The organism is Roseateles sp. P1_C6 (assembly GCF_056406315.1).
This window is the reverse complement of record NZ_JBFUAK010000010.1, coordinates 54,394-163,698: the sequence shown is the minus strand read 5'-3', so window position 1 is coordinate 163,698 and position 109,305 is coordinate 54,394. Positions and strand designations below refer to the sequence as shown.

The following is a 109,305-nucleotide window of genomic DNA, read 5'->3' as shown; positions in this document are numbered from 1 at the left end:
GGCTGCGCTTCGCCCTGGAGTCGGCGGCCATCGGCGACTGGGAGATGGAGCTGGACAGCGGCCAGATCCACCGCTCGCGCCGCTATGACCAATGCTTCGGCCTGCCCGATGCCGCCGAGCTGTGGGACCGCGCGCGCATGCTGGCTGCCGTGCATGCCGAGGACCGCGCGATGGTCGAGACCGGCCTGGAGGCGCTGCCGCAGGCCCACCTGCCCTGGCATGCCGAGTTCCGTGTCGTCTGGCCCGACGACAGCCAGCACTGGCTGCGCATGGACGCCCGCGTCACGCGCGACGACACCGGTCTGGCGCGGCTGGTCGGCATCGTCGCCGACGTCACCGCGATGCGCACCGCCGAGCAGGCGCGCCAGCAGTCCACGTGGCTGGCCGCCGAGAACCGCCGTGTGCAGGAGAGCAGCCGCCTCAAGAGCCTGTTCCTGGCCAACATGTCGCACGAGCTGCGCACGCCGCTGAATGCCGTCATCGGCTTTGCCGACCTGCTGAACATGAGCAACCAGCCGCTGGATTCGCCACGCCAGCGCGAATGGCTGCAGCACATCGCCAGCAGCGGCCGGCACCTGCTGAACATGATCAACGACGTGCTGGACCTGTCCAAGATCGAGGCCGGCAAGATGGACTTCCATCCGGAACCGGTCAGCCTGCCCGCCATCGTCGACGACGTGATGGCCACCGTCGCCGTGCTGGCCGAGCAGCGGGCGCTGAGCCTGAAGTCGGCCATCGCACCCGAGCTGCGCGACCTCGTGCTGGACCCGGCGCGGCTCAAGCAGGTGCTGCTGAACTACCTGTCCAACGCGATCAAGTTCACGCCCACCGGCGGCCACGTCGAGCTGCGCATGGTGGGCGAAGGGCCACGACTGTGGCGGCTGGAGGTCGAGGACAGCGGCATCGGCATCGCGGCCGACCGCATCAGCCATCTCTTTGTCGAGTTCCAGCAGCTCGACGACGGGCTCACCAAGCGCCACCAGGGCACGGGCCTGGGCCTGGCGTTGACGCGCCGGCTGGTCGAGGCCCAGGGCGGGCGCGTGGGCGTCTACAGCGAGCCCGGCCGGGGCAGCCGCTTCTATGCAGTGCTGCCGCGCCAGCCGCAGGACGCGGAGGCCGACGCAGCGCGGCCCGCGCACCAGCAGCTGGTCGCGCTGCGCGACCACCCGCTGCGCGACGGCGTGGCGCGTGAGTTGTCGCAGGCCGGCGTGGCCGCCGACACCGCGGCCACCGCGGCCGAGGTGCTGCGCCTGGCGCGCGTGCGCCGCTACACGGAGCTGGCCATCGACCTGACCCTGCCCGACTCGCAGGGACTGTCCATGCTGGCGCAGCTGCGCACCAGCGGCCCGTCCATGCACGCCGCCGTCAGGGCGCTGGCGTTGTCGCCGGAGTCCGGCACCGGCGTCGCGTTCTCCGTGGCGGACGTGCTGGCCAAGCCGCTGCGCGGTGCGGCACTGGCGCGCGCGCTAGTGCCGCTGCGCGAGCGCTTCGCGCCCGGTCGGCCGGTGCTGGTCGTGGACGACGAGGTGGCGTCGCGCGAGCTGATGTGCGCCGCGCTGGCGGCCAACGGCATCGAGGCCGTCGCGATGGCTGGCGGTGCCGAGGCGCTCGCCGCGCTGGCGACGCTGCAGCCCGTCGCGTTGGTGCTGGACCTGATGATGCCCGGCGTCGACGGCTTCCAGGTGCTGCACGAGCTGCGCAGCGACCCGCGCTGGGCGGAGCTGCCCGTTATCGTCTGGACCGCGCTGGCGCTGACCGCCGAGGACATCGAGGCGCTGACCCGCTCGGCCGCGTCCATTGCCGGCAGCCAGGCCCCCCGGCAACTGGCCGACGTGCGCGACGCGCTGCTGCGCGCCGCCAGCGAGGACCGTCGCGGCCGCCGCGCGGCCGCCCCCACCGACCCCGCCACCGGCAGCTGAGCATGGCGGGCGAACGCATCCTCGTCATCGACGACAACCAGCTCAACCTCGACCTGGCGCAGTACGTGCTGGAGGCCGACGGCTTCCAGGTCGACCGCGCGCTGAGCGTGGACGAAGCCTGGGCCCGGCTGCGCGCCTACCGGCCCGACCTCGTGCTGGTCGACATCCAGCTGCCCGACACCGACGGCCTGACCCTGACGCGCGCCATCAAGGCCACGCCGGGCCTGTCCGACATCCCGGTCATCGCGTTCACGGCCTATGCGATGCAGGGCGACGAACAGCGCTTCCTGGCGGCCGGCTGCGACGGCTATCTGGCCAAGCCCATCGACGTGCACAGCTTCGCCGCCGCCGTCAGGCAGTACTTGTGAGCCCCTCGCCCGGTCTCGCCGAGGGGACGGCGATGCTTGTGGCATCGCCCGCAATATCGGAGGAGCGGCACCTAAAATCGCCGCCATGCCCCAAGCCCTCTACGAATCCAGCCTGACTTCCCTGCCGCTGCTTGGCCGCGGCAAGGTCCGTGAGAACTACGCCGTTGGCGACGACCGCATCCTGATGGTCGCCAGCGACCGGCTGTCGGCCTTCGACGTCATCATGGGCGAGCCGATTCCCGGCAAGGGCGCGCTGCTGACCAAGATGGCGCTGTTCTGGTTCGACAAGCTGGAGGGCATCGTCCCCAACCACCTGACTGGTGAAGACCCGCTGTCCGTCGTCACCGCTGCCGAACGCGCGCAGCTGCAGGACCGCACGATGCTGGTCAAGCGCCTGAAGCCGCTGCCCATCGAGGCCGTCGTGCGCGGCTACCTGGCCGGCAGCGGCTGGGCCGAGTACCAGGCCAGCGGCAGCGTCTGCGGCGTCAAGCTGCCCGTCAGCCTGCGCAACGCCGACAAGCTGCCCGCGCCCATCTTCACGCCGGCCACCAAGGCCGAGATGGGTGACCACGACGAGAACATCTCCTTCGAGCAGGCGGCCGCCATCATCGGCCTGGAGCTGGCTGCGCGCGTGCGCGACATCTCCATCCAGCTCTACCAGCGCGCTGCCGATTTCGCGCTGACCAAGGGCATCATCATTGCCGACACCAAGTTCGAGTTCGGCCTGGATGCCGACGGCACGCTGACGCTGATGGACGAGGTGCTGACGCCCGACTCCTCGCGCTACTGGCCCGTCGAAAGCTATGCACCGGGCAGCAACCCGCCCAGCTACGACAAGCAGTTCGTGCGCGACTGGCTGGAGCAGGCCACCGTCGATGGCAAGCCCTGGGGCAAGACGGCGCCCGCACCGGCACTGCCGGCCGAGGTCGTCGCCAAGACCCTGCAGAAGTACGAAGAAGCGCTGCAGCGACTGACCGCATGAACGTGCGCCTGCGCAGCCGGCTGGCCCAGCGACTGGACGGCGAGATCGCCGCCGTCGCGGCGATGCCGGCGCGCGCAGCCGTGTTGCAGGTGCAGCGCGCCATCCTGTGGCTGCGCCATGGCCGCGAGGCCGAGGCGCGCGAGGCGCTGGATGCGCTGCATGTGCGCGCGCTGGTGCACCCGCGCATCGAGCTGGCCGCCTGGCTGCATCTGGCCGAAGGGCTGATGGCTTATTTCGGCGCCTTTGGCGGCGACGCGCGCGACCGCGTGCGCCGGGCCCGCGTGGTCGCCAACGCCGCGAACCTGCCGGCTCTGCAGGCCCTGGCCGATGCCTGGCTGGCGCAGATGGACTTTGTCGGCCGCGACATCGAGGGCCTCATCGACCATGCGCAGGCCGCGCTCGCCGTGCTGCAGCCCACCGACCACACGGCCACCTACCGCGTTGCCACGGCGCTGGCCTCGGCCTGGAGCCTGGCGGCCGGCGAGGCGGCCGCATCACCTTGGTACGGCTGGGCGCGCCAGCACGCCATCGCCGAGGGCGACGATGCGGGCCTCGCGGCGCTGCTCTACAACCAGACGCAGATGCGCGCGCTGCGCATCCGCCACGCGGCGCTGGCCGGCGAGCCCGGCGAGGCGCCGGCCGCGCTGCTGGGCATCGAATCCATCGGCCATTACGACGACGCCGTCGGCGGCTCGGCGCGCGCCGACCTGACGCCGCTGCTGCGCGGCCAGTTGCTGACCGTGCAGGGCAGCTTCGCCGAGGCCGCCGTGCTGCTGCAGGCCCAGCTGCCCGCCGCGATGGCCGCCGGCCTGGCGCGCCTGGGCGGCAGCCTGCTGGCCGACCTGGCCTGGTGCTGGGCCAACACCGGCGACGCGCTGCGCGCCCGGGCGCTGGCCGACCAGGCCGCCACCGAAGTGCTGGCCGAGGACGAGACCTGCTGCGACATCGACGAGCTGGCCGCGCTGCACGCCCGCCTCGCCCAGGTCTACGCCAAGCTGCGCGAAGACACGCTCGCCGCGCGCCAGGCCGACCTGGCCACCGCCGCCTGGGGCCGGGATGCCCAGCAACGGCGCGACTGGGCCGAGCGCCTGACAGCGGCCGGCCTGGGAACTCCGCCACGCTGAGGCCGGTTTTCCCGGCTGTCAGGCCCGGGTGGCTGCGTTACCCTCGCCCGCCATGACCGCCGACGCCTCTGCCGACGATTCCGTCAACGCCCTGCCCCCGGGGACCCGCTTCGGCGAGCTCGAGATCCTCGGCACGCTGGGCGTGGGCGGCTTCGGCATCGTCTACCTGGCGCGCGACCACTCGCTGGAGCGCGAGGTGGCGATCAAGGAGTACATGCCCAGCCAGTTCGCGCAGCGCGACGGGCGCTCGCAGGTGTCGGTGCGTTCCCTGTCCATGCGCGAGACCTTCGACCTGGGCCGGCGCAGCTTCGTCAACGAGGCCAAGCTGCTGGCCCGCTTCGACCACCCGTCGCTGCTCAAGGTCTACCGCTTCTGGGAGGCCAACGGCACCGCCTACATGGCCATGCCGCGCCTGGTCGGCAAGAACCTGCGCGACGCGCGCAAGGCCCAGACCACGCCGCCGCCCGAGGCCTGGGCGCGGCGCATCTTCGACGCCGTGCTGGGCGGGCTGGAGGCGTTGCACGCGCAGCAGGTCTGGCACCGCGACGTCGCGCCCGACAACATTTTCCTGCCGGCCGACGGCAGCCCGCCCATCCTGCTGGACTTCGGCGCCGCCCGCCAGGCCATTGGCGACCGCACCCAGGTCTTCACGGCCATCCTCAAGCCCAGCTTCGCGCCCATCGAGCAGTACGCCGAGGCCGCCAGCCTGAAGCAGGGCCCGTGGACCGACTTCTATGCGCTCGCCGCCGTCATGCACGAGCTGCTGACCGGCCGCCCGCCGCCGCCCTGCACGGCGCGCGCGATGGGTGACGAGCTGGCGCCGCTGCACGTCGAAGGCTATTCGCCCGGCTTCCTGGCCGCGCTGGACTGGGCGCTGCGCGTGCCGCCGCACCAACGCCCGCCCAGCGCCGCCGCGTGGCGCGAGGTGTTGGAAGGCCGTGCCGCCGTGCCGCCGCCCCAGGCCGCGCCGCCGCGCCCGTCGGCGCCGCGACCGGCGCCCACGGCACCCACGCCGCTGGACATCGAGTTCGCCGACACCGTGCAGGCCATGCCCGAGGACATGTTCCCGCCCGCGTCACCGGCTTCCACGGCCGCCAAGCCGGCCCGTCTCCGTGGCGGGCTGCTGATCGCGGCCGGCGTGTTGGCCGTGCTGCTGCTGGGCCTGTTCATCGTCCAGCTGCGCGACAACATGGCCAAGCATGCGCCGCCACCACCGGCGGAGGCCGCCGCCTCCACCGCGGCGGCACCGCCGGTCGTGCCGGAACCCGTGGCTTCGGCGCCCGCCAGCGCACCGCTGGTCGTTGTTGAATTGCCCGCCTCGGCGCCGCTCGCCAAGGCCACGCCGGCTTCCGCGCCGGCCAGCGCGCTGTCGCGCACACCGTCGCAGCCGGCCTCGGCGTCACCGCGTCGCGATGGCGCGCTCAAGCCCATCCTGACCGAGAAGGCCGGCGAATTCCGCCCCGTGCCGCGCAGCCCGGTGTTCGCGGCGCCCGAGCCGGCCGCGCCCACCACGGCGGCGTCCACCCAGGCGGTGCCCGCGTCCACGGCCGCGGCCGAGCCGCGCACGGCGGCGGAAGCCTGCGGCAGCCGCGTGCTGCTGGCGCGCGTCTGGTGCATAGACCGGCAGTGCGAGAAGCCGCAGTTCCGCGGCGACCCCGAATGCGTGCGGCTGCGCGAGATGCGCGAGCAGCGCAACAGCCATCGCGACGTGCCCTGAGCGGGCAGGGCGCCGCTCAGGCGGACGTCGCCGCCGTCAGAACAGCGCCATCGACAGCTTGCGTCGGTAGCTGTCGATCAGCGGGTCGCTGTGCACGACGGCGGCCTTGCCGGCCAGCTCCAGCGTGCCGCTCTTGGCCTCGGCGGCCGGCTTGGGTGCCGGCTTGGTCAGCAGCTCCAGGATGGCGACATAGGCCTTGCGCGCGGCTTCGCCGTTCCAGGCCTTGTCGCGCATGATGATTTCCAGCAACTCGTCCATCGCCTCGGTGAAGCGCTGGCCGGCCAGGTGCGTCTGCGCCAGCGTGAAGCGGGCGTCGAAGTCGCGCTTGTTGGCGGCGATGGCCGTTTGCAGCGCGGCGGGGTCGGCCGCGGCGGCGGCCTCGGTGGCGACCAGCCAGGTGGCCAGCGCGGCCAGGCGCGGTGCGGGCGTCAGCGTGTCGGCGGCCCGGGCGGCCACGGGCGCGAACGCCTCGCGGGCTTCGGGCACCAGGCCCAGCTCCAGCAGCGCCTTCACATAGTCGAAGCGGGCCGCGTCGTTGGCCGGGTCGGTCTGCACCGCGTGCGCGAGCTTCTGCAGCGCAGTCTCCAGGTCGCCTTCGGCCATCAGCTCCTCGGCCTCTGCCACGTCCGCCTGCGCCTCCAGCATCTCGCCGGGCGGCACATGCTTGTCCAGGAACTCGCGGATCTGCGCCTCGGGGATGGCGCCAACGAAGCCGTCCACCGGCTGGCCGCCGGCGAACATCACGCAGAACGGGATGGAGCGCACGCCGAACATCTGGCTCAGCTGCGTGGCGATCTCGGGCACGTCGTCGCTGTTCAGCTTGGCCAGCGTGAAGCGGCCGCCGTAGGCCTCCTCCAGTTTTTCCAGCATGGGGCCCAGCGTGCGGCAGGGGCCGCACCACGGCGCCCAGATGTCCAGCAGCACGGGCTGGGTCTGGGAGGCGACGATGAGTTCGGCTTCGAAGTTCTGGAGGGTGATGTCGATCATGGCGGCGAAATAAGGGGCCTGGAGGGAGGTGGAGACTCGGCTTCTACAATTCAAGGCTTTTCTGAGCCCCGGAGCGCGCTTTGTCCACGTCAGCCCCCAAGAACCCGGATGCCGTCATCGGCATCGTCATGGGCTCCAGCAGTGACTGGGAAACGATGAAGCAGGCGGCCGAGATTCTGACCGAGTTCGGGGTCGGCTTCGACGCCAGGGTCGTGTCGGCCCACCGCATGCCCGACGAGATGTTTGCTTACGCGGAGGCCGCCGCCGGCCGCGGGCTGAAGGCCATCATCGCCGGCGCCGGCGGCGCGGCCCACCTGCCGGGCATGCTGGCAGCGAAGACGACGGTGCCCGTGCTGGGCGTGCCGGTCGCCAGCCGGCACCTGCAAGGCGTCGATTCGCTGCACTCCATCGTGCAGATGCCCAAGGGCATCCCGGTCGCGACGTTTGCGATTGGCAATGCCGGCGCGGCCAACGCGGCGCTGTTCGCGGTGGCGATGCTGGCGACGGGGGACGCGGCGCTGCTGGCCAAGCTGAATGCCTTCCGCGCCCGCCAGACGGCCGTGGCGCAGGCGATGACCGAGGAACTTCGCTGATGCCAGCCCTGCTCCCCGGCACCGCGACGCTCGGTGTCCTTGGCGGCGGCCAGCTGGGCCGCATGTTCGTGCACGCCGCGCAGGCCTTGGGCTATCGCTGCGTCGTGCTGGACCCGGACGTGATCAGCCCGGCCGGCGCCGTGGCCGAGCAGCATGTGAAGGCCGACTACCTGGATTCCTTTGGCCTGGCCCAGCTGGCGCGCGACTGCGACGCCATCACGACCGAGTTCGAGAACGTGCCGGCGCTGGCGCTGGAGACGCTGGCCGGCATGCGTACCGTCGCGCCGTCGGGCGCGTCGGTGGCCGTCTGCCAGGACCGCGCCGTCGAAAAGGCGCATTTCGAAGCGGCCGGTGTGCCCTGCGCGCCGCACGCCGTCATCACCAACGAGATCGAGCTGGCCGCCATCGACCCGGCCCTGCTGCCCGGCATCCTGAAGACCAGCCGCATGGGCTACGACGGCAAGGGCCAGGTGCGCGTGGCCACGGCCGCCGAGCTGGCCGACGCCTGGGCGGACCTGAAGCAGGTGCCCTGCGTGCTGGAGCAACTGCTGCCGCTGAAGGCCGAGTTGAGCGTGCTGGTCGCGCGCGGCGCGGACGGGCAGCTGGTGAACTTCCCCGTGCAGCAGAACCTGCACCGCGGCGGCATCCTGGCCGTCACCGAGGTGCCGGCCAGGGCCGTGCCGGCGGACGTGCAGCAGCAGGCCGTCACGGCGGCCCGCCAGGTGGCCGAGGCGCTGGCCTACGTCGGCGTGCTGTGCATCGAGTTCTTCTGGCTGCAGGACGGCCGCCTGGTCGTCAACGAGATGGCGCCGCGCCCGCACAACTCCGGCCACTGGACGATGAATGGCGCGGACGTGTCGCAGTTCGAGCTGCAGGTGAGGGCGCTGGCCGGCCTGCCGCTGCCGTCGCCGCGCCAGCATTCGGCGTCGGTCATGCTGAACCTGCTGGGCGACCTCTGGTTCTCCGACGAAGGCGGCCCGACGCCGCCGGCCTGGGACCGCGTGCTGGCGCTGCCGGGCACGCACCTGCATCTGTACGGCAAGGCTGATGCGCGCCATGGCCGCAAGATGGGCCACCTGAACATCACGGCCGAGACGCCCGAAGGCGCGCATGCCGTCGCCGTGCAGGCTGCGGCCCTGCTGGGTCTGCCCGCCGAGTTCTGATGCTCCTGCTGCCCGGCAACGATCCTGAAGCCGTCCAGGCCGCCGCACAGCGGCTGGCCGACGGCGACTTGCTGGGCCTGCCGACCGAGACCGTCTACGGCCTGGCCGCGCGGGCCGACCGTGACGACGCCGTCGCCAAGATCTTTGCCGCCAAGGGCCGGCCCAGCGACCACCCGCTGATCGTCCACGTGCTGGACGCCGCCGGCGCCGAGCCCTTCGCCGACCACCTGCCCGCCATGGCGCGCCGCCTGATGGACGCCTTCTGGCCGGGGCCGCTGACCGTCATCGTGCCGCGCAAGGCCGGCGTCGCGCAGGCGGCGGCCGGCGGCCAGGCGACGGTGGCGCTGCGCGCGCCGGCCCATCCGGTCGCCCGCGCCGTGCTGGCGGCCGCGCGCGAGCTGGGCGTGCAGGGCGTGGCGGCGCCGAGCGCCAACCGCTTCGGCCGCGTCAGCCCGACGCTGGCCCGCCACGTCGTCGAGGAATTCGGGCCTGAGCTGATGGTGCTGGACGGCGGCGCCTGCGAGGTGGGCATCGAATCCAGCATCGTCGACTGCAGCCGCATGCGCCCCGCGCTGCTGCGCCCCGGACTGATCAGCCGCGCCCGCATCGAGGCGGCGCTGGGCGAGACGCTGGCTGAAGCCGACGCGGCGGCGCCCAAGGCCTCGGGCACGCTGGCCGCCCACTACGCGCCGACCGCGCGCGTGCGGCTGCTGGACGCCGCCAGCCTGGCTTTACGTTTTGCCACCATGGCGGCCAGCGGGGGCCTGGAAGGGGTGGCGGTATATTCACGCGCCCAGTTGCCGGCGTGGCGCTGGCAGGCCCTGCCGGCGGACCCGGCGGCAGCGGCCCACGAATTGTTCGCGGTGCTGCGCCTTCTGGATGCGGCCGGCGCCCGCGAGATCTGGGTCGAGGCACCGCCGCGCGACCCTGCCTGGGATGGTGTGCGCGACCGGCTCAGCCGGGCCGCCGCCGCCTTCACCGATTGAGTTTTCCTGTCCTGAGTTGATCGTCATGCAACGTGTTGTCTCCCAGAAACTGAAGCGCGGCCTCGTCATGGCCGCAGCGGCCGCGTTGATTGCCGGTTGCGGCGGCGGGGGCACCTCGCAGATCGAGCCCTTTGCACCCAACCGTGTCATCGCCTTCGGCGACGAGAGCGGCACCATCCTGCAAAGTGGCAAGAAGTACACGATCAACGGCCTGAACGCCGACACCAAGCTGGTCGACTGCAAGCTCAGCCCCGTCTGGAGCCAGCTCCTGTCCAGCGGCTTCGGCTTCGTCTACCCGCAGTGCAACACCGACTTCGTCGCGCTGCCGCAGGGCATCATGTACGCGACGCTGGGCGCCAAGGTCGCGGACGTGCGCGACAAGATCGACCAGCACTTGTCCAACGACGGCTTCGGCCCCAAGGACATCGTCGGCATCAATGTCGGCGTCAACGACATCATCGAGCTGTACCGCCAGTTCCCGGCCGTGAGCCGCGACTCGCTGATCAACGAGGCCAAGGCGCGCGGCAAGCTGCTGGCCGAGCAGGCCAACCGCATCGCCAACGCCAATGGCCGGGTGGTGATCTCGACGATCTTCGACGTGGGCCTGACGCCCTTCGGCCAGAAGGAGAAGGAGCAGCAGACGGACATCGACCGCGCCATCTTCCTGGACGAGCTCAGCGGTGCCTTCAACATCTCGTTGCGCCTGAACCTGCTGAACGACGGCCGCCTGATCGGCCTGGTGCTGGTCGACGAGACCATCCAGCAGATTGCCCGCTTCCCGGCGGCCTTCGGCTACAGCGACGTGACGCGGGCGGCCTGCCGCACGGACGTGGCGCCCCAGGACTGCACGACCGAGACGCTGCTGACCGACGCCAACCCGACGCAGTGGCTGTGGGCCGGTGACACGCTGCTGGGCCCTTCGGCGCAGCAGCGCATCGGCACGCTGTTCCTTTCGCGCGCCAAGAACAACCCGTTCTGAAGACCGCCGACGGCGGCCTGCTCAGGCCGTCGTCGTGCGCAGCTCGCGGCGCAGGATCTTGCCGACGTTGCTCTTGGGCAGCTCGTCGCGGAACTCGATGAACCGGGGCCGCTTGTAGGCTGTCATCTGCGCGGCGCAGTAGCTGGCCAGGTCTTCCTCGGCCAGCGCCGGGTCGCTCTTGACGACGAACAGCTTGACCGCCTCGCCGGACTTGGCGTCCGGCACGCCGATGGCGGCGCACTCCAGGACGCCCGGGTGCATGTTGACGACCTGCTCGATCTCGGTCGGGTAGACGTTGAAGCCGCTGACCAGGATCATGTCCTTCTTGCGGTCGACAATGCGCACATAGCCGCGCGTGTCCATGATGCCGATGTCGCCGGTCTTGAAGAAGCCGTCGGCGCACATGACGTTGGCGGTCTCGTCGGGGCGCTTCCAGTAGCCGGCCATGACCTGCGGGCCGCGGATGCAGATCTCGCCGCGCTCGCCGATGGCCACGTCACGGCCGTCGTCGTCGCGGATGGCGATCTCGGTCGACGAGATCGGCAGGCCGATGCTGCCGTTGAAGGCGCGCTGGTCCAGCGGGTTGATGGTGGCGGCCGGTGCGGTCTCCGACAGGCCATAGCCCTCCACGACTGGGCAGCCCGTGACCTTGAGCCACTTCTCGGCCGTGGCCTGCTGCACGGCCATGCCGCCGCCGTTGGAGATGACCAGCTCGGAGAAGTCCAGCCGCGAGAAGCCCGGCTCGGCGGCCAGCGCGTTGAACAGCGTGTTGACGGCCGGGAAGATGTGGATCTTGTGGCCGCGCAGCGTCTCGATGAAGCCGGGGATGTCGCGCGGGTTGGGCACCAGGATGTTGAGGTGACCCATGCGCGCGCCGAGCATGAAGCAGGCCGTCAGCGCGAAGATGTGATACAGCGGCAGCGCACAGACGTTGGTGAACTGCATGTTCTGGTCGGGCAGCTTGGCCAGCATGGGCTGGAACCAGGCCTCGACCTGCAGGATGTTGGCGACGATGTTGCGGTGCAGCAGCGTGGCGCCCTTGGACAGGCCGGTCGTGCCGCCGGTGTATTGCAGGAAGGCGACGTCGTCGGGGCCCAGCTCGGGCTTCTTCAGCGTCAGACGGTCGCCATGGCGCAGCGCCTCGTTGAAGCGCACGACGGTGCAGCCGCCGCCCACGGGCAGCCGGAACTCCGGCACCATCTTCTTCAGGTGGCGCACGGCGAAGTTGATCAGCGGGCCCTTCCACCAGTTCAGCAGGTCGCCCATGGAGGCCAGCACGACATGCTTCACATCGGTGGCGGCGATGACCTCGGACAGCGTGTGCGCGAAGTTCTCCAGCACGATGATGGCGCGCGCGCCCGAGTCCTTGAGCTGGTGCTCCAGCTCGCGCGGCGTGTACAGCGGGTTCACGTTCACGACGACGAAGCCGGCGCGCAGGATGGCCGCGATCGCGACGCCGTACTGCAGCAGGTTGGGCATCATGATGGCGACGCGGTCGCCCTGCTTCAGGCCTTGGGCCTGCAGCCAGGCGCCCAGCTGCAGCGACAGCGCGTCGATCTCGGCGAAGCGCATGCGCTGGCCCATGCAGATGGCGGCGTCGCGCTGGGCATGCTTGCGGAAGGCCTCGTTCAGCAGGTCGACCAGCGAGCCGTAGATGCTGGCGTCGATCTGTGCCGGCACGCCGGCCGGATAGCTGGCCAGCCAGGGTTTGTCGCGTGAGCTCAGGACAGGGGCGTCATCCAGGGTGGCAACGGCGGCGGTCATCGGCAGGCCTCGGCGAGAGAAGGTCTCTGATCTTGGTGGTCGCCGTGTCACTCGCCTAGGGGACTTGCCCTACGTCGCGGCTGTGACAGGAAGTAGCTCAACCGCCGTTGAAGAGCGAGCGCGCCAGCGCCTCCTCGCGCTGCTTCACGGTGGCCAGGAACTCGCCCGCGCCACGCATCGCGCGGAAGGTGTCGAAGCCGCTTTCGAGAAAGTTCTGCAGCGCGCCCAGACCGGCCATCTGCGCGGGGCCGCGCATCAGCTTCAGCGTCTGGCGCAACAGCGGCTTGCGCGTCAGCTTGTCCAGCGATTCACCGACGGCCATCGTCAGGTCGATCTGGCGTTGGCGCGAGGCCGGCTCGCCGCAGGCGCGCCAGGCGATGCCGTACTCGACGGGCGTGATGTCGGGTGACAGCAGGTGGTCGGCCATGCGCGTGTCCAGGTGCTCGGACAGCGCGTGCAGGCGCGCCAGTTTGGCAACGGTGTCGACGACCTCGGCCGGGAACAGCCGCGTCAGCGTCGGCACGACGCGGGCGAACTGCGCATCACGCTGGCGGTAGTCGCCGGGGCCGTACAGCTCCTGCAGGAAGAAGCGCGTCGCGGCTTCGTAGCGCGGGTTGGCCAGCAGGTCGGCGTAGGTCTGCGCAAAGCGGCGCTGCTGGTAGGTCTTGAGCGCCTGGACACGCGCGTCGAGATCGGGCTCGACCGCACGGCGGGCGCGCTCGGCGTCGACGGCGCGCAGTTCCTTCAGCAGCGATTCGGCACTCAGTTCATCCATGGGGCGCTGACATTCTGCCGCTTAGACTGGGCTGATGAATGGGAGGCTGCAGAGGATCTGGATCATCGTGCGCCTGGTGCTTGCACTGGCGGTGGGTTGGTGCGTCGGCTGGGTTTGGGGGCTGTTGACCCTCGGCCTGCAGTCCGCCGTGCTGACCTTGGGCTTCGTGCAACTGCGCTGGGTGAACCGGCCGGCGCCGACCTGGGGACAGCTGCTGCGAGCCTGGCGCCGCGAGGTCGTCGCCAGCGAACTGGCGTTCTCCTGGCGCCAGCCCTGGCGCGAATGGGCCGAGCCCGACCACCTGCCGGCCGGTGCCCGGACCGGCGTGCTGCTCGTGCACGGCTTTTCCTGCAACCGCGGGCGCTGGAATGGCTGGATGAAGCGCTTGCGCGCGCATGGCGTGGCGTTCGTGGCGCCGTCGCTGGAGCCGGCCTTCGGCAGCATCGACGCCTATGCCGACGAGATCGAGGCGGGGGTGCACAGGCTCAAAAGCCTGACCGGCCGCATGCCGGTGCTTTGCGCGCACAGCATGGGCGGCCTGGCGTTGCGGGCCTGGTGGCGCAAGTACGGCAGCGGTCACACGCCGCCGCGCGCGATCACGCTGGGCTCGCCCCACCAGGGCACGCGCATGGCGGCCATGGGACTGGGCGTCAATGCGGCCCAGATGCGCCAGGGCAGCGACTGGCTGGCCGGGTTGCCGGGCCTGCCCGACGTGGACTGCTTCTGGACGCCCTGCGACCAGGTCGTCAACCCGGCCGAGACGGCCATCCTGCACGGCTCGCGCGCGCACCGGCTGGACGGCGTGGGGCACATGGGCCTGGTCCACTCGGACGAGGCCTGGGCCTGTCTTCAAGAGGCCCTGCGGGCCCCGGACCTCCCGGCCGCTTAGACGGCCTTGGCCGGCTCGTCCTGGGTGTCGGTCAGCACGCCGCGGCGGATCTGATCCAGCTCGATGCTCTCGAACAGCGCCTTGAAGTTGCCTTCGCCGAAGCCCTCGTTGCCCTTGCGCTGGATCAGCTCGAAGAAGATCGGGCCGATCACTTCCTTCGTGAAGATCTGCAGCAGCAGCTCGTTGTCCACGCCCAGGTGGGTCGCGCCGTCGATGAGGATGCGCAGGCGGCGCAGCTCGTCCACGTTCTCGCCGTGGCCCGGCAGGCGCTTGTCGATCAGGTCGAAGTAGGTCTCGATCGTGTCCTGGAACACCACGCCGGTGTTCTTCATGCCCTCGACCGTGCCGTAGATGTCGGTCGTGCCCAGCGCCACGTGCTGGATGCCCTCGCCGTGGTACAGGTCGAGGTACTCGGCGATCTGGCTCTTGTCGTCGCTGCTCTCGTTGATCGGGATGCGGATCTTGCCGCAGGGGCTGGTCATGGCCTTGCTCTTCAGGCCGGTCAGCTTGCCCTCGATGTCGAAGTAGCGCACCTCGCGGAAGTTGAAGAAGCGCTCGTAGAACTCCGACCACTCCTTCATGCGGCCACGGAAGACGTTGTGCGTCAGGTGGTCGATCTCGGTGAGGCCATGGCCCACCGGGTTCGGGTCCACCGGCTGGCCTTGCGCGTCCAGCACGGGCACGAAGTCCACGTCGTAGATGGAGATGTTGCCGATGGCGCCGGCGGCTGCGCCGCCCTTGCCCTGCCAGCGGTCGACGAAGTAGATCAGCGAGTCGCCGATGCCCTTGATGGCTGGGATGTTCAGCTCCATCGGACCGGCCTTGTTGTCAAAGCCCCAGGCGCCCAGCTCCAGCGCACGCTTGTAGGCGTGGCCGGCGTCCTGCACGCGGAAGGCGATGGCGCAGATGGACGGGCCGTGCAGGCGCGCGAAGCGCTGCGCGAACGAGTCCGTCTCGGCGTTGATGATGAAGTTGACGCCGCCCTGGCGGTACAGCGTGACGTTCTTGTGGCGGTGCTTGGCCACGGCCTGGAAGCCCATGGTCTGGAACAGCGCGCCCAGGCCGGCCGGGTCCGGCGCGGCGAATTCGATGAACTCGAACCCATCGGTGCCCATCGGGTTGTCCCAGGGGGTGAACTTGGCCATGTCTGCCTCGCGTCGCAATGCTGTGGAAGCTGAAAATTCTGCGGCGCGGGGCTCGCAGTTTTCATGCAAATCCTGGCGCCACTTGTGAGTGAAACGCAGGAATCAGGCGTTCATGGCGAGGGTGGCGCCGGCCATTCGGCCAATCCATAGCCCGCCAGGATCGCCTTGAGCCGCCCGCTCCTGCGCAGCTTCAGCATGCCGTCGCTGAACAGACGGGCGTAGTCCTGCGCCTTGGGGTGCTTGGGGGAGATCGCCATGTAGGCATAGCTGGGCGCTTCGCAGCCTGCGCTGCGGGCCTGCAGCGCCGGCTGCTGCTTGACCGTGTAGGCGACGAGGTTCTCCTCCTCGATGAAGCCGTCCATGCGGCCCATTCGCAGCCGGCGCAGCATGCGCTCGGTCAGGCCGTCGCCGGTGTGGACCTCGAAGCGCTTGGGCTCGGCTTTGATCGCGGTATCCAGCGCGGCGCCGTAGGAGTAGTCGCGGATGACGCCCACATGCGCCAGCTCCGCCAGGCTGGCCACGCCGTGGTAGCTCCAGCGGTTGTCTGCGGCCACGTAGACGCAGTAGCGGTTGCGCGAGATCGGCTGCGCCGGAAAGACGAAGTCCGGCGCCTCGTCGCGGAAGGTGGACGGCGTGGCCGTGTAGACGCCGGCGCGCACGTCCAGCAGCGCGCGGCTGTAGTTCTCGTTGACCAGGCGCACGCGGTGGCCGGCGGCCGTGAAGATCTCGCGCACGATGTCCACCGTGAAGCCCTCCTGCGCGGCGCCGGCCTTGCAGCTGAAGGGGCACCAGTAGTCGGGCGAGGCCAGCACGATCTCGTCCGCGCGCGCCAGCGGCGCCGTCATGAGCAGTACGGCGAGCAGCAGGATCGCCAGGCGGCGGGCGGTGGAAGCGTTCACGGGCGTTCAAGACTGTAGGCGGCCACCGCGCCGGGAGGCTGCACAATTTCCCGCATGGACGCCCCCACCGAGCTCGACGCCATCGACCGCCGCATCCTGCGTGCGCTGCAGGCCGACGGCCGCCTGACCTATGACGCCCTCGCCGCCGAGGCCGGGCTGTCGTCCTCCGCCGTGCTGCGCCGCGTGCGCCGGCTGGAGGAGGCCGGCGTCATCGCCGCGTATGTGGCGCTGGTTCCGCCCGAGCGCATCGGCCTGGGCCTCACGGCCTACCTGAACGTGCGGCTTGAAAAGCAGACCGACAACCCGCTGCGCAACCCGCGCGACCTGTTCCGCGCCGCTGTGCAGACCTGGCCCGAGGTCGTTGAATGCGCAGCGCTGACCGGCGAGATGGACTACCTGCTGCGCGTGCTGGTGCAGGACATGCAGCACTACGCCCGCTTCATCAGCGACACGCTGCTCAAGCACCCCAGCGTGCAGGACTGCAAGACCAGCTTCGTGCTGGAGCGGCTGAAGAACACGACGGCCGTGCCCGTCTGACGTCGGCCGCCGCGGTTGCGGCGGTTCGTCGATTCTTCGCCGAGCGCGTGGCGATTGAACCTCGCCGCGGGCGGGCGGCACTCACCGGCCATGACGGTCGTCAGCAGCGCCCTCCCGCCAGCCTCGGTGCCAGATGCCGCCGAGCTGCTCGCCTGGCTGCCGCGGCTGCGCCGCTATGCGCGCGCACTGCGGCGTAACCGCGAAGACGCCGATGACCTCGTGCAGGACACGTTGGAGCGCGCCTGGTCGCGCGCCAGCCTGTGGCACGGCGTGGGCGACATGCGCACCTGGCTGTTCAGCATCATGCACAACCTGCACGTGGACGCACTGCGCCGCGGCCGGCTTGACACGGTGGACCTGGACGAGCACACGCCCGAGGTGCCCGTCGCCGCGACCCAGGGCCAGTCGCTGGCCATGCGCGACCTGGACATGGCACTGGCCACGCTGCCGGCCGAGCAGCGCGAGGTGTTGCTGCTGGTCGGGCTCGAGGGCCTGGCCTATGCCGAGGTGGCGCTGGCGTTGGGCATTCCCATCGGCACGGTGATGTCGCGGCTGTCCCGTGGGCGTGAGCGCCTGCGCGCTGCGCTGGACGGCAGCGTGCGCAGCCCGCGCGTGCCGGCGCTGATCCTTGCGCCGGCGGCCACCCAGCGTCGCGTCGTCGTCCCCGTGCGGCCCGTCGAGGTCTACCTCTCGCCGCGCCCGGCCGTGCGGCCCGCGGCCGCGCTGAACTTCTAGGGGGCCCGGGAATTCGCCGGCCGCCGCCACCGTCCATCCCATGCGGGCCACGTCGGCCCTCACTTTCACCCACAGGAGTTCTGCATGCGCCGTCTTGTTCCCGTCTCCGCAGCCCTCGCGCTGCTCGCCCTGCCGCTGGCCAGCCAGGCCCTCACCAGCATCGACGATGCCAAGGGTGACTTCCTCGCCACCTTCGGCGGCAGCAGCGCCAGTACCGACCTGGACGTGCTGAGCGCCACCGTCACCTACAACGCCGGCGCCGATCTGTTCACGCTGTCGGCGACGATGGACGGCAACGTCGGCAGCACCGCCACGGGCCTGTATGTCTGGGGCGTGAACCGCGGTGCGGGCACGGCCGGCTTCCTGGCCAACGGCATCACCGGCGTGCGCTTTGACCGCGTCATCCTGCTGCGCCCCGACGGCACGGGCACCGTGGCCGGCGCCGGCGCGCTGCCGCTGGGTTCGGTCACCGTCAGTGGCAAGACCATCACGGCCACCGTCAGCGGCAGCCTGCTGCCCAGCACCGGCTTCGGCAAGATGGACTACACCTGGAACCTGTGGCCGCGCAACACCGCCTTCGCGGGTTTCGCCGCGATCTCCGACTTCGCGCCCAACAACGCCAACTTCACGGCCTCGCCGGTGCCCGAGCCGAGCACGGCCATGATGAGCGTGTTGGGATTGGCCGGCCTGCTGGCCTGGCGCCGTCGTCAGTCGAACTCGTGAAGTAGCTTCAGGGCGTGGGACTCGCTGAGGTTGAGCAGCTCAGCGATGTCGTGCAGGTCGTCCGGCACGGCCGCGTCGTCCCAGCCCCGCGCCGTGTGCCTGGCCAGGCGCACGGCCAGATGCACGCAGCGCACCTGCGGGTCGCGCTCGTGCTGGTCGCCGGTGATGCGCGTCAGCAGTTCGGGCAGATGCCAGCGCTTCATCAGCGCCTGTTCCAGGTCGGCCAAGGCGATGCCCAGCACCTGGCGCTGGGCGGCGACGCTGCGCAGTTGGCGGTCGGCTTGCTGCAGGTCGGCGATCTTCAGCGCCAGGTCGGGCGCGTGCACCCACAGCAGCATCTCGGCAAAGTCGTGCAGCAGCGCGGCGCTGTGGATGACGGCGGCGTCGGGGTCGGCGCGGTGGGCCGCAAAGCCCAGCGCATAGCGTGACGCGCGCTCGGCGCGCTGCATGACGCGTGACAGGCCCAGCAGGGCTTCGTCGTGCCCCGCCAGGGCGTCTTCCAGCGTCGGCTGCGGGCCGAAGTCGCGGAAGAAGGGCGTGATGCCCATCAGCACCAGCGCCGCAGTGACCGTTTCGGGCGCGGCCATCAGCCGGCCGCGCTTGAGTTCGCTGGCATGGGCCAGCACCTTCAGCGACATCAACGGGTCGGTGGCGATCATCTCGCCCAGGCCGTTGGCGTCCACGTCGTCCTCGGTCGCGCGCATCTGTTCCAGCGCTTCAGCCGTCTCGGTCAGCACCGGGATCTCGCCGCGTGCAAAGGCGTCCACCCAGGCATCAAGGCTGGGCAGCGGGGCTTGCAGGCGTAGGCGGTCGGACATGGGTCGAATGCTAGGCCTGTGTGGGGTCGCATGCTCGCTGCATGCGACCCCCTTTTCACCGCTATTTGCGGCTCAGTTCACAGGCGCTTGATGCCTTCGAGCTGCGCGCTGAGGCGTCCGTCGACGTAGAGCGCGCCTTCCGGGGCACCGGCCTCGGCATAGAACTCCAGCCGCTTCGGGACGCGGTGGCGGGCGCTCAGTGGCTGGAAGACCAACCAGAACGCACGCGCGGCGCGCTTGATGCGGGCCCAGCGGCGGACCCAGGCTTCGTGGGTTTCAACGGCGTCCAGGGGGCCGCGAAGATCGATCATTCTCATTGGGGGTCTCCTTGGCGCCATGCCGCCCCTCATGAGATGAAGGAGGGCGGCGGCGCTTGCTGTCAGGGGCTGTCGTCGGGGAAGCGGTCGCGCAGCAGTCGTCGCAGTTCGAGGCGGGCTTGCTGGCGTTGGGCGTAGGCGTCTTGCGGGCTCTTGTGGCGGCCGGCCTGGCGATGCAGGGCCGGGGCCACGAGCGGATTGCGCGGTTTGCGCGACTGGATTTGCAGCGGACGCGGAGAGGTGAACTGGGGCATGGCGTACTCCGGTGACGGCCGCTCACGGGCGGCGGGCAATGCAGCGGCTGGACCCGGGATGGGCCAGCGTTTGCGGTGATGCGAGAGGTGCCTGGGGCTTGGCGCGGGCGACAAGCGGGCCGGGCGGTCAGAGGCTATCGGGGTGGGCGACCTCGCCGTGTGCGCGGGACTTCAGCAGCACGACTTGCGCAAATGATAAACAAACGTTGCTCTTGCGCAAGCGGCTTTTATCCAACACCCCTAACCTGGAGGGGCGCGCAAGTCAGGTGACGGACGCGCTCGGCGGCCAGCCGTTCAACGGCTCAGCGCTTCTTGGGCTTGAGCGGCGCGATGCCGGCCTGCAGCCGGCGCCATTCGTCCAGCTCGGCCTGTGGGCTGGGCGCCGGCGGCCTGGGCGGCGGCGGCGCAGGGGTGGTGGTGGGCGTCAACACCTCGCCCAGCAGGTCCAGCAGCCGCGTGCGGGCGCGCTGCGGGTGGCGGCGGTAATAGGTCAGGACGAGTCCGATGATGAAGCGCTCGTCGTCGTCCTGCGGCAGGCTGGGGGAGGTGTCTGCCTGAGAGGGCGCGGCCGCAGCGAAGGCCGGTGCGCTGGCGGGCGGGGCGGCCAGTGCCCCGTGCTCCAGGTCCATCCAGCCCGGCGGCTTGTGGCAGAGCTGTTCGAACTGCCGCGCCAGCCGCTCGCCGATCTGGCGCGAGCGGCCCTTGATCTGGCTCCAGTAGCTGGGCTGGATCTGCAGCCGTTCGGCAAAGCGCCGCTCCAGGCCACGCAAGGTGGCCGCATCGGCATGTTTGACGGTGGCGCTGACGAACTCTTCGAACAGCCGCATCGCGTTGTCCAATCGGATCTGCGCGACGTCGCGGGGGGCGCTGGGCATGGGGTGCAATGATAAATTGTTCTTCACCTCCAGATCTCGCCCGTAGGAGCCCGCCGACCGGGCTGAACTGGCAACTCCTACGGGAATCGGCCCGGGCAACGCCCATATTGGTGTTTTAGGCCGTCAAGGAGATAGACATGCACACCGCCGACAGCACCCTCATCGCGCTGGAAAAGAAGTTCTGGCAATCCATGGTGGACGAGGACACCGACACTGCGCTGGCCATGCTGGCCGAACCCTCCATGATGGTGAGCTCACACGGCGCCATGCAGTTCGACCATGACCAGTACCGCGAGATGGCCGAGAAGGGCAGCATGGTCATCAAGTCGTTCAAGCTCAGCGACATGCAGGTGATGTACCCGAACGACGACACCGCCGTGCTGACCTATCACGCCAAACAGACCATGGCGCAGCGCGGCAAGTCGGAGGAGATCGAGCAGGAGATGGCCGACTCGTCCGTCTGGATGCGCAAGGACGGCGAATGGCGGTGCGTGATGCACACGGAGACCGAGGTCGCCAAGGACGCCGCGAAGCCGGCGGGGAAGAAGAGCAGCGCCGCCGCCAAGAAGGCGGAGCACTGAAGGCCCGCTACTCGCTCTCGTCGCCCGCCTTGTAGGCGCCGACGAGGGCGGCCTGGGTGTTGGGCGGCACGGCCTCGTAGTGCGACAGCAGCAGCGTGTAGCGCCCTTCGCCCGCCGTGATCGCGTTCAGCCGTGACTGGTAGCTGGCCAGCTCCGCCAGCGGCGCCAGCCCCTGCACGACCAGGCTGCCGGGCACCGCGGCGCGCGTGCCGTTGACCTGGCCGCGGCGTGACGCGAGGTCGCCGGTGATGTCGCCAATGCTGTGCTCCGGCGCCGTGATGTCGACCTGCACGATGGGCTCCAGCACCAGCGGCTTGGCCTCGCGCACGGCCTCGATCAGCGCACGCCGGCCGGCGGTGACGAAGGCGATCTCCTTGCTGTCCACGGAGTGATGCTTGCCGTCGTAGACGGTCACGCGCAGATCCACCAGCGGATACCCGGCGATGGCACCGCTGGCCAGCGCCGAGCGCACGCCCTTCTCGACGGCCGGCATGAACTGGCCCGGGATGGTGCCGCCCTTGACGGCGTCGACGAACTCGAAGCCCGCGCCGCGCGCCAGCGGCTCCACGCGCAGGTAGACCTCGCCGAACTGGCCTGCGCCGCCGCTCTGCTTCTTGTGCCGGTAGTGGCCTTCGGCCGGCGCCGAGATGGTCTCGCGGTAGGCGATGCGCGGCGGCTCGGTGATGACCTCGCCCTTGTACAACTCGCGCAGCCGGTCCAGCAGCAGGCGCAGATGCAGCTCGCCCAGGCCGTAGACCAGCGTCTGGTGCGTCTCGCCGACCTGCTCGATGCGCAGGCAGGGGTCTTCGTCGACCAGGCGGCTCAGCACCTCCCAGAGCTTTTGCTCGTCGCCGCGCCGTGCCGGGCTGATGGCCAGGCCGTGCACGGGCGTGGGGAAGTCCAGCGGCTTCAGGTAGATGTGCTCGTCCTCCTGCGCGTCGTGCAGCACCGCGTCGAACGCCAGGTCATCCACCTTGGCGATGGCGCACAGGTCGCCCGGCAGCGCCTCGTCGATGTCGACATGCTTGGCGCCCTGCAGCATGAACAAATGGCCCACGCGGATGGGCTTGCGCGCATGCCCGACGAACAGCAGCCCGCCCTTGGCCACGCGGCCCTGGTGCACGCGCATGACGCCCATCTTGCCCAGGTAGGGGTCGGCGACGATCTTGAAGACGTGGGCCAGCACATGGGCCGCCGGGTCGGGGCTGGCGGGATAAGCCGCGGGTTCCGTGCCCTTGCCTTCCAGGAAGGGCGGCGGGTTGCCTTCGGCCGGGTTGGGCATCAGCAGCTCGATGATGGACAGCAGCTCGGCGATGCCGACGCCCGTCTTGGCCGAGCAGAAGCAGACGGGGATCAGGTGCCCCTCGCGCAGCGCTTGCTCCAGCGGTGCGTGCAGCTCGCGCGGGTCCACGTCGCCGTCGGTCAGGTAGCGGTCGACAAACGCGGCGTCCACCTCGACGACCTGCTCCACCAGCGCCCGGTGCGCATCGGCCACGGACGAAAAATCGGCCTCTCCCGAGGCCGCGAAGAAGCAGTCGGCGACGCGCTTGGCGCCCTGGGCCGGCAGGTTCAAGGGCAGGCATTCCTTGCCGAAGACTTCGCGGATCTGCGCCAGCAGCGCCGGCAGGTTGACGTCGCCGCAGTCGATCTTGTTGACGACGATGAGCCGCGCCAGCCCGCGCTCGCCCGCGGCGGCTAGCATGCGCTGGGCCATCAGCTCGATGCCGTTCTGCGCGTTGACGACGACCAGGGCCGTGTCCGCCGCCTCGAGCGCCGGCAGCGCCTGGCCGGTGAAGTCCGGCGCGCCGGGCGTGTCGATGGCGTGCACGCGGATGCCGTCGTGCGTGAAGTGAGCCAGGCTGGACTGCAGGGAGTGGCCCAGGCGCTTTTCCAGCGGGTCGTGGTCGGACACCGTGCTGCCGCGCTCGATGCTGCCCGCCTGCGGGATGACGCCGGCATGGGCCAGCAGCGCGTCCAGCAGCAGCGTCTTGCCGGCGGCCGCGGGGCCGACCAGCGCGACCGTGCGGATGATGCTCACTCGCGAATCCAGGCTTGTCTCGCTCATAGGAACCTCCTCGGGGGCGCTGTCAGCGTAGAAGAAGCGGCCCAGGTCGGCAAGGGCAGAATCATTCGATGCACGCCCGACTCGTAACACTCTCGCTCGCCCTGCTGGCCGCCTCGGCCCAGGCCGCCCCCGCCGACGAGCTGCAGGCCATGCTGGCCGAGGTCAGCGCCACGCGCATCGAGGCGCGCATCCGCAAGCTGGTCAGCTTCGGCACGCGGCACACGCTTTCGGACATCGCGTCCGAGACGCGCGGCATCGGTGCCGCGCGGCGCTGGATCACCACCGAGCTGTCGGCCTGCGCCAAGGCTGCGGGCGGGCGGCTGCAGGTCGAGGAGCAGAGCTTCATCGAGCCGGCCGGCGCCCGCGTGCCGCAGCCCACCGAGTTGGTCAACGTCGTCGCGACGCTGCCCGGGCGCGGCGCGAGCAAAGGTCGCACGCTGGTCGTCAGCGGCCACTACGACTCGCGCAACACCGATGTGATGGACGCGCTGGGCGAGGCACCCGGGGCCAACGACGACGCCTCCGGCACGGCGGCGGTCATGGAGCTGGCCTGCGTGATGGCCAAGTACTCATTTGACGCGACCCTCGTCTTCATGGCCGTGCCGGGCGAGGAGCAAGGCCTGCTGGGCGCCGCGCAATGGGCTCGCGAGGCGCGGGCCGACGGCGTCAATGTGGAGGCCATGATCACCAACGACATCGTCGGCAGCTCGCGCGGCGATGCCGGGCAGGTCGACGCCAAGCGGCTGCGGCTGTTCGCCGACGGGCTGGACCCGCTGGTGCGCCTGCTCACGCAGGCCAATGCCAACCGCCCGGCCACGCCGGCGGACCAGAAGGCGCTGGCGGCCATGCAGGCCGAGTTGCTGCCGCTGCTGCAGGCCGGCGGCAACGAGGACCTGCCCACCCACCAGCTCGGCCGCCACCTGAAGGCCGCCGCCGAAGCCGCCATGCCCGGCTTCACCGTGCAGCTGATCCAGCGCCGCGACCGCTACCTGCGCGGCGGCGACCACATCCCCTTCCTGGAGCGCGGCTACGCGGCGGTGCGCTTCAGCGAGCCGTTCGAGAACTTCGCCCACCAGCACCAGAACCCGCGCACCGAGAACGGCCTGGTCTACGGCGACCTGCCGGAGTTCGTCGACTTCGGCTACGTGGCCGACGTGGCGCGCGCCAACCTGGCGGGCCTGGCCACGCTGGCCTGGGCACCCGCCGCGCCCAAGGGCGTCAGGCTGGACGCCAGCGGGCTGACCAACGATTCGACGCTGGAATGGGCGGCCAGCACCGACCCCGAGGTGGCCGGCTACCGCATCGTCTGGCGCGACACCGACTCCGCCGCCTGGCAGCAGGCCAGGGACGTGGGGCTGGTCACGCGCGTGACGCTGCCGGTGTCCAAGGACAACGTCGTGTTCGGCGTGCAGGCCGTGTCCAAGAAGGGCTACGCCAGCCTGGCGAGCTACCCGCTGCCCAAGCGCTAGCCCGCCAGCACCAGCGCGCCGTCGGGATAGCGCGAGCCCATGAACGCCACGAAGGCCTTGACCTTCGGACTGGCCAGGCGCCGCGAGGTGTGCAGCACCCACAGCGCCACCGGCTCGCCCACGGCGCCCCAGTTCACCAGTTCGCCGCTGGCGAGCTGTCGCCAGACGATGGACTGCGGCACCAGCGTGACGCCGGCGCCGGCGATCGCGGCGTCGCGAATCATCAGCATCGACGACAGGCGCAGCACCGGGACCGGCTCCAGCACGAGACCGCCGCCGGCGACGGCCCAGGTGTCGCCGTCGCGGAACGCGTTCACGACGGCGTCCACCCGCGCCGGCGTCGGGCCGGGCGCCGGCCTCGCGATGGCAGGCGCGGCGACCACCAGGAGCTGGTCCTGTGCAAACGGGCGGCCCACCAGCGCCGTGTCCGGCCGCGGGTTGGGGCGGATGGCCACGTCGAACTGCTCGTCCACCAGGTTCACCACGCGGTCCTCGGCCACCACCTCCAGCGTGACGGCCGGGTAGAGGCGCCGGAACTCGGCCGCCAGCCCGCCCATCGCCAGCTGCGCGAACAGGATGGGCGCGGCGATGCGCAGCCGCCCGCCGACCTGGGCCGATCCCTCGCGGGCCGACGTGAAGGCGTCCGTCACCTCATGCAGCGGCCCCTCGGTGCGGCGCAGCAGCTGCTGGCCGGCCTCGGTCAGCTCCAGGCCCTTGGCGCTGCGCTCGATGAGACGCACGCCCAGTTGCTCCTCCAGGTCCGCGACGCGGCGGGACAGCGTGGCCTTGGAGCGCCGGCTGGCCCGGCTTGCCCGGCCGAAGCCGCCGTGGGTGGCCACCAGGTTGAAGTCGGCCAGCGCATTCAAGTCCATGTGGTTTGAATTCAAGACAGTAAGTCTTGATTTTGGTGTCTGTGTTTATGAAGTGCAACGACCTATCTTTCGCTCCGTTCCTTCCCACCACCCTTTGAACACACGGAGATTGAAATGAGCATCCTCGTCATCGGTGCCACCGGCACCATCGGTTCCCTCGTCGTGCAAGGCCTCGCCCGCGAGGGCGCCGACGTCACCGCGCTGGTGCGCCGCACCGGCACCCAGTCGCTGCCCGCGGGCGTCAAGGGCGCCGTCGCCGACCTGACCGACGTCGCTTCCATGCGCCAGGCCCTGGCCGGCGTGCGCACCTTGTTCCTGCTGAACGCGCTGGCCGCCGATGAGGTCACGCAGTCGCTGCAGGCGCTGAACCTGGCCCGGGAGGCCGGCATCCAGCGCATCGTCTACCTGTCCGTCATCCACGCCGACCTCTACACCGACGTGCCGCACTTCACCGGCAAACACACGGTGGAACGCATGATCGACAGCCTGGACCTGCCGGCCACCATCCTGCGCCCGGCCTATTTCATGCAGAACGACGTCCAGATCCAGCCGGTGATCGAAGGCTATGGCGTGTTCCCCATGCCCATCGGTGCCAAGGGCTGCGCGATGGTGGATGCGCGCGACATCGCCGACATCGCCGTGGCGGAGCTGCTGCGCCGCGACCGTGCGCCCGAGCCGCTGCCGCGCCTGACACTGGAAGTGGTCGGCCCCGAGGTCATCAACGGCCCCGCCGCAGCGGCGATCTGGGGCGAGGCGCTGGGCCGCGAGATCCATTACGCCGGCGACGACGTGCAGGCCTTCGAGGCGCAGCTCGCGCAGAACGCGCCGGGCTGGCTGGCCTACGACCTGCGCCTGATGATGGGGCGCATCCAGCAGATCGGCCAGATCGCCGCTGACGGCGCCGCCCAGCGGCTGGAGGCGATGCTGGGCCGCCCGCTGCGCAGCTACCGGTCGTTCGTGGCCGAGCGCGTGCGCCCGGCCTGACGCTCACAGGAAGCCGAGACTGCGGGCGCTGCCGAAGTTGGCCAGGTTGGGCAGGATGGCGTCGAGCTGGCCGGCGCTGGCGCCCATCCAGGCCAGCAGCGTCGCGGCGTACTGGTCCACCGAACTGGTCGGGATCCAGCGGCCCTGCTGCTCCCAGCTGTCCACGCCCACGTCGTCCGGCCCGCCCAGCGCCAGCGCCGGGTAGGCGCCGTAAAAGCCGCCCTTGACCGCACCGCCCAGCACCAGGTGGTGGTTGCCCCAGGCGTGGTCGGTGCCGCTGCTGTTGTTGGGCTTGAAGGTGCGGCCGAAGTCGCTCTGCGTGAAGGTCGTGACCGATTCGGCCAGCCCCAGCGCGGTCAGCGCGGCCTGGAAGCAGGCCAGCGCGTCGCCCAGTTCCTTCAGCAGCGCGGCGTGCGTGCCCGTCAGCGCGTCGGCGCCGATCTGGCCGCCGTGCGTGTCGAAGCCGCCCTGCTGCGCGAAATAGACCTGCCGGTTGCCGCCCAGCGTGGCGCGCACGTCCAGCAACTTGGCGGTCTGGTAGAGCTGCCGGCCCAGGCGGGTGGCCACATTGCCGTTGACGATCAGCGGCGCGAAGGCGGCGTCGATGGCCGCGTTGCTGCCGGTCTCGCCGGGCTTGCGCTTGACCAGCGGGCCCAGCTGCTCGGACAAAGCCATCGCATCGCGCTGCTGCTTCTGGAAGGCGCCGGCCAGGTCGGTGTCCGACGCCGAAGGCTCGGCGAGCGCCTTGATGGCATCCAGCTTCAGCGCATTGGGCTTCCAGCCGATGTCGGCAGCGCCCAGGCCGGCCGCGCCGAAGCCGTCGCCCGGTCCCGGCACGACCAGCGGCGCGGCCAGGTCCGACAGACCGAAGTGGCCGTTGCCGCCCACGCTGATGACGGGGCTGGCCAGGCCCAGCGCTACCGCACTGCGGCCACCCCAGCCGGTGCGGCTTTGCGCGTCGGTGCTGGCGCTTTCCCACAGCACCTGCTGGTCGCTGTGCGAGAACAGGCTGGGCGGCGTCAGCACCGTCTTGCCGGCGTCGGCGCGGTACTGGGCCTTGGTCAGCGGCGCATGCAGCGGGCCGACGTTGAACTGCACGGCCATGCGGCCGGCGGCGAACAGCGGGTTCAGCGCGGCCAGGCTGGGGTGCAGGCCGTAATCGCTCGTGCCCAGGCGGCCCAGGCTGGCCTGCGGCAGCGCCAGACCGGCGCGCACGCGGGCGTAGTCACCATAGCGCGTGGCGTCCAGCGGCACGACGGTGTTCATGCCGTCGTTGCCGCCGTACAAGAAGACGCAGACCAGCGCCTTGAAGTCGGCGGCGCGGGCCGGGCGCAGCGGCGCGAGCGCGGCCAGCGTGCCCAGGCCGAGGGCGCCGGCGAGCAGGCGGCGGCGGCTGGGCGCGTGAGGGTGGTGGTGCGACATTGAAATGACTCCCTCAGCGGACGATCTGGTAAGCCGGTGCGGCGAACACCAGGTAGGCGGCGGCCTTGACGCGGTTGCGCTGCCAGTTCTTGGCATCGGTCTTGTTGGTCCACCAGGCCACGGCGTCGACGACCTTGGCGCGCGGGCCGGCGGCCAGCACCTCGCCATGGGCCAGCAGCGACAGCCGGTCGACCAGCGCGGCGGCATCGGCCGCGTCGGCGTCGAAGGCGTCCAGCGTGACGCCGGTGCCGGTCGCGCCGGGCACGCCGGTGCTGGGCTTGGAGCCGCCCCAGTCCAGCAGGTAGGTCAGGTAGTTCAGGCGCTCCAGCGACGTGTTGGCGTTGTGGATGCCGAAGGCGCCGCCTGTCAGCTGGGTGCCGGGCACGGGGTAGTCCGGCGGGTAGAAGTTGAAGACCGACGGCGAGCGGAACACATGCTGGCGCAGCGTCTCGCCCCACCACCAGCCCAGCGCGTCGCCGTCGGTCTGGCCGTTCAGCGCGCGCAGCACGCCGGTCATCATCAGCACCGGCTCGCGCAGCCGGCCGCCCGATGACCCGGGCGCCGCATCGCCGCGCGCCTCGGCGTCCAGCAGCACGGCGGCCACGGTGGCGCTCAGGTCACCGGCGCGGCCGGTGCCGAAGCTGAGGCCGTCCGTGCTGAACTTGCCGCTCTGGAAGGCCGTGGCCACGCGGCCCACGTAGGCGGGCGACGGGTTGGAGCGCACCAGGGCCTGGATCAGCTGGCGGCCGATGAAAGGCGGCATGTTGGCGTGGGCCATCAGGCTGTCCAGCACGGCGTCCAGCGCCTGCGCGGGCGTGCTGCCGGCAGCCTTCTTGCCGCCGGCCAGCAGCGTGCGCTCGGCGCTGTCGTGCAGGCTGGCCAGTGGCGCCATCTCGCCGTCGTAGAAGGTGCAGTTGCTGCCCTTGGGCGAGCAGCTCCACTTGGACTTGCCGCCCGCGGGGTAGGTCCAGCCGGTCAGCGAATAGGCATAGGCGCGCACGTCGGCGTTGCTGTAGGTGGCCTGGCAGCGGCCGCCCTTCAGACTGCCGTCTGCCTCCAGCAGGCAGGTGCCCAGCGAGAACAGCTGCAGCAGCTCGCGCGGGAAGTTTTCGTTGGGGGCGGCCTTGTCGTTGTTGACGCCGTTCAGGTAGTCGCCCATCACCGGGCTCAGCGCGACCGCGCGCAGCACGTCGCGATAGTTGGCAAACGCGTTGTCCAGCAGCGCGTTCTGGTAGCGGCGCAGGCCGTAGGTGCCTTCCACCTCCAGGTTGCTGACGACCAGGATCTGCTGCAGCGCGAAGGCGACGCGCTGGCGCAGCTGGTCGGGCTGGCCGACGGCGTTGCGGTAGAAATCCCACAGCAGTGGCTGGCTGGAGAAGGCGTCGCGCCAGCAGTTGTCGCCCTTGTTGGCGGCCAGGTCACAGAAGTCCGTGCCGCTGGTGTTGGTGTGCACCGCGCTCGTGCCGCCGGCCGTGTAGTGGGATGTTTGCGGTTGCTTCAGCTGGGCCTGTACCCAGGCGGCGGCGCTTTGCGTGCGCATCTGCGTGACCAGGCCCTCGGTCGCGCCGAAGCTGGCCTGCGAGGCCAGGCGCACCGCGTCACGCTGCGTCATCGGCGGCACGGTGGCCGCGGGTGGCGATGTCGGGTCGGCGCCGGCGGGCGTGCTGCCGGGGCTTTCGGTGGCACCACCGCCACCACCACCGCCGCAGCCGATCAACAGCGCGGTCGACAAGGCCAGCGCGCTGGCAGGGGCGGCCCAGCGGGGGCGTGCGAGAGGAGGGGCGGGCAGGCGCATCGTCGTCGGCAAGGGGTGGCGGCCGCGCATCTTGGCCGCGTCGCGGTCGAGGCCGTAACGCCAGGTTGCGCAGCGATGGTCCCGCTTACGAACGGCAACAAGCGCCGGCTTGAAATTCGCACGAGCGTGAGATCCCGCACGCATGGCGGCCGCAATACTTGCTTACTGCAAACGGCGCTGCATGCGCCATCATCGGTTCGCCTCCACCGCCTGGGTGCAATGCATGAGCATGACCGCCACACCCGTTCTGCCGCGCGTCACCGTCGCCGGCCTGGCGCTTTTGCTGGGCGGCCTCGTGGGCTGCGGCGGTGGCGGTGGGGGCCCGGGCGCGGAGCCGGTGGCGACACCAGCCTCCGCGCCCGTTCCAGCCGGGGCACTGCGCGCGACGGCCCAGGCCGTGCAGCTCAACGCACCCTGGGGTTTTGCGGCCCTGCCGGACGGTAGCTGGCTGGTCACGCAGCGCGGCGGCAGCCTGGTGCGCGTGGCGGCGGACTATGCGAGCAGCCAGCCCGTCAGCGGCGCGCCCGCCGTCGACAGCGCCGGCCAGGGCGGCCTGCTGGACGTCGCGCTGGACCCCGACTTCGCCAGCAACGCCTGGGTGTATCTGAGCTTTTCCGAGCCGGGCGCCGGCGCCGAAGCCGGCAAGGCCGGCACGGCCGTCGCGCGGGCCCAGCTGGTCGGCAATGCCCTGCAGGGGCTGACGGTCATCTTCCGTCAGGCGCCCAAGGTCAGCGGCAGCGGCCACTACGGCTCGCGGCTGGTCTTTGCGCGCGACAAGACGCTGTTCATCACGCTGGGCGAACGCCAGCTGGGCAGCCCGGCGCAGGATGTGGCGCAGACGCTGGGCAAGGTCGTGCGCGTGAACCGCGACGGCAGTCTGCCCGCGGACAACCCCAGCTTCGGCGCCGGCGCGCGGCCGGGCCTGTGGAGCCTGGGCCACCGCAACCCGCAGGGCGCGGCGCTGCACCCCGGCACGGGCGAGCTGTGGATCAGCGAGCACGGCTCGCAGGGCGGCGACGAGATCAACATCGCCCGCGCCGGCGGCAACCACGGCTGGCCGCTGGTCAGCTACGGCTGCAACTACGGCGACCCGGTCGGCACGGCCTGCGCCATCGGCGGCGGCACGCATGCGCCGCGCTTCGTCGAGCCGCTGACCACCTGGGTGCCCACCTCCATCGCGCCCGCGGGCATCGCCTTCTACAGCGGCGCGATGTTCCCCGAGTGGCAGGGCAGCCTGTTCGTCGGTGCGCTGGCCGGCCAGGCGCTGTGGCGGCTGACGCTGTCGGGCGACACCGTCACCGCGCGCGAGCGGCTGTTGGCCGACCTGGGCGAGCGCATCCGCGCCGTCAAGCCGGCCAGCGACGGCGCGCTGCTGCTGCTCACCGACAGCGGCAAGCTGCTGCGCGTGGCGCGCTGACGGCTCAGCAGGGCGAGCCGGCCACCACGTTGGCGCAGGACGCGTTGTCCAGTTGCAGCACCAGGCCGTCCGGTGTGCGGCCGGTCAGGCGCAGCAACTTGTAGTCCTTGGCGTCCAGCCCCAGCAGGCCGACGGTCGCGGACAGCTTGGCGGTGGTCGCGTTCGGGGCCAGCTCCAGCTCCGCCAGCTTGTTGCCGCAGTTGGGGTCCAGCGAGCAGAGTTGGGCGCGGTTGACGGCGAGTTCCTTGCGCGGCAAATCCCAGGTCGGGCCGTAGCTGACCGTGGCGTTGACCGCGCCCTTCAGGTCGGACAGCGCCGTGAGCGATGTCGCTGCCACCGCCGGCCAGGCCTGGCCGGTCATGCCGACCGCGGTCACCGGCAGCTGGCCCGCCACCTGGATGGTGACCGCGCCAGCATCCGCGCCGGCCATCGGCGTGCTGCAGCTGCCGTCGCTGAACAGCTCGACCTTCAGCATGCGGCCGGTGCGGATGAAGTTGCGCGCCGTCGTGTCGCCCGCGGCGGTTCTGGGCACGGCGAGGCTGACCGCGTTGGCCCCCAGCGTGGCGCCGCTCGCCGGGTCCAGGCTGGGTGCCGGATTGCTGGCACCGGTGGCCCACAGGCTCAGGTAGGTGCCGCCGGTCACCGGCTTGAACAAGGCCAGCGCCACGTCGGTGCCGCTGCTGTCCTTCTGGCTGGCGCGGGCGCATTGCAGGCCGGGGTAGGCGGGGATGCGCAGGTCCAGGTACCGGCTGTAGGTATCGGCCGCCGTCTGGTCGACGCGGCGCGTCAGCACCAGCCGGGCCACTGCTGTGGCCTGCACCTCCAGGCGGTTGCCCAGCAGCAGCCAGCCGCCGGGCCGCTTGACGACGGTTTGTTCGATGCCCAACTGCCGCAGCACGTCCTTGGGCGTCGCGGTAGGGGGAGCGCCCTTTGGCGGGGTGGCCGTCTGGAAGACCAGCGTCACGCGGCACACCGGGTCCGCCCCCGTGAAATCGCAGCGGCTGGGCACCGTCGGCAACAGCTTGGCGCCCTCCAGCGTTTCGGTGTCGCCGACCAGCAGGCCGCCCATGTGGCCGCACAGCACCTGGGAGCCCAGCTGCACGCCCGAGAAGCTGGGCACCACGATGTCGGCGCTGGCGCGCACGCCGGGGTCGAGCAGCGGCTGCAGCGCGGTCGGGCACAACTTGGCGACGGGCATGGCCGCAGCCAGCGACTTGTAGAGGTTGTCGATGCCGACGTGGTCAACCGCGGCCGCCGCGGCGTCGATGCTGAGGCTGCCCTGCGACGTTCCCGGTTCCAGATAGGCCAGCCCGCTGCCCAGCGCGGAGCTCAGCGTCACGTAGGCCTTGCCGTCCAGGCCCATGCTCACGGCGACGGTGTCCAGCATGCGGTCGTAGCCGGTGTGCGTGCCCGCCGTCAGCGCGCCGGTCAGCAGGTCGAAGTCGCTCGCCAGCCCGGCGTCGGTCAGCGTCGACGCCAGCGCGGTGCGCAACTGGGTCTGGGCGGTGGCGATCGCGGCGTCGGTCAGGCCTTGCACGGGGCCGGTCATCAGCGTCTCGGGCGGCTGGCCGCTGGCCAGCACGGTGACGGCGCTGGTCAGCGGCGTCAGGTTTAGCGTGCCGCCCTGGGTGGTGGCGCCCCACACGCACAGCGCCCGCTCGCCGGCCATGCCGCAGGCCTGCACGCGAAAAGGGCCGGCACCGGTCAGCGGGATGGGGCCGTAAGCGCCCGTCGCAGTGACCGGTTTGCCGGTGGCGATGGCCTTGCCCGTTTCGTCCACGACGGTCACCGTAGCCGTGGTCGCCGTCATGGCCATGCCGGCCGCGACCACGCCCGACACCGGCGCGGGCGGTGGCGGCGGTGGGGGTGGCGGCGGTGTGGTGGGGGGCGGAGGCGTTGCCGGCGGTGGCGGTGAGCCCGGCGGCGGCGGTGTGGATGGCGGCGGCGACGAGCCGGGAGGCGGCGCGGGCACCGGCGTGGGCATGGGCAGCGGGCTGGGTGCCGAGACCGGCGGCGGTGGCGCGGTGCCGTCGCCGGGCGCAGCGCTGTCGCTGCCGCCACCACCGCAGGCGGCCAGCGCCAGCGCCATCGGCCAGGCATAAGCCGAGCGCCAACGCGGCGCGGGGGGCGCCGTCAGCGGGGGGAGGGGGTGTCGGGGTGAGGGGTCGGGCATCCGAGCCAGCCGCTCGGGTGCGGCACAACGGTCTGGTGATGCCCGACTTTAGGCGGCCGCCCCGCTCGGCGAAGGCTGGAACTGCGGGCCCGGCGCGCCCTAATGCCGAGGATCAGTCGCGGTGGTGGTCGTGACCATGGCCGCGGCCGTGGTCATGTCCGCGCCCGTGGCCGCGATGGCGGTCATGGTCGCGCCAGTCGTCACGGCGCCAGTCGCGGTCGCGCACGACGACGTGCTGGTGGTACCAGCCGTCCTGGACGAAATAGACCGGCGCGCCGCAGGCACCGTAGTAGCCGCAATGGCGGCGCCAGTCGCGGCGGTGGTCGGGCGGCACCCACAGGTAGACCGGTTCACGGTAGACCGGGCGGCCGATGATGACCGGCTGCGGCGCCAGCAGCACCGGCTGCGGGTAGCGGCCGATGTCGACGCGGCCATAAACGCCAGGCTGGCTGAAACCGATGGACACACCCACGTCGGCGGCCTGGGCCGCCGGCATGGCGGTCAACCCGGCCAGGGTCAGCAGCGCGGGCGCGATCCAGCGGGTGAGGGAGTTGCTGTTGTTGGTCATGGTGGCTCCTTTGAGCGGCTTGGGGCCGTCTGCGCCCATTGAACGTGACCCGCGGCGCGGCCGTTGTCAGCCAGTGCCGCGACGCTGTAACAAGGCGCAGATGCGGCCTTGTCCTACGCGGACTTCGTCGCCCAGCCGACGCGTGGGCAGCGCGGCCAGAATCAAGCTTGCCCGCCTCTGGACCTGGAGCACGCATGAGCCAACCCCTGCCGACGGGCGCGCCCGAACGCGGCCTCACACCCGACGGCGACGCGGCGGGCTCCGCCGTTGCCATCGCGCTGGCTCAGAACGCGCGTTTCCTGGAGCGCTGCAGCCGGCTGGCCGGCGTCGGCGCCTGGGAATGGCAGGCCGACACCGGGCAACTGGTGTTGTCGGACTCGGCTTGTGACCTGCTGGGCCTGGCCGTCGGCCAGGTGCCCACGCTCGCCTCGGTGCTGGCCCGCTTCGGCCCCGACGGCGCGGCGATGCTGGACGCGGCGCTGCGCCGTGCCGACGCCGACGGCCAGCGCTGGGATGTGGAGCTGCCCTGCGACGCGGGCCCGCACGGCCGGCGCGTGATTCGCGTCGTCGGCGGGCGCGACGAGGACGGCGCGCAGCGCCGTGTGGGCGTCGTCATGCAGGACGTGACCGAGTCCGCCGAGGTGCGCGCCGAGCTGGAGCGCACCCTGCAGCGGCTGGCGCTGGCCACCCACAGTGGCGGCATCGGCGTGTGGGACCTGGACCAGCGCCACGGCGACCTGGCCTGGGACGATGCCATGTGGCGCCTGCACGGCGAGGCGCCGCACGGCCAGCGCGTCGACCTGGCGGCCTGGCGCCGCCGGCTGCACCCTCAGGACCGCCGCGCGGCGGTGAAGGCGCTGCGTGGCGCGCTGCAGGGCGGCCAGCAGTTCGAAGGCGAGTGGCGGGTCTGCTGGCCCGACGGCAGCACGCATGTGCTGCGCAGTGCCGGCCGCGTGCTGCGCGACGCCCGCGGTCGGCCGCTGCGCCTGTCCGGCGTCTGCTGGGACGTCAGCGACGCGCGCCGCATGCAGCAGCAGATGGAGGAGCAGCACGAGCTTCTGTCGGTGACGCTGCAGTCCATCGCCGATGCCGTGCTGACGACGGATGCCGAAGGCCGCGTGACCTGGCTCAACCCGGTGGCGCAACGGCTGACCGGCTGGTCGGCCGCCGAGGCCTGCGGCGAGCTGGCCGGCAGTGTCTTCAAAACCCAGCGCGAGGACAGCCAGGAACCGCTGCCCGACCCGGTGCAGCGCTGCCTGCGCACGGGCCGACCGACTCGCCTGCCGGGCGGCGCCGTGCTGCTGGGCCGCGACGGCGAACTGCGTGCGGTCGACGACTCGGTCGCGCCCATCCGCGACGCGTCAGGCCGCGTGCTGGGCGCCGTGCTCGTGTTCCGCGACGTCACGCAGCAGCGCCGCCAGTGGGACGAGATCCGCTGGCGGGCCAGCCACGACAGCCTGACCGGCCTGGTCAACCGCAACGAGTTCGAGCAGCGGCTGTCACGCTCCTTCGAGCGCGCACGGCGTGACAGTTGCCATCACGCGCTGCTGGCCATCGACCTGGACCGCTTCAAGCTCGTCAACGACCACTGCGGCCACGCCGCCGGCGACGAGGTGTTGCGCGAGGTGGCGCAGCGCCTGGAGGCCGGCGTGCGCGGCCGCGACACGGTGGCCCGCCTGGGCGGCGACGAGTTCGCCGCCATCCTCGAGAACTGCTCGCTGGAAGAGGCGGTGCGCGTCGCGCAGAAGCTCTGCGACTCGCTGGATCAGTACCGCTACGTGCACGGCGAGCAGCGCTTTCGCATCGGTGCCAGCATCGGCGTGGCGCCGCTGGACACGCGCTGGCCCGACGCCGAGGCGGCGCTGCGCGAGGCCGATGCCTGCAGCATGATCGCCAAGGAGCTGGGCCGCAACCGCGTGCAGGTCTGGGCCGACGATGACGCCACGCTGCGCGCCCACCAGAGCGAGCACCGCTGGGCGACGCGGCTGCAGCAGGCGCTGGACGAGGACCGCTTCGAGCTGGACCTGCAGCGCGTCATGCCCGCCCAGGGCGCCGAGGACGACGGCCGGCTGCGCGGCGAGCTGCTGCTGCGGCTGCGCGAGCGCGACGGCAGCCGCGTGCTGCCGGGCGCCTTCATGCCGGCCGCCGAGCGCTTTCACATCGCGCCGCGGCTGGACCGCTGGGTGCTGCGCCAGGCCGTGGCGCTGCTGCAGCGCGAGGGCACGCCCGAGATTGCCGCACTGTCCGTCAACGTGTCGGGCCTGACGCTGCAGGATGCGGCCTTCCACCAGGAAGCGCGCTCGCTGCTGCTGCAGCTGGGCCCCGTGCGCGCCCAGGCACTGTGCCTGGAGATCACGGAGACGGCCGTCATCACGCGGCTGAGCGACGCCGCGCGCTTCATCACGCAGATGCGCGCGCTGGGTGCACGCATCGCGCTGGACGATTTCGGCGCGGGCGCGTCCTCGTACAGCTACCTGAAGGCGCTGCCGGTGGACCTGCTGAAAATCGACGGCCAGTTCGTGCGCGCGCTGATGACGGACCCGCTGGACCAAGTCGCCGTGCGCAGCTTCGTCGACGTGGCGCAGACGCTGGGCCTGACGACGGTGGCCGAATGCGTGGAGACGCCGGACGTGCTGCTGGAGCTGGTGCGACTGGGCGTCGGCGAGGTGCAGGGCTTCTTGCTGCACCGCCCCGAGCCGCTGACCGACCTGCTGGCCGCGGCCGAGGAAGCGGCGCTCGCCGAGGGCTAGGGTTTGGCTGCGGCGCCGGCCTGGGGCTGCACCGGCTGGTCGCGGTCGTCGGCATCAATGGCGGGTGCCGCGTTGGCGACGAGGGTCCGCGCGGCGGCGGCGGCGGCCGGCTTGCGGTCGTTGCCATCGGCCACCGCGCGCAGCGAGACCTGCAGGCCACGTGACAACTGGGCCTGCCAGTCCTGCAGCGTGTTGCCGGCCTGGTGCATCGCGCGACTCAGCTGAACGTCCAGTGGGCTCGGGTCGTCGATGGCGCTGATGCCAACGCTGGCGGCGAGCACGCCAGCGGCGACGACGGCCAGCGCCGTGTGAAAGCGTCGGCTCGCCCGCGGTGACGGGCTGTCGTCGCTGTGAAGCAGCTGCTGCATCTGGGTGTGCCAGCCTTCGGCATGCAGGGACTTCGGGAATTGCATGTGGCGCTCCTGGGGAAGCGGCTGCCTCGCCTGCGAGGAGCCCGGGCGCCAGTTTCGAGTCCGGGGATGGACGGCCGTGTCGGCCTGTGCAGACTCGGTCTGTAGGACTTCAGGATGCCGGCAGCGTGCCCGGCTCGGTGTCTGCCGTGGGGGCGGGCGCGGGCTCCGGCGCCGGCCGGCGTGGCAGCCTGGCCAGCACCAGCGTGCCACGGCCCGGCGCGGACAGCAGCTGCAGCGTGCCGCCCAGGCTCTCGATGCGGTAGCGCATGCCCAGCAGGCCGTGGTGGCCGGCACCGACGGCGTCGGGGTTGAAGCCCTGGCCATCGTCGCGGATGTGCAGCTGCAGCCAGCCGTCGGCTTCGCCCAGGCTCACGCGCACATGCTTGGCCTTGGCGTGGCGCAGCACGTTGGTCAGCGCCTCCTGCACCAGGCGGTACAGCGCCAGGCGGTCGGCGTCGTGCGTGGCGGTCTCGGCCAGTTCCAGGCTCAGCTGCAGGCCGGAGCGCTGCGCGAACTCCTGCGTCAGGATCTCCAGCGCCGGCGTCAGGCCCAGGTTGGACAGCGCCGACGGGCGCAAGTCCTCGATGATGCGGCGCTTCAGCGCAATGCCCTGGTCCAGCAGCTCGCTCATGTGGCGCAGCCGCTCGTCGATCTCGGGCGCCGCGGTCTTGGTCATGCGGCGGATGCGGGCGACGTCCAGCTTGGCCGCCGTCAGCAGCGCGCCGAGTTCGTCGTGCAGCTCGCGCGCCAGGTGGGCGCGTTCGTCCTCGCGCACGGTCTGCAGGTGGCGGGCCAGCTCGGTCAGCTCGGCCGTGCGGCGCGCCACCTCGCGGTCCAGCCGGTCGCGCTCCTGGGCCAGCTCCTGCGCATGTTCGCGCCTGGCCTTGTGCAAGGCCTCGTTGCGGCGCAGGAAGATGGCCAGGCCGAACAGGCTCAGCAGCGTCAGCCCGTGCACGCCGAAGCGGCCGTACGTCAGGGAGCGCAGCACGGCGTCGCGCTCGCGGGCGATCTGGCCCAGCTCGTGGCGGTCCAGCTGGCCGACGGCGTCGCGCACCGCCTGCATCTTCTCGCGGCCGATGTCGGACTCGACCAGGCCCTGCCAGGCCGGCCCGTTGCCCTCGCGGTAGAGCTTGATGACGAGCTGCAGCTCGGAGAGTTTTTCGTTGGCGCGCAGGCTCGCGTCGGCCACCAGCGCCTCCCATTCGGAGCTGGCGTACTGGCCGCGCAGCCGGGTCAGCACGGCGGGCAGCTCGTGCTCCGCCTGCTGCACCGGCGCCAGATAGTCGTCGCGACCGGTCAGCAGGAAACCGCGCTGGGCGGTTTCGGCGGTGGTCAGCAGCTCGCGCAGGCGCAGGCTGTCGTCGCGAGCGAGATGGCGAGCCTGGGATTGGTTGAGCGCCTGGTCGGCGCCCCAGAAGGCGGCTTCGCTGACGCCCATGACGGCGGCGGCGGCGAGGGCGGCGAGACCCACGGCGACGCCGCGGTTGCGTGCCGCTCCCTCCAGCCAGGGGTCGAGATGACGCAGCACCGCGTGCCGTTCAACTCGCTGCGGCAGCCGGGCGGGGAGCGACATGTTCGGCCAGCTCGGCGCAATAGGTGATCAGGTCATCGAGCTCGCGGCTTTTGTCGAATACCCGCTCCGCCCCGAGGCTGGCGCAGCGGCGCCGCATTTCCTCGGTGGCGTAGTTGGTGAGCACGACGCGGCGTGCGCGCACGCCAAGCTGCTGGGCTGCCTGCAACACGCCGAGCCCCGTGCCGGAGCGCAGGAAGACGTCGACGATGAAGAGATCCGCGTTGGCGTCCGGGTCCCGGCTCATCCAGCGCACGGCGCCGGCCTCGTCGGCCACCGCACCCACCACCTCCACCTGGGCCAGCTCTTCGAGCGTGGCGACCAGGTTCTCGAGGATCACCGGGCTGTCCTCGACGATGAAGGCTTTGAGTGCTGGCATGACCCGGCGGCGATGTTGCGTGAATGGACTCAAGTATGGACCGCTTCGGCGTCGGGCCGGCAGCGCCTGCAGCGCGTCGCGCTGTAGGACTTATCCTAGGAGAGAGCGGTCAATTGCCTTGGCGCACGGCAATGTCGTTGCGCACGGCGACAACGCCGGACGTCTCACGCGCCAGCTTCTCGGCCATCGAGCGCTCCTCGGTGCTCTTGGCAAAGCCCGACAGCTGCACGGTGCCCTTCAGCGTTTCGACGCTGATGGACATGGCGGAGACGGTCGGGTCGGCCGCGAACTTGGACTTGACGCGGGTGGTCAGCGTCGCGTCGTCGATGTAGGCGCCGACGGTTTCCTGCTTGCGTGCAACGGCGCAGCCGCTGGTGCTGGCGAGCGTGGCAACGAGGGCGGTGGCGAGGGCCAGGGTCAGGACGGGCTTGTTCATTTGAAAACTCCTTTATGGAAGCTTGATGGCGGCTCAGGGGCCGTGACTCGACTATCGGGGTGTGGCGTCGGCGGCGGCATAGTCCCGCGGCGCGGTGCTCTGTAAGACGCCGCTGTCGACAACGTAGGACGGCGGCCTCTCGCGGCCGGCTCGACAGGCTGCTACGCTGGCGCGTCTGCTCAACTTGGCCCCCACCATGATCCGTATCGGAATCGTCGACGACCACGCCATCGTGCGCACTGGCTTGCGCCAGTTCCTGTCTGACCATGTGGACCTGCGCGTCACAGGGGAAGGCGGCAGCGGCCACGAGGCGCTGGAGATGGCGCGCCGCGGCGAGGTCGACGTGCTGCTGCTCGACATCTCCATGCCCGACCAGAGCGGTGTCGACGCGCTCGCGGCCATCAAGGCCCGCTTCCCGGAGCTGCCCGTGCTGATCCTCAGCGGCTTCCCGGAGGCGCATTACGCGACCACGCTGCTGCGCCAGGGCGCCAGCGGCTATCTGAACAAGGAATGCGATCCCGAGGAGATCGCCAACGCGATCCGCCTGGTCGCGCGCGGTCGCCGCTACATCAGCCCGGCCGTGGCCGAGCAGCTGGCCGACAGCGTCGTGGGTGGCGGCTCATCGGGTGCGGCGAACGACAAGCCGCTGCACGAGATGCTGTCGGAGCGCGAGTTCCAGGTCTTCCTGCGGCTGGCCCAGGGCGAGACCGTGGGCCACATCGCCGAGGCGCTGTTCCTCAGCGTCAAGACCGTCAGCACCTACCGCACGCGCGTGCTCGAGAAGCTCAAGCTGGCGACCAACAGCGACCTGACCTACTACGCGCTGAAGAACGGGCTGATCCAGTAGGGCGGCAAAGCGCGCGGGGCGCGCTTGCCAACGACAGCGGCGGCAAGCCCACGGGGGCTGCCGCCGTTCTCTTTGGCCTGAGGGCTGTCAGTACAGCGCGTGGCCGCCGTCGCCGGACTCGTCCAGCGTCCACGGCAGCGCCGATTCGTAGCCCAGCTCGGGGTCCTGCGCCTGCTCCGGCGCGGCCGGCGCCCACCAGCGGGACAGGGCTGACAGCAGCGGACGATTCGCGCCTTGGGTTTGCATCGTGGACTCGATCGGGGTGCTGTGCTCGGCCATGTGTCGCTCCGGGTGGACAGGAAATTTGTGCCCAGAGGATGGTCGAAGGGCGCCGGCCTTCGGATCGGCCTGTGGCGCGTCGCCGTGTCGGAGAAGGCCGACAAGGCCGCTGATCAGCCGGCCAGCGCCGCGTCCAGGATCTGCGCCGCCTGCGGCACGGCGTGCGTGCCCAGCAGCCGGCCAGCGCCGCCGAAGCGGGTGGCGATGAAGGCGTCGGCCGCCGCGGTGGAGGACTGCTCGCGCATCAGCAGGCCTTGCGCGCACAGCACCAGGCCTTGCGCGACACGGCGGGCCTGGGCCTCCAGCGAGGCCGGGTCGCCGGTCAGCAGGCGGCGCAAGGCCTGGGCCTCGGCCTGCACGGGTGCATCGGGGCTGGCGGCGAAATCGTCCAGCAAGGCCAGCGCCACGTCAGGCTCGCGGGCCACGGCGCGCAGCACGTCCAGCGCCATCACGTTGCCCGAACCCTCCCAGATGGAGTTGACCGGCGCCTCGCGGTACAGCCGCGCCAGCACGCCGTCTTCCACGTAGCCGTTGCCGCCCAGCAGCTCCATCGCCTCACCGGTGCATTCGATGGCACGCTTGCAGACCCACAGCTTGGCGGCCGGCGTCATCAGCCGCTGCCAGGCCGGCTCGCCCTGCTCGAAGCCTCGGGCCAGGCGCAGCATCAGCCGCATGGCCGCTTCGCTTTCCAGCGCGAGGTCGGCCAGCACCGTCTGCATCAGCGGCTGCTCGGCCAGATGGCGGCCGAAGGCGTGGCGCTCGCGGGCGTTGTGCAGGGCCTGGACCAGGCCGGCGCGCAGCAGCGCCGCGCTGCCGATGACGCAGTTCAGCCGCGTGTAGCCGGCCATCTCGATCAGCGTCGGGATGCCTCGGCCCTCGTCGCCCAGGCGCTGCGCCCAGGCACCTTGGAACTCGACCTCGCTGCTGGCGTTGCTGCGGTTGCCCAGCTTGTCCTTCAGCCGCATCACCTGGACCGCGTTGCGCGCGCCGTCGGGCGTGTAGCGCGGCAGCCAGAAGCAGGTCGGGCCGGCGTCGGTGCGCGCGAGCACGAGGTGGGCGTCGCTGGTGGGCGCCGAGAAGAACCATTTGTGGCCGGTGATCAGATAACTGCCGTCGTGCTGTTCGGTGGCCGTGGTCGTCACGCGGCGCAGGTCGGAGCCGCCTTGCTTCTCCGTCATGCCCATGCCGACCCAGATCGACGGCTTTTCCGTCATCGGGCGGTCCAGCGGGTCGTGCTCGCGGCTGAAGAACTGGTCGCGCAGCGGCGCGAACAGCTCGGGCTGCTTCTGCAGCACCGGGATGGCGGCCTGCGTCATCGTCGCCGGGCACAGCGAGCCGGCCTCCACCTGCCCATGCAGATAGCAGCCGGCCGCGAACGCCGTCCAGCGGCCGGGCGTGTCGGTGGCGAACACATCGCCCACCAGGCCCTGGCGGCGGTACAGGGCCAGCAGCGCATGCCAGCTGGGGTGGAAGTCGACCGCGTCGACGCGGCGGCCGCGCGCGTCCAGCTGGCGCAGTGCGGGGCCGAAACGGTTGGCGTCGCGCGCCAGCTGGGCGGTCTCGGCGCTGCCCAGTTCGGCGCCGTAGCGCGTCAGCGGCGCGACGGCCTGGGGCGCGGCCTCCTGCAGCGCGGCCAGCAAGGCCGGGTCGCTGCCCAGCAGGTTGTGGCCCACCCACTCGTCGACGAGATTGTCGGTGCTGCTCAATCCGCCACCCCCGGCTCGGCCATCAGCCGGCCCTTGCCGGCGCGCTTGGCCTCGTACAGCGCCGTCTCAGCGCGGCGCTGCAGGTCGGGCAGGCCGCGGTCGCCGGGGCGCAGCTTCGCCCAGCCGGCGCTGAAGGACAGGTTCACGCCCAGCGTCGCCGGCGCGCGCTCGGCCAGCGCGGCGCGCAGCCGGGCGTCCAGCGCCTGCGGGCCCTCGGGCAGGCAGCGCGCCATCAGTACGCCGAACTGCTCGCCGGCCAGCCGCCCGGCCAGGTCGCCCAGGCGCATCTGCGCCTGCACGCAGCTGGCGAACAAGGCCAGCGCGCGGTCGGCGAAGTCCATGTCGCGCTCGGCCTGCAGCGTCGCGAAGTCGTCCAGGTCCAGCACGACCAGCGCCAACGGCTCGTCGTAGCGGCGCGCCATCGAGATCAGGTCGACCGAGCGCGTCGTGAAGGCCGTGCGGTCGGTCAGGCCGGTCAGGCCGTCCGTCTGCGCCAGCCGCGCCAGCTCGGCCTCGATCTGGCCGCGCCAGGCCATCAGCAGCATGGGCAAAGTCAGCAGCAGCGCGAGTTGGCCGGCCAGGCCCAGCAGCAGGTCGGGCCAGGGAGCCGTGTCGCCCAGCAGCGTGGCCGCGGCACGGCACAGCATGGCGCCCAGCAGCGGCAGCACGGCGGCCAGGCCCAGCAGGCGCCAGCGCCGGCTGTTCAGGCCTTGCAGCACGGTGCTGCGGCCGGGCAGCGTCAGCGCCACGCCCAGCCAGGCCAACTGGGCGCCGAGGACGACGTCGGCCAGCGTCTGCGCCAGCAGCCGGTCGCCCCACAGCAGCCCGTAGCCGATGGCCAGGGCCAGTGGCGCGGCGGCCATCGCCCGGCGCCCGGGGCGCGGCACCAGCCACAGGCCCAGTGCCCACCAGAGCGCCGACAAGCCCAGGCTGACGGCGGCGATGCCCGCGGTGTGCAGGCCATGGGGCACGCTGAAGCGGCTGCCCAGCGCCGGGCTCAGCAGCGCCAGGCCCAGCGCCAGCGCCACCATGCCCACCTGGGCCCAGCGCCCGCCGGCATTGGCGCCGCGCCAGCCCACGAGCGTGATCAGCACCAGCGCCGCGGCCAGCGCCTGCATGGGCATCAGCGCAAACAGGGCGTCGGTGAAACTCATTTCTTGAACGGGATCGGCGTGTCGCGACCCACGGGCACGGCAGTGATGCTGTTCTGCGGCGAGCCGTCGATGAGGCGGTCGGAATAGGTCAGGTAGACCAGCGTGTTGCGCTGCAAGTCCACCATGCGGACGATGCGCAGCCGCTTGAAGACCAGCGAGATGCGCTCGTTGAACACCTCTTCCTGGTGCGGCAGCGGCTGCTTGATGGCGATCGGGCCGACCTGGCGGCAGGCGATGGACGCCTCGGCCTTGTCCTCGGCCAGGCCGATGGCGCCCTTGATGCCGCCGGTCTTGGCGCGCGACACATAGCAGGCCACGCCCTGCACCTTCGGGTCGTCATAGGCGTCCACGACGATCTTGTGGTCCGGGCCGATGAGCTTGAAGGCGGTGTCGACCGAGCCGATGGGCTCGGCGCGGGCGAGTGACGCTGCGGCGAGCAGCAGGAGGGCGGCGTGCTTCATCGGGCCAGTCTAGGGCTTGTTCAAGCGCCAGGCTCACGGGTGGAATCCCCCGCGCCGGTCGCCACCGAATGCGAAAAAACGATACAAAACGAAATCAATCAAGCGCTTGATTGTGGATAAAGTCGCCCCCCATGCCCAGGAAGTCCCTTACGCCCCAGCCACCCCAATCCGCCTCGCCCGCCGCCCCGCCGCCGCCGCGCGCCGGGCGCCGCCCCAAGCAGGACGCCGTCGACGCCCGCGCCGCGCTGCTGAGCGCGGCCACGCGGCTGTTCGCGGAGCAGGGCGTGCCGGTGACGACCACGCGCGAGATCTGTGCCGCGGCCGGGCTGAACGCCGGCGCCATCCACTACCACTTCGGCGACAAGGACGGCCTGTACCGCGCCGTGCTGGCCGGGCCGCTGGAGGCCTTGCATGCCGAGCTGGCCGGCTTCGACGACCCGGCGCTGTCGCTGCGCGAGGTGCTGCGGCGCGTGCTGACGCCCTTCATGGTCAGTGAGGACCACCCCGACGAGCGGGCGGTCATGCAGCTGTTCCTGAACGAGATGCAGCGGCCGAGCCCGGTGTTCGCGCAGGTCTTCCGCGAACTGATGGTGCCCGTGCACCAGAGCATGGCCGGCGTGCTGGCCCGGCACATGGGCCTGGCCGAGCCGGACGACGCCGTCAACCAGCTGCTCTACGGCCTGCAGGCCATGGCGCACGACTACTGCCTGAGCCGCCCACTGATGGACTTGATGACGCCCGGCTGGCTGGACGCGCCGGGCGCACTGGAACAGGCGGGTGAGCGCCTGGTCGACTGGGGCCTGGTGCTCGTCGACCACGAGCGCCGCCGCCGCGGCCTGACCCCCTGATGACGCCCCCGATGAAGCTTTCGACACGACTCCTGCCGCTGGCGCTTGCCGCCCTGCTGGCCGCCTGCACGACCCCCAAGGCGCCCGCACCCGAGGTGCCGGCGCGCGTGCCGGCCGGATGGCTGACCCCCGCCGCCGGCGCGGTTGAACTGGCGCCGGCCTGGTGGCTGTCCTTCAACGACCCGGCGCTGGGCGGCCTGATCGACAAGGCCTGGGCGCAGAGCCCCACGCTGGCACAGGCCCGGGCGCGGCTGGCGCTGGCCCAGGCGCAGCGCCAGTCCGCGCAGGCGGCGCTGGGCCCGGCGCTGCAGAGCCAGGTCGCGCCGCAGCGCAGCCAGATGGCGCCGCCGCTGACGCCCAGCAGCAGCGCGAAATGGACGCTGCAGGCTGGCTGGGAGATCGATCTCTTCGGCAGTGCCCGCGCCAGCCGCGACGCCGCGGGCGCTCGTGCCGATGCCGCCGCGCTGACGCTGGCCCATGCCCGCCAGACGCTGGCCGTGGAGGTCAGCCAGGCCTTGTTCGCCTGGCGCCACGCGGACGCGCAACTGACGCTGGCGCGCAGCGACGAGGCGCTGGCCGAGCGCCTGGCCCGGGCCGACGACGCGCAGGCCCGCGCCGGCACGCTGAGCGCCGCGCAGGCCGCGCTGAGCCAGACGCTGGCGGCGGCAGCGCGCACCGCGACGCAGGCCTGGGTGGAGCAGCGCGGCAGCTGGCTGCAGACGCTGGCCCTGCTGGTGGCCGACGACGCCGCCACGCTGGCACGCGAGCTGGACACGCGGCCCCTGCCCGCGCCCGCGGCGCTGGCCGTCAACGTGCTGCCGGCCACGCTGCTGGCGCGTCGCGCCGACCTGGCCGCCGCGCTGCGCCAGTGGCAGGCCGCGTCGCTGGACGCGCAAGGCCAGGCCATCGCCGAGCGCGCGCCGCAGCTGAGCTTCTCGGCGCTGGTCGGCCGTGGCCGCTGGGAGCTGGGCTCCGGCAGCACCAGCGGCACGATCTGGAGCCTGGCGCCGACGCTGTCCATTCCGATCTTCGACGGTGGCGGCCAGGCCGCGGCCACGGCGGCCGCCCGGGCCCAGGAGGCCGAAGCCCGTGCGGGCCTGGAAGCGCAATGGCGCGGCGCGGTGGCCGAGGTCGAGCAGGCGCTGCTGCGCTGGCATGCCGCCGACGCGCGCCGCCGCGAGGCCGAAAGCACGCGCGGCCACTGGCAACGCATCGCCGATGCCAGCCGCGCCCAGGCCGGCGCCGGCCTGTTGAGCGGCTACGCGCTGGCCCGCGACGAGCGCAATGCGCTGACGGCCGGCAGCGACGCACTGGACGCTGCCCGCGAACAGACGGCCGCCTACCTGCAACTGGTCCGCGCCCTGGGTGGCGGCTGGACCGAGCACCAGAACCCCTGAACCCGATGACGACCATGAAGCTCACGAAGCCTTCCCTCCCGTCCGTCGCCAGCGCCACGCTGCTGCTGGCCCTGGCCGGCGCGCTGCTGCTGGCCTTGCAACCCGCCGATGCCGCCGACGCCGTCGCCGCCACCAACGCGGCCCCCCGGCCGGCGCTCAGCGTGGCCGCCGTGCAGGCCAGCAGCGAGCGCTGGCCGCAGACGCTGTCCGCCAACGGCAGCCTGGCCGCCTGGCGCGAGGTGCAGGTGGGCACCGAGGCCACCGGCCAGCGCATCGAGCGCGTGGCCGTGGACATCGGCCAGCGCGTGAAGAAGGGCCAGCTGCTGGCCCAGCTCGCGTCCGCCAGCCTTGCGGCCGAGCTGGCCGCCAGCAAGGCCAGCCTGGCCGAAGCGCAGGCCACCGCGCAGGACGCGGCGGCCACCGCACGGCGGTTGAAGAGCCTGGCCGGCACTGAGGCCGTCAGCGCCCAGCAGGTGGAGCAGGCCCAGGCCAGCGACGCCGCGGCGCGCGCCCGCGCGACCGCGGCGCAGGCCCGCGTGGCGGCCGATGAGCTGCGCCTGTCCCACACCCGCGTCGTCGCGCCGGTGGATGGCGTGGTCGCCACCAAGGACGCCGTCGAGGGCGGCCTGCCGCAGCCCGGCCAGACGCTGTTCACGCTGATCCGCGACGGCCGCCTGGAATGGCGTGCCGAGGTGCCCGGCGCCGACCTGGGCACCATCAGCACGGGCCAGAAGGTGCGCATCACGCCGGCCGGCGGCCTGCCGCTGGACGGTCGCGTGCGGCTGGTGGCGCCCACCGTGGACCCGGCCAACCGCATGGGCCGCGTGCTGGTCGACGTGCCGGCCAACCCCGCAGCGCGCGCCGGCATGTTTGCGCGCGGCGAGTTCGCGCTGGGCGAGACGATGGTGCTGACGCTGCCGCAGTCGGCGCTGCTGTTGCGCGACGGTTTTGCGTACGTGTTCCGAATCGAAGGCAGCAAGGTGCGCCAGGCCAAGGTGGACACCGGCCGGCGCCAGGGCGACCGCGTCGAGGTGCGCGGCGGGCTCAAGGCCGGTGAGCCGGTCGTGGCCCAGGGCGTGGGCTTCCTGGCCGACGGCGACACCGTGCGTGTCGTTCCGACGCCGGCCGGCGCGGCCAGTGCCGTGGCGAAGTGAGGCGAGAGGCTGCCATGTTCAATTTCTCCGCCTGGGCCATCCGCCAGCCCATCCCCGCGCTGCTGCTGTTCGTCATGCTGACGGCGGCCGGACTGCTGGGCTTCAAGGCCATGAAGATCCAGCAGTTCCCCGACATCGAGCTGCCCACCATCCTCGTCACCACCAGCCTGCCCGGCACCGCGCCGGCGCAGATGGAGACCGAGGTGGCGCGCAAGGTCGAGAACGCCATCGCCACCGTGCAGGGCCTGAAGAACATCTACACCAAGGTGCAGGACGGCACGGCCACTATCACGGCCGAGTTCCGCCTGGAGAAGCCGGTGCAGGAGGCGCTGGACGACGTGCGCAGTGCCGTGCAGGGCGTGCGCTCCGACCTGCCGGCCGACCTGCGCGACCCGGTCATCACCAAGATGAACCTCAGCGGCGCGCCCATCCTGACCTACACCGTGTCATCCAGAGGCATGGACGACGAGGCGCTGTCCTGGTTCATCGACAACCAGGTCACCAAGCGCATGCTGGCCGTGCGCGGCGTGGGCTCGGTGGCCCGCGTGGGCGGCGTGGCCCGGGAGGTGCGCGTTGAGCTGGACCCGGCGCGCCTGCTGGCCTTGCGTGCCAGCGCCGCCGACGTGTCGCGCCAGCTGCGCCAGACGCAGCAGGAGGCGGCCGGCGGCCGCGCCAACCTGGGTGGTGCCGAGCAGAGCGTGCGCACTATCGCCACGGTTGGCAACGCGCAGGAGCTGGCCGCGCTGGAGATCACGCTGGCCGATGGCCGCCGCGTGCGGCTGGACCAGCTCGCCACGGTCAGCGACACGACGGCCGAGAAGCGTTCGGGCGCGCTGCTGAACGGCGCGCCGGTCGTCGGCTTCGAGATCACGCGCACCCGCGGTGCCGGCGAGGTCGACGTGGCCGCCGGCGTGCGCGCCGCGGTCGAGGAGCTGAAGGCGGGCCACCCCGACATCACCGTCACCGAGGCCTTCAACTTCGTCGACCCGGTGGTGGAGAACTTCGACGGCAGCATGACCTTGCTGCTGGAAGGCGCGCTGCTGGCCGTGCTGGTGGTGTGGTGGTTCCTGCGCGACTGGCGCGCCACCTTCGTCAGCGCGGTCGCGCTGCCGCTGTCGGCCATCCCGACCTTCGCCGTCATGCACTGGATGGGCTTCACGCTCAACGTGGTGACGCTGCTGTCGCTGTCGCTGGTCATCGGCATCCTGGTGGACGACGCCATCGTCGAGATCGAGAACATCATGCGCCACCTGACCGGTGGCAAGAGCCCCATCGACGCGGCCCGCGAGGCGGCCGACGAGATCGGCCTGGCCGTCATCGCGACGACCTTCACGCTGATCGCCGTGTTCCTGCCCACCGCCTTCATGGCCGGCGTGCCGGGCAAGTTCTTCGTGCAGTTCGGCTGGACCGCGGCGATCGCCGTGTTCTTCAGCCTGGTCGTCGCGCGGCTGCTGACGCCCATGATGGCCGCCTACATCCTGAAGAAGCCCAGCCACGACCCGGGCGAGCCCTTCTGGATGGCGCGCTACCTGCAGCTGACGCGCTGGTGCCTGACGCACCGCGGCAAGACGCTGGCCTTCGCGACGGTGTTCGCGGTGGCGAGCTGCTCGCCGCTGTTCGCCGGCAAGATCGCCGGCGCCTTCATCCCGCCGGACGACCTCAGCCAGACCCAGGTCTACATCAGCCTGGAGCCCGGCAGCACCTATGCCGACACGCTGAAGGTGGCCGTGGCCGCGCGCGACGCGGTGGCGAGGAACCCGCACGTGAAGATGGTCTACACGGCCGTCGGCGGCGGCGCGGCGGGATCGGACCCGTTCGCGATGGGTGGCGCGGCCGAGGCCCGCAAGGCCACGCTGACGATCAACCTGACGCCGCGCGGCGACCGCAAGGGCACCAGCAAGCAGGCCATCGAGCGCGACCTGCGCGCGGCGGTGGAGGCCATCCCCGGCGCGCGCTTCAACGTCGGCTTTGGCGGTTCCAACGAGAAATACGTGCTCGTGCTGGCCGGCGAGGACGGCGAGGCACTGACGGCGCATGCCGCCAAGGTGGAGCGCGAGCTTCGCGGCCTGGCCGGCATCGGCCAGGTCACCAGCAGCTCGGCGCTGCAAAGGCCCGAGCTGATCGTCAAGCCCGACAGCGCGCGGGCGGCGGACCTGGGCGTCAGCACCTCGGCCATTGCCGAGACGCTGCGCATCGCCACCAGCGGCGACTACGACCAGTTCCTGCCCAAGCTCAACCTGGCGCAGCGCCAGGTGCCCATCGTCGTCAAGCTGCCCGAGGGCGCGCGCACCGACCTGGCGCTGCTGAGCCAGCTCAACGTGCCGGGCGCCCGCGGCCCGGTGCCGCTGGAGCAGGTGGCCGACATCGCGCTGGGCACGGGCCCGGCGCAGATCGACCGCTACAACCGCGCCCGCAACGTCAACTTCGAGATCGAGCTGAACGGCGAAGCGCTGGGCGACGTGCAGGCGCGCGTGGCGGCCCTGCCGTCCGTCGCCCACCTGCCACCGGGCATCATCAAGACCGAGGTCGGCGATGCCGAGGCCTTTGCCGAGCTGAGCGCCAGCTTCCTGCTGGCGATGGGCACGGGCGTGGCCTGCATCTACATCGTGCTGGTGCTGCTGTTCCACGCCTGGGTGCAGCCGGTCACCATCCTGGGCGCGCTGGTGCTGTCCATCCCGGGCGCCATCCTGGCGCTGTTCGTCACCGGCACCGACCTGTCCATGCCGGCCATGATCGGCATGATCATGCTGATGGGCATCGCGACCAAGAACTCCATCCTGCTGGTGGAGTACGCCATCATGGCCCAGCGCGAACATGGCCTGGGTCGGCTGGACTCGCTCATCGATGCCTGCCACAAGCGCGCCCGGCCCATCGTCATGACGACGCTGGCGATGGGCGCCGGCATGCTGCCCATCGCGCTGGGTTTCGGCACTGACCCGAGCTTTCGCGCCCCCATGGCCATCGTCGTCATCGGCGGGCTCATCATGTCGACCTTCCTGAGCCTCTTGGTCATTCCGGTGCTGTTCACGCTGGTGGACGACGGCATCCGCAAGATGACGCCCAGGCGTTGGCGCAAGGCCGAAGCAGTCGCCTGAGCGCCGGCCGACCGTGCAGATTCCACGGCGTGTTCGCCCGTGGCTTTCAAACGTGACAAAGCACCGGTCGGCCCCTCGACTCACGGGGGGCGTTGCAAGGAGGCGGCTCATTAGAGTCGCGCCGCTGCAATGCCTGCAGTGAGGAAGAGATCGTCATGAAAAGAACAGTTCTGGTCAGCATCCTGGCCCTGGCGGCCGCACAGGCCTGGGCCGCCCCGGTCACCGTGGCGTTTGAGAACATCGCCGGCGCGTCCAGCGTCACGAACTACGGCAACAGCGGGTTCACGAACCAGAGCTTCAGCTTCCTGCTGGACCATGGCCATGCCATCGACAGCGCGTATGGCGTCGGCAACTATGCCTTCAACAACGGCACGGACTGGCTGATGCACGACAGCACCGGCGTGCTGCGCATCAGCCGCGCGGGCGGCCAGCTGTTCGCGCTGTCGCAGTTCGACTACGGGCACTTCGGCCGAGGCGGCGCCACCAGCGTGACGCTGACGGGCTTCCATGCCGACAACAGCACGGTGACCCAGCTGCTGACGTTCACCGACTCCATCCAGACGCTGGCGCTGTCCTCGGACTGGGCCAACCTGAGCCGCGTCGAGTTCGCGGGCAACAACAACCAGGCCTACGACAACTTCGTGTTCAACCGCGAAGCCGCCGCCACCGTGCCCGAGCCGGCCTCGCTGGCGCTGGTCGGTCTGGCCCTCGCCGGTGTGGCTGCCGCGCGCCGCCGCCGCGCCTGAGCGGCTTCAGCTCTGCAGCAGATGGCATGGCCGCGAGGCCATGCCATTTTTCTTTTGGGACGACGCCTACAGCGCGCAGGCGCCGGCCGGGCTGGGCAAGGCGGTCTGCCGGCCCGTGAAGCGCGGCGCTTCGGGCCGGCTCAGGTCGAAGTGGCTGAGCTGGTCGCTGCGCTGGTTGCAGACATAGAGCTGCGCACCCGCGATGCAGGCACTGCGCGGGTAGCTGCCGTGCACCCAGTGGTGGTCCAGCAGCCGGGGCCGACGCGGCTCGGCGAGCGAAATGACGGCCAGGCTGTCGTGCAGGCGGTTCAGCGCGTACAGGTGCCGGCCACCGGGCGCGACCAGCAGGTCGGACGCGTAGTTGGTGCCGGCGAAGCCGGGCGGCAGCACGGCGATCTCGTCCAGCAGCCGTGGGCCGTCCGGGCCTAACGCGACGGTCGACAGCGTCGACGACTCCTCCTGCAGCACATAGACCAGGCTGGCGTCTTCGGCGTGGAAGGCGAAGTGGCGCGGGCCCGAGCCGGGGCTCAGGGCCAGCTCGCGAGCCGGCGATGTCGGCGCCGAGGCGGTCAGCGGCCAGGCCAGCAGGCGGTCGCGGCCCAGGTCAGTGCCAACCAGCCAGCGGCCGTCGGGGCTGGTCTGGATCATGTGGGCATGCGGCGCGTCGTGGCCGCTGTCGGCCTGGCTGCCGAGGGGCGCCTGGGCGGCGCGCCGCGGGCCGGGGTGACAGTCAGACCCAGCGCAGCTGGGCCAGCTCTGCGCGGCGCCCAGGCGTCCGTCGTCCTGCAGTGCCAGCGCAGCGAAGCGGGCATCGCCGTAGTGCGCCACCCAGACGCGGCCCGCGCTGACCGACAGGTGGGCCGGGCTGCGGCCGCCGCTGGGTGTGCGCTGCAGCAGGCTCAGCTGGCCACCGGCGTCCTGCGTGTAGACGGCAACATGGTCGCCGCCTTCCTCGGCGGCGTAGACGCGCCCGCCGTGCGCGGCCACCCAGCTCGGGCTGTGCGCATTGGGTGTGATGCCCAGCGGTTTCAGCCCACCGTCGGTGCCGAGGGCGAAGCTGTAAATGCCCTGGCCCTGCGGCGCATAGGTGCCGACATGCAGGAAGCGGGGAGGCGTGGCGGCGAGGGCGGGCATCAGTGGGACGGCGCAGGACAGGAGCAGTTGGCGGCGGTTCATTGGAACTGGGTCGTGATGGCGTCCACCACGCAGTCGTTGTCGTCGACGACGGCCATCCAGGCCCATTTGTCGAAGGTGGTGCAGGGGTGGGAGGGGCCAAGTGCGACGCGCGTGCCGACGGCCGGCCCGTCGCAGGCGGTCGGGTCCCAGCGCAGATACGCATGCTGGTCGTTCAGGCCGGTCACGCGCCAGCCCGCCGGCGCCGCCACGCGCCCGCCATCGCCCAGATGCCAGACCGGCACGGGCCAGCCCTGGTCGAACGAGACGTCGCGCCGGCCCGCGTTCAGCAGCGCCAGGCCCGGCTCCGGGCTGGACAGCACCTGCGTCCAGACCTCCAGCGCCGGCTGCAGGCTGGGCATGCCCAGCGGCGTGTGCAGGCGCGCGTCCATGGCCTGCATGTAGCGGCCGTAGTGCTCGTGGTCGTGGCAGATGTAGCAGCCGGAGCGCAGCAGGCCCAGGCGACCCGGCTTGCCGGCGATCACGGGCGCGACCAGGTCGAACAGCGCCGAGCCGCCGCCGCTGAGCCACAGCGGGTGGGCGTCGTCGTCCAGCAGGCCCTCAGCCTCGATGTCCGCCAGCAGCGCCTCGACGCGGCCCCGCCACTGCTGCATCAGCGCGCGGTCGGGCTCGCTCTCACCGCGCACCTGCAAGCCCTCGTAGAAGCCGATGCCGCGCAGCCGCAGCGCCGGGTGGGTCTTCAGCGCACGCGCAAGCGCCAGCGCCGGGCCGTGCTCGCGCAGGCCGCAGCGCGACGTGCCCAGCTCGATCAGCACGTCCAGCCGCGCTTCGCCGGCGCCCAGCGGCGCCCAGTGCGCAGCCAGCAGGTCCAGCTGCGCCTGCGAGTCGACGAAGAAGGCCAGCTCCAGCCCCGGGTGGCGCCGTCGCAGGTCCAGCAGCTCAGCCAGTTCGGCCGCGTTGATGACCTGGTTGGCGATCAGCGCCCGCCGCGCACCGGCGGCCACGCCCAGGCGCAGCTGGTGCACGTTCGCAAACGTCAGGCCCCAGGCGCCGGCGTCCAGCTGGCGACGGAACAGCTGCGGGCTCATCGTCGTCTTGCCGTGCGGCGCCAGTTGCACGCCGCGCTCGGCCGCGAACCGCTGCATCCAGGCGATGTTGTGGGCCAGCGCGGTCTGCCGCACGACGGCCAGCGGCAGCGGCAGCTCGGCGCCTTGCAGCGTCCAGCCGCGCTGCGCGACGTCGGCCAGCGGCAGCGGCGGCTGCAGCGCCGGGAAACCCTTCAGCCAGGGGCCGAGCCAGCCGGGGCGGGGCGTGTCGAGATCGTCGGGCGTGTCCATGCCCGCCATCATCGCCGGGCTGCATTGCCACCGCGACGGGGCGCACAGACGCCGATTGCGCTGAAACGCGCGGTCAGGCACGATGGGTTTCCTTCAGGCTCAACCCAAGTGGCCTACGACCTCGCTGACCCGGCCCGACTGGCTCTCCTGCGGTCGCTTGACCTGCTGCGCCCGCATGAGGACCCGTCGTTTGATCGCGTCACGGCCATCGCGGCGCTCGCGACCGGCCGGCCGACGTCGCTGATCACCTTCATCTCGCCCGAGGGCCAATGGGTGGCCTCGCGGGTCGGCTGGGACCAGTTGTTCCACCCGCTGTCGGAGTCGTTCTGCGTTCACGCGCTGGGCAGCGACCAGCTGCTGCAGGTCTGCGACGCGACCGGCGATCCGCGCTTTCGGGACAACGCCCTGGTCACCGGCAGTTCCGCGGTCAGGTTCTACGCCGGCCACCCGCTGCTGTTCGACGGTTTCCTGCTCGGCGCGGTGTGCGTGCTCGACAACAAGCCCGGGGCGCTGACGCCGGAGCAGGCGCAGGTGCTCAAGCACCTGGCGGACCTCGTGGCCGACCTGCTGCGCGTGCGACTCGAGCGCTCCCATGCCGAGCAGGGGCGCGCGCAGGGCGCCCAGCTGATGGCGGCGCTGGAACGGTCCGAGGCGACGCTGCGCGAAAGCGAGGAGCGCTACCGGCTGCTGTGGCAGACCACCACCGACGCGGTGCTGATCATCGATGACGCCGGCATCATCCGCTTCGCCAACCCGGCGCTGCAGACGATGTTCGGCCACAAACCCGAAGACCTCATCGGCCGCCATCTGGGGGTGGTGCAGCCCGAACGGCTGCGCGAGGCGCACACCCGCGGCTTCGGTGCCTACCTGCGCACCGGGCAGCGCCGGCTGAACTGGCGGGCGACGGAGACGGTGGGCCTCAGGGCCGATGGCACGGAGGTGCCGATCGAGGTGGCCTTCAGCGAACTGGCCGTCGGTGGCCAACGGCATTTCGCGGCCTTCATGCGCGACCTCACCGAGCGCAACCAGGCCCAGCTGGCGCTGCACCGCAGCGAGGCGCAGTTCCGGTCGCTGACGGCGCTGTCGTCCGACTGGTACTGGGAGATCGACGCGGACCTGCGTTACACCTTCATCTCCGACGGTGCCAAGCGCAGCGGCCTGCTCAACGTGGAGCAAGCCCTCGGCAAGCGGCTGTGGGACGGCTGCGCCGACGCCGACCCGGACGACTGGGTGCACCAGCAGGCCAAGCTGGCCCGCCACGAGGCCTTCCGCGATTTCGAGATGGTGCAGAAGGCCCCGGACGGCACGACCCAGGTGTTCCGCATCAGCGGCGAGCCGGTCCTGGACGACGACGGCGGCTTCGCCGGCTATCGCGGCGTCGGCCGCAACGTCACCCAGGAGCGGCGCGCCGAGGAGTCGCGCCGCGCGCTGGAGGACCACCTGCGCGAGACGCAGAAGCTGGAGGCCATCGGCGTGCTGGCCGGCGGCATCGCGCACGACTTCAACAACATCGCCGCCGGCATCCTCGGCAACACGCAACTGGCGCTGGGTGACCTGGAGGCGGGCCACCCCGCCGTGCAGAGCCTGCAGCAGATCCGCAAGGCCGGGCTGCGCGCGCGGGAGATGGTGCAGCAGATCCTGACGTTCGCGCGCCGCCGGCCCAAGCGCCCGGCGCATTGCGAGCTGCGCGAGCTGGTCGACGAGACGCTGGGCCTGCTGCGGCCCACCGTGCCGACGTCGGTCAAGCTGGAGGCGCTGCTGCCCGCCCGTCCACTGCGGGTCTTTGCCGATGCGACCCAGGTGGAGCAGGCGCTGATCAACCTGTGCGCCAACGCCTGGCAGGCGATGGCGGGGCGCCCGGGGCGCATCCAGATCGGCGCCGATGAGGTCACGCTGGACCGTGACGCCGTCGACCGCATCGGCCGGCTGGCGCCGGGGCGGTACGTGCACCTGTGCGTCCGTGACGACGGGCCCGGCATGGACGAGGCGACGGCCAAGCGCGTGTTCGAACCCTTCTTCACGACCAAGCCCGAGGGCGAGGGCACGGGGCTGGGCCTGTCGGTGGTGCATGGCATCGTGGCCGGGCACGGCGGCGCGATCACGGTCGACAGCACCCTCGGCCGCGGCACCACCTTCGACATCTGGCTGCCGGCCGACGACGACGCGGTCGTCACCGAACCCATGCTGCTGGAGGAGCAGGCGCCCGACGGCGAGGGCCGGCATGTGATGTACGTCGATGACGACGAGGTCATGACACTGATGGTCTCGCGCCTGCTGGAGCGCTCGGGCTACCGCGTGACGGTGTTCAACCACGGCGAGCAGGCGCTGCGCTGCTTCGAGCGCGCGCCCTGGGACATCGACGTCGTCGTGACGGACCTGAACATGCCGGGCACGTCGGGCCTGGACGTGCTGCGTGGCATCAACGCGGTGCGGCCGGGCCTGCCCGTCATCATCGGCTCGGGCAACCTGCCGCTGGAGGTCCTCGTCGATGCGGAGCGCGCCGGCGTGCGGGCCACGTTCGACAAGCAGAACACGCTGGAGGAGTTGCCGGCGTTGCTGGCGGATGTGCTGGGGCTGTGAGGTGCCGCGCGGCTCAGCGCTGCGCTGAACGTTCGCTGCCGCCGCGCCGCCTGTGGACCCACAGGGCGCCCGCGGCCAGCCCCACGGCCCACAACAGCGCGGTGGCCGGCTCTGGCACGGCGGGGGCCGGCGGCAACGGGGGGATGCCGGGCGTTGGCAAGGCCGGCGCCGGCGTGGGGTCTGCCCCGGGCGGCAGCGAGGGCAGCTCCGGTGGCGCGGGCGGCGTGGCGACGACGGGCGGCACCTCGGCGGGCGGCGCCGGTGATGCAGGCCATGGCGGCACGCCGGCAACCGGCGTCTCGGCCGCCGGCGGCAGCGGCTGCAGCGGCGTTGACGCGAGTGGCAGGTCAGTGGCGGGCGGCATGCGGGCGGCGGTGCGCGGTGGCGCCAGCAAGGGGTGCGCCGTGGGGCCGGCTTCGTCCACGGCTGCGGGCACCGGCGGCAAGCCGGCCGCAGGTGGATCGAAGATGAGCGGGTCGGCGGGGCCGCCCGCCGCCGCGGGAACGCCCCTTGCCGTGACGGCAGATTTGCGAACGATGCGGCTGACATTGCGGCAAATCAGGGGCACGGCCACGCAATGCCCGTCCTCGCAGTAGGCCAGCGCGCGCTGCTCGTGATCGGGGTGCCAGGAGTTGCGCGTGACCTTGCCGCAGATGCGCCGGGTGCCGAAATGCATGTCCAGCAGCGCGGGCTCGTAGCGGAAGTTGCCTTCTATCGTGCTGCGCCGGATGGACACGATGTCGTCATAGGCAAACGCCTTCATCCGCGCTTTCAGGCGGGCGCGGTTGGGCGCCGGGATGTCGGTGTAGTCGTCCACGGCGTCGGGCACGTCGCCGGCGAATGGGTCTTGCGCGGGCGCCCGCCATTCGCAAATGCCGCTGCCGCTCGCGGCGGGGGCCTGCGTGGCCAGCCCACAGAGGGCGGCGGCGAGGAAGAAACTGCCGATCCGTGACACACCGGTGCCCGGCAAGCGCCGTTCCCATGGCCGCGCCCGGCACAGGGCGGGTTCAGCACAAGGCGGCCAGCATCGCTGCTTCCGTGGCCGGGTCCCAGGCCAGCGGATAGAGGCAGCGCGCCTGCGTCAACAGCGCGGGGCGGCCGCCCCAGAAGGCGATCTGCTCGCGCACGGCGGCGAGGTCGAAGCTCATCAGCACGGCCGGTGCGTTCACGCGGGGGTTGTGGCGCGCCGTCGTGTGCGGCAGCCATCCCAGCAGGCGGCGGTAGAAGGCCACGTGGCGCGGGTTGACCTCGATGACGCCACGCGCGCAGCGGGCGCGCCGATGCGCGTGCAGGTAGGCCAGGTGAAAGAGCTGCGCCAGCAGGCGCTTGGGGTCGTGGGAATGCTTGTCCACGGCCAGGCTGCCGAACTCGCACAGCTTGACGCCGGCAGCACGCCAGGCCGCCAGCTCGGCTTCAAACAGCAGGTCGGCCTTCAAGCCGCCCGCGCCGTCGAAGCGCACGGTCAACGTGCCGATGACCTGGTCGCCGGCCCGCGCGGTGCAGACCACGTCACCCGCCTCGTGGCGGCTGCCGAAGCGCTCGCGCGTCACGGCCAGGCCGCCGTCGACGTAGCGGCGCTCCACCAGCCGCAGGGCGTCGCCCTCCAGGGCGCCGAAGTCGCTGTTCAGTGCCAGCGGCGTATCGCTGAAGGGGGTCAACATGGTGACCGCACTGTCGGCGGCCCATGTTTCAGGCCCGCTTCAACGCCGCGGGCCCGCTGTTGCGTTTGTTTCGTCGGCCCGCGGCCGCGCGCTCACTTCGCCTTGCTCTTGTTGTGCTTGACGGCGGCGCGGATCAGTGCCTTGAAGGCCGCCTCGTCGACGTCGCTGGCGGCATCGACGTCGATGGCCCGCCGCACCTTGCCTTCCAGGCCGGCATTGAACAAGCCCTTGGGGTCGGGCAGCGCGGCGCCGTGCGGGAAGGTCAGCTTGATCTTGGCCTTGTAGGCCTCGCCGGTGCACAGGATGCCGTCGCATTCCCAGACCGGCGTGTCCCATTTCCAGGCCTCGACGATGCCGTCGTCCGTGGCCAGGATGAGCTTGCGCAGCCGCGTCAGCGCCTCGGCGCGCCAGTCGCCCAGGGCGGCGATCTTGGCGTCTATGCGATGGGTGGGGGAGTCCTTGTCGGTCGTCATGGTTCAGCAGCTTTCGTACTTCCAGTTGCGCGACTTGCCCTCGGCCAGCCATTCGACCGCCTGGGCGATGCGCTTGGCCCGCGTGTCCTCGCGCTTGGCCTCCAGCACCCATTCCAGATAGTCGCGCTGCTTGCCGGGCGCGAAGCCGTCGTAGTGTTGCTGGGCGAGCTTCACCTTGGCCAGCGCTGCGGCGAAGTCGTCCGGCATCTGCAGCTGCGGCCGGGGCTCGCGATGGGGTTTGGCGGCACGCGGCGCGCCCGCCCGCAGCAGCGCGGCAGCGGCCTTGATCTGCTGGCGCAACTCGCCGCGGCCGGGCAGGTCGGCCGGGCTGGTGATGCGCCCGAAGTCGCCCATCGCGCCGGGCTGGCCCGGCGTGGCGCCTTCGCGCTCCCAGAAGCCGAAGGCGCAATGCGCCTTGAACGCCGACATGCCGCACAGCAGCTTGCCGTCCAGCATGAAGTGCGGCCGGCTCCACTTGATGGTCTCGACGACATCGGGGCAGGCCGCATGCACGTCCTCGCGCACGCGCTGCAGCAGCGGCAGCGCAAAGGCCGGTACGCCGGCCAGGTAGGCATCGATGCGGGGGTCGAGCGTGGGCATGTTCACTCGCTGTGGTTGAGGTGGCGCTCGATGCGCCGGTCGGGAATCAGCCACAGCGCCGCGACCAGCGCATAGCCGGCCAGCGACAGGCCCACGTGCACGAAGGCCAGCGCGATGGACGACAGGTAGACGACCGGCGAGAGCTTGCCCTTCCAGTCGCGCCCGAGCGCCTCGGCCAGCGCCGTGTTGTTGCCGGGGATGCACAGCAACGCGCGCTGCAGCAGCACCCAGGCCAGCGCGGCCATGACCAGCACGGCGCCGTACAAGGCCACCGGCAGCGGCGCGAAATGGTTCTCGCCCATCCAGCCGGTCGCGAACGGCAGCAGTGACAGCCAGAACAGCAGGTGCAGGTTGGGCCACAGCACGGCGCCCGAGATCTTGTGCACCGCGTGCAGCAGGTGGTGGTGGTTGTTCCAGTAGATGCCGACGTAGACGAAGCTCAGCACATAGGACAGGAACACCGGCCACAGCGGCTTGAGTGCTTCCCAGTCGGTGCCGTGGGGCACCTTCAGCTCCAGCACCATGATCGTGATGATGATGGCGATGACGCCATCGCTGAAGGCTTCGAGGCGGGTCTTGTTCATGGGGGTGGCGGTGGTTTCGGGCAGTCTAGACTTTCGCCCCTCGCCCGCTCCCTCCGGACTGACCCTTGCGACGCCTGCTGCTGCCCCTGTTTTTTGCCGCCTCCACGGCGGCCCTGGCCCAGGTGCCCGCGCTGACGCTGGAGCAGCTGCCCCGCCCGACGATGCCGCCCGGCGAGCGCGGGCCGGTGGTGCCGGCGCAGGTGGAGCGCTGGCGGCAGGAGGCCAAGGCGCTGGAGTACGGCGACGGCGTCAAGCGCGACGAGGTGGCGGCGGCCAAGCTGTATTGCCGCGCGTCGCGCTACGGCGACGCCGAGGCGCAGTTCAGCCTGGGCTGGATGCTGACCAACGCGCGCGGCATCCAGCGCAATGACGCCGAGGCGGCGCACATGTTCGCGGCTGCGGCCGAGCAAGGCCTGCAGCAGGCGCAGAACATGCTGGACACCATGGGCGGCACGCCGCTGGGCGACCCGCCGCCCTGCCTGCGCCCGCCCGAGACCGACCCGCCCGTGGTGGCCGCACCGGCGCCTCCGGCCGCGCGTGGCGCCCGCCCGTCGTTGTGGGCCACGCTGCCGCTGCCCACCCAGGCGCCGCCGGCCATCGTCAACTACGTGAAGCTGCTGGCGCCGGAGTACAAGCTGGCGCCGGCCCTGGTGCTGGCCGTCATGGCCACCGAGTCCAACTTCGACCCGCTGGCCGAGTCGCCCAAGAAGGCGCAGGGCCTGATGCAGCTGATGCCCGACACGGCGCTGCGTTTCAGGGTCACCAAGCTCAGCGACCCGTCGCAGAACATCCGCGCCGGCATGGCCTATCTGCGCTGGCTGCTGGCCTACTTCGAGGGTGACGTGATGCTGGCGCTGGCCGGCTACAACGCCGGCGAGAAGGCCGTGGACCGCTACCTCGGCGTGCCGCCCTATGCCGAGACGCGGCTGTACGTGCGCAAGATCATGGCCGCCACGGGCGGGCAGCGGCTGCACCCCTTCGACGCCAGCGTGGTGGCGGCGTCGCCCATGCTGCTGCGCGTGAAGGCGGCGATGCAGGCCATCCAGGCGCGTTGACTTTCGCCACGGCGCGCCGCGGTTGACCAGAATGCGCCGCATGCTCAAGCCCCTTGCCCTCGCTGCCCTGTGCCTGGCCACGTCGCTGGCCGCCCGCGCCGACGTCAGCCCCGAACGCCAGGCCCAGGCGCTGCTCGACGCGCTGCGCGACATCAGCGGCGTGCCCGGCATGGCGGCCGCCGTCTGGCAGGGCGAGCGCCTGCGCTGGCAGGGCGGCAGCGGCTGGCGCGACGCCGAGCAGCGGCTGCCGGTGCAGGCCGACACGCGCTTTCGCCTCGCCAGCGTGTCCAAGCCCTTCGCGGCGGTGGCCGTGGCGCAGCTCAAGGCCCAGGGCCGGCTCGACGTCGACAAGCCCGTGGGGGCGCTGCTGCCCGAACTGGAGCCGGCGCAGGCGGCGCTGACGCCCCGCCTGCTGGCCGCCCATCTGAGCGGCATGCCGCACTACCAGAACCGCGACGACGGCCGTGGCGGCACGCACCACGCGACCGCCCGCGACTCGCTGAGCCACCTGAAGGGGCGCCAACTGGTGGCCGCACCGGGCAGCCGCTATCTCTATTCGTCCTGGGGCTACACGTTGCTCGCGGCCACCGCCGAGGCGGCTGCGGGCCAGCCCTACCCGGCGCTGCTGGCGGGCAGCGTCGCGCCGGGCCTGGCCATCGGACCGGACATGACGGGCCAGTCGCCCGTCATGTCCAAGGCTTACGACTTCAGCTGGCGCGGCGTGCAGGCGGCGCCGGCCCATGACTTCAGCTACAGCTGGGGCGGTGCCGGCCTGGCCGGCAGCGCGCCGGCGCTGGCCGAATGGGGTGGGCGGCTGCTGCAGGGGCGCATCGTCGACGCGGCCACGCGCGACTGGATGTGGCAGCCGGTCCTGGACAACACCGGCAAGCCGGTCGGCGAGCGCAGCTACAAGATGGGTTTCGGCTGGCGGCTGGACGTCGACGCCGAAGGGCAGCAGGTCGTCCACCACGCCGGGGCGACGCTGGGCGCGCGCAGCGTGCTGCTGCTGTGGCCGCAGGCGGCGACCAGCGTCAGCCTGCTGTCCAACGCGATGTGGACCTCGTCCATCGAGCGCAGCGCCGAGCTGCTGAGCGCGCCGTTCCGCGCGCCGGTGCCGGGCCTCGCTGCCAGCCCTTGCCCGCTGAAGGCCAGCCGCTTCGAGGGCGAGCTGAACGGCGTCGCCGTGCAGGGCCGCGCCAGCTTCCGCCGCGACGGCGACGGCCTGTGCCGCGGTGAGCTGGGCTTGCCGGCCGCGCTCGCCGCCGTCGTCAACCCGGGGCCGCAGCCGGCGGCGGACCGGCTGACCGTCATCGGCCTGCAGGGCGAGATGGCGCGGGCTGCGCTGGTCACGCCCATCGGGCTGGCGGACTGGCGCGCGCAGGCCGACGGCAGCGTCCGCGTCGACGGCCTGGCCGGCCGCAGCCTGGTGCTCCGGCTCAAGGAATAAGCTCGCCGGGCGTGAGATAAATCATGGCGCGGCCCGACGCGCCGCGGTGAAGCGCCGGCGATGCGCGCATCGTGCAGCCTGCGCCCGCGTGTCGGGGCCCAACCGATACGAACCGACGATGGAACCCCTGCATACCGACACGCTGCTGCGCGTCTACCAGCTCGTCACGGCGATGCTGGCGCTGGCGACGCTGGGCGGTGCCTGGCATCTGAAGGGCGAGCGCGCGCTGTGGTTCTGGGCCGGGGCCTTCGCCGCGGCGGCGCTGACGCAGACGGCCCGTGCGCTGGTCTTCACGCTGGACTGGCCCTTCACGCTGCGCGCCGTGGGCCACCTGGGCGGCCTGCTGTCCGCGCTGATGGTGTTGCTGGGCCTGCGCGTCTATCTGGGGCTGCCGATGCGCTGCCGGCTGCCCATCGCCTTCACGGTGTTGGTCAGCATCGGCGCGTTCACGTTGACCGCGCTGACCGGCAAGCTGTGGCCGTCGCTGACGCTGACGCTGCTGGCCTCGGCCGTGCTGACCATGCCGGCCGCGCACGCTGCGCTGCAGGCCTGGCGCGTGCAGCGCGGCTTTCCGCTTGCGCTGCTGGCGGCCGACCTGATCATCTGCGCCATCGTCGAGGTGGCGCGCGGCCTGGCTGTCACGCCGTTGATCTCGACGACGCGCGAGCAGCTGATGCAATACAACGTGGTCGGCCTGCTCGCGGCCATCGGCCTGGTCATCGGCCAGGCGCTGGCCATGCTGCTGCTGCTGCAAGACCATGCGCTGCGCCAGATCCAGCGCCTCATCGAAGTCGACGTGCTGACAGGCCTGCTGAACCGCCGCGGCTTCGACGAACGGCTGCGCCGGCTGCTGCAGCGCGGCGTCGCCCAGCCACCGGTGCTGGCGCTGCTGGACGTGGATCATTTCAAGCGCATCAACGACACCCATGGCCACGCGGTTGGCGACGCGGTGCTCAGCGGCATCGGCGAACGCCTGCGCGACACGCTGCGGCCGCTGGACCTGGCCGTGCGCCTGGGCGGCGAGGAGTTCGCCGTCATCTGGGTGCAGCCCGAGGCCGGCGGTGAGGCGCGCCTGGGCGAGCGGCTGCGCGAGGCCATCGCGGCCCGGCCGTTCACGACGACGGCCGGCCCGCTGCCGGTGACCGTCAGCGTCGGCGTGGCGCGCGCCTATGGCGTGGACGAGCCGCCCGAGGCGCTGTTCAGCCGCGCGGACGCGTCGTTGTACGAGGCCAAGCGCGGCGGGCGCGACCGGGTCGTGCTGGCGGCCTGAGGCCGTTCAAGGCGGGCGCTTCAGGGGCTCGTGAACAGGGTGCCCGCTGCCATGGTGGCCGGGCACACGGATGAATGACAGGGCCGCCAACGCGCTCAGCGCCAGGCCGGCCGAGAACCACAGCGCCGCGCTGCCGAACGCGGCCAGCAGCAGGCCGAACAGCCAGGGCGACAGCGCCTGTCCCAGCCGGGCGGGCAGCATCAGCAGCCCTTGCCGGTGGCCGTAACCCTGAGGCCCGAACAGCGCCAGCGGCAGCGTGCCCTTGGCGATGGTCAGGATGCCGTTGCCCGCGCCGTGCAGCAGCGCGAAGGCCGCCGCCACCGGTGCGCCCAGCAGTGCCAGCAGCGCGGCGCCTAGCGGGTGCATCAGCGCCGCGGCGCGCGCCGACTGCAGCGGGTGCAGGCGGCCGAGGAAGCCGAACTCCAGCAGCCGGCCGGCCACCTGCGCCGGCCCGACCAGCGCGCTGACCAGCAGCGCCGTCGCCGGTGCCACGCCGGTGGCGTCGAGCAGGCGCGGCAGGTGGGCGGCCATGGCCGTGCTGATGAACCAGGTCACGGCGAACACCCAGGCCAGCAGCGCGGCGGTCGACACGGGCGGTGCGGCGGGCTCGGCCTCGGCTGCGGCATGGGTTGCGGGTGCTGGCGCTGCCGCGCCGGACGCCGGCAGCCAGGCGTTCAGCGGCAGACCGATGAGCAGGTGCAGACCGGCCCAGGCCCAGCAGGCGCCGCGCCAGCCGAAACCGTGCTCCAGCGCCGCCGTCAGCGGCCAGCCGACCGTGCTGGCAAAGCCGGCGATCAGCGTGATGCCGGTGATGGCGCCGCGCGCGTCGCGTCCGTACAGCCGCACCAGCGAGGCGAACGCGGCCTCGTAGAGCCCGCTGCCCATCGCCAGGCCCAGCACGGCCCAGGCCGCGAACAGGCCGAGGGGCCCGTTGGCCAGCGCCATCAACGCCAGGCCCAGCGCGAAGACGGCGCTGGTGCCCATCAGCACGGGCCGGCCGCCCCAGCGGTCAATGCGCCGGCCCGCGTGCGGCCCGACCAGGGCCGACACGACCAGTGCCGCCGAGAAGGCCGCGAAGATGGTGGGCTCGGACACGCCGAGGTCGCGCGCCATCGGCCGCGCCAGCATGGCGGGCAGGTAGTAGGTCGAGGCCCAGGCCAGCGTCTGGGCGACGCCCAGCGAGCCGACAACGCTCAGGCGGCTGCGGGCCATGCTCAGCCGCAGCAGCGCGCTGCTGCGCTTGCGGGTGCCACGGCCGTGGCGGGCGCCGGCTTGGGACCGCAGCTGCGCGGGCCGCAACCGGCCTTGGGCACGGCCACGGCGGCCACGGCCGGCGCGGGGCCGCAGCAGCCCGCCGTCTCAGCCCCGGCCGCCGGGCCGACCGAGCAGACGCCCGTTTCCGGCAGTGCCAGCTCCACGCGGTCGGCGGCGGCCAGGTCGCCCGCGAGGGCCGCGACGACGGAGCGCGCCTGCTCGAAGCCGGTCGCCATCAGGAAGGTTGGCGCGCGGCCGTAGCTCTTCACCCCCACCGTGTAGAAGCCCGGCTCGGGGTGGGCCAGCTCGCGGTGGCCATGCGGCCGCACGGTGCCGCAGCTGTGCAGGTTGGGGTCGATCAGCGGGCCCAGCGCCTCGGTCGATTCCAGCCACGGGTCCAGGCGCAGGCGCAGCTCGCTGGTCAGCGACAGGTCGGGGCGCTGGCCGGTCGCGCAGATGATCTCGTCGATGCCGTCGACGACGACCGCCTGCTGCTGCGCGCCCAGGCCGCTGACGCGCAGGCGCCCGTCGACGCGCTCGATGCGGGTGATGCGCAGGCCGCCGAAGAACGCCAGCGCGCCGCCGTCGCGCAGCCGGCGCAGCGAGGCACCCAGTGCGCCGCGGGCCGGCAGCGCATCGGCATCGCCGCCGCCGAAGACGCGTTGCAGCGCCGGCGAGCGCACCGCCCACGCCAGCTGCGTGCCCGGCGCCTGCCGGGCCAGTTCGGCCAGCGACAGCAGCGCGTTGGCGGCCGAGTGGCCGGCGCCGACGACCAGCGTGCGCCGGCCCGCGTAGCGGCTGCGCAGCGCGCCGGCCACGTCGGGGATACCGTAGAAGATGTGGTCGCGCGCATCGGCCTCGCCGAGGGCCTGCAGCCCGTTGGCGCCCACCGGGTTGGGCTGGTTCCAGGTGCCGGTCGCGTCGATGACGGCGCGGGCGCGCAGTTCGTGCACCTGGCCCGCCTGCTCGTAGCGCACCAGGAACGCCGCCTGGTCGCGGCCGGCGCTCTTGACCTTGTCCAAGCCCTCGCGGCTGACCGCCTGCACGCGCGCACCCAGCTTCAGCGCGGCGACGACCTGCGGCAGCGCCGCGAACGGGCGCAGCACGCGCTCGACGACCTCGCCGGCGCTGGGCAGCCCGGCGGCGGGCGGCGCGGCCCAGCCGGTCGACGCCAGCAGCCGGGCCATGGCCGGGTCCACGTTGAACTGCCAGGGCGAGAACAGCTGCACATGGCCGTAGTCCGCCAGGTTGGCGCCCACCGCCGCGCCGGCTTCCAGCGCGACGAAGGGCAGGTCGCGCTCGATCAGTTGCGCGACGGCGGCGAGCCCGACCGGCCCCGCGCCCAGCACGGCCACGGGCAGCGCGCCTTCGGCGACCGGCAGCTCGCGCAGCGCCAGCGTCATCAGCGCGGCGCAGGCCGGGCAGGCGCCCTGGAACTCGGCCGAGGCCTTCAGCGCGGCCGGGGCGTCTTCGGTCTTCAGGCGCTTGAAGCCGTACTGCGCGAAGTACTCGGGCGCCGTGACGGTCAGCAGGTAGAGCGCCGCGATGTCGCGCGACCGGGCCTCCTGCAGCAGCCGCTCGACCAGCTGGCGGCCGATGCCCTGCCGGTGCAGGCCCGGCGCCACGGCCACCGAGCGCAGCAGCGCGATGCCGCCATAGACCTCGGCGCCGGCACAGCCGACGACCTCGCCGTTGTGGGTGGCCAGCAGATAGGTGGACAGGTGCGCCTGCGCGCCCTCGGTGGGCAGCTGGTTGGCGAGCAGCAGCGCCTGGACGGCGGGCCAGTCGGACGCGCCGGCCTGGCGCAGCGAGAGGGGGTGGTTCAGCAACATGGTTTGGAATCCTGGTTGGGCTCCCGAAGGGCTTGGGGCGGCAGGCAGCAGGTGGCGGCCGCGTCTTCGCGCAAGGCCTTCAGCAGAGTCAGCAATGAGTGCTCGACAGCGTCGCGTTCGCGCGGGCTCAAGGCGGCCAGCAGCGTGGCGGCGTGGTGGTCGAGCGTCTGGTTCAGCTCACGCACGGTGCGTTCGCCGTCGGCGGTGAGCGTGACGAGCCAGCTCCTTGCGTCGGACGGGTTCGGCTCCTTGCTCACCAAGCCACGGGCTGCCATGGCCTCCACGGCGCGCGACACCCAGCTCTTCTCCAGGCTGACGCGCGTGCCCAGCTCGGACAGCGGCAAGGGCCCGGAGCGGCCCAGCTCGGTCAGCAGATGGCATTGCGTGCTGGTCGTGCGGCAGCAGTCGGCCACGACGCGCTGGGCGCGGGTGTACAGGCGCGCCACTTCGCGCAACAGGCTGCCGGGGTCGGATTCGGTCATTTAGGTGTGCATAGCAACTATCTGGACGCATGGTGACGGTCGCTCCTTTGGTTGTCAACAGCAACTGTTCCGGTCAAAGAAACGGGGCCGCGGCCCCGTCGGCAGGGGTGGGCTCAGCCCGCGCGCGTGGCCTCGCTCGGCGGTCGGGTGGCGGCAAGCAGGCGGTCCGCTGCCACGGCCAGCGCGGCGCCGGCAAGTTCGGCCGCGACGAAGCCTGGCGCGCTGGCCGGCGCAATGCCGGCAAAGCTGTCGCTGAACATGCGGCCGAACACGGCGGCCGGGTTGGCGAACGAGGTCGACGCGGTGAACCAGTAGGCCGCGCCGATGTAGGCCGCCACCATGGCCGCCACGCGCGAGCCCGGCGCGCGCAGGATGACCAGCACCAGGCCGAAGGTCGCGACGCCTTCGGCGATCCACTGGCCGGTGCCGTTGCGCAGCTTGCTGGAGAACTGCAGGAGGCTCATGTCGAACATCGCGTGCGCCAGCCAGGCGCCGAGCATGGCACCGATGAGCTGTGCGGCGACGTAGGGCAACAAGGCTGCGGCCGCCAACTCGCCTCGCCAGGCCATGACGGCGCTGACCGCCGGATTGAAGTGCGCGCCGCTGACGGGGCCGAACACCTCGATCAGCACATAGAGGCCGCCGACGGTGGCCAGCGTGTTGGCCAGCAGCGCGAGGGCCACGTTGCCGCCGGCCAGGCGCTCGGCCATGACGCCGGAGCCGATGACCACGGCCAGCAGCAGCGCGGTGCCCAGGCCTTCGGCGAGGAGCTTGCGGGGCAGGTTCATTGCCGCGAGATCTCGACGAGGGCCTGCTGCAGCTGCGCCTTGCTCAGCGTGTCCAGCGGCAGCTGCAGCAGTTGCAGCATGCGGTAGCCGATGGCCTGGCGTGTCAGCTCGAAGGCGCGGCGCTTGCCGTCGTCACCGCCGTCGGCGTTGGAGGGGTCCGGGTAGCCCCAGTGCACCTTGACGGGTTGGCCCGCATCGCTCGCGCCGCCGAAGAACACCGGGCAGGCTTCAGCCGCCGCGCTGTCGCAGACGGTGATGACGATGGACAGTGGCGGCGCGCCGGCCTGGCTGAACTCGTCCCAGCTCTTGCTGCGGTAGCCGGCGGTGTCGGCGCCCGCGTTGGCCAGCGCTTCGAGTGCGAAGGGGTTGATGCGGCCGCTGGGCGCGCTGCCGGCGCTGTGCGCCTGCACGTCGCGGCCGAGCTTTCCCGCCCAGTGGTTGAGCATGCCCTCGCTCAGCACGCTGCGGGCGGAGTTGTGGGTGCAGAGGATGAGGACGTGGGTCGTCATGGCGCGCCGTTCAGCAGTTGCAGGCCGCGGCGCTGCCGTCCACGGCGCAGCTGGCGCCCTGGCAGCAGTTCTCGGTCAGATAGCCCAGCAGCCCGTTCATGCGCGCGTAGTGGGCGCGGTAGATCAGGTTGCGGCTGGCGCGCTCCTGCGTCACCAGGCCGGCGTTGACCAGTTCCTTCAGGTGGAAGGACAGCGTGGCCGGCGCGACGCCCAGGGCTTCGTGGATGGCGCCTGGCGTCAGGCCCGCGTCGCCGACGACGACCAGCGCGCGAAACACCTGCAGCCGCAGCGGTTGGGCCAGCGCGGCCAGGCCTTTGATGACGTCAGATTCGTCCATGATTCGATTATTATCGAATCATGGATCGATTGCAAGCGCTGTGCGGCCCCGGGGCCGCAGCGCGAGCCACTACATGCTGCGGCGGTACTGGCCGCCCACCTCGAACAGCGCGCCGGTGATCTGGCCCAGCGAGCACACGCGCACGGCTTCCATCAACACATCGAAGACATTCTTGTTCTCGATGACCGCCTGCTGCAGGCGTGCCAGCATCGCCGGCGCCTGGGCCGCGTGGCGGTCCTGGAACTCGGCCAGGCGGGTCAGCTGCGACTGCTTCTCTTCATCGGTCGAGCGTGCCAGTTCGATGTGTTCCGGCACCGTCTCGCCATTGGGGTTGCGGAAGGTGTTGACGCCGATGATGGGGTACTCGCCGGTGTGCTTCAGCATCTCGTAGTGCATGGACTCTTCCTGGATGCGGCCCCGCTGGTAGCCGGTCTCCATCGCGCCCAGCACGCCGCCGCGCTCGCTGATGCGCTCGAACTCGGTCAGCACCGCCTCTTCGACCAGCTCGGTCAGCTCGTCGATGATGAAGGCGCCCTGCGACGGGTTCTCGTTCTTGGCCAGGCCCCACTCGCGGTTGATGACGAGCTGGATGGCCATCGCGCGGCGCACGCTCTCGTCGGTGGGCGTCGTGATCGCCTCGTCGTAGGCGTTGGTGTGCAGCGAGTTGCAGTTGTCGTAGACGGCGATCAGCGCCTGCAGCGTGGTGCGGATGTCGTTGAAGGCGATCTCCTGCGCATGCAGGCTGCGGCCGGAGGTCTGCACGTGGTACTTCAGCTTCTGCGAGCGCTCGTTGGCGCCATAGCGGTCGCGCATGGCCACCGCCCAGATGCGACGGGCGACGCGGCCCAGCACCGTGTACTCCGGGTCCATGCCGTTGCTGAAGAAGAAGCTCAGGTTGGGCGCGAAGTCGTCGATGTGCATGCCGCGCGCCAGGTAGGCTTCCACGAACGTGAAGCCGTTCGAGAGCGTCAACGCGAGCTGCGAGATCGGGTTCGCGCCGGCCTCGGCGATGTGATAACCCGAGATCGACACCGAGTAGAAGTTGCGCACGTTGTGGTGCACGAAGTACTCGGCGATGTCGCCCATCACCTTCAGGCTGAACTCGGTCGAGAAGATGCAGGTGTTCTGGCCCTGGTCTTCCTTCAGGATGTCGGCCTGCACGGTGCCGCGCACATTGGCCAGCACCCAGTCCTTGATCTTGGCGGCCTCGTCGGCGGTGGGCTCGCGGCCGTTGTCGGCGCGGAACTTGGCCAGGTTCTGGTCGATGGCCGTGTTCATGAACATGGCCAGGATGGACGGCGCCGGGCCGTTGATGGTCATGGACACCGACGTGGTCGGGCTGCACAGATCGAAACCGTCGTACAGCACCTTCATGTCGTCCAGCGTCGCGATGCTGACGCCGCTGTTGCCAACCTTGCCGTAGATGTCCGGCCGCGGCGCGGGGTCGGCGCCGTAGAGCGTGACCGAGTCGAACGCGGTGGACAGGCGCTTGGCGGGCATGCCCTCGCTGACCAGCTTGAAGCGGCGGTTGGTGCGGAAGGCATCGCCTTCGCCGGCGAACATGCGCGTCGGGTCCTCGCCCTCGCGCTTGAACGCGAACACGCCGGCCGCGTAGGGGAAGCTGCCGGGCACGTTCTCCAGCATCAGCCACTTCAGCAGCTCGCCGTGGCACTCGTAGCCGGGCAGCACGACCTTGCGGATCTTGGTGCCCGAGAGGCTCTGTGTGACCAGCGCCGTGCGGATCTCCTTGTCGCGGATCTTCACGACGTACTCGTCACCGGCGTAGGCCTTGACCATGTCGGGCCACTGCTGCAGCAGCTGGCGCGCATCGCCGTCCAGGCGCGTGCGGCGCTGCTCGGCCAGATCCGCGAGCGCGGTGCGGGCGCCGTTCTTGTCGGGGTTGGCGGCCTCCAGCATCGCGCGGCTGGCTTCCAGCTGCTGGATCTCGCGGGCCAGCGCAGCCTGCTTTCGCGCGCGGGCCTTGTAGCTGCGCACGGTGTCGCTGATGTCGGCCAGGTAGCGCACGCGGGCGGCCGGCACGATGGGCGTCTGGTGTGTGCTGTGGCGGGTGTGGACCTGCGGCAGCCGGCCTTCGCTGAAGGGCAGGCCCAGCTCGGCGAGGCGGACCTTGAGCGCCTGGTACAGCGCCGTCACGCCGTCGTCATTGAAGCGGCTGGCCATGGTGCCGAACACCGGCATCGTGTCCGGCATCACCGTGAACGCCTCGCGGTTGCGCTGCACCTGCTTGCTCACGTCGCGCAGTGCGTCCAGCGAGCCCTTGCGGTCGAACTTGTTGATGGCGACGAACTCGGCGAAGTCCAGCATGTCGATCTTCTCGAGCTGGCTGGCGGCGCCGAACTCGGGCGTCATCACGTACATGGGCACGTTGACCAGCGGCACGATGGCCGCGTCGCCCTGGCCGATGCCGCTGGTCTCGACGATGACCAGGTCGAAGCCCGCGACCTTGGCCGCGGCGATGACGTCGGGCAGCGCCGGTGAAATCTCGGAGCCGAAGTCGCGCGTGGCCAGCGAGCGCATGAAGACACGCGCACCGCCGCCCCAGGGCGAGATCGCGTTCATGCGGATGCGGTCACCCAGCAGCGCGCCACCGCTCTTGCGGCGCGACGGGTCGATGGAGATCAGCGCCACGCGCAACGCATCGCCCTGGTCCAGGCGCAGGCGGCGGATCAGTTCGTCGGTCAGGCTGGACTTGCCGGCGCCGCCGGTGCCGGTGATGCCCAGCACAGGCGTCTTGATCGCCTTCGCCTGCTCGCGCAGCGCGTCGACGATGCTGGCCTCGGCCTTGCCGTTCTCCAGTGCCGTCAGCAGCTGGGCCAGTGACCGCCACGCGGTTTCCGAATGCCCGGTGATGGCCGACAAGGCCTTGGGTGCATGCACGCTGAAGTCCTGGTCGGCCTTCATGACCATCTCGCCGATCATGCCGGCCAAGCCCATGCGCTGGCCGTCCTCGGGGCTGAAGATGCGCACGCCGTGCTCCGCCAGCTCGCGGATCTCGGCCGGCACGATGACGCCGCCGCCGCCGCCGAACACCTGGATGCGCTCGCCGCCGCGCTCCTTCAGCAGCTGCACCATGTATTTGAAGTACTCGACGTGGCCGCCCTGGTAGGAGCTGATGGCGATGCCTTGTGCATCCTCCTGCAGCGCCGCGGTGACGACTTCGTCCACCGAGCGGTTGTGCCCCAGGTGGATGACCTCGGCCCCCATGCCCTGCAGGATGCGCCGCATGATGTTGATGGCGGCGTCATGCCCGTCAAACAGGCTGGCGGCGGTGACGAAACGGACCTTGTGGGTCGGGCGGTACTCGGCCAATGCTTTGTAGTCAGCGGCGAGATCGGTCATGGCTGTCTCCTTGCTCGGCGCGGATTCTAGGTCGCCAATTGACGTTAACGTCAATTGGACGACGGTCTAGGGTTATCCGGACCCGCTGACCGTGCAGGCTGCCACGATGATGCGCACCTCGCCAGACCCGGCGTTTGCACGCACAAGCATGAGCACCTCATCGCCCACCGCCACGCCCGAACTGGGCACCGAACTCACCCTGCGCGGCATCGTGCTGGGCATCCTCATCACGCTGGTCTTCACGGCCGCCAACGTCTATTTCGGCCTGAAGGCCGGCCTGACGTTCGCGACGTCCATCCCGGCCGCCGTCATCTCCATGGCCTTGCTGCGCCGCGCCGCCGGCAATTCCATCGGCGAGACCAACATCGTGCAGACCATCGCCTCGTCGGCAGGCACGCTGTCGTCCATCATCTTCGTGCTGCCCGGCCTGGTCATGATCGGCTGGTGGAGCGGCTTCCCGTACTGGATGTCCATGACGCTGTGCGCGCTGGGCGGCGTGTTGGGCGTCATGTATTCCATCCCGCTGCGCCGCGCGCTGGTCACGAATTCGCCGCTGCCCTACCCGGAAGGCGTCGCCTGCGCCGAGGTGCTGAAGGTCGGCCATGCCAGCGACAGCGGCGAGGGCAGCCGCCAGGGTCTGCTGGCCATCGTCGTCGGCGGCGTCGTGTCGGCAGGCTTCAGCGTCGTCATCGCGACGCAGCTGTTCGCGGCCAACCTGGCGCAGTACTTCCGTCTGCCCGGTGAGCAGGGCAGGACCTCGGGCGCCACCGGCTACGACATCAACTTCAGCTTCGCGCTGCTGGCCGTGGGCCACCTGGTCGGGCTGTGGGTGGGCATCGCCATCCTGGTCGGCGCGGCCATCGCCTGGGTCGGCTTCGTGCCTTTCCTGACGCAGGGTGTGGACGGTGCGGCCGAGGCCGTGGCGCTGTTCGCGTGGAGCAAGAAGGTGCGCTTCGTCGGCGCCGGCTGCATCGCCGTCGCGGCGATCTGGACGCTGGTCAAGCTAGCCAAGCCGGTCGTCGCGGGCCTGCACTCGGCCGCGATGTCGGCGCGCGTGCGCAAGGCCGGCAAGGCAGATACGCTGCCGCGCAACGAGCGCGACATCCCCATCGGCTGGGTCGGGCTCATCACGCTGGCCTGCATGCTGCCCATCGGCTTCATGCTGTCCAGCTTTGCGACCTCGGCGGGCCTGGGCGACCAGCTCGGCTTGCTGGTCGTCGGCGGTGTCGTCTACGTCGTGCTGATGAGCTTCTTCGTCGCCGCCGTCTGCGGCTACATGGCCGGCCTGATCGGCTCGTCCAACAGCCCGCTGTCGGGCGTCGGCATCCTGGTCGTCATCGGCGCATCGCTGCTGCTGGCCGTGGCGGTGAAGCCCTTGCTGCCGGCCTCCAGCGGCCAGGCGCTGGTTGCCTTTGCGCTGTTCGTCACGGCCGTCGTGTTCGCCGTCGCGACGATTTCCAACGACAACCTGCAGGACTTGAAGACAGGCCAGCTCGTCGACGCGACGCCGTGGCGCCAGCAGGTGGCGCTGATCATTGGCGTGCTCGCCGGCGCCATCGTCATCCCGCCGGTGCTGGACCTGCTGAACAAAGCCTACGGCTTTGCCGGCGTGCCTGGCGCGGACCCGAAAACGGCGCTCGCCGCGCCGCAGGCCGCGCTGATCTCGGCGCTCGCCAAGGGCGTCATCCAGGGTGACCTGAACTGGAACCTGATCGGTATCGGCGCCGCCGTCGGCGTGGCCTGCATCCTCGTGGACGAGGTGCTCAAGCGCGGCAGCGGCGGCAAGGCCCACCTGGCGCCGCTGGCCGTGGGCCTGGGCATCTACCTGCCGTTGAACAGCACGCTGATCATCGTCGTCGGCGCCGTGGCGGGCTGGTGGTTCGACCGCCGTGCATCGCACAAGCGCGACCCCGAAGCCACCAAGCAGCTCGGCGTGCTGCTGGCCTCCGGCCTCATCGTCGGCGAGAGCCTGCTGGGCGTCGTCCTCGCGGCCGTCGTCGTGTTCTCCGGCCAGGGCGCGCCGCTGGCGCTGGTGGGCGAGAGCTTCGCGACGACCGCCCAGTGGCTGGGCGGCCTGGCCTTTGCCGGCATCGGCGTCGGCCTCTACCTGTGGCTGCTCAGGAAGCAGCCCTGATCGTCATGCCAGGCGCCCTGCATGGCGCCTGGCCTTCGGCAAGCGTCGGACAGCGCGCAGGCGCTGTCCTTGGTCCTGCCTCAGTCATCCGCGCCGGCGAAGCCGAACAGGTGCAGCAGGCTCGTGAACAGGTTGAAGATGGACACGAACAGGCTGACGGTGGCGAGCACGTAGTTGGTTTCGCCGCCGTCCACGATCTGCTTGGTCTCGAACAGGATCAAGCCGGCCGACAGCAGCGCGACGACGGCGGAGACCGTCAGCGCCAGCGCCGGGATCTGGAAGAAGATCGCAGCCAGCCCGGCCAGCATGGCGACGACCATGCCGGCGAACAGGAAGCCGCCCATCCACGACAGGTCGCGTTTGGTGGTGGTCGCGTAGGCCGACAGCGCCAGGAACACGGCACCCGTGGCGCCCAGCGCCAGCATGACGGCCTGGCCGCCGGCGGGCAGCGCCAGCGTGCGGGTCAGCAAGGGGCCCAGCGTCCAGCCCATGAAGCCGGTCAGCGCGAACACCAGGCCCACGGCCATGCCGCTGTTCTTCAGCTTGTGGATGCCGAACAGCAGGCCGAAGTAGGCCACCAGCGTCAGGATGATGCCGGGTGAGGGCAGGTTGAACGCCACGGCCGCGGCGGCGACGCCGGCGCTGAACAGCAGCGTCAGCGACAGCAGCGCGTAGGTGTTGCGCAGCACGCGGTGGGCAGTGCCACGGTCGACCGTGCCGCCGTAAGGCGTGACGATCGCAAGGGTGCGGGGTTGGTTTTGCATGAGGGCCTCCTGAGCCATCGACGAGGATCGCCAGACTAGGCTTCCCAGGCTGCAAGAAAAAGCAGAAAATCAAGAAGCAATACTTCCGTATAACTTGTGATGATCGCCGCATGAGCCTGAGCTTCAGCTACCGCCATCTCTACTATTTCTGGGCCGTCGCCAAGGAGGGCGGGCTGACGCGCGCGGCCGAGCGGCTGGGCTTGTCGGTGCAGACCGTGTCGACACAGGTGCGCGAGCTGGAGCAGTCGTTGGGTGCTTCGCTGCTGAAGCCGGCGGGCCGTGGCCTGGCGCTGACGGACGCCGGCCAGGCGGCGCTGGAGGTGGCTGAACAGATCTTCACGCTGGGCGAGGTGCTGCCCGAGCGCGTGCGCGACGCTGCGACCGCGCCGGCCGTGCGGCTGGCCGTGGGCATCTCGGACGGCCTGCCCAAGCTGGTCGTGCAGAGCCTGCTGCAACCCATCATCGACACGCCCCACCTGCGGCTGCTGTGCCACGAGGACGAGTTCGATGACCTGCTGGGCGACCTGGCCCTGCACCGCCTGGACGTCGTGCTGGCCGACCGGCCGGCGCCGCCCAACCCGAATCTGCGCGTCTACAGCCATGCGCTGGGCAGCTCGCCGATGGCCTGGTTCGCGGCGCCGCGCTGGGCCGCGGCGGCAGCGCGCGATTTCCCGGCGTCGCTGGCCGACGTGCCGCTGCTGCTGCCCACGGCCCATGCCGCCGTGCGCCCGCGGCTGGACCAGTGGCTGGAGCGCCACGGCGTGCGCGCCCGCGTGGCCGGCGAGTTCGAGGACAGCGCGTTGCTGGCCACCTTTGGCGCGGCGGGCATGGGCGTGTTTCCGGCCGCGGCGTTGATGAGCGACAAGCTGGTCGAGCGCGACGGCTTGGTGCGCGTGGGCGACTGCATCGGCGTCGAGGAGGCCTTCTACGCCGTCGGTACGGACAAGAAGATCGCCCACCCGCTGGTGCGCCGCCTGCTGCCGCAACCGGCCGACGCCACCGGCTGAGTTGCTACAGTTGACGTTTACGTCAATTAACCTGCCCAGCAGGCCCGGCACGAGCGGGCGCTGACCGGGCGGACAGCAGGAGACACCCCCATGAATCTGCCCGGCCTCAACTTCCAGCTCGGCGAAGACATCGATGCGCTGCGCGACGCCGTGCGCGCGTTTGCCGACGAGGAGATCGCCCCGCGCGCGGCCGAGATCGACCGCAGCGACCAGTTCCCGATGGACCTGTGGCGCAAGATGGGTGAGCTGGGCGTGCTGGGCATCACGGTGCCGGAGCAGTACGGCGGCGCGGACATGGGCTACCTGGCCCACATGATCGCGATGGAAGAGATCAGCCGCGCCAGCGCGTCGGTGGGCCTGTCCTACGGCGCGCACAGCAACCTGTGCGTGAACCAGATCAAGCGCAATGGCAACGACGCGCAGCGCGCCAAGTACCTGCCCAAGCTGATCAGCGGCGAACACGTCGGCGCGCTGGCGATGAGCGAGCCGGGTGCTGGGTCAGACGTGCTGTCGATGAAGCTGCGCGCCGAGGACAAGGGCGGCGTCTACGTCCTCAACGGCACCAAGATGTGGATCACCAACGGCCCTGACGCCGACACGCTGGTGGTCTACGCGAAGACCGAGCCCGAGCTGGGCGCGCGCGGCGTGACGGCCTTCCTGATCGAGAAGGGCATGAAGGGTTTCAGCATCGCGCAGAAGCTCGACAAGCTGGGCATGCGCGGTTCGCACACGGGCGAGCTGGTGTTCAACAACGTCGAGGTGCCCGCCGAGAACGTGCTGGGCGCGGTGAACGGCGGCGCCAAGGTGCTGATGTCCGGCCTGGACTACGAGCGCGCCGTGCTGACCGGCGGGCCGCTGGGCATCATGCAGAGCGTGATGGACAACGTCGTGCCCTACATCCACGACCGCAAGCAGTTCGGCCAGAGCATCGGCGAGTTCCAGCTCATCCAGGGCAAGGTGGCCGACATGTACACCGTGCTGCAGGCCGCACGCAGCTTCGCCTACACGGTCGCCAAGAACCTCGACCTGCTGGGCGCCGAGCACGTGCGCCAGGTGCGCAAGGACTGCGCCTCGGTCATCCTGTGGACGGCCGAGAAGGCGACCTGGATGGCCGGCGAAGGCGTGCAGATCTTCGGCGGCAACGGCTACATCAACGAGTACCCGCTGGGCCGCCTGTGGCGTGACGCGAAGCTCTACGAAATCGGCGCGGGCACGTCCGAGATCCGCCGCATGCTGATCGGGCGCGAGCTGTTCGCCGAGACCATGTAAGGCCATCACCACCCACGACGACAATGCCATCATGACGACGATGAGCCACGAACTTCAGGAACTGCTGGACAACAACAAGCAATGGGCCGCCGACACCGAGTCGCGCGAGCCCGGCTTCTTCTCGCGGCTGCTCAAGCAGCAGACGCCGCAATACCTGTGGATAGGCTGCGCCGACAGCCGAGTGCCGGCCAACGAGCTGGTCAACCTGCTGCCGGGCGAGCTGTTCGTGCACCGCAACGTCGCCAACGTGGTCGTGCACTCCGACCTGAACTGCCTGTCCGTCATGCAGTTCGCGGTGGACCAACTGAAGGTGCGCCACATCATCATCGTGGGCCACAGCAACTGCGGCGGCGTGCGCGCGGCGCTGTACGACATCCGCGTGGGCCTGGCCGACAACTGGATCCGCCATGTGCAGGACGTGCGCAACGACCACCAAGCCTGGCTGGACGGCCTGCCCGAGGCCCGGCGTGTCGATGCGTTGTGCGAGCTGAACGTGCTGGAGCAGGCGCGCAACGCCTGCCAGACGACGGTGGTGCAGGACGCCTGGCAACGCGGCCAGGAGATCGTCGTGCACGGCTGGGTCTATGGCCTGCACAACGGCCTGCTCGAAGACCTGACGCTGACGGCCGCGAAGGCCGAGGACGTGGAACCCACGTACCAGCGCGCGCTGCAGCGCGTCAAGCAGCGCTACGCCAGCGCCGTCTGAGCGACGGCGGCTAGAGTGGGGCGATGTTCCCCACCCAGCTGACGGACTCGCGCGCCTTCGAGATTGCCCAGGCCCTGCTCGGGGGCTTCGACCGCCACTACCGGCTGTTCCGCGCCACGTCTGCCGAGGCCAAGGCCCGCTTCGAGCGCGGCGACTGGCCGGGCCAGCAGCGCGCCCAGGCGCTGCGCATCGAGTTCTACGACGCCCGCGTGGCCGAGGCCACAGAACTGCTGGAACAGCGCTTTGCGGCGTCCACGCTGGCGATGGAAGTCTGGCAGCAGGTCAAGCTGCACTACATCGGCCTGCTGACCAACCACCACCAGCCCGAACTGGCCGAGACCTTCTTCAACTCGGTCTGCACGCGCATCCTGCACCACGCCTACTTCGACAACGCCTTCATCTTCGTGCGCCCGGCCATCTCGACCGAGTACATCGAGAACGACGAGCCCGCCGCGACGCCCACCTACCGCGCCTACTACCCGTCACCCGACACGCTGCGCGACACGCTGAAGCGCGTCATCACCAACTTCCAGCTGAACGGCGAGTTCGCCGACCTGGATCGCGACATCGGCCAGGTGCTGGCCGCCGTCAGCCGCCAGCTCGGCGACTTCCGCTGGCGAGCCAACTTCCAGCTGCAGGTGCTGTCCGGGCTGTTCTTCCGCAACAAGGGCGCCTACGTCGTCGGCAAGGTCATCAACGGCTTCACCGAGACGCCGTTCGCACTGCCCATCCTGCGCCATGACGATGGCCGTTTCGTCATCGACGCGGCCTTGTTCGGCGAGGACGACCTGCTGATCCTGTTCAGCTTCGCCCGTGCCTACTTCCTCGTCGACATGGAGGTGCCCAGCGCCTACGTGCAGTTCCTGCGCTCCCTGATGCCGCGCAAGCCGCGCTCCGAGATCTATGCGGCGCTGGGCCTGCAGAAGCAGGGCAAGAATTTGTTCTACCGCGACTTCCTCGGTCACCTGCGCCATTCATCGGACAAGTTCCGCATCGCGCCGGGCATCAAGGGCATGGTCATGCTGGTGTTCGACCTGCCGAGCTTCCCGTTCGTGTTCAAGGTCATCAAGGACTTCTACCCGCCGCAGAAGGACACCACGCGCGAACAGATCCAGCGCAAGTACCTGTTGGTGAAGACCCACGACCGCGTGGGCCGCATGGCCGACACGCTGGAATACACGCGCGTCGCCTTCCCGCGCCATCGCTTCGAGGACGAGTTGATCGCCGAGTTGAAGCACTTCTGCCCCAGCCTGATCGAGGAGAACGGCGACGACCTCGTCATCAGGCACCTCTACATCGAGCGCCGCATGGTGCCGCTCAACATCTACCTGCAGGAGGCCTCGCCCGAGCAGCTGGAGCGCGCCGTCATCGAGTACGGCAACGCGATCAAGGACCTGGTGGCGGCCAACATCTTCCCCGGCGACATGCTGTGGAAGAACTTCGGCGTGACCCGCCACGGCAAGGTCGTGTTCTACGACTACGACGAGATCGAGTACCTGACCGACTGCAACTTCCGCCGCGTGCCGGCGCCGCGCAACGAGGAGGAGGAGATGTCGGGCGAGGTCTGGTACGCGGTCGGGCCGCGCGACGTGTTCCCGGAAACCTTCGCGCCCTTCCTGCTCGGCAACCCGCGCGTGCGCGACAGCTTCATGCGCCACCACGCCGACCTGCTGGACGCCGCGTTCTGGCAGGGCCACAAGGCGCGCATCCTGGCGGGGCATGTGCACGACGTGTTTCCCTACGACCCGGCGCGGCGCTTCGCCGCGGGCTGACGCGAAGCGGCCCAGTCCGACAGACGCGGGGCCAGCGGCTCGCCAGAATCGTCGCAGCGGCACCCCGCCCCTGGAGACGACTGCATGATCTTTGACGCCATCCGTGAAAGCCACGACCTGCAACGCGACCTGTGCCGCAAGCTCACGGCGTCGCGCGGTGACATGGCCGCGCGCCAGCTGCTGTTCCTGCAGCTCAAGGTGGAGTTGATGGCGCACGCGGCCGCCGAGGAGCGCCACCTCTACGTGCCGCTGCTGATGGAGGACGGCGGTCTCGATGCCTCCCGGCATGCGCTGCACGAGCACCACCAGGTCGACGAGCTGCTCGAAGACCTGTCGGTGCGCGACAAGCAGCAGGACGGCTGGATCGCGACCGCGAAGACGCTCAGCTTCAAGGTCCGCCATCACCTCAAGGAAGAGGAGTCCAAGTTCTTCCAGCTGGCCGGCCGCCTGCTGTCGGACACCAAGAAGCAGCAGCTCGCCAGCAAGTACAGCCGCGAGATCGTGCGCATGCGCAAGCACTACGCGGCCGAGTTCCAGACCGTGGCTGTGTCCGCCGCCACGGGGCTGGTCAAGCCCGTCAAGCCCGCGGCCGACAAGCCGGCGACGCGCGGCAACGCCAGCGCCGGCGCCCAGCTGCGCGGCAAGAGCAAGCCGCGGCGCACGCGCTGACCGCGCGAGGCGGGCGCCAGTGGCCCGCCGTTCGCGCTCAGCTCAGGGCTTCACCGTCACGAACTCGCCGAACGCCTTCAGCTGCTCGGCGATCTTGCCGGGGTCGCCCACCACCACCCAGCTCTGCTCGTCCGGGTTGAAGTACTTCCTGCCGATGGCCTGCACCTCGGCGGCAGAGACCTTCTGCAGCGCCGGCACGAACTTGCCGAGGAAGTCCGCCGGCAGGCCCACCAGCCAGTTGCCGGCGAGCTGGCGCGCCACCGATCCCTGCAGCTGCGTGCTGACGAGGTAGCTGCCGGCCATGAAGCGCTTGTTCATGCCCAGCTCGGCCTCGGGCACGGGCTCCGCGCCGATGCGGCGGTACTCCTTGATGTACTCCGTCATGGCCGCCCCGGTCACCTCGTTGCGCACGTCGGCGCCGCCGCTGATGGCACCGCCCACGCGCCACGACTGACCACCGGCGCGGGCGCCGTAGGTGTAGCCCTTCTCCTCGCGCAGGTTCTGGTTCACGCGGCTGGAAAAGCCCTGACCGAGGATGGTGCTGGTCAGCCTCAGGGCGACCTGTTCGTCGCCGTTGGCCGCCATGCCGGGTCGGCCCAGGCGCAGCGTGGACTGCACGCTGCCCGGGCGCTCCAGCAGCAGGCGCTGCACGGGCATGGCCGCGGCGGGCGCGGCCAGCTCCGGTGCCGCGTCGCCGCTGGCCTGCCAGTCGCCGAAGGCCTCGCGGGCCAGCTTCAGCGCCGCGCCCGCGTCGATGCGGCCGGTGATCACGAGCAGCGCGCGGTCGGGGCGGAAGCGCCGCGCATGCTCCGCGCGCAAGGCCTCGGCGCTGGCGGCGGTGATGGCGCCTTCGGTCTCCTGCGTGCGGCCATAGGCGTGCGGGCCGTAGATGGCGCCGTCCAGCGCCTTGGCGGCGCGGAAGCCCGGCTGCGTGCTGCTGGCCTTCAGGCCTTGCAGCGCGTTGGTCTTGGCGAGCTGCACCTCGCCGTCCGGAAAGGCCGGGCGGCGGGCCACGTCGGCCAGCAGTTGCGCCATGCCGCCGGCGTGCGAGGCCAGCGCGTTGCCGAACACGCTGATGCCGTCGTTGCTGGCCGACGCGCCCAGCGAGCCGCCCATGGCCTGCGCGGCCTCGGCGATCTGCTTGGATGTGCGCTGCGCCGTGCCTTCGGACAGCAGGCCGGCCAGCAGCTTGGCGCGGCCGGGCGCGTCGGGGGCATCGGCGCCGAAGCCGGCACCACGCACGGCGAGCACGAAGTCCACGCGCGGGATGCCGTTGCGCGGCACGACCCAGACCTGCAGCCCGTTGGGCAGCGTCTGCTGGGTGATCTTGGGCACGGCCAGCGGCTTGTCCTTGCCGAACGGCGGCAGTTCGGCGGGCAGGGTGACGGTGGCGGCCTGGGCGGCAGTGGCGAATGCCAGCGCTGCGGAGAGCAGGCCAAGGCGGAAGGAAGCGGGGGTGCTTTGGGTCATCACGGCCTCGGCATCAGGGTTGGGAAGCCGGCTTGGCGGCGGATGCGGCAGCGGGTGCGGCCAGCATGGCGGCGGGCTTGCGGTCGATGACCGAGCGGTTGGCCTTCGTCAGGTAGGTGGCGGCCACGCGCTGCACGTCGGCCGACGTCACCCCCTCGATCCAGCCCGGCACCTTGTTGACGACGCCGGCGTCGCCCCACAGCGCCTGCAGCTTGGCCAGGCGGTCGGCGCGGCGCAGGAACATCTCCAGGTCGTTGTACCAGTCGGCCAGCAGCGCCGTCTTCAGGTTCTTCAGCGTCGTGTCATCCACGCCATCCTTGACGATGCGGGCCACTTCCTCGTCGATGCCGGCCAGCAGCGCGTCGGCGTTGGTCGTCGGCTTGTAGAGCGCGAACACGGTGAACAGGCTGGGGCCGTCGTACTCCCACACGCCCGTCAGGCCGTACAGCGAGCTGACGTTCAGCGCCAGCTCACGGCCCTTGACGAGGCCCTGGTACAGGCGCGACGCGTCGCCGCCGGCCAGCAGCTGGCCCAGCACGGCGAAGGGCGCCTGGTCCTTGCTGGCCCGGTCGGGCAGCTTCCAGGCCGCGGCGATGGCCGGCACCTGGGCCAGCTTGTCGGGCTGGGTCAGGCGGCGCTCGGCGGTGTTCAGGCCTTCGGTGAAGTTGCTGGGCTGCGGCGTGGCGCGCTTGGCGATCTTGCCGAAGTACTTCTCGGCCAGCGCGAAGCCCTGGGCCGGCGTCACGTCACCGGCGATGGACAGCACCGCGTTGTTGGGGCCGTAGAAGTCGCGGTGGAAGGCGCGCACGTCGTCGAGGTTGGCGTTCTCCAGGTCCACGAAGCTGCCGTAGCCGTCGTGGGCGTTCTCCCACTTGTCGAACGCCAGGGCGGAGATGTCCAGCCACATGAAGCCGCCGTACGGCTGGTTCTGCACGTTGACGCGGATCTCCTCCTTCACCACGTCCTGCTGGTTCTTCAGCGACGTCGGGTTCAGGTCCAGCAGCGTCATGCGGTCGGCCTCCAGCCACAGCATGGACTCCAGCGCCGACGACGGCGCGGTCTCGATGTAGTTGGTGAAGTCCGGCCGCGTGGAGCCGTTGTTGTTGCCGCCGCCGGAGGTGATGACCTGGTCGAATACGCCCTTGGGCGCCTTGGGCGTGCCCTGGAACATCAGGTGCTCGAACAGGTGGGCGAAACCGGTGCGGTTCTTCGGCTCCAGCCGCATGCCGACCTTGTAGACGACGCTGATGCCCACGGTGGGGCTGCTGGCGTCGGGTGAGATGACGACCGTCAGGCCATTGGCCAGCGTCTTGGTGTGGACGGGAATCTGCCAACGGTCCGACTGAGCGGCGGGCGCAGCGACGGTGGGGCCGGCGGTCAGTGCGAGCGCAGCGGCGCTGATGGCGCCCAGCACCGCGCGGCGGGTGGTCTTCAACATGGGATCTCCTGTGCGGGAACGGCGTGAGTGTCCGACCGTTCCCGCCGGGTGCCGCAGGGCACACCGGGAAACCCCTGGCTGCGTCGTCAGCCCTGGGTCGGGCGGAACACCCGCACGCGGTGCCCGTCCGGGTCGGCCGTCACGGCCGTGTAGCCGAAGTCCATCGCGGTGGGCGCCTGCAGCACGGGCCAGCCGGAGGCCTTCCACGCGGCCACGGCGGCGTGGACTTCGTCGTCCGTGCCCACCGTCAGGCCGATCTCGGCGGCGCCGCCGCGCTGGCCGGTGGCGGGCTGCACGTCGTGTGCGGCCCACAGGCCCAGCATCGTCTTGTCGTTGAGCATGAACATCGCGAAGTTGGGGCTCTGCTCGACGGGCTCGCGGCCCAGCAGCGAGCGATAGAACAGCACGCTCTCGGCGGGGCTGTTGACGTAGAGGATGAGGCAGTCGGGTTGCATGGCGGTCTCCGTTGAAAGGTCGCCATGCTCGCGGTCGGCGCTGTCAGCGTTTGTCAGCAGCGCCGTTCGCCGCGGCGAGGGTAGTTTTCACCTGCGGCGCCGTGATCCCTGGCGGGCCGCGCTTGCGTCCTTGATGACGAGGCCGGCGTGTTGCCGCCCTCCCAACTCACCGGAGAACATCATGGCCGCATTGCCCGTCACCATCGCCCTGAAGAAGATCAAGTGCCGCATCGAGACCGACGAAGTCGGCTCGGACGAGCCCTATGTGCTCATCACCGCCGTCGACCTGACCAACCCGCTGCTGCCCAACGCCGAGGTCACGCTGTACGGCCCCTGGGGCGGCGTGGACGCTGGCGACACCTGCACGACCCAGCCGCTGCAGCCCGGCATCAACCCCAGCGACATGCCCTTCATCATCTGGCGCAGGAACGCCTGGGGTCCGTCGGGCGCGGCCAAGGCCATCGCCAACCCGGCCAATGCCGTCATCCTCGTGTCCATGATGGAGCACGACGACGGCAAGGCCAGTGCCGCGCGCGAGCTGGCCAAGGCCGCCGTCGTGGGCGCACTGGCCGCGTCGGCCGGCATGACGCGGGCTCAGCGCGTGTCCAAGCTGATCGCCGACATCAACGGTGCGCTGGCCATCCCGACCGGTGCGCCCAACTTCGACGACCGCGTCGGCTCCACGCGGGAAGTGGCGCTCAGCGCCAGCCTGCTCGACGTGGCCGCCGGCGCCAAGACCAAGACCTTCACCATCGTCGGCGACGGCGGCAAGTACGACGTCACGCTGGTCGTGACGAAGGGCTGAGCGGCAGCCTACTTGCCCGGCGCCTTCACGGCCGGACAGGCGTTGTTCAGCGGGTCGGGGCACTTGGGCAGCTTGGGCTTGACCTGGCCGGCGGTGTTGCCGCCGTTGATGCTCAGGCTGCCGCCATTGCCACCCGCGGCCGGCGCTGTGCCCGGTTGTGTGGTGGCGATTGAAGGGCCGGAGGCCGTCTTGGCCACGGGCGCCGGGGTTGTCGGCGCGGCCAGGGCCGCGGCCGTGCAGGCGGCAAGCAGCGTCGCGAGGGATCGGATAAGCAGCAGTGAGCGCATGGCGTTCTCCATCAAAAACTCAACAGGACCAGAGCATCGCGCGCATCGCGGCTGGGCGCCGGCAATGCCTGCAACGCCAGCAGTGCCTTGCGCACGACCGTGGCGTCATGCCGGTCGGCCAGCGCCTGGCCATAGGCCTGCAACGCCGCATCGCGCGCGGCACGGTCGGGCGTGAACAGCGCCTGCAGCGCCGCGACGCGGGCGCGGTCGGGGTGGCCGTCGGGCAGGCCGGCCCGCGCCACGTCGACGGCCTCAGCGAGCAGCGCGGTGCTGCGCTCTGCTTGGCCGGCCTGCGCCTCGCAAATCGCCAGCAGCACCAGCGTGGGCCACAGGTCGGTGTCATGGGCTTGCAGCAGGCGGCGCTGCTGCGCAAGCGCTTCTTCCAGGCTGCGCTTTGCGTCGCCAGCGTCGCCGGCGTGGCCCTGGCGCAGTGCCGCCTCGCCCAGCAGCGCCAGCGCGCGCGCCGCGGCGGTGGCATTGCCGGTGGCCTGGAGGCGGCCGAGCGCGGTCCGCAGCCGCGTGGCTGCGGCGGCCGGCTCACCCAGGCGCAGTTGCAGCCGTGCTGCCGTCAGCGCCACCAGCGGCTGCGCCTCCGGCTCGGCCAGCGCCTCGGCCTGGCGCGCGGCGGCCTCGGCCTCGCGGCGCGCGGCGTCCGGTTCGCCGTGGTGGAAGAGGGCGCCGGCCAGCCAGACGCGCGTGTAGACCGTCGTCGCATCGCCCGGCCCCAGCACGTCCGCCAGCTCGGCAACGCTGGCGCGCAGCAGCGGTACGGCGGTGGCATGGCGGCCCAGTTCCGCCTCCAGCATGGCCGCGGAACTGCGCGCCTGCGCCGCGACCAGGCGGTTCGCGCCCTCGCTGACCTGCACCAGCCGCGCCAGCCATTTGCGCGCCTCGTCCCAGCGGCCTTGGGCGCGGGCGAGATTGGCCAGCGCATCCAGCGACTTGCGATACGCCTCGTGGTCAGCCCCGAAGCGGGCCAGCGCCAGCGGCTCGGCGCGGTGCAGCAGCGTCTCGGCGCGCGCCAGGTCGCCGGCCTCCGCGGCCATGTCGCCCAGGTTGGCCAGCGCGATGGCGGCCTGCGCGCTGTCGCCACCGGCGAGCTGATCGAACAAGCCGCGCGCCTCGTCCACCTTGCCGAGCCGGCGGCGCGCATTGGCCAGCTGCAACACCACCTCGCGCCCGGTGTCGCCGCGCCCCTGCAGCTGTGCATGCGCCAGCGTCAGCGCTTCGTCGGCCAGCGCTATGTCGCCGGACTGGTTCAGCAGCAGGCCCAGCGGCCGCGCCACTTCGGCCAGCAACCCCGGGTCGCTGCCCAGCCGCCGTTTCGCCTCGGCCCAGCTGCGGCGCAGCAGCTCGATCATGGGCACGGTGGCGCTGCCCGAGGCATCCGGGCTCAGGCCGGCCAGCAGCTCCGTCAGCACGCTTTGCACACGCCGCGTGCGCTCGGTCTCCTGCGCGGCCTGTCGCCATTGCCAGGTCGTCGCGGCCACGCCGGCCAGCAGGCTGGCCAGTACCAGCCCCAGCGCGGCCAGCTGCAATCGGTAGCGGCGCGCGAACTTGGCGCTGCGGTAGGCCAGCGAGTCGGGCCGGGCACTGATGGGCTGGTGCTCGAGGTGGCGGCGCACGTCGTCGGCCAGCGCGCTGGCGCCGGCATAGCGCTCCTCCGGCCGCGGCTTGACGGCCTTGGCGACGATGAGCGCCAGCTCGCCGCGCAGCGCGGCCCCAAGCTCGCGCTGGCCGGTCAGCAGCAGGCACAGCAGCCGGCCCAGCGCATAGACGTCGGTGGCCGTGCTGACGGGCTCGCCGCGCAACTGCTCGGGCGCGGCGTACTCGGGCGTCAGGCCCGCCGCGGCCTGCGCGGTCAGCTCGGGTCCGGTGTCATCGGCCAGCAGCTTGGCGACGCCGAAGTCCAGCAGCTTCACCTGGCCGCCTGCCGTGACGAGGATGTTGCCGGGCTTGAGGTCGCGGTGCACGACCAGGCGTGAGTGCGCGTGCGCGACCGCGTCGCAGACCTGCAGGAACAACCGCAGCCGCGCTTCGGTGCCCAGGCCCTGCGCGCCGCACCAGGTGTCGATGCGCTCGCCGTCCACCAGCTCCAGCACCAGGTAGCGCGTGCGCGTGCCGCCCAGCAGCGCCTCGCCGATGTCCAGCAGCTGCGCGATGTGCGGGTGCGTCAGTCGCGCCAGCAGCTCGCCCTCGCGCCGGAAGCGCGCCTGCGCCGCTTCGCCGCGCCACGGGCTGTGCAACAGCTTGATGGCCGCCTCGCCGCTGTGCGCGCCGTCGCTGCGCCGCGCGCGCCACACCTCGCCCATGCCGCCGCTGCCCAGCGGCGCGACCAGCGTCCACGCGCCCAGCACCTGGCCGGCCAGCTCGGGCGCGTCCGGTAACTGGGCCGGCTCGGCCAGGAAGGCTCGTGCCTCGGCGGCGCGGTCGGCTTCGATCAAGGCCAGCAGCCGCTGGCGCTGCGAAGGTGGCAGCTCCGCCAGCAGCGCCTCGCGCTCGGCCGAGCCCGCGTCCTGCCAGGCATCGAAGGCCGCCAGCGCATCGGCCCGGTCGGTGGTCTTCACCGTGGTCGCCGGTGACTGTCGGGCTGAGACCGGACGAGGGGCTTCATCACGTCTGCAACGCGTCGAACAGGAAGGCGCGCGCCTTGCGCCAGTCGCGCTTCACCGTCGGCACCGACACGCCCAGCAGCTCGGCGATCTCCTCCATCTCCAGACCGCCGAAGAAGCGCATCTCGACGACCTGGTGCGCGCGGCCGTCGGCGCGCTCCAGCATCTGCAACACGTCGTCGAGCTTGAGCATGTCAGGGGGGGCGAGCTGCTCCAACGCCTGGGTGGACAGCGTCACGTCGGCAAACCCGCCGCCGCGCTTGTCGGCACGGCGCTCGCGCACATGGTCGATGATGACGCTGCGCATGACCTTGCTGGCGTGGGCAAAGAACTGCGCGCGGTGCAGCGCGCCTTCGCGGCCGGCGCTCTTCAGCCACACCTCATGGATCAGCGCGGCCGGCTCCAGCGTCATCGGCGCATGGCCCGCGAGATGACTCCGGGCCAGGCGCTTGAGCTCCGGGTAGAGCAACGTGTACAGGCGGTCCCGCGCGTCGGCCTGGCCCGCGGCCAGGGCCGTCAGCAACTGGGTGATCTCGGTCATGCCGCCATGCTGGGCCGGTCGGCGCCGCGGCGGTATCCCCAGCTTGGCGCGCGACAATGGCGGCCTGATCCATCGCGCCTCTAAGCCCATGTCCGACACCCGCCCCGAACTCCCCGACCACCTCAGCGTCGACCCGCGCAGCCCCCACCATGTCGCCGCAGTCTTCGAGCATGACATCGGCATCCGCTTCAACGGCAAGGAGCGCAACGACGTCGAGGAATACTGCATCAGCGAAGGCTGGGTCAAGGTGCCGGCCGGCAAGACGCTGGACCGCAAGGGCCGACCGCTGTGCATCAAGCTCAAGGGCCAGGTCGAGGCGTTCTACCGCTGACGACCCCGCGCATGCGCCTGCTGTCGCGCCTGACGTTGCTGTTGGGCCTGTGCCTGCCGGCTGCGGCCTGGGCGGCGCCATGCCCGCAGCCGCTGCGCATCGCCTTCATCGACACGCCCGTTGTGCCGCTGCTGCTCGGCAGCGGGCCCGACTTCGAGGACCCGCCCGGCTGGTCCGTGCAGGCGGTACGGGAGACGGTGCTACGCCTGGGCTGCCCGGCCGAGCTGGTGCGGTTGCCCGGCCGGCGCGTGTTGCGCGCGCTGGAGCTGGGCGACCTGGAGCTGGCCCTGTTCTTCGGACCAACGTCCGAGCGCCTGCGCAGCCTTCGCTTCCCGCTGGACGCCAGCGGCCGTGCCGATGCGGCGTGGGCTCCGGGGATCGGTCATCTGGCGCTGTACGGCTTGTCCGGCGGCCCGGCGCTGAAGGCCTGGACCGGCACGACCTTGCCGCCCGGCGTGCGGGTGGGCGTGGTGAGCGGCTCGACACAGGAAACCATGGCCCGTGAGCGCGGCTGGACCGTGGAGGCCGCCAGCAGCTACGAGAGCAGCGTGGCCGCGCTGCGGGCGCACCGCTTCGAGCTGCTGCTGACCACGCGCGAGTCGCTGCCGCAGGCCCAGCTGAGCGGCGACGACCCGCTGGTTGAACTGGCCCCGCTGGTCGAGCGGCTGCCGTACTTCGCGCCGGCCAGCCGCAAGGTGCACGCCACGGCGCCCGGTTTCGTCACCGAGTTCTGGCGCGAGCTGTGCCAGCAGTCGCGGCGGCTGTCGCCGGAGTCGCGCGGTGTCGACTGCGGCGTCAAGCCGCCGCGCTGAGCGGCCCTCAGCGCAACGACATCTGCACCAGCGCTGCCGCAGCCAGCAGCGCGATCCAGGCCGGGTGGCGGCCGCGGTTGCTCCACAGCACCAAGCCCGCGCCGGCCGTCAGCGCGGCCATGCTGACGGTTTCGACGAAGCCGCCTGACACGGCCCGCACCGCCGGGTGCGCCAGCCACAGCAGCAGCGCCGCCAGTGCCCAGGTCAGCACCGTCACCAGATGCCAGCTGGCCCACAGGATGCGCGTCTGGAAGGCGCGCAGCACCGGCTCACCGCCCGTGGGCACGAGGCCGCCTCGGCGCAGGTGGCGGAATATCCTCAGCTCGCCCAGCCACGAGTGCACCAGGCCGATGACGAAGACCAGCGCCGCGGCGCCAGCGAGCCAGGCGTTCATGCGGGCCTCCTGGTCAACCGCAGCCTGAGCCCGCCGTCTGGCCGCAGCGTGACGGCCATGCGCGGCTTGGGCGCCTCGGTGCCAACGGGCGCCAGCTCGAACCGCTGCAGCACCAGCGCCGCGATCAGCGTCATTTCCAGCACCGCGAAATGCTGGCCCAGGCAGACCCGAGGCCCCAGGCCGAAGGGGATGTAGGCGCCGCGCGGGATCTCCTGCGGCGCGCCGGGCAGGAAGCGCTCGGGCTTGAAGCCCAGCGGTTCGTCCGGCCACCAGCGCGGGTCGCGGTGCAGCAGCCAGGGCGTCACGCGCACGAGCGTCCGTGCCGGCAGACGCACGCCGCCCACCGTGATGTCGCGCGTCAGCCGCCGCGTCAGCAGCCCTGCGACAGGCGGGTACAGGCGCATGGCCTCCTTCAGCGTGGCCGACAGGAAGGGCAGCGCGCCTGCGTCGTCGGCGGTCGGCGCGCGGCCGGCCAGCAGCGCGTCCACCTCGGCGCGCGCCCTCGCCTGCGCCTCGGGGTGGGCGGCCAGCAGCCAGCTCCACCACAGCAGCGCGGTCGCGCTGGTCTCGTGGCCGGCCTGGAAGCTGACCATGCACTGGTCATAGACCTCCTGCGGCGACAGCGCCTCGCCGGTCGCCTCGTCGCGCAGCGCCATCAGCATGCCCAGCAGGTCGGGCTGGCTGCCGCCGCTCGTCCGCCGGGCATTCACGTGGCCGCCCAGCAGCCCGTGCATCAGCCGCTGCGCGCGCCGCTTGGCCGCCTTGCCGGGCAGCGGCAGCCAGTCGGGCAGCGTGACCGGCCAGAACATCTCGGCCAGTGCCGTCTCGCTGAGCACCTGCACCGCTTCGGCCGCGGCGCCCGTGTCGGCGCCGATGGGCGTGCTGAACAGCGTGCGCGAGATGACGTCCATCGTCAGGTGGCTGAACAAGGCGTCCATCGCCACGTCGCCGTCGGCCACGCGGTCCAGCCCCGCGACGGCGGCCTCGGTCATCAGCGCCGCGTAGCCGGCCACCCGGCGGGGCGTGAAGGCCTGCATCAGCATGCGGCGCTGGCGCTGCCAGGTGGCGCCTTCGGTGACCAGCACGGACTGGCCCATCAGTTCGGCAAACACCTCCGGTCCGCGCTGCCAGCGGATCAGCGCGTCCGCGTGGTCCACCATGATTGCGCGCAGCAGCTCGGGGTCGAAGACGTCGACGCCGCGCTCGCCGAGGATCTGCTGGCGCACCAGGTCGCCCAGCGGCCGCTGCGCGGAGATCACCGCGAGGTAGTCGCGCCGCATCGCCGCCAGCACGGGCAGGCCCCACCAGCGCGTCGGGTGGCCGGGCAGGTCGTTCCAGGTCAGTGAAGTCATGGCCCGCATGCTGCGCCCGCGGGCGCCGACCGGTCTTGAACGAATGCGACACTGACCGCGATGGAAGACGCGACGCGACTCTGGCTGCCGCCGCTGGCCCTGGCCGGCTGCGTGCGCGGCGTGATGCTGCGCGACACGCGCGGCCGCAGCCTCGATGCCCGGCAGCGCGAGAACTACTTCCCCGCGACGCCGCTGGCGCAGCTGTTCTGGTGGGCCGAGGGCAGCAGCGAATGGCTGGCCACGCCCGGCTTCTCGACGCCACCGCCCGAGCGCCGCCATGCTCCCATCCTGTTCGGCGGGCCGTTCACGCTGCCCACGCACACGCGCAACCCGGGCGAGATGCAGGCCTTCAAGCTGCTGCTGTTGCCCGACGCCTTCACGGCGATGACGGGCGTCGCGCTGGACCGCTTCGTCAACCGGGTGGTCGACGCACGCGAGGTGCTGCCCGCTGACTGGTTGGCCTGGGCCGAGGCCATGTCTGCTGCGCCGGGCGACACGGTGCGCCTGCAACTGCTGGAAGCCTTCCTGCTGCCGCGCTGGCAGGCGCTGGGCACGCAGCGCCCGGGCCACCGCTACGCCGACTGGACGCAGGCGCTGGCCGTGCGCGCCGCCACCAGCGCGGCCGGGCGCAGCCTGCGCCAGCTGGAGCGTCGCATCAAGGCCTGGGCGGGCCTGCCGATGCGCGAGCTGCGCGCCGTGTCGCGGGCCGAGAGCGCGTTCTATGCGGTGGCCGCTGCCGCCGACGGTGGGGCCGGCGTGAACTGGGCCGACATCGCCGCCGACAACGACTACGCCGACCAGAGCCACCTGTGCCGCGAGACACGCCGGCTGACCGGCTTCAGCCCCGAGGAACTGCGCCGCCGCATGCAGGTCGAGGAGGCCTTCTGGACCTACCGGTTATGGCGCTGAGCGGCATGAGGCGCGAAGAAATGACGGGCGCCCCTAAACTTCGCGCATGTGGCGGAGGCTGGGTCTGGGGCTGTGTTTGGCCGGCGTTTGCGCGCTGAGCGCCGCCGCGCCAGCCTGCCCACAGCCGCTGCGCGTCGGCTTCAACGACAGCGCGACACCGCCGGGCCTGCTGGGCCAGGGCCAGCGCTTCGCCGACCCGCCGGGCTGGGAGGTCGTGGCCGTGCGCGACGCGCTGAAACGCCTGGGCTGCGCCGCCGAGCTGGTGCGGCTGCCGAGCCGCCGGCTCAGCGCCTCGCTGGCGCAGGGCAGCCTCGACTTCGCGCTGCTTTATGGCGTCACGCCCGAGCGCCTGCGCGCGCTGCGCTTCCCGCTCGACGCGCAAGGCCGGCCCGACGTGGCCTGGGCGCCGGTGTTCGGCCACCTGGCCCTGTACGGGCGCACCGGCACGCCGGCCGAAGCCGGCTGGGATGGGCGCCGCCTGTCGCCGCGCTGGCGCGTGGGCGTCATTGCGGGTTCGGTACAGGAAGCCGTCGCGCGCGAGCGCGGCTGGTCGCTGGAGGCCGTGGGCACGATGGAGAGCGAGCTGTCCATGCTGCAGGCGGGCCGCTTCGACCTGCTGCTGACCACGCGCGAATCGTTGACCGCCGAGCAGCGCGCTCACCTCGTCGAGTGGGCGCCGCCGGTGGCGCGCCTGCCTTATTTCATGCCGGCCGCACCGGCGTTCGCGCAGCGCCACCCGGCCTGGACACGCCAGTTCTGGAACGAGGTCTGCCACGCGGTGCGTCGCCTGGAGCCCGATGTCCGTCCCGCTGACTGCGGCATCGTGCCGCCTTCGGCGCTGCGCTGATTCGGCGCGCCACAATCCCGTTTTCGTTTACCAACGGAGTCCTGATCATGTCCGATGCCATCGTCATCGTGTCCGCCGCCCGTACCCCCATCGGCGGCCTGCTGGGTGATTTCGCCGGCCTTGCCGGCTGGGAACTGGGTGCTGTCGCCATCAAGGCGGCGGTGGAACGTGCCGGCGTGCCCGGCGACGCCGTCGACGAGGTGCTGATGGGCAGTTGCCTGATGGCCGGCCAGGGCCAGGCGCCCGCCCGCCAGGCCCTGCGCAAGGCCGGCCTGCCCGACTCCGCCGGCGCCGTCACGCTGAGCAAGATGTGCGGCTCCGGCATGCGCGCCATGATGTTCGCCCACGACATGCTGGCGGCCGGTTCGGCCGAGGTCATGGTGGCCGGTGGCATGGAGAGCATGACCAACGCGCCGCACCTGATGTTTGCGCGCAAGGGCGTCAAGTACGGCGTCGCGCAGATGTACGACCACATGGCCATCGACGGCCTGGAAGACGCCTACGAGCGCGGCAAGGCCATGGGCGTGTTCGCCGAGCAGTGCGTCGCCAAGTACAGCTTCAGCCGCGAGGCCATGGACCAGTACGCCATCACGTCCACGCAGCGCGCCAAGGCCGCCAACGAGAGCGGCGCCTTCGACTGGGAAATGGCACCCGTCACGATCAGCTCGCCCAAGGGCGACACCGTCATCAAGTTCGATGAGCAGCCCTTCAAGGCCAAGCTCGACAAGATCCCGTCGCTCAAGCCCGCGTTCAAGAAGGACGGCGCGATCACCGCCGCCACGTCCTCCAGCATCTCGGACGGCGCCGCCGCGCTGGTGCTGATGCGCGAGAGCACCGCCAAGGCGCGCGGCCTGACGCCCGTCGCCCGCATCGTCAGCCACGCCGTGCACGCGCAGGCGCCTGAATGGTTCAGCACCGCCCCGGCCGGTGCCATCCAGAAGGCGCTGGCCAAGGCGGGCTGGCAGGCGGGCCAGGTCGACCTGTGGGAAGTCAACGAAGCCTTCGCCGCCGTGACGATGGCCGCGATGGCCGAGTTCAAGCTGCCGCACGACATCGTCAATGTGAACGGCGGCGCGGTCGCGCTGGGCCACCCCATCGGCGCCAGCGGCGCGCGCATCGTCGTGACGCTGCTGGGCGCGCTGAAGGCCCGCGGCCTGAAGCGTGGCATGGCGGCGCTGTGCATCGGCGGCGGCGAAGCGACGGCGTTGGCCGTGGAGATGCTGTAAGCCATGCTCGGCACCCACGACCTGCCGCTGTTCGCCGCCACCGTCTTCGTGCTCAACGCCACGCCCGGCGTCGACATGGCCTACACGGTGGCCAGCACCTTGCGCGGCGGCTGGCGGCAGGGCGTGGCGGCGGCCGTGGGCATCATGGCCGGCTGCGTGCTGCACACGCTGGCCGCGGCCTTTGGCCTGGCGGCGTTGCTGGCCACGTCGGCCGAGGCCTTTGCGGTCGTCAAGTACGTGGGTGCCGCCTATCTGCTGTACGTTGCCTGGGGCATGGCGCGCGCGGGGCTGCGGCCCGCAGCGGCCGCCGCAGAGGTCGCTGCGCCGACGTCGCTGTGGCGCACCGCCCGCCAAGGCTTCTTCACGAATGCGCTGAACCCCAAGGTGGCGCTGTTCTTCCTGGCGCTGCTGCCGCAGTTCATCGCGGCGGATTCATCCCAGAAGACGCTGGCCTTCCTGTTCCTCGGCGCCTGGTTCATTGCGCAGGGGCTGCTGTTCCTGCTCGGCCTGATCGCCATCGTCGCGCCGTTGCGGCGCTCCCAGCCGCGCCCCTGGGTGGGTCGCGGCCTCAACCTCGGTGGCGCGGGTCTCTTTACCGTGCTGGCGGCCAAACTGGCACTGACAAAACAATGAATGTCCTCATCGTCGGCGCGTCGCGTGGCCTGGGTTTCGAGTTCGTCCGCCAGTACCGCGCGGCCGGCGCCCGCATCACCGCCACCGCGCGGGACGAGGCGGCGCTGGAACGCCTCGCCGCGCACGGCGCCCGCGCGCTGAAGCTGGATGTGACCGACGCGGCCAGCGTGTCGGGGCTGGCCTGGCAAGTCGACGGCGAGCGCTTCGACGTCGTCGTCATCAACGCGGGCGTTTTCGGCCCACGCACCGAAGGCCTGCAGTCGCCCACCGAGGACGACTTCGATGCCGTCATGCACACCAACGTGCTGGGCCCCATGCGCCTGCTGCCTCAGGTGGCGGAGGCACTGGCACCGGGCGCGCGGCTGGCCATCCTGTCGTCCCGCATGGGCGCCATCGGCCAGCGCGCCAGCAACAGCGGCTGGCTGTACCGCGCCTCCAAGGCGGCGGTGAATTCGGTGATGAAGGACGCCTCGCTGGCCCTGGCGGGCCAGGCGACCGTCATCAGCTTTCACCCCGGTTGGGTGCGCACCGACATGGGGGGCTCGGGCGCGGACATCGACGCCGCGTCCAGCGTGGCGGGCATGCGCACCGTTCTGGCCAGCGTGAAGCCTGGCGATACAGGTAGTTTCTTTAATTACGACGGCCAGCGCCTCGCATGGTGATGGGTGTTCAGTGACGTCACCGGGTTGAGCTAACGTTCCGGTCAGGCACTCCCTTTGCTTTCCTCTTTGGGGGCAGCGGGCCGCACATTGACTTGCCCCATTGCGGGGCTCAGGACTTAGCCATGGACACCACTTTTGCCGACGACCCGGTCGTGACCGCCCTGATACGGGTAGGGGAAACCTGCGAGCGCCTCATCCGTTTCACGCGGGATGACATCGCCACTTTCGCGCGCCTGACCGGTGACACCAACCCGCTGCACCACGACGTGCAGGCCGCGCAGCGCGCCCGGCATGGCGAAATCATCGCCAGCGGCCAGCAGACCACGGCCCAGATGATCGGCCTGGTCGCCAGCCATTTCTCGCGCAGCGACGATGGCCAGGAGCGTGAACTGCTGTGCCTGAACTTCAACTTCGCCTTCAAGGCGCCCGTGTTTGCCGAGCAGGACGTCGTGCTGCACTGGCGCGTCGCCACGGTGGAGTGGAACGCCACGCTGGGCGGCTGGCTGGCGCACCTGGATGGCCGCGCCATGGTGCGCAACGCGCACCCCTGCGTCGTGGGGCGCGGCACCCTGCTGGTGAAGTCGGTCGAGGCCTGAGCCCACGCGGGCCGATTCGCCGGCGCGCGTTGGCCCCAGCTGTGTGACCCGCGCGGTATCGACTGCCGCCGACACTGGCCTGGAGGCGCTGGGCCCGAGCTGACGGGACAATGGCTCACCCCCAATCAGAGGTCGAGCCCACCATGCTGCTTCCCGAAGACCACCTCGCCGTGCAAGACGCCATCCGCGCCTTCGTGCAGGCCGAGATCGCCCCCCACGCCGCCGCCTGGGACAAGAACCACCATTTCCCCGCCGAACAGCTCAAGGGCCTCGCCGCCCTCGGTTGCTACGGCGTGGCCGTGCCCACCGAGTGGGACGGCGCGGGCCTGGACTACCTGGCGCTGTCCGTCATCCTCGAAGAGATCGCCGCCGGCGACGGCGGCACCAGCACGGTGGTCAGCGTCAACAACTGCCCGGTCTGCTCCATCCTGATGGCGTTCGCCAACGATGAGCAGAAGGAGCGTTTCCTGAAGCCGCTGGCGCGTGGCGACATGCTGGGCGCCTTCTGCCTGACCGAGCCGCACGTGGGCTCCGAGGCCGGTGGGCTGAAGACGACCGCCGTGCGCGATGGCGACGACTATGTGTTGAACGGCGTCAAGCAGTTCATCACCAGCGGCAAGCAGGGCGATGTGGCCATCGTCATGGCCGTGACCGACAAGGCCGCCGGCAAGAAGGGCATCAGCGCCTTCGTCGTGCCGACCGCGACGCCCGGCTACACGGTCGCGCGCATCGAGGAGAAGATGGGCCAGCACAGCAGCGACACGGCCCAGATCCTGTTCGAGAACTGCCGCGTGCCGGCCGCCAACCGGCTCGGCGACGAGGGCCAGGGCCTGAAGATCGCGCTGTCGGGCCTGGAGGGCGGGCGCATCGGCATCGCCTCGCAGTCGGTCGGCATGGCGCGTGCGGCCTTCGAGGCGGCGCTGCGCTACAGCCGTGACCGCGTCACCTTCGGCCAGCCCATCTTCAACCACCAGGCGGTGCAGTTCAAGCTGGCCGACATGGCCACGCAGATCGAGGCGGCGCGCCAGCTGATCTGGCATGCCGCCAGCCTGAAGGACGCCGGCCGGCCCTGCCTGAAGGAGGCGGCCATGGCCAAGCTGTTCGCCAGCGAGATGGCCGAGAAGGTCTGCTCCGACGCGATCCAGATCCACGGCGGCTACGGCTACCTGAGCGACTTCCCCGTCGAGCGCATCTACCGCGATGTGCGCGTCTGCCAGATCTACGAGGGCACGAGCGAGGTGCAGAAGATCCTGATCGGCCGGGCGCTCGCCACGGCCTGACACCGCCAGCCGGCGTTCAGCCGGCCAGAGACGCGTACGCACCCGCCAGCACGGCGGCGGAGGCTGCCAGGGCCTCGCGTTCGGCCGCATCCAGCGCGGGCTCCACCACCTGCACGGCGCCGCCCGCGCCCACCAGCGCCGGCAGCGACAACGCCACGCCCTGGATGCCGCAGATGCCGGTCTGCACGCGGCTGACCGGCAGCAGCCGGCGCTCGTCGCGGGCGATGCAGCCGATCAGCTCCGCTGCCACCAGGCCGATGGCGTGGTTGGTGGCGCCCTTGCGCCGGATGACCTCGTAAGCCGCGTGGCGCACCGACTGCGCCAGCGCTGCCTCTTCGGCCGGCTGCCAGCCCTGCCAATCGCGCAAGGCCACGCCGCCGACACGGGCGCCCGACCACAGCATGACGGACGAGTCGCCATGCTCGCCGACGACCTGGGCATGGACCGACTGCGGCGCCACGGCCAGCTTGACGGCCAGGCGCTCGCGCAGCCGGGCGGTGTCCAGCAGCGTGCCGGTGCCCATGACGCGCTCGGGCGGCAGGCCGCTGGCGGCCGTGACGACGCGGGTCAGCACGTCCACCGGGTTGGTCACGACGATGACGATGCCGGGAAAGCCCGCCAGCGCACGGCCCAGGTCGGCGGCGATGCGGGCGTTGTCGCGCAGCAGGTCCAGCCGGCTCTCGTCGGGGCGGCCGTTGCGGCCGGCCGCCAGCACGACGATGTCGGCCTCGCGCATCTGCGCCAGCGCCACCGCGCGCACGGCGCAGCGCGGGTAGAAGGCCGCGCCGTCGGCCAGGTCCATGGCCTCGCCTTCGGCGACGTCGCCGCGCTGGTCGTGCAGCCAAAGCTCACTGGCGTGCCCGGCGAGCAGCGTCGAGAACGCGACGCTGGTGCCGACCCAGCCGGTGCCGATGATGCCGATGCGAGCCGCCATGCCGCGAGTATGGGCCGTTGGCGCCGCGCGCTGTCCATTCACGCGCCGGGCTCGCCATCCGTCGCAACCCCCTCGGAGCCGCGCGCCTGCCCACCTAGCATCCGCCCCAATCGAACCAGGAGGTGAAGGCATGGACAAGGAAGTGCTGGTGGCCCGCGGCCTGCGCAAGGCCTATGGGGACAGGACGGCCGTGCACGAGGTCAGCCTGGCGCTGCGGCCCGGCGAGGTGCTGGGCCTGCTGGGCCCCAACGGCGCGGGCAAGTCGACCACGGTGGGCATGATCTGCGGCCTGACGGTGCCAGACGCCGGCACCGTGACGCTCGCCGGCGGCGTCAGCCTGGCGTCCGACGAGGCCGGCTACAAGCGCCGCATCGGTCTGGTGCCGCAGGACATCGCGCTGTACGAGGAGCTGCCGGCGCGCATGAACGTCGAGCTGTTCGGCGCGCTGTACGGCATGGCGCCCGACCTGCTGAAGCGCCGCACCGACGAGGTGCTGGCCATGGTGGGGCTGTCGGACCGCGCCAAGGACAAGCCCGCCACCTTTTCGGGCGGCATGAAGCGCCGCCTGAACATCGCCTGCGCGCTGGTGCACGACCCCGAGGTGCTGCTGTTGGACGAGCCCACGGCCGGCGTCGACCCGCAGAGCCGCAACGCCATCTTCGACAACCTGGAGCTGCTGAAAGCGGCCGGCAAGGCGCTGATCTACACGACCCACTACATGGAAGAGGCCGAGCGCCTGGCGGACCGCCTGGTCATCATCGACCACGGCCGCGTCGTCGCCAGCGGCACGCAGGCGCAGTTGTTCGCGCTGCTGCCGGCCGCGCAGACGCTGCATGTGGAGCTCGACGGCGAGCCCGACGACGCGGCGCTGCAAGGCCTGCCCGGCGTCAAGCGTGTGGGCCAGCGGCTGGACGCCAGCGTGGCCGACATCGGCCGCGACACCGGCCCTTTGCTGGCCGCGCTGGCCCAGCGCGGTGTCAAGGTGCGCGGCCTGGCCTCGGCGCGTGCCACGCTCGAAGACGTCTTCCTGGCCCTGACCGGCCGCCAACTGCGCGACTGAAGAGGACTGAACCATGCAAGCCTTGCTCGCCCTCGTCCGTGCAGAACTGAAGCTGCACTTCTCCAACCGCCGCGCGCTTTTGATGAGCATCGTCGCGCCCATCCTCATCGCCGCCTTCTTCGGCAGCCTGTTCGGCAGCAACAGCAAGATGGCGGGCATCGCCGTCGGCGTCGTCGACCAGGACGGCAGCCCGCTGTCGCAGCGCGTCGTCGCCGCGCTGCAGACCGAGGCCTCGCTGAAGACCACCGTCGGCGACGAGGCCGACCTGCTGGCCCAGGTGCGCGCCGGCAAGCTGCGCGCCGTCGCCATCCTGCCCAAAGGCCTGGGCGAGCAGGCCGGCCGCGCGCTGTTCGGCGCCGGCGCCAAGCCCGAGATCGCGTTGCACTACGACCCCTCGCAGGCCAGCGCGCTGGCCGTCGTCCGCGGGCTGCTTGCGCAGACCGTCATGCAGGAAGTCAGCCGCAACAGCTTCAGCCCCGCGGCGCTGGGCGACCTGGAGAGTCAGGTGCGCCAGTCCTCGAGCATGCCGGCGGGTCAGCGTGAAGACCTGGTGAAGATGTTTGCCGCCATCGGCACCGTGCAACGCCACGAGACCGCCGCGGCTTCGGCCGCGTCGGCGGCATCGGCGCCGCAGGCCGGCGGCCTGTCCATGCCCTACACGACGCGCGAGATCGAAGCCCTGCAATCCACCGCCAACGCCGCGCCGGTGGCCTACAACAGCTATGCCCACTCCTTCGCCGGCATGGGCGTGCAGTTCATCCTGATGAGCGGCGTCGAGATGGGCATGGGCCTGCTGCTGATGCGCCGCCTGGGCCTGTGGAAGCGCCTGCGCGCGGCGCCGTTGTCGCGTGCCCAGCTGCTGGGCAGCCGCATCGTCGCTAGCGCGCTGATCTCGCTGATCGTCTTCGCCGTCATCTACATCGTCGCCATCGCGGCCTTCGGTGTGCGCGTGCTGGGCAGCCCGCTGGGCTTTGCGCTGGTGCTGGCCAGCTTCGCGCTGCTGACTGCTACGTTCGGCCTGCTGGTCGCCGCGCTGGGGCGCACGCCGGAGGCCACGCGGGGCCTGGCCATCCTGGCCACGCTGCTGATGGTCATGCTGGGCGGCGCCTGGGTGCCGGCCTTCATCTTCCCGGAGTGGCTGCAGACGGTGTCGCTGGCCGTGCCCACGCGCTGGGCGGTGGACGCGCTGGACGCGATGACCTGGCGCGGCCAGGGCTTTGCCGAGGCCTTGCTGCCCAGCGGCGTGATGCTGGGCTTCAGCGCGGTGTTCGCGCTGATCGCGGTGTGGCGGTTCCGGTGGGAGGAGTGAGTGGCGCTGGGTGGCGGCTGTTCAGGCTCGCGGGCCTTCGGATGGATGGCCCCGGGTGGCGGCTTCCGACGCAGAGCGGAAGTAGCATCACGCCCGATAAGGCGGCCCAACGCTGACGTTCAAAACTTCGGTTAAGCGGCGGGCCCAGCAGCGGACCATCCGCTGCTACCAGCTGTTAGGTGGCGTCTCGCCGTCCATCTGTCACCCAACCGCCCGGCTCAGCGACGGACGCGGTAGCGAATGTGTGTGGCCTCCGGCGTGTCGATCACCCGAACGATCTCCAGCTCGATGCGCGCCGGCAACACCTCGAACAGCCGACGGCCACCACCGAACAGCACCGGGATCTGGTGAACTTGCAACTCGTCCAGTACACCGGCCTGGAGGGCCCGTTGCGCCGTGTACGCGCCCAGCATGAGCACGTCGCGTTTCCCAGCGGCGGACTTCGCCTGTGCCATCGCGCTCTCGATCCCATCGGTCACGTACGTCACCAACGGATAGTTCGCGACGGACGGACCGGGCGGCCGGTGGCTGGGCACGACGATCCGGACACCGTGATGTCCCCGCCCCAGTGATCGACCTGCTCCACGGTACGTCGACCTGCCAGTATTGCGCCTGGAGCTTTCCATTCGTCCCACAGCTCCCCGGTCGGCCCCGACGGCCGGGAAAAGTCCCCGTACCACTCGTGCAGCCGCATGAGCTGACTGTTTCCACCGTCCACTTAACGTTGGATCTCACCCGAGGGTGAAGGGCTAGGCATCGGAAGACTCACAGAGCGCCTACTGCCGCGCACCTGGCTGGACAGCACGCGCTGCTTGGAAGCAGGCCTGGCAAGCCAGCAAAGACCAACCCAAACGTGGCGAGGGGTTGGAGTACGGAAGATGGCTCATGCAGAACAGCTCTCCACACTCTCCACAGTGCCCGCCGTCCGGCGGAACAAACGGCTCCTGGCACTTGGTACAGCGAAACGCAACGGTAGACGACTCTGCAGACATGCTGGGTGGGCGGCTCCGCGGCCTGACGTTGGAGCTGAGGGCGCGAAAACGGCTGGCCGCACGAGGCGATGTTCAACTGCTGGGCGTAGTGCGGCCGGTCGCTTGAGGCCCACCCGAGAGACGGGTTAGGCCTCGCGCGCCGCTGTCTAGACATGAATCTGCCGGCCCCCAGCGAACGCCCAATTTTCCCAGGTTGTTTCCTTGAAAACCACCATTGCATCCTCGGGGTCGTGTCCAGCCGCGCTGAGGCCTTCCATAAGCTTGGTGAGGAACTGCCTTTTGACTTTCACGCTTCGCCCTGCGGACAGCACGACCTCGATCAAGATGAAGTTGTCGCTTCGACTGCCTTGCACGTCCGGGTAGGAACGATCGAAGCGGAAGTCCTCGGGTGAGAGTTCCAGTACCCGATGAAATCGATCCGCATCCGGGACGCCGATGCTGACAAGGGCGTCGTGTACCGCCCGCAGCACGGTGTCTTTGAAATCGGACGTCTTGGGACGAAGGACGGTGAGGGTGACGAGAGGCATAGACGATCCGTTCGGGATTGAAGTGCGTGGACAGTCCACGCGGGGGAGTGGAGGACTAGCGCCTGAATTAAGCCGAGCCGCGAAGCGGCTTTGGCTTGAATGAATTGTTAGGCGCCAAGCCGGCTATGCCAGCGGACGCCGCCTTGAACCTTGCCCTCAGCGCAACGCATTGCCCTGTCGACTGTGGGGAATCCGATGGAGTCAGGCCAGGTTGGCGCGGAAACCTCCAGCGCATGTTTGAAGCGAACGTAGTACAGGTAGCCGTCTGGCCCCATCGGCATTGGGGCAGCGCCAGCTTCAAGTTGCCCGTCTGCCTTGTCCAGCTCGTACTGCCAGTCGAAACCTAGGGCAACGATATCAACGGGAGTCTCTACCGTGCCTCCGTAGAGCCATGTGCCTGTTCTGACGATCGAGATAATTGCCATGGCGCCTAACGTCTAAATTAAGCGGACCAGCCAGCGTAGCTGGCGCAGGTCCGCTTGAATGATGGGTTGGGAAGCGGTTTCAGCATACCGGTCCGCAGCGCCAGCATTGCCCCGAACCTTCAGGGTAAAAGGCGGCGCTGCACTTCGGACAAGGCTGCGCTTCTCCGACAGGGACATACGGACCAAACCCCATCCGCAGGTTGCGAATCGCCATTGCTTCCTCCCAGGTGTCTGCCTCGATTTCCCACAGCAGTTCAGCATCCGGCTGAAGCAGTCCCTTATCTCGCGTCTCGTCTTCCGCATCTGCGGGCAGCAGGCTAGTGGTGCCTGACAACTCCTGAAAGCATCGATAGCGCGTCTTCATGCTGCTCAACTAGTTATATACCGACGGCAACTGTCGGATAACACCGGAGACCGCGCCAACGGCAGCCGCGCTACGCGTACAAGCGCTTGTGGCATATGAACTTCCTCCGTTCTGCCGTGCTTTTGCACAGTGATATTTTTCAGGGCAAATGCCGCGCCAGTCACAAACGTCCTGGCAGCCCTGCGCCGCCGTCGGGTGGGACATGGGCTCGACGATGTTGCCATCGCTTGAGGGGGAGACCCATCCGCAGATGCCTAGGCCGCCGGCTCGTCTGTAGCCCCCCGCCCTGCCGATCCAGTGGTCGTGACCGATGCACGGCAACTCCAGTGGTAACCGCCAGCTTGGAGCGCTTTGAAGCCGCCCGTCGTCAACGGCTGCTCCTGCCCGGGCGCGTAGGGAAGAGTTCATGCTGCTAGGCTGCGCGCCGTTTGCTTCGACACCCCCACCACTGCTTCAATGACCCACAGTGAGCGCATTGCACGATTTGCGCAGCTATCGACCGAGCTTGCCCTGCAAAGTGACCAGCAGTTGACTCAACTGGTGGACGGCGCCGAGCAATTGGCGTCGGGCATCGGTGGGACCACTCTGACTTTTGCGCTCGCCGGACACAAGGTGTTCGCAAAACGCCTGCGGTTGACCGATTTGGAGCTGCTCCCTGCACACCAGATGTCGACGGCGAACCTCTTCGGGCTTCCGACATATTGCCAGCGCAACGTCGGCTCCGCTGGTTTCGGCGCCTGGCGCGAGTTGGCCGCCAATGTCATGACGACGGGCTGGGTGCTGGCTCATCAGTTGGTGAGCTTTCCCCTGATGTACCACTGGCGGGTGCTGGAAGGTCCATCGTCACCAGCAGCCGCGCCGCCACCCGTCGAATGGACTGACGTTGCGCGCATGACCAGCTATTGGGGCGGCTCAGATGCCATGGGGGCTCGCCTGGTTGCGCTCGCTGAAGCCAAGTCCAGCCTCATGATCTTCTTGGAGCACGTGCCCTGGACTCTTGGTGCGTGGCTGGAGCAGCAAATCACTCCGCGCAAAGTGGTGACGGAGTCGACCCTGGCGATGGTTGAGCGCGGCCTGACCGTCGACATTCCCCAGATGAACTCGCTGGGCTTGCTCCACGGTGATGCCCACCACGGGAACATCCTGACTGATGGGCAACGCCTGTACTTTGCAGACCTCGGTCTGGCCACATCGGCGCGCTTTGCGCTTTCGACGGACGAATTGAGCTACCTGCATCGCAACGCGAGCCTGGACCGCGGCTACGCATTGGCCAAATGGGTCAATTGGTTGGTCAAAGCCTTCGCGCCGGCGGTAGACAGCCCGCCAGCTCGTTTCGAATTGGTGCGGGCCGCCGCACAGGGTCAAGCGATGCATCAACTTGTGTCCGGTATGCCTTCCAACGTGGCTGAGATCGTCCACCGCCATGCGTCGATCGCCACAGTCATCAATGACTTCTACGTCAAGCTGCACGGTGAAGACAGACGCACCCCATATCCACGCGACCAAGTAGAAGCCTTGCTTTCGGGGACCGCATCGGCGACGTAGCAGATGCCCCGAGCTGCGGGAACGTGGTCGTTCTGTGCCCTGGCCTTGAGAACAGCCCTTGCTTGCGCCGCTTGCTTTCGGCGGCGAACTGACGGGGCAATCCCTCGCAACCTGTCTGCTCGCAGTCGCGCCAGGAGCACTCATCGAACCTGCTGGTTGCATCGAGGTTGTCCTTCGCAAACGTGGGGTATCAAGTCCCCTCGCGCCTGTAGGCCGATACCTACGCCCACACGCGGCGTTGACGAGGTGTCCGCGATGCGTCGCGTTGCCTAAATTGGTTGTGTCGCGATCCAGAACAGTCACCTGAAAAGGCACTCGACAGGCAAGCGACTGAAGGCCTGATGTCGATACATCGGGCCTTCTCTATTTCCTCGTCACGAAACGGCGCTTCAGGAGGCCCGGATGGTCAGCAAGAACACGATCTGTCTTTGGTACGACGGCGGTGCCGTCGATGCAGCCAACTTCTACGCCAAGACGTTCCCCGACAGTTCGGTGGGCGCCGTCCACCGGGCGCCGGGCGACTTTCCCGATGGCAGGCAGGGCGATGTGTTGACCGTCGAGTTCACGGTGGCGGGCATCCCCTGCATCGGGCTGAACGGCGGCCCGCTGTTCAAGCACAGCGAAGCCTTCTCCTTCCAGATCGCGACCGAAGACCAGGCGGAGACCGACCGCCTGTGGGCTGCCATCGTCGGCAATGGCGGCCAGGAAAGCCAGTGCGGCTGGTGCAAGGACCGCTGGGGCCTGTCGTGGCAGATCACGCCGCGCGCGCTGACCGACGCCGTGGCCGACCCGGACCGCGCGGCCGCCAAGCGCGCGTTCGACGCCATGATGACGATGAAGAAGATCGACATCGCGGCCATCGAGGCCGCACGCAGGGGTTGAGACTCTTCAGCGGATCGCCGATACCCAGCGCTCGAAGCGCGGCGCCATGCGCCAGCCGTCTTCGCCCAGCCAGTCGGCCGACACGACCACATGGTGGGCGCGCCCGATCAGCTTCTCGCGCGGCACCGTGCCGATGAAGCGGGAGTCTTCGCTGTTGTCGCGGTTGTCGCCGAGCAGGAAGTAGTGGCCCGCCGGCACGGTGATCTCGGCGAAGTCGCGCCGCGCCCGCGCCGTGGGCAGGAACTGCACCGCATGCTGGCGCCCGTCTATGTGCTCCGTCGCGCGCACGGCGTCGACGGCCCAGCCGGGCGCCAGCAGTTCGCCGACCTTGTGCGCGTCGGCATAGCGTGCCGGCTCGCCATTGAGGATGAGCACGTCGCCGCGCATCGCGATGCGGTCGCCCGGCAGCCCGACGATGCGCTTGATGAGGCGCGTGCCGTTGACCGGTGAGCTGAGCGTGACGACGTCGCCGCGCCGGGGCTCGCCCAGCGGCAGCAGCTCGATGTCGGTCAGCGGCAGCTTGACGGCATAGGCCAGCCGGTTGACGAGCACGACGTCGCCCTCCAGCAGCGTGGGCCGCATGGAGCCCGACGGGATGGGGTTCCAGTCGGCCACGGCCGTGCGCAGCAGCGCGAAGCTGAGCAGGAACAGCAGGAAGCCGCGGTTGGCCTTGACGGTGTGCAGGAGGTTCTTCATGCCGCCATGCTGCGTGTGCCGGCGCCGCCGCGGCGGGCGCAGCGGGCGAATGGCGGCCCCGGCCGGGTGAATGGTGAATCCGGCGCCTGAGCTGTCGGGTTACAACGCCACATGCCCGCGCCCGCCCTGCCTGCCTTCGAGTTCCACCCGCTCGCCGAAGCCGACCTGCCGCTGCTCAATGCCTGGCTGTCTCGCCCTCATGTGGCGGCCTGGTGGGGGGCGGCGGATTCCGTCGACGAGCTGCGTGAAGACTTCCTTTGCGGTGGCAGCACGCGAGCTTTCATTGCCCACCATGGCGGCGAGCCGGTGGGCTTCGTGCAGTGCTATGTCGTCATGGGCTCGGGCGATGGCTGGTGGGAGGACGAGACCGACCCTGGGGCGCGCGGCATCGACCAGTTCCTGGCCAATGAGGCGCAGCTGAACCTGGGTCTGGGCCGCGCGATGGTGCGCGCTTTCGTCGACCGCCTGCTTGCCGACCCGGCGGTCACGGTCGTGCAGACCGACCCCTCGCCGGACAACCTGCGCGCCATCCGCTGCTATGCGGCGGCGGGTTTCGAAGCGGTGGGCCAGGTCATCACGCCGGACGGGCCGGCGCTGCTGATGCGTTGTCGGCGGGGTTAGCGTGCTGCGAAGGCGTTGGCTGTTGGGTCCGGTCGCCGGCGCCCTGACCGCCGCCGCGCTGTGCGGGCGGCAGCGGTGCGGCGTTTCAGGTGCCAGCCAAGCGGGCAGGGTGGGGGCGCTTGCGCGCCTCCCTTTCAGGCCGGTGGGTCCTTGGCGCGGGTGCGCGACACGGCCATCATGATGCCGACGCCGGCCACGATGAGGCAGGCGATGGCGACGTAGGTGGCCGCCAGGCCGGCGGTGATCAAGGCCCAGGCGACGCCGCCGAGAAGCACCGCGAGCCCGAGGATGTAGAGTGCAAATGACATATCAACTCCACTTGGGGTCGTGTGGATTCACTCTAGCCTTGCCCCCGCCAGGCGCCGGTCGGACTGGGCTCAAGCCCACCGTAGGCCCGCTCCTACCGGCTCAGCGGGCAAGCGCCGGCAAGCGGGTGTCGCCGCGGCGGCTATCGTTGCCGCTCATCTGAACCGTTATCGAGGGCAGTCATGCCGAACAAATCCACGCGGACCCAGGTGCTAGGTCTGGTGGCCTGGCTGGCGTTCACCTTCGTGGCGGCCGCCGTGGGTGCCGTCGCATCCGTCGACGCGGCCAGCTTCTACAGCCAGCTTGCCAAGCCCGCCTGGGCGCCGCCGGCCGGGGTCTTCGGCCCGGTGTGGTCACTGCTGTACCTGCTGATGGGGGTTGCTGCCTGGCTGGTGTGGCGCGAGCGGCCGTCGCAGCGCGTCGACGGCGCGCTGGGCCTGTACATCGTGCAGCTGGCCGCGAATGCACTGTGGTCGTGGCTGTTCTTCGCCTGGCACCAGGGCGCATTGGCCTTCGCCGACGTGCTGCTGCTGTGGGCCCTCATCGCCGGCACGGCCACGGCGTTCTGGCGCATCCACCGGCTGGCCGGCGTGCTGCTCCTGCCTTACCTGGCCTGGGTCAGCTTCGCGTCGGCGCTGACCTGGAGCGTCTGGCAGCGCAACCCCGGCCTGCTCTAGCGGGTCCTGGCCTCCGGCGCGTCTTGCGCCACCCACCGCAGCAGCGCCTCCAGCACGGGCCGCGCGGCGTTCGCCTGCGGGTGGTTGATGACGGCCACCAGCAACCAGCGCCGGCCCGAGGGCGCGTCGACGATGCCGGCCAGCGCGACCACATCGCGCAGCGAGCCGGTCTTCAAATGCGCCCGCCCGGCCGCCGCGCCAAAGCGGGCGGGCTGGCGGCTGAGCGTGCCGTCCAGCCCGGCCACCGGCAGCGAGGCCAGCAACTCCGGCATCCACGGCTGGCCCCAGGCCCAGCGCAGCAGCGCGGCGATCTGGCCGGGGCTGAGCCGCGTCTCGCGGGCCAGGCCCGAGCCGTTGACGAGCCGGCTGGGCGGCGTGGTGCCCGCGTGCTGGTCCAGCCAGGTCTGCAGCCACGCGGCGGCGGTGTCGGGCGAAGGCGTCGGCACGCCGGCTGCGCGGGCGGTGCTGAGCAGCACCTGCTGCGCCGCGAGGTTGCTGCTCGCCTTGTTCATGTCGCGCAGCGCCTCGGCCAGCGTCGGGCCGGGCCAGAGCAGCGTGGGCGCACCGGCTGGCGCGGGGGCGTCGAGGACGGCGTCGCCGCGCCAGGCGATGCCGGCCTCGCGCAGCATCAGCGCCAGCAGCCGGCCGGCATAGCTGGCCGGGTCGGGGTCGGCCAGCAGCCAGGTCTGTTCGCCGCAGGCGGCGGGAAAGCTGCCGCCAAAGCGCGGCCGCTGGCCGGGCGCCCATTGCAGCTTCAGCGCGGTGCGCCAGTCGCCGCACGGGGCGGCGGTCGTCGGCACGAGTTGCGGCGGGTCCAACGCCGGGTCGGCGTTGATGCGGGCCTGCAGGCCTTCGACCCGGATGGTGTAGCTGATCGCCTTGGCATTCAGCAGCAGCGCCTCGGGCTGGGTGTTGCCCACGCGCCAGGGCTCGCCGTCGAAGTCGCCGGGGTCGGCCGTGCCGGGCGTGAAGACGCTGCGGTCCAGGCGCAGCGGGCCGTGCAGCTCCGCGACGCCAAGGCGCTTCAGGCCCGCCCACAGGCGCTCCGTCGTCAGCCGCGGGTCGCCGCTGCCCTGCACGGCCAGGCCGCCGTCCTCCGTCAGCCAGACCGGCGTCTGCCACTGCCAGGCGGGACCCAGCGTGTCCAGCGCGGCCATGCTGGTGACGAGCTTGGTCAGCGAGGCCGGGTTCATGGCCGCGTCGGCCCGCCAGGCCAGACGCGGCCGCGGTTCGTCCAGCGCCTGCACGACGATGCCCACCGCCCCGGCGTCGATCTGCGCCTGGCGCAGGGCGACCTGAACCGCCAGCGGCAGGGGCAGCACTTCAGGGGCCGCTTTCAGAGGGAAAGCGAGGGCACAGCCCAGGGCCAGCGCAAAGGTTCTCATGACCCCCGACGGTAAACTGCCTTGATGCCCGTTCTGCTTGCTCTCGACAGCTCTACCGACACGATGGCCCTGGCCCTCGTGACGCCGGGGCAGACGAGGGTCTTCGAGGCCGCGGGCGACGCCCAGGCCTCCGCGCGCATGCTGCCCGAGGTCAAGGCCTTGCTGACCGCTGCCGGGCTGCAGATGGACGACCTGGACGCCGTTGCCTTCGGGCAGGGCCCTGGCGCCTTCACCGGCCTGCGCACGGCCTGCGCGGTGGCCCAGGGGCTGGCGTTCGGGCTGTCCAAGCCGGTGCTGGCCATCGACAGCCTGATGCTGGTGGCCGAAGACGCACGCGCCCAGGGTGCGGGTGACGACGTCTGGGTGGCGATGGATGCGCGCATCGGTGAGATCTATGCGGCGCATTACCGCTGGGTGGATGGCGCCTGGCAGGTCATTTCGACGCCGGCGCTGTACCGCCCCGAGGTGCTGGCGGCCCACTGGGGCACGCCGGCCGCGGTGGCCGGCACGGCGCTGACCGAATACGCCCAGGCGCTGGGCGCCTTGCCGCGCGCCTGGCCGCAGGCCCGCTCGCGGGCCGCGGCGCTGGCCGCGCTGGCGCTGGCCGCCTGGCAGCGCGGCGACACCCAGGATGCCGCCGAGGCCTTGCCGGTCTACGTGCGCGACAAGGTGGCGCTGACGACGGCCGAGCGAGAGCAGCGGCCATGAGCGCGCTGCTGGAGCGCCAGCTGCCGCCTTTCGAGGCCGCGGCGATGCGGGTACCCGACCTGACCGAGGT

106 protein-coding genes (2 of these 106 cut by a window edge) are annotated in these 109,305 nt (G+C 70.9%); 53 read left to right on the top strand and 53 right to left on the bottom strand.

Annotated elements, in window-relative coordinates:
* The 5 genes from AC1D29_RS22020 to AC1D29_RS22000 all read left to right on the top strand — a co-directional run.
* Window positions 1-1,919 carry the 3' portion of a PAS domain S-box protein gene (locus tag AC1D29_RS22020; protein ID WP_477901426.1) on the top strand. The gene continues 1,207 nt to the left of window position 1, outside the view, so 1,919 of the gene's 3,126 nt are visible here — the last part of the coding sequence; its start codon lies beyond the left edge, outside the window; the stop codon is at window positions 1,917-1,919.
* Window positions 1,920-1,921: 2 nt separating this feature from the next.
* Window positions 1,922-2,287 (top strand): response regulator, encoded by a 366-nt coding sequence (locus AC1D29_RS22015; protein ID WP_477901424.1) that lies wholly within the window; start codon window positions 1,922-1,924, stop codon window positions 2,285-2,287.
* An 85-nt stretch (window positions 2,288-2,372) separates the two neighbouring features.
* Window positions 2,373-3,269: a phosphoribosylaminoimidazolesuccinocarboxamide synthase gene (locus AC1D29_RS22010; protein ID WP_477901422.1), complete on the top strand. Its 897-nt coding sequence runs from the start codon at window positions 2,373-2,375 to the stop codon at window positions 3,267-3,269.
* Entirely contained in the window at window positions 3,266-4,393 is a 1,128-nt protein-coding gene (locus AC1D29_RS22005) for a hypothetical protein (RefSeq protein WP_477901421.1), read from the top strand. Before AC1D29_RS22010 ends, AC1D29_RS22005 begins: the two co-directional genes overlap by 4 nt.
* Before the next feature lie 52 nt (window positions 4,394-4,445).
* Window positions 4,446-6,110, top strand: coding sequence for a serine/threonine protein kinase (locus tag AC1D29_RS22000; RefSeq protein WP_477901419.1), 1,665 nt, complete (start codon window positions 4,446-4,448; stop codon window positions 6,108-6,110).
* A 36-nt stretch (window positions 6,111-6,146) separates the two neighbouring features.
* Here AC1D29_RS22000 and AC1D29_RS21995 read toward each other — a convergent pair whose 3' ends face one another.
* Window positions 6,147-7,097, bottom strand: coding sequence for a tetratricopeptide repeat protein (locus AC1D29_RS21995; RefSeq protein WP_477901417.1), 951 nt, complete (start codon window positions 7,095-7,097; stop codon window positions 6,147-6,149).
* Between the two features lie 128 nt (window positions 7,098-7,225).
* Between AC1D29_RS21995 and purE the strand changes: the two genes are divergently transcribed.
* The 4 genes from purE to AC1D29_RS21975 are packed head-to-tail and all read left to right on the top strand — an operon-like array spanning window position 7,226 to window position 10,818.
* Window positions 7,226-7,690 carry a 5-(carboxyamino)imidazole ribonucleotide mutase gene (gene purE, locus AC1D29_RS21990; protein WP_477901704.1) on the top strand — a complete coding sequence of 155 codons (465 nt, stop codon included), beginning with the start codon at window positions 7,226-7,228 and terminating at the stop codon, window positions 7,688-7,690.
* A complete protein-coding gene (locus AC1D29_RS21985; protein WP_477901415.1) occupies window positions 7,690-8,853 on the top strand; it encodes a 5-(carboxyamino)imidazole ribonucleotide synthase in 1,164 nt (387 codons plus the stop codon). The genes purE and AC1D29_RS21985 overlap by 1 nt, the downstream gene beginning before the upstream one ends.
* On the top strand, window positions 8,853-9,839 hold the full coding sequence (locus AC1D29_RS21980) for an L-threonylcarbamoyladenylate synthase (RefSeq protein WP_477901413.1): 987 nt from the start codon (window positions 8,853-8,855) through the stop codon (window positions 9,837-9,839). Before AC1D29_RS21985 ends, AC1D29_RS21980 begins: the two co-directional genes overlap by 1 nt.
* 25 nt (window positions 9,840-9,864) lie before the next feature.
* Window positions 9,865-10,818 carry an SGNH/GDSL hydrolase family protein gene (locus AC1D29_RS21975; RefSeq protein WP_477901411.1) on the top strand — a complete coding sequence of 318 codons (954 nt, stop codon included), beginning with the start codon at window positions 9,865-9,867 and terminating at the stop codon, window positions 10,816-10,818.
* Window positions 10,819-10,839: 21 nt separating this feature from the next.
* Here the strand turns inward: AC1D29_RS21975 and AC1D29_RS21970 are convergent, their stop codons facing one another.
* Entirely contained in the window at window positions 10,840-12,582 is a 1,743-nt protein-coding gene (locus AC1D29_RS21970; RefSeq protein WP_477901409.1) for a long-chain-fatty-acid--CoA ligase, read from the bottom strand.
* A gap of 97 nt (window positions 12,583-12,679) precedes the next feature.
* Window positions 12,680-13,357, bottom strand: coding sequence for a DUF8198 family protein (locus tag AC1D29_RS21965; protein ID WP_477901407.1), 678 nt, complete (start codon window positions 13,355-13,357; stop codon window positions 12,680-12,682).
* 34 nt (window positions 13,358-13,391) lie between these two features.
* Between AC1D29_RS21965 and AC1D29_RS21960 the strand changes: the two genes are divergently transcribed.
* Window positions 13,392-14,246: an esterase/lipase family protein gene (locus AC1D29_RS21960; RefSeq protein ID WP_477901405.1), complete on the top strand. Its 855-nt coding sequence runs from the start codon at window positions 13,392-13,394 to the stop codon at window positions 14,244-14,246.
* On the opposite strand, the gene hppD is transcribed toward AC1D29_RS21960, so the two are convergent.
* Complete coding sequence (gene hppD / locus AC1D29_RS21955) at window positions 14,243-15,391, bottom strand: 4-hydroxyphenylpyruvate dioxygenase (RefSeq protein ID WP_477901403.1); 1,149 nt, start codon at window positions 15,389-15,391, stop codon at window positions 14,243-14,245. The two genes, AC1D29_RS21960 and hppD, sit on opposite strands and share 4 nt — an antisense overlap.
* A 110-nt stretch (window positions 15,392-15,501) precedes the next feature.
* A complete protein-coding gene (locus AC1D29_RS21950; protein WP_477901401.1) occupies window positions 15,502-16,290 on the bottom strand; it encodes a substrate-binding periplasmic protein in 789 nt (262 codons plus the stop codon).
* Between the two features lie 54 nt (window positions 16,291-16,344).
* On the opposite strand from AC1D29_RS21950, the gene AC1D29_RS21945 reads away from it, so the two are divergent.
* From AC1D29_RS21945 to AC1D29_RS21935, 3 genes are all read left to right on the top strand, one after another.
* Entirely contained in the window at window positions 16,345-16,827 is a 483-nt protein-coding gene (locus tag AC1D29_RS21945) for an Lrp/AsnC family transcriptional regulator (RefSeq protein WP_477901399.1), read from the top strand.
* 90 nt (window positions 16,828-16,917) lie between these two features.
* Window positions 16,918-17,562 carry an RNA polymerase sigma factor gene (locus tag AC1D29_RS21940; RefSeq protein WP_477901397.1) on the top strand — a complete coding sequence of 215 codons (645 nt, stop codon included), beginning with the start codon at window positions 16,918-16,920 and terminating at the stop codon, window positions 17,560-17,562.
* 84 nt (window positions 17,563-17,646) lie between these two features.
* Entirely contained in the window at window positions 17,647-18,285 is a 639-nt protein-coding gene (locus tag AC1D29_RS21935) for a PEP-CTERM sorting domain-containing protein (RefSeq protein WP_477901395.1), read from the top strand.
* On the opposite strand, the gene AC1D29_RS21930 is transcribed toward AC1D29_RS21935, so the two are convergent.
* The 4 genes from AC1D29_RS21930 to AC1D29_RS21915 form a co-directional block, all read right to left on the bottom strand.
* A complete protein-coding gene (locus AC1D29_RS21930; protein ID WP_477901393.1) occupies window positions 18,270-19,103 on the bottom strand; it encodes an HDOD domain-containing protein in 834 nt (277 codons plus the stop codon). The two genes, AC1D29_RS21935 and AC1D29_RS21930, sit on opposite strands and share 16 nt — an antisense overlap.
* 77 nt (window positions 19,104-19,180) lie before the next feature.
* Window positions 19,181-19,420 carry a hypothetical protein gene (locus tag AC1D29_RS21925; protein WP_477901391.1) on the bottom strand — a complete coding sequence of 80 codons (240 nt, stop codon included), beginning with the start codon at window positions 19,418-19,420 and terminating at the stop codon, window positions 19,181-19,183.
* 62 nt (window positions 19,421-19,482) lie between these two features.
* Window positions 19,483-19,674 (bottom strand): hypothetical protein, encoded by a 192-nt coding sequence (locus AC1D29_RS21920; protein ID WP_477901389.1) that lies wholly within the window; start codon window positions 19,672-19,674, stop codon window positions 19,483-19,485.
* Between the two features lie 302 nt (window positions 19,675-19,976).
* Window positions 19,977-20,549, bottom strand: coding sequence for a hypothetical protein (locus tag AC1D29_RS21915; protein WP_477901388.1), 573 nt, complete (start codon window positions 20,547-20,549; stop codon window positions 19,977-19,979).
* Between the two features lie 137 nt (window positions 20,550-20,686).
* Here AC1D29_RS21915 and AC1D29_RS21910 point away from each other — a divergent pair, with 137 nt between their 5' ends.
* Window positions 20,687-21,130, top strand: coding sequence for a nuclear transport factor 2 family protein (locus AC1D29_RS21910; RefSeq protein WP_477901386.1), 444 nt, complete (start codon window positions 20,687-20,689; stop codon window positions 21,128-21,130).
* Window positions 21,131-21,137: 7 nt separating this feature from the next.
* Here AC1D29_RS21910 and fusA read toward each other — a convergent pair whose 3' ends face one another.
* The gene (fusA, locus tag AC1D29_RS21905; protein WP_477901384.1) at window positions 21,138-23,195 is read right to left on the bottom strand and encodes an elongation factor G; all 2,058 of its coding nucleotides are present in this window, start codon (window positions 23,193-23,195) and stop codon (window positions 21,138-21,140) included.
* A gap of 68 nt (window positions 23,196-23,263) precedes the next feature.
* Here fusA and AC1D29_RS21900 point away from each other — a divergent pair, with 68 nt between their 5' ends.
* A complete protein-coding gene (locus AC1D29_RS21900; RefSeq protein WP_477901382.1) occupies window positions 23,264-24,664 on the top strand; it encodes a M28 family metallopeptidase in 1,401 nt (466 codons plus the stop codon).
* Here AC1D29_RS21900 and AC1D29_RS21895 read toward each other — a convergent pair.
* A complete protein-coding gene (locus tag AC1D29_RS21895) occupies window positions 24,661-25,536 on the bottom strand; it encodes a LysR family transcriptional regulator (protein WP_477901702.1) in 876 nt (291 codons plus the stop codon). The genes AC1D29_RS21900 and AC1D29_RS21895 overlap by 4 nt on opposite strands.
* Window positions 25,537-25,650: 114 nt before the next feature.
* Here AC1D29_RS21895 and AC1D29_RS21890 point away from each other — a divergent pair, with 114 nt between their 5' ends.
* A complete protein-coding gene (locus AC1D29_RS21890; protein ID WP_477901380.1) occupies window positions 25,651-26,520 on the top strand; it encodes an SDR family oxidoreductase in 870 nt (289 codons plus the stop codon).
* 3 nt (window positions 26,521-26,523) lie between these two features.
* Here AC1D29_RS21890 and AC1D29_RS21885 read toward each other — a convergent pair whose 3' ends face one another.
* Both AC1D29_RS21885 and AC1D29_RS21880 read right to left on the bottom strand, forming a co-directional pair.
* A complete protein-coding gene (locus tag AC1D29_RS21885; RefSeq protein WP_477901378.1) occupies window positions 26,524-27,942 on the bottom strand; it encodes a DUF1501 domain-containing protein in 1,419 nt (472 codons plus the stop codon).
* 13 nt (window positions 27,943-27,955) lie between these two features.
* Window positions 27,956-29,767: a DUF1800 domain-containing protein gene (locus tag AC1D29_RS21880; RefSeq protein ID WP_477901376.1), complete on the bottom strand. Its 1,812-nt coding sequence runs from the start codon at window positions 29,765-29,767 to the stop codon at window positions 27,956-27,958.
* A 193-nt stretch (window positions 29,768-29,960) separates the two neighbouring features.
* On the opposite strand from AC1D29_RS21880, the gene AC1D29_RS21875 reads away from it, so the two are divergent.
* Complete coding sequence (locus AC1D29_RS21875) at window positions 29,961-31,154, top strand: PQQ-dependent sugar dehydrogenase (protein ID WP_477901374.1); 1,194 nt, start codon at window positions 29,961-29,963, stop codon at window positions 31,152-31,154.
* A gap of 4 nt (window positions 31,155-31,158) precedes the next feature.
* On the opposite strand, the gene AC1D29_RS21870 is transcribed toward AC1D29_RS21875, so the two are convergent.
* A complete protein-coding gene (locus AC1D29_RS21870) occupies window positions 31,159-32,934 on the bottom strand; it encodes a hypothetical protein (RefSeq protein ID WP_477901372.1) in 1,776 nt (591 codons plus the stop codon).
* Here AC1D29_RS21870 and AC1D29_RS21865 point away from each other — a divergent pair.
* On the top strand, window positions 32,918-33,256 hold the full coding sequence (locus tag AC1D29_RS21865; RefSeq protein WP_477901370.1) for a hypothetical protein: 339 nt from the start codon (window positions 32,918-32,920) through the stop codon (window positions 33,254-33,256). The two genes, AC1D29_RS21870 and AC1D29_RS21865, sit on opposite strands and share 17 nt — an antisense overlap.
* 183 nt (window positions 33,257-33,439) lie before the next feature.
* Here the strand turns inward: AC1D29_RS21865 and AC1D29_RS21860 are convergent, their stop codons facing one another.
* A complete protein-coding gene (locus tag AC1D29_RS21860; protein ID WP_477901368.1) occupies window positions 33,440-33,895 on the bottom strand; it encodes a hypothetical protein in 456 nt (151 codons plus the stop codon).
* 194 nt (window positions 33,896-34,089) lie between these two features.
* Between AC1D29_RS21860 and AC1D29_RS21855 the strand changes: the two genes are divergently transcribed.
* Window positions 34,090-36,645, top strand: coding sequence for an EAL domain-containing protein (locus AC1D29_RS21855; protein ID WP_477901366.1), 2,556 nt, complete (start codon window positions 34,090-34,092; stop codon window positions 36,643-36,645).
* On the opposite strand, the gene AC1D29_RS21850 is transcribed toward AC1D29_RS21855, so the two are convergent.
* From AC1D29_RS21850 to AC1D29_RS21835, 4 genes are all read right to left on the bottom strand, one after another.
* Window positions 36,642-37,058 (bottom strand): hypothetical protein, encoded by a 417-nt coding sequence (locus AC1D29_RS21850; protein ID WP_477901364.1) that lies wholly within the window; start codon window positions 37,056-37,058, stop codon window positions 36,642-36,644. The genes AC1D29_RS21855 and AC1D29_RS21850 overlap by 4 nt on opposite strands.
* 109 nt (window positions 37,059-37,167) lie before the next feature.
* Window positions 37,168-38,631: a CHASE3 domain-containing protein gene (locus tag AC1D29_RS21845; RefSeq protein ID WP_477901362.1), complete on the bottom strand. Its 1,464-nt coding sequence runs from the start codon at window positions 38,629-38,631 to the stop codon at window positions 37,168-37,170.
* Window positions 38,597-39,007, bottom strand: coding sequence for a response regulator transcription factor (locus AC1D29_RS21840; RefSeq protein WP_477901360.1), 411 nt, complete (start codon window positions 39,005-39,007; stop codon window positions 38,597-38,599). The genes AC1D29_RS21845 and AC1D29_RS21840 overlap by 35 nt, the downstream gene beginning before the upstream one ends.
* Window positions 39,008-39,116: 109 nt before the next feature.
* Window positions 39,117-39,443: a BON domain-containing protein gene (locus AC1D29_RS21835; protein ID WP_477901358.1), complete on the bottom strand. Its 327-nt coding sequence runs from the start codon at window positions 39,441-39,443 to the stop codon at window positions 39,117-39,119.
* A 196-nt stretch (window positions 39,444-39,639) separates the two neighbouring features.
* Between AC1D29_RS21835 and AC1D29_RS21830 the strand changes: the two genes are divergently transcribed.
* Window positions 39,640-40,290, top strand: coding sequence for a response regulator (locus AC1D29_RS21830; RefSeq protein ID WP_477901356.1), 651 nt, complete (start codon window positions 39,640-39,642; stop codon window positions 40,288-40,290).
* Window positions 40,291-40,377: 87 nt separating this feature from the next.
* Here AC1D29_RS21830 and AC1D29_RS21825 read toward each other — a convergent pair whose 3' ends face one another.
* The 4 genes from AC1D29_RS21825 to AC1D29_RS21810 all read right to left on the bottom strand — a co-directional run bounded on the left by AC1D29_RS21825 (window position 40,378) and on the right by AC1D29_RS21810 (window position 43,890).
* Window positions 40,378-40,536, bottom strand: a complete 159-nt coding sequence (locus tag AC1D29_RS21825; RefSeq protein ID WP_477901354.1) for a hypothetical protein — start codon at window positions 40,534-40,536, stop codon at window positions 40,378-40,380.
* A gap of 146 nt (window positions 40,537-40,682) precedes the next feature.
* Window positions 40,683-42,275: an acyl-CoA dehydrogenase family protein gene (locus AC1D29_RS21820; RefSeq protein ID WP_477901352.1), complete on the bottom strand. Its 1,593-nt coding sequence runs from the start codon at window positions 42,273-42,275 to the stop codon at window positions 40,683-40,685.
* The gene (locus AC1D29_RS21815; protein WP_477901350.1) at window positions 42,272-43,429 is read right to left on the bottom strand and encodes a GGDEF domain-containing protein; all 1,158 of its coding nucleotides are present in this window, start codon (window positions 43,427-43,429) and stop codon (window positions 42,272-42,274) included. The genes AC1D29_RS21820 and AC1D29_RS21815 overlap by 4 nt, the downstream gene beginning before the upstream one ends.
* The gene (locus tag AC1D29_RS21810; RefSeq protein WP_477901348.1) at window positions 43,426-43,890 is read right to left on the bottom strand and encodes a CreA family protein; all 465 of its coding nucleotides are present in this window, start codon (window positions 43,888-43,890) and stop codon (window positions 43,426-43,428) included. Before AC1D29_RS21810 ends, AC1D29_RS21815 begins: the two co-directional genes overlap by 4 nt.
* Before the next feature lie 131 nt (window positions 43,891-44,021).
* Here AC1D29_RS21810 and AC1D29_RS21805 point away from each other — a divergent pair, with 131 nt between their 5' ends.
* The 5 genes from AC1D29_RS21805 to AC1D29_RS21785 all read left to right on the top strand — a co-directional run bounded on the left by AC1D29_RS21805 (window position 44,022) and on the right by AC1D29_RS21785 (window position 51,130).
* On the top strand, window positions 44,022-44,738 hold the full coding sequence (locus tag AC1D29_RS21805) for a TetR/AcrR family transcriptional regulator (RefSeq protein WP_477901346.1): 717 nt from the start codon (window positions 44,022-44,024) through the stop codon (window positions 44,736-44,738).
* Between the two features lie 11 nt (window positions 44,739-44,749).
* Window positions 44,750-46,135, top strand: a complete 1,386-nt coding sequence (locus AC1D29_RS21800) for a TolC family protein (protein WP_477901344.1) — start codon at window positions 44,750-44,752, stop codon at window positions 46,133-46,135.
* Between the two features lie 14 nt (window positions 46,136-46,149).
* Window positions 46,150-47,289, top strand: coding sequence for an efflux RND transporter periplasmic adaptor subunit (locus tag AC1D29_RS21795; protein WP_477901342.1), 1,140 nt, complete (start codon window positions 46,150-46,152; stop codon window positions 47,287-47,289).
* A 14-nt stretch (window positions 47,290-47,303) separates the two neighbouring features.
* Window positions 47,304-50,384, top strand: a complete 3,081-nt coding sequence (locus AC1D29_RS21790; protein WP_477901340.1) for an efflux RND transporter permease subunit — start codon at window positions 47,304-47,306, stop codon at window positions 50,382-50,384.
* A gap of 155 nt (window positions 50,385-50,539) precedes the next feature.
* Window positions 50,540-51,130 (top strand): PEP-CTERM sorting domain-containing protein, encoded by a 591-nt coding sequence (locus tag AC1D29_RS21785; RefSeq protein ID WP_477901338.1) that lies wholly within the window; start codon window positions 50,540-50,542, stop codon window positions 51,128-51,130.
* Window positions 51,131-51,196: 66 nt separating this feature from the next.
* Here the strand turns inward: AC1D29_RS21785 and AC1D29_RS21780 are convergent, their stop codons facing one another.
* Both AC1D29_RS21780 and AC1D29_RS21775 read right to left on the bottom strand, forming a co-directional pair.
* Complete coding sequence (locus tag AC1D29_RS21780) at window positions 51,197-52,306, bottom strand: lactonase family protein (RefSeq protein ID WP_477901336.1); 1,110 nt, start codon at window positions 52,304-52,306, stop codon at window positions 51,197-51,199.
* Complete coding sequence (locus AC1D29_RS21775) at window positions 52,303-53,601, bottom strand: alanine racemase (RefSeq protein ID WP_477901334.1); 1,299 nt, start codon at window positions 53,599-53,601, stop codon at window positions 52,303-52,305. The genes AC1D29_RS21780 and AC1D29_RS21775 overlap by 4 nt, the downstream gene beginning before the upstream one ends.
* A gap of 108 nt (window positions 53,602-53,709) precedes the next feature.
* Between AC1D29_RS21775 and AC1D29_RS21770 the strand changes: the two genes are divergently transcribed.
* Window positions 53,710-56,181 (top strand): hybrid sensor histidine kinase/response regulator, encoded by a 2,472-nt coding sequence (locus AC1D29_RS21770; protein ID WP_477901332.1) that lies wholly within the window; start codon window positions 53,710-53,712, stop codon window positions 56,179-56,181.
* Between the two features lie 13 nt (window positions 56,182-56,194).
* On the opposite strand, the gene AC1D29_RS21765 is transcribed toward AC1D29_RS21770, so the two are convergent.
* From AC1D29_RS21765 to AC1D29_RS21745, 5 genes are all read right to left on the bottom strand, one after another.
* Entirely contained in the window at window positions 56,195-57,151 is a 957-nt protein-coding gene (locus AC1D29_RS21765) for an MHFG family PEP-CTERM protein (protein WP_477901330.1), read from the bottom strand.
* 37 nt (window positions 57,152-57,188) lie between these two features.
* Entirely contained in the window at window positions 57,189-57,842 is a 654-nt protein-coding gene (locus AC1D29_RS21760; RefSeq protein WP_477901328.1) for an N-acyl amino acid synthase FeeM domain-containing protein, read from the bottom strand.
* Window positions 57,843-57,934: 92 nt separating this feature from the next.
* On the bottom strand, window positions 57,935-58,315 hold the full coding sequence (locus AC1D29_RS21755; protein WP_477901326.1) for a DUF1801 domain-containing protein: 381 nt from the start codon (window positions 58,313-58,315) through the stop codon (window positions 57,935-57,937).
* 3 nt (window positions 58,316-58,318) lie between these two features.
* On the bottom strand, window positions 58,319-58,915 hold the full coding sequence (locus AC1D29_RS21750; RefSeq protein WP_477901324.1) for a YdeI/OmpD-associated family protein: 597 nt from the start codon (window positions 58,913-58,915) through the stop codon (window positions 58,319-58,321).
* Between the two features lie 2 nt (window positions 58,916-58,917).
* Entirely contained in the window at window positions 58,918-59,499 is a 582-nt protein-coding gene (locus tag AC1D29_RS21745; protein ID WP_477901322.1) for a TMEM175 family protein, read from the bottom strand.
* 65 nt (window positions 59,500-59,564) lie between these two features.
* Between AC1D29_RS21745 and AC1D29_RS21740 the strand changes: the two genes are divergently transcribed.
* The 3 genes from AC1D29_RS21740 to AC1D29_RS21730 all read left to right on the top strand — a co-directional run bounded on the left by AC1D29_RS21740 (window position 59,565) and on the right by AC1D29_RS21730 (window position 63,271).
* Window positions 59,565-60,554, top strand: coding sequence for a lytic transglycosylase domain-containing protein (locus AC1D29_RS21740; RefSeq protein ID WP_477901320.1), 990 nt, complete (start codon window positions 59,565-59,567; stop codon window positions 60,552-60,554).
* 40 nt (window positions 60,555-60,594) lie between these two features.
* The gene (locus tag AC1D29_RS21735) at window positions 60,595-62,001 is read left to right on the top strand and encodes a serine hydrolase domain-containing protein (RefSeq protein WP_477901318.1); all 1,407 of its coding nucleotides are present in this window, start codon (window positions 60,595-60,597) and stop codon (window positions 61,999-62,001) included.
* Window positions 62,002-62,119: 118 nt separating this feature from the next.
* Window positions 62,120-63,271, top strand: coding sequence for a GGDEF domain-containing protein (locus AC1D29_RS21730; protein ID WP_477901316.1), 1,152 nt, complete (start codon window positions 62,120-62,122; stop codon window positions 63,269-63,271).
* Window positions 63,272-63,277: 6 nt separating this feature from the next.
* Here AC1D29_RS21730 and AC1D29_RS21725 read toward each other — a convergent pair whose 3' ends face one another.
* The 7 genes from AC1D29_RS21725 to icmF form a co-directional block, all read right to left on the bottom strand.
* Window positions 63,278-64,483, bottom strand: coding sequence for an MFS transporter (locus AC1D29_RS21725; RefSeq protein WP_477901314.1), 1,206 nt, complete (start codon window positions 64,481-64,483; stop codon window positions 63,278-63,280).
* Window positions 64,484-64,485: 2 nt separating this feature from the next.
* Window positions 64,486-66,357, bottom strand: coding sequence for an arsenic resistance N-acetyltransferase ArsN2 (gene arsN2, locus AC1D29_RS21720; protein ID WP_477901312.1), 1,872 nt, complete (start codon window positions 66,355-66,357; stop codon window positions 64,486-64,488).
* On the bottom strand, window positions 66,348-66,839 hold the full coding sequence (locus tag AC1D29_RS21715; protein WP_477901310.1) for a MarR family winged helix-turn-helix transcriptional regulator: 492 nt from the start codon (window positions 66,837-66,839) through the stop codon (window positions 66,348-66,350). The genes arsN2 and AC1D29_RS21715 overlap by 10 nt, the downstream gene beginning before the upstream one ends.
* 113 nt (window positions 66,840-66,952) lie before the next feature.
* Complete coding sequence (locus tag AC1D29_RS21710) at window positions 66,953-67,627, bottom strand: aquaporin (RefSeq protein ID WP_477901308.1); 675 nt, start codon at window positions 67,625-67,627, stop codon at window positions 66,953-66,955.
* Entirely contained in the window at window positions 67,624-68,136 is a 513-nt protein-coding gene (locus tag AC1D29_RS21705; RefSeq protein WP_477901306.1) for an arsenate reductase ArsC, read from the bottom strand. The genes AC1D29_RS21710 and AC1D29_RS21705 overlap by 4 nt, the downstream gene beginning before the upstream one ends.
* A gap of 10 nt (window positions 68,137-68,146) precedes the next feature.
* A complete protein-coding gene (locus tag AC1D29_RS21700; RefSeq protein ID WP_477901304.1) occupies window positions 68,147-68,473 on the bottom strand; it encodes an ArsR/SmtB family transcription factor in 327 nt (108 codons plus the stop codon).
* Between the two features lie 69 nt (window positions 68,474-68,542).
* Window positions 68,543-71,833, bottom strand: a complete 3,291-nt coding sequence (icmF, locus tag AC1D29_RS21695; protein WP_477901302.1) for a fused isobutyryl-CoA mutase/GTPase IcmF — start codon at window positions 71,831-71,833, stop codon at window positions 68,543-68,545.
* Between the two features lie 148 nt (window positions 71,834-71,981).
* Here icmF and AC1D29_RS21690 point away from each other — a divergent pair, with 148 nt between their 5' ends.
* On the top strand, window positions 71,982-73,967 hold the full coding sequence (locus AC1D29_RS21690) for an OPT family oligopeptide transporter (RefSeq protein WP_477901300.1): 1,986 nt from the start codon (window positions 71,982-71,984) through the stop codon (window positions 73,965-73,967).
* Window positions 73,968-74,047: 80 nt separating this feature from the next.
* On the opposite strand, the gene AC1D29_RS21685 is transcribed toward AC1D29_RS21690, so the two are convergent.
* Complete coding sequence (locus AC1D29_RS21685) at window positions 74,048-74,731, bottom strand: Bax inhibitor-1/YccA family protein (protein ID WP_477901298.1); 684 nt, start codon at window positions 74,729-74,731, stop codon at window positions 74,048-74,050.
* Between the two features lie 110 nt (window positions 74,732-74,841).
* Between AC1D29_RS21685 and AC1D29_RS21680 the strand changes: the two genes are divergently transcribed.
* The 5 genes from AC1D29_RS21680 to AC1D29_RS21660 all read left to right on the top strand — a co-directional run bounded on the left by AC1D29_RS21680 (window position 74,842) and on the right by AC1D29_RS21660 (window position 80,154).
* On the top strand, window positions 74,842-75,738 hold the full coding sequence (locus tag AC1D29_RS21680; protein WP_477901296.1) for a LysR family transcriptional regulator: 897 nt from the start codon (window positions 74,842-74,844) through the stop codon (window positions 75,736-75,738).
* Between the two features lie 90 nt (window positions 75,739-75,828).
* Window positions 75,829-77,007 (top strand): isovaleryl-CoA dehydrogenase, encoded by a 1,179-nt coding sequence (locus AC1D29_RS21675; protein ID WP_477901294.1) that lies wholly within the window; start codon window positions 75,829-75,831, stop codon window positions 77,005-77,007.
* A 40-nt stretch (window positions 77,008-77,047) separates the two neighbouring features.
* Window positions 77,048-77,713, top strand: coding sequence for a carbonate dehydratase (gene can / locus AC1D29_RS21670; protein WP_477901292.1), 666 nt, complete (start codon window positions 77,048-77,050; stop codon window positions 77,711-77,713).
* Window positions 77,714-77,736: 23 nt separating this feature from the next.
* On the top strand, window positions 77,737-79,485 hold the full coding sequence (gene aceK / locus AC1D29_RS21665; RefSeq protein ID WP_477901290.1) for a bifunctional isocitrate dehydrogenase kinase/phosphatase: 1,749 nt from the start codon (window positions 77,737-77,739) through the stop codon (window positions 79,483-79,485).
* A gap of 84 nt (window positions 79,486-79,569) precedes the next feature.
* Window positions 79,570-80,154 (top strand): hemerythrin domain-containing protein, encoded by a 585-nt coding sequence (locus AC1D29_RS21660; protein WP_477901288.1) that lies wholly within the window; start codon window positions 79,570-79,572, stop codon window positions 80,152-80,154.
* Window positions 80,155-80,196: 42 nt separating this feature from the next.
* Here the strand turns inward: AC1D29_RS21660 and AC1D29_RS21655 are convergent, their stop codons facing one another.
* The 3 genes from AC1D29_RS21655 to AC1D29_RS21645 all read right to left on the bottom strand — a co-directional run bounded on the left by AC1D29_RS21655 (window position 80,197) and on the right by AC1D29_RS21645 (window position 83,517).
* Entirely contained in the window at window positions 80,197-81,624 is a 1,428-nt protein-coding gene (locus AC1D29_RS21655) for a M16 family metallopeptidase (protein ID WP_477901286.1), read from the bottom strand.
* Between the two features lie 13 nt (window positions 81,625-81,637).
* Window positions 81,638-83,062, bottom strand: a complete 1,425-nt coding sequence (locus AC1D29_RS21650) for a M16 family metallopeptidase (protein WP_477901284.1) — start codon at window positions 83,060-83,062, stop codon at window positions 81,638-81,640.
* A gap of 86 nt (window positions 83,063-83,148) precedes the next feature.
* Window positions 83,149-83,517 (bottom strand): VOC family protein, encoded by a 369-nt coding sequence (locus AC1D29_RS21645; RefSeq protein WP_477901282.1) that lies wholly within the window; start codon window positions 83,515-83,517, stop codon window positions 83,149-83,151.
* A 181-nt stretch (window positions 83,518-83,698) separates the two neighbouring features.
* Between AC1D29_RS21645 and AC1D29_RS21640 the strand changes: the two genes are divergently transcribed.
* Window positions 83,699-84,322, top strand: a complete 624-nt coding sequence (locus tag AC1D29_RS21640) for a hypothetical protein (RefSeq protein ID WP_477901280.1) — start codon at window positions 83,699-83,701, stop codon at window positions 84,320-84,322.
* Window positions 84,323-84,330: 8 nt separating this feature from the next.
* On the opposite strand, the gene AC1D29_RS21635 is transcribed toward AC1D29_RS21640, so the two are convergent.
* The 3 genes from AC1D29_RS21635 to AC1D29_RS21625 are packed head-to-tail and all read right to left on the bottom strand — an operon-like array spanning window position 84,331 to window position 87,762.
* On the bottom strand, window positions 84,331-84,609 hold the full coding sequence (locus AC1D29_RS21635) for a hypothetical protein (protein ID WP_477901278.1): 279 nt from the start codon (window positions 84,607-84,609) through the stop codon (window positions 84,331-84,333).
* A gap of 11 nt (window positions 84,610-84,620) precedes the next feature.
* The gene (locus AC1D29_RS21630) at window positions 84,621-87,176 is read right to left on the bottom strand and encodes a serine/threonine-protein kinase (RefSeq protein WP_477901276.1); all 2,556 of its coding nucleotides are present in this window, start codon (window positions 87,174-87,176) and stop codon (window positions 84,621-84,623) included.
* A gap of 46 nt (window positions 87,177-87,222) precedes the next feature.
* Window positions 87,223-87,762, bottom strand: a complete 540-nt coding sequence (locus AC1D29_RS21625) for an ECF-type sigma factor (RefSeq protein WP_477901274.1) — start codon at window positions 87,760-87,762, stop codon at window positions 87,223-87,225.
* Between the two features lie 88 nt (window positions 87,763-87,850).
* On the opposite strand from AC1D29_RS21625, the gene AC1D29_RS21620 reads away from it, so the two are divergent.
* Both AC1D29_RS21620 and AC1D29_RS21615 read left to right on the top strand, forming a co-directional pair.
* Window positions 87,851-88,093, top strand: coding sequence for a DUF3297 family protein (locus AC1D29_RS21620; protein WP_477901272.1), 243 nt, complete (start codon window positions 87,851-87,853; stop codon window positions 88,091-88,093).
* A gap of 11 nt (window positions 88,094-88,104) precedes the next feature.
* Window positions 88,105-88,905: a hypothetical protein gene (locus AC1D29_RS21615; RefSeq protein ID WP_477901270.1), complete on the top strand. Its 801-nt coding sequence runs from the start codon at window positions 88,105-88,107 to the stop codon at window positions 88,903-88,905.
* A 7-nt stretch (window positions 88,906-88,912) separates the two neighbouring features.
* Here the strand turns inward: AC1D29_RS21615 and AC1D29_RS21610 are convergent, their stop codons facing one another.
* Both AC1D29_RS21610 and AC1D29_RS21605 read right to left on the bottom strand, forming a co-directional pair.
* Entirely contained in the window at window positions 88,913-89,299 is a 387-nt protein-coding gene (locus AC1D29_RS21610; protein WP_477901268.1) for a hypothetical protein, read from the bottom strand.
* Entirely contained in the window at window positions 89,296-90,651 is a 1,356-nt protein-coding gene (locus tag AC1D29_RS21605) for a cytochrome P450 (protein ID WP_477901266.1), read from the bottom strand. The genes AC1D29_RS21610 and AC1D29_RS21605 overlap by 4 nt, the downstream gene beginning before the upstream one ends.
* A 60-nt stretch (window positions 90,652-90,711) precedes the next feature.
* Here AC1D29_RS21605 and AC1D29_RS21600 point away from each other — a divergent pair, with 60 nt between their 5' ends.
* The 7 genes from AC1D29_RS21600 (at window position 90,712) to AC1D29_RS21570 (ending at window position 96,804) form a co-directional block, all read left to right on the top strand.
* A complete protein-coding gene (locus AC1D29_RS21600) occupies window positions 90,712-91,560 on the top strand; it encodes a helix-turn-helix domain-containing protein (RefSeq protein WP_477901264.1) in 849 nt (282 codons plus the stop codon).
* A gap of 46 nt (window positions 91,561-91,606) precedes the next feature.
* On the top strand, window positions 91,607-92,407 hold the full coding sequence (locus tag AC1D29_RS21595; protein WP_477901262.1) for a substrate-binding periplasmic protein: 801 nt from the start codon (window positions 91,607-91,609) through the stop codon (window positions 92,405-92,407).
* A gap of 47 nt (window positions 92,408-92,454) precedes the next feature.
* Window positions 92,455-93,633, top strand: a complete 1,179-nt coding sequence (locus AC1D29_RS21590) for an acetyl-CoA C-acyltransferase (protein WP_477901260.1) — start codon at window positions 92,455-92,457, stop codon at window positions 93,631-93,633.
* A gap of 3 nt (window positions 93,634-93,636) precedes the next feature.
* A complete protein-coding gene (locus AC1D29_RS21585) occupies window positions 93,637-94,266 on the top strand; it encodes a LysE family translocator (protein ID WP_477901258.1) in 630 nt (209 codons plus the stop codon).
* Window positions 94,263-94,928, top strand: coding sequence for an SDR family oxidoreductase (locus AC1D29_RS21580; protein WP_477901256.1), 666 nt, complete (start codon window positions 94,263-94,265; stop codon window positions 94,926-94,928). The genes AC1D29_RS21585 and AC1D29_RS21580 overlap by 4 nt, the downstream gene beginning before the upstream one ends.
* A gap of 122 nt (window positions 94,929-95,050) precedes the next feature.
* Window positions 95,051-95,524, top strand: coding sequence for a MaoC family dehydratase (locus tag AC1D29_RS21575; protein WP_477901254.1), 474 nt, complete (start codon window positions 95,051-95,053; stop codon window positions 95,522-95,524).
* A gap of 143 nt (window positions 95,525-95,667) precedes the next feature.
* The gene (locus AC1D29_RS21570; protein WP_477901252.1) at window positions 95,668-96,804 is read left to right on the top strand and encodes an acyl-CoA dehydrogenase family protein; all 1,137 of its coding nucleotides are present in this window, start codon (window positions 95,668-95,670) and stop codon (window positions 96,802-96,804) included.
* Between the two features lie 16 nt (window positions 96,805-96,820).
* On the opposite strand, the gene AC1D29_RS21565 is transcribed toward AC1D29_RS21570, so the two are convergent.
* The gene (locus AC1D29_RS21565) at window positions 96,821-97,738 is read right to left on the bottom strand and encodes a lactate/malate family dehydrogenase (protein ID WP_477901250.1); all 918 of its coding nucleotides are present in this window, start codon (window positions 97,736-97,738) and stop codon (window positions 96,821-96,823) included.
* 130 nt (window positions 97,739-97,868) lie between these two features.
* Between AC1D29_RS21565 and AC1D29_RS21560 the strand changes: the two genes are divergently transcribed.
* Together AC1D29_RS21560 and AC1D29_RS21555 are read left to right on the top strand one after the other, a co-directional pair.
* Window positions 97,869-98,798: an ABC transporter ATP-binding protein gene (locus AC1D29_RS21560; RefSeq protein WP_477901248.1), complete on the top strand. Its 930-nt coding sequence runs from the start codon at window positions 97,869-97,871 to the stop codon at window positions 98,796-98,798.
* Window positions 98,799-98,811: 13 nt separating this feature from the next.
* Complete coding sequence (locus AC1D29_RS21555) at window positions 98,812-100,107, top strand: ABC transporter permease (RefSeq protein ID WP_477901246.1); 1,296 nt, start codon at window positions 98,812-98,814, stop codon at window positions 100,105-100,107.
* A 218-nt stretch (window positions 100,108-100,325) separates the two neighbouring features.
* On the opposite strand, the gene AC1D29_RS21550 is transcribed toward AC1D29_RS21555, so the two are convergent.
* From AC1D29_RS21550 to AC1D29_RS21540, 3 genes are all read right to left on the bottom strand, one after another.
* Window positions 100,326-100,586: a dihydrofolate reductase family protein gene (locus tag AC1D29_RS21550; protein ID WP_477901244.1), complete on the bottom strand. Its 261-nt coding sequence runs from the start codon at window positions 100,584-100,586 to the stop codon at window positions 100,326-100,328.
* A gap of 659 nt (window positions 100,587-101,245) precedes the next feature.
* Window positions 101,246-101,626, bottom strand: a complete 381-nt coding sequence (locus AC1D29_RS21545) for a tautomerase family protein (RefSeq protein ID WP_477901242.1) — start codon at window positions 101,624-101,626, stop codon at window positions 101,246-101,248.
* A gap of 504 nt (window positions 101,627-102,130) precedes the next feature.
* Window positions 102,131-102,415, bottom strand: coding sequence for a hypothetical protein (locus tag AC1D29_RS21540; protein ID WP_477901240.1), 285 nt, complete (start codon window positions 102,413-102,415; stop codon window positions 102,131-102,133).
* Window positions 102,416-102,871: 456 nt separating this feature from the next.
* Between AC1D29_RS21540 and AC1D29_RS21535 the strand changes: the two genes are divergently transcribed.
* Window positions 102,872-103,960, top strand: a complete 1,089-nt coding sequence (locus AC1D29_RS21535; protein ID WP_477901238.1) for a hypothetical protein — start codon at window positions 102,872-102,874, stop codon at window positions 103,958-103,960.
* Between the two features lie 402 nt (window positions 103,961-104,362).
* Window positions 104,363-104,842: a VOC family protein gene (locus tag AC1D29_RS21530; protein ID WP_477901236.1), complete on the top strand. Its 480-nt coding sequence runs from the start codon at window positions 104,363-104,365 to the stop codon at window positions 104,840-104,842.
* 6 nt (window positions 104,843-104,848) lie between these two features.
* Here the strand turns inward: AC1D29_RS21530 and lepB are convergent, their stop codons facing one another.
* Window positions 104,849-105,538 (bottom strand): signal peptidase I, encoded by a 690-nt coding sequence (gene lepB / locus AC1D29_RS21525; RefSeq protein WP_477901234.1) that lies wholly within the window; start codon window positions 105,536-105,538, stop codon window positions 104,849-104,851.
* 111 nt (window positions 105,539-105,649) lie between these two features.
* On the opposite strand from lepB, the gene AC1D29_RS21520 reads away from it, so the two are divergent.
* Window positions 105,650-106,159: a GNAT family N-acetyltransferase gene (locus tag AC1D29_RS21520; RefSeq protein WP_477901232.1), complete on the top strand. Its 510-nt coding sequence runs from the start codon at window positions 105,650-105,652 to the stop codon at window positions 106,157-106,159.
* Between the two features lie 134 nt (window positions 106,160-106,293).
* Here the strand turns inward: AC1D29_RS21520 and AC1D29_RS21515 are convergent, their stop codons facing one another.
* On the bottom strand, window positions 106,294-106,467 hold the full coding sequence (locus AC1D29_RS21515; protein WP_477901230.1) for a hypothetical protein: 174 nt from the start codon (window positions 106,465-106,467) through the stop codon (window positions 106,294-106,296).
* Between the two features lie 180 nt (window positions 106,468-106,647).
* On the opposite strand from AC1D29_RS21515, the gene AC1D29_RS21510 reads away from it, so the two are divergent.
* Window positions 106,648-107,142: a TspO/MBR family protein gene (locus AC1D29_RS21510; RefSeq protein WP_477901228.1), complete on the top strand. Its 495-nt coding sequence runs from the start codon at window positions 106,648-106,650 to the stop codon at window positions 107,140-107,142.
* Here AC1D29_RS21510 and dacB read toward each other — a convergent pair.
* Complete coding sequence (gene dacB / locus AC1D29_RS21505; RefSeq protein ID WP_477901225.1) at window positions 107,139-108,464, bottom strand: D-alanyl-D-alanine carboxypeptidase/D-alanyl-D-alanine endopeptidase; 1,326 nt, start codon at window positions 108,462-108,464, stop codon at window positions 107,139-107,141. The two genes, AC1D29_RS21510 and dacB, sit on opposite strands and share 4 nt — an antisense overlap.
* An 87-nt stretch (window positions 108,465-108,551) precedes the next feature.
* Here dacB and tsaB point away from each other — a divergent pair, with 87 nt between their 5' ends.
* Together tsaB and rimI are read left to right on the top strand one after the other, a co-directional pair.
* Window positions 108,552-109,235 carry a tRNA (adenosine(37)-N6)-threonylcarbamoyltransferase complex dimerization subunit type 1 TsaB gene (tsaB, locus tag AC1D29_RS21500; RefSeq protein WP_477901223.1) on the top strand — a complete coding sequence of 228 codons (684 nt, stop codon included), beginning with the start codon at window positions 108,552-108,554 and terminating at the stop codon, window positions 109,233-109,235.
* Window positions 109,232-109,305: the start of a ribosomal protein S18-alanine N-acetyltransferase gene (gene rimI, locus AC1D29_RS21495; RefSeq protein WP_477901221.1), read on the top strand. Its footprint extends 412 nt past the window's final position; only the first 74 of its 486 coding nucleotides appear in the window; the start codon lies at window positions 109,232-109,234; its stop codon lies off the right edge, out of view. Before tsaB ends, rimI begins: the two co-directional genes overlap by 4 nt.

Excerpts from the sequence above, each read along its gene's own strand:
- AC1D29_RS22015 (WP_477901424.1), top strand. The coding sequence starts at position 1,922 with ATGGCGGGCGAACGCATCCTCGTCATCGACGACAACCAGCTCAACCTC.
- AC1D29_RS22010 (WP_477901422.1), top strand. The coding sequence starts at position 2,373 with ATGCCCCAAGCCCTCTACGAATCCAGCCTGACTTCCCTGCCGCTGCTT.
- AC1D29_RS22005 (WP_477901421.1), top strand. The coding sequence starts at position 3,266 with ATGAACGTGCGCCTGCGCAGCCGGCTGGCCCAGCGACTGGACGGCGAG.
- AC1D29_RS22000 (WP_477901419.1), top strand. The coding sequence starts at position 4,446 with ATGACCGCCGACGCCTCTGCCGACGATTCCGTCAACGCCCTGCCCCCG.
- AC1D29_RS21995 (WP_477901417.1), bottom strand. The coding sequence starts at position 7,097 with ATGATCGACATCACCCTCCAGAACTTCGAAGCCGAACTCATCGTCGCC.
- purE (WP_477901704.1), top strand. The coding sequence starts at position 7,226 with ATGGGCTCCAGCAGTGACTGGGAAACGATGAAGCAGGCGGCCGAGATT.
- AC1D29_RS21985 (WP_477901415.1), top strand. The coding sequence starts at position 7,690 with ATGCCAGCCCTGCTCCCCGGCACCGCGACGCTCGGTGTCCTTGGCGGC.
- AC1D29_RS21980 (WP_477901413.1), top strand. The coding sequence starts at position 8,853 with ATGCTCCTGCTGCCCGGCAACGATCCTGAAGCCGTCCAGGCCGCCGCA.
- AC1D29_RS21975 (WP_477901411.1), top strand. The coding sequence starts at position 9,865 with ATGCAACGTGTTGTCTCCCAGAAACTGAAGCGCGGCCTCGTCATGGCC.
- AC1D29_RS21970 (WP_477901409.1), bottom strand. The coding sequence starts at position 12,582 with ATGACCGCCGCCGTTGCCACCCTGGATGACGCCCCTGTCCTGAGCTCA.
- AC1D29_RS21965 (WP_477901407.1), bottom strand. The coding sequence starts at position 13,357 with ATGGATGAACTGAGTGCCGAATCGCTGCTGAAGGAACTGCGCGCCGTC.
- AC1D29_RS21960 (WP_477901405.1), top strand. The coding sequence starts at position 13,392 with ATGAATGGGAGGCTGCAGAGGATCTGGATCATCGTGCGCCTGGTGCTT.
- hppD (WP_477901403.1), bottom strand. The coding sequence starts at position 15,391 with ATGGCCAAGTTCACCCCCTGGGACAACCCGATGGGCACCGATGGGTTC.
- AC1D29_RS21945 (WP_477901399.1), top strand. The coding sequence starts at position 16,345 with ATGGACGCCCCCACCGAGCTCGACGCCATCGACCGCCGCATCCTGCGT.
- AC1D29_RS21940 (WP_477901397.1), top strand. The coding sequence starts at position 16,918 with ATGACGGTCGTCAGCAGCGCCCTCCCGCCAGCCTCGGTGCCAGATGCC.
- AC1D29_RS21935 (WP_477901395.1), top strand. The coding sequence starts at position 17,647 with ATGCGCCGTCTTGTTCCCGTCTCCGCAGCCCTCGCGCTGCTCGCCCTG.
- AC1D29_RS21930 (WP_477901393.1), bottom strand. The coding sequence starts at position 19,103 with ATGTCCGACCGCCTACGCCTGCAAGCCCCGCTGCCCAGCCTTGATGCC.
- AC1D29_RS21925 (WP_477901391.1), bottom strand. The coding sequence starts at position 19,420 with ATGAGAATGATCGATCTTCGCGGCCCCCTGGACGCCGTTGAAACCCAC.
- AC1D29_RS21920 (WP_477901389.1), bottom strand. The coding sequence starts at position 19,674 with ATGCCCCAGTTCACCTCTCCGCGTCCGCTGCAAATCCAGTCGCGCAAA.
- AC1D29_RS21915 (WP_477901388.1), bottom strand. The coding sequence starts at position 20,549 with ATGCCCAGCGCCCCCCGCGACGTCGCGCAGATCCGATTGGACAACGCG.
- AC1D29_RS21910 (WP_477901386.1), top strand. The coding sequence starts at position 20,687 with ATGCACACCGCCGACAGCACCCTCATCGCGCTGGAAAAGAAGTTCTGG.
- fusA (WP_477901384.1), bottom strand. The coding sequence starts at position 23,195 with ATGAGCGAGACAAGCCTGGATTCGCGAGTGAGCATCATCCGCACGGTC.
- AC1D29_RS21900 (WP_477901382.1), top strand. The coding sequence starts at position 23,264 with ATGCACGCCCGACTCGTAACACTCTCGCTCGCCCTGCTGGCCGCCTCG.
- AC1D29_RS21895 (WP_477901702.1), bottom strand. The coding sequence starts at position 25,536 with ATGGACTTGAATGCGCTGGCCGACTTCAACCTGGTGGCCACCCACGGC.
- AC1D29_RS21890 (WP_477901380.1), top strand. The coding sequence starts at position 25,651 with ATGAGCATCCTCGTCATCGGTGCCACCGGCACCATCGGTTCCCTCGTC.
- AC1D29_RS21885 (WP_477901378.1), bottom strand. The coding sequence starts at position 27,942 with ATGTCGCACCACCACCCTCACGCGCCCAGCCGCCGCCGCCTGCTCGCC.
- AC1D29_RS21880 (WP_477901376.1), bottom strand. The coding sequence starts at position 29,767 with ATGCGCGGCCGCCACCCCTTGCCGACGACGATGCGCCTGCCCGCCCCT.
- AC1D29_RS21875 (WP_477901374.1), top strand. The coding sequence starts at position 29,961 with ATGAGCATGACCGCCACACCCGTTCTGCCGCGCGTCACCGTCGCCGGC.
- AC1D29_RS21860 (WP_477901368.1), bottom strand. The coding sequence starts at position 33,895 with ATGACCAACAACAGCAACTCCCTCACCCGCTGGATCGCGCCCGCGCTG.
- AC1D29_RS21855 (WP_477901366.1), top strand. The coding sequence starts at position 34,090 with ATGAGCCAACCCCTGCCGACGGGCGCGCCCGAACGCGGCCTCACACCC.
- AC1D29_RS21850 (WP_477901364.1), bottom strand. The coding sequence starts at position 37,058 with ATGCAATTCCCGAAGTCCCTGCATGCCGAAGGCTGGCACACCCAGATG.
- AC1D29_RS21845 (WP_477901362.1), bottom strand. The coding sequence starts at position 38,631 with ATGTCGCTCCCCGCCCGGCTGCCGCAGCGAGTTGAACGGCACGCGGTG.
- AC1D29_RS21840 (WP_477901360.1), bottom strand. The coding sequence starts at position 39,007 with ATGCCAGCACTCAAAGCCTTCATCGTCGAGGACAGCCCGGTGATCCTC.
- AC1D29_RS21835 (WP_477901358.1), bottom strand. The coding sequence starts at position 39,443 with ATGAACAAGCCCGTCCTGACCCTGGCCCTCGCCACCGCCCTCGTTGCC.
- AC1D29_RS21830 (WP_477901356.1), top strand. The coding sequence starts at position 39,640 with ATGATCCGTATCGGAATCGTCGACGACCACGCCATCGTGCGCACTGGC.
- AC1D29_RS21825 (WP_477901354.1), bottom strand. The coding sequence starts at position 40,536 with ATGCAAACCCAAGGCGCGAATCGTCCGCTGCTGTCAGCCCTGTCCCGC.
- AC1D29_RS21815 (WP_477901350.1), bottom strand. The coding sequence starts at position 43,429 with ATGAGTTTCACCGACGCCCTGTTTGCGCTGATGCCCATGCAGGCGCTG.
- AC1D29_RS21810 (WP_477901348.1), bottom strand. The coding sequence starts at position 43,890 with ATGAAGCACGCCGCCCTCCTGCTGCTCGCCGCAGCGTCACTCGCCCGC.
- AC1D29_RS21805 (WP_477901346.1), top strand. The coding sequence starts at position 44,022 with ATGCCCAGGAAGTCCCTTACGCCCCAGCCACCCCAATCCGCCTCGCCC.
- AC1D29_RS21800 (WP_477901344.1), top strand. The coding sequence starts at position 44,750 with ATGAAGCTTTCGACACGACTCCTGCCGCTGGCGCTTGCCGCCCTGCTG.
- AC1D29_RS21795 (WP_477901342.1), top strand. The coding sequence starts at position 46,150 with ATGAAGCTCACGAAGCCTTCCCTCCCGTCCGTCGCCAGCGCCACGCTG.
- AC1D29_RS21790 (WP_477901340.1), top strand. The coding sequence starts at position 47,304 with ATGTTCAATTTCTCCGCCTGGGCCATCCGCCAGCCCATCCCCGCGCTG.
- AC1D29_RS21785 (WP_477901338.1), top strand. The coding sequence starts at position 50,540 with ATGAAAAGAACAGTTCTGGTCAGCATCCTGGCCCTGGCGGCCGCACAG.
- AC1D29_RS21780 (WP_477901336.1), bottom strand. The coding sequence starts at position 52,306 with ATGAACCGCCGCCAACTGCTCCTGTCCTGCGCCGTCCCACTGATGCCC.
- AC1D29_RS21775 (WP_477901334.1), bottom strand. The coding sequence starts at position 53,601 with ATGGACACGCCCGACGATCTCGACACGCCCCGCCCCGGCTGGCTCGGC.
- AC1D29_RS21760 (WP_477901328.1), bottom strand. The coding sequence starts at position 57,842 with ATGTTGACCCCCTTCAGCGATACGCCGCTGGCACTGAACAGCGACTTC.
- AC1D29_RS21755 (WP_477901326.1), bottom strand. The coding sequence starts at position 58,315 with ATGACGACCGACAAGGACTCCCCCACCCATCGCATAGACGCCAAGATC.
- AC1D29_RS21750 (WP_477901324.1), bottom strand. The coding sequence starts at position 58,915 with ATGCCCACGCTCGACCCCCGCATCGATGCCTACCTGGCCGGCGTACCG.
- AC1D29_RS21745 (WP_477901322.1), bottom strand. The coding sequence starts at position 59,499 with ATGAACAAGACCCGCCTCGAAGCCTTCAGCGATGGCGTCATCGCCATC.
- AC1D29_RS21735 (WP_477901318.1), top strand. The coding sequence starts at position 60,595 with ATGCTCAAGCCCCTTGCCCTCGCTGCCCTGTGCCTGGCCACGTCGCTG.
- AC1D29_RS21730 (WP_477901316.1), top strand. The coding sequence starts at position 62,120 with ATGGAACCCCTGCATACCGACACGCTGCTGCGCGTCTACCAGCTCGTC.
- AC1D29_RS21725 (WP_477901314.1), bottom strand. The coding sequence starts at position 64,483 with ATGGCCCGCAGCCGCCTGAGCGTTGTCGGCTCGCTGGGCGTCGCCCAG.
- arsN2 (WP_477901312.1), bottom strand. The coding sequence starts at position 66,357 with ATGTTGCTGAACCACCCCCTCTCGCTGCGCCAGGCCGGCGCGTCCGAC.
- AC1D29_RS21715 (WP_477901310.1), bottom strand. The coding sequence starts at position 66,839 with ATGACCGAATCCGACCCCGGCAGCCTGTTGCGCGAAGTGGCGCGCCTG.
- AC1D29_RS21710 (WP_477901308.1), bottom strand. The coding sequence starts at position 67,627 with ATGAACCTGCCCCGCAAGCTCCTCGCCGAAGGCCTGGGCACCGCGCTG.
- AC1D29_RS21705 (WP_477901306.1), bottom strand. The coding sequence starts at position 68,136 with ATGACGACCCACGTCCTCATCCTCTGCACCCACAACTCCGCCCGCAGC.
- AC1D29_RS21700 (WP_477901304.1), bottom strand. The coding sequence starts at position 68,473 with ATGGACGAATCTGACGTCATCAAAGGCCTGGCCGCGCTGGCCCAACCG.
- icmF (WP_477901302.1), bottom strand. The coding sequence starts at position 71,833 with ATGACCGATCTCGCCGCTGACTACAAAGCATTGGCCGAGTACCGCCCG.
- AC1D29_RS21690 (WP_477901300.1), top strand. The coding sequence starts at position 71,982 with ATGAGCACCTCATCGCCCACCGCCACGCCCGAACTGGGCACCGAACTC.
- AC1D29_RS21685 (WP_477901298.1), bottom strand. The coding sequence starts at position 74,731 with ATGCAAAACCAACCCCGCACCCTTGCGATCGTCACGCCTTACGGCGGC.
- AC1D29_RS21680 (WP_477901296.1), top strand. The coding sequence starts at position 74,842 with ATGAGCCTGAGCTTCAGCTACCGCCATCTCTACTATTTCTGGGCCGTC.
- AC1D29_RS21675 (WP_477901294.1), top strand. The coding sequence starts at position 75,829 with ATGAATCTGCCCGGCCTCAACTTCCAGCTCGGCGAAGACATCGATGCG.
- can (WP_477901292.1), top strand. The coding sequence starts at position 77,048 with ATGAGCCACGAACTTCAGGAACTGCTGGACAACAACAAGCAATGGGCC.
- aceK (WP_477901290.1), top strand. The coding sequence starts at position 77,737 with ATGTTCCCCACCCAGCTGACGGACTCGCGCGCCTTCGAGATTGCCCAG.
- AC1D29_RS21660 (WP_477901288.1), top strand. The coding sequence starts at position 79,570 with ATGATCTTTGACGCCATCCGTGAAAGCCACGACCTGCAACGCGACCTG.
- AC1D29_RS21655 (WP_477901286.1), bottom strand. The coding sequence starts at position 81,624 with ATGACCCAAAGCACCCCCGCTTCCTTCCGCCTTGGCCTGCTCTCCGCA.
- AC1D29_RS21650 (WP_477901284.1), bottom strand. The coding sequence starts at position 83,062 with ATGTTGAAGACCACCCGCCGCGCGGTGCTGGGCGCCATCAGCGCCGCT.
- AC1D29_RS21645 (WP_477901282.1), bottom strand. The coding sequence starts at position 83,517 with ATGCAACCCGACTGCCTCATCCTCTACGTCAACAGCCCCGCCGAGAGC.
- AC1D29_RS21640 (WP_477901280.1), top strand. The coding sequence starts at position 83,699 with ATGGCCGCATTGCCCGTCACCATCGCCCTGAAGAAGATCAAGTGCCGC.
- AC1D29_RS21635 (WP_477901278.1), bottom strand. The coding sequence starts at position 84,609 with ATGCGCTCACTGCTGCTTATCCGATCCCTCGCGACGCTGCTTGCCGCC.
- AC1D29_RS21625 (WP_477901274.1), bottom strand. The coding sequence starts at position 87,762 with ATGACCGAGATCACCCAGTTGCTGACGGCCCTGGCCGCGGGCCAGGCC.
- AC1D29_RS21620 (WP_477901272.1), top strand. The coding sequence starts at position 87,851 with ATGTCCGACACCCGCCCCGAACTCCCCGACCACCTCAGCGTCGACCCG.
- AC1D29_RS21615 (WP_477901270.1), top strand. The coding sequence starts at position 88,105 with ATGCGCCTGCTGTCGCGCCTGACGTTGCTGTTGGGCCTGTGCCTGCCG.
- AC1D29_RS21610 (WP_477901268.1), bottom strand. The coding sequence starts at position 89,299 with ATGAACGCCTGGCTCGCTGGCGCCGCGGCGCTGGTCTTCGTCATCGGC.
- AC1D29_RS21605 (WP_477901266.1), bottom strand. The coding sequence starts at position 90,651 with ATGACTTCACTGACCTGGAACGACCTGCCCGGCCACCCGACGCGCTGG.
- AC1D29_RS21600 (WP_477901264.1), top strand. The coding sequence starts at position 90,712 with ATGGAAGACGCGACGCGACTCTGGCTGCCGCCGCTGGCCCTGGCCGGC.
- AC1D29_RS21595 (WP_477901262.1), top strand. The coding sequence starts at position 91,607 with ATGTGGCGGAGGCTGGGTCTGGGGCTGTGTTTGGCCGGCGTTTGCGCG.
- AC1D29_RS21590 (WP_477901260.1), top strand. The coding sequence starts at position 92,455 with ATGTCCGATGCCATCGTCATCGTGTCCGCCGCCCGTACCCCCATCGGC.
- AC1D29_RS21585 (WP_477901258.1), top strand. The coding sequence starts at position 93,637 with ATGCTCGGCACCCACGACCTGCCGCTGTTCGCCGCCACCGTCTTCGTG.
- AC1D29_RS21580 (WP_477901256.1), top strand. The coding sequence starts at position 94,263 with ATGAATGTCCTCATCGTCGGCGCGTCGCGTGGCCTGGGTTTCGAGTTC.
- AC1D29_RS21575 (WP_477901254.1), top strand. The coding sequence starts at position 95,051 with ATGGACACCACTTTTGCCGACGACCCGGTCGTGACCGCCCTGATACGG.
- AC1D29_RS21570 (WP_477901252.1), top strand. The coding sequence starts at position 95,668 with ATGCTGCTTCCCGAAGACCACCTCGCCGTGCAAGACGCCATCCGCGCC.
- AC1D29_RS21565 (WP_477901250.1), bottom strand. The coding sequence starts at position 97,738 with ATGGCGGCTCGCATCGGCATCATCGGCACCGGCTGGGTCGGCACCAGC.
- AC1D29_RS21560 (WP_477901248.1), top strand. The coding sequence starts at position 97,869 with ATGGACAAGGAAGTGCTGGTGGCCCGCGGCCTGCGCAAGGCCTATGGG.
- AC1D29_RS21555 (WP_477901246.1), top strand. The coding sequence starts at position 98,812 with ATGCAAGCCTTGCTCGCCCTCGTCCGTGCAGAACTGAAGCTGCACTTC.
- AC1D29_RS21545 (WP_477901242.1), bottom strand. The coding sequence starts at position 101,626 with ATGCCTCTCGTCACCCTCACCGTCCTTCGTCCCAAGACGTCCGATTTC.
- AC1D29_RS21540 (WP_477901240.1), bottom strand. The coding sequence starts at position 102,415 with ATGAAGACGCGCTATCGATGCTTTCAGGAGTTGTCAGGCACCACTAGC.
- AC1D29_RS21535 (WP_477901238.1), top strand. The coding sequence starts at position 102,872 with ATGACCCACAGTGAGCGCATTGCACGATTTGCGCAGCTATCGACCGAG.
- AC1D29_RS21530 (WP_477901236.1), top strand. The coding sequence starts at position 104,363 with ATGGTCAGCAAGAACACGATCTGTCTTTGGTACGACGGCGGTGCCGTC.
- lepB (WP_477901234.1), bottom strand. The coding sequence starts at position 105,538 with ATGAAGAACCTCCTGCACACCGTCAAGGCCAACCGCGGCTTCCTGCTG.
- AC1D29_RS21520 (WP_477901232.1), top strand. The coding sequence starts at position 105,650 with ATGCCCGCGCCCGCCCTGCCTGCCTTCGAGTTCCACCCGCTCGCCGAA.
- AC1D29_RS21515 (WP_477901230.1), bottom strand. The coding sequence starts at position 106,467 with ATGTCATTTGCACTCTACATCCTCGGGCTCGCGGTGCTTCTCGGCGGC.
- AC1D29_RS21510 (WP_477901228.1), top strand. The coding sequence starts at position 106,648 with ATGCCGAACAAATCCACGCGGACCCAGGTGCTAGGTCTGGTGGCCTGG.
- tsaB (WP_477901223.1), top strand. The coding sequence starts at position 108,552 with ATGCCCGTTCTGCTTGCTCTCGACAGCTCTACCGACACGATGGCCCTG.